We start from the raw sequence: 115,343 nt of genomic DNA, 5'->3' as shown, positions 1-115,343 counted from the left end.
CTTGGCAAGATTTACAAAATAAAAAAGCCCCCATAAATATGGAGGCTCGAGAATTCGGTAACTAAACCGAACGCACAGTATAATTTTAAACCGTTTCTTCTGAAACAAACTTTGCAGATGCAAAATCACGATTCATTAAAGCGATATTTTCTAAAGAGATTCCTTTAGGGCATTCTGCTTCACATGCACCTGTATTGGTACAATTACCGAAACCTTCAGCATCCATTTGCGCTACCATGCTTTGCACACGACGATAACGTTCTGGCTGGCCTTGTGGCAATAACGCCAGCTGAGAAATTTTCGCAGAAACGAACAACATTGCCGAAGCATTTTTACATGTAGCCACACAAGCGCCGCAACCTATACAAGCTGCCGCTTCGAAAGCAGCATCTGCTTTCATTTTAGGAATTGGCAGGTTATTAGCATCTTGTGCGTTTCCTGTGTTTACAGAAATAAAACCACCAGCCGCAATCACTCTATCAAATGCAGAGCGATCTACAGTCAAATCTTTTACCACTGGAAAAGCTGCTGCTCTCCAAGGCTCCACAACTATAGTATCACCATCTTTGAATGAACGCATGTGCAATTGACAGGTGGTAACCAAGTCTTTCGGACCATGCGGACGACCGTTGATGAACATCGAACACATTCCGCAGATACCCTCACGGCAATCATGGTCGAATACCACCGGCTCTTCACCTTTAGTAATCAGATCTTCGTTTAACACATCGAACATCTCCAAGAAAGACATATCCGGAGAAATACCAGACAATTTATAATCTACCAAAGCACCTTTGGTTTTGTTATTTTTCTGACGCCAAACTTTTAGCGTTAAGTTCATATTTCCTGTACTCATGATATTGAGATTTTGGACATTAGATTTGAGATGTGAGACTTGAGATGTGAGACCTGAGCATCGGCAACTACCGTATCTCATATCTCCTATCTAGTTTCTCATATCTACCCTCTCACATCTATTTATAACTTCTTTGTGCTACTTTAATATTTTCAAACTTCAATTCTTCTTTATGAAGTTCAAAGTTTACACCTTCTTTAAATTCCCAGGCTGCCACGTAAGCAAAGTTTTCATCGTCACGTAAAGCCTCGCCTTCTTCTGTTTGATACTCTTCACGGAAGTGACCACCACAACTTTCGTTACGGTTTAAAGCATCAATACACATTAGTTCGCCCAATTCGATGAAATCAGCAACACGGCCGGCTTTCTCTAACTCCGGATTTAATTCTTCTACTACACCAGGTACACGAACATTACTCCAGAATTCAGCACGTAAAGCTCTGATTTCCTCAATAGCTTCTTTCAGGCCTTTTTCATTACGAGCCATACCACATTTTTCCCACATGATGTGGCCCAAACGTTTGTGGAAATGATCTACAGATTTGGTGCCTTTAATGTTGATTAGCTTGTTGAGAATTCCTTTCGCTCGCTCTTCTGCTTCTACGAATGCAGGGTGATCTGTAGGGATAGCTTTTACAGAAATCTCCTTAGATAAGTAAGCACCAATAGTGTAAGGAAGCACGAAATATCCATCAGCCAAACCTTGCATTAAAGCAGAAGCACCTAAACGGTTCGCACCATGATCGGAGAAATTAGCCTCACCAGTACAATATAAACCAGGTACAGAAGTCATTAAGTTATAATCAACCCAAAGGCCGCCCATTGTGTAGTGAACTGCTGGATAGATACGCATTGGCGTTTCGTAAGGATTCTCACCGGTAATCTGAGCATACATATCAAATAAATTTCCGTATTTCTCTTTGATTACCGCGGTTCCCAAACGCATACAGGTTTCTTTATCAGGATTATGAATACCTGATTTAGAAGCCTCGATTCTACCGTAGCGTTCAGTATTTGCTTTAAAATCTAAATAAACCGCCAATTTTGAAGCACCTACACCGTAACCAGCATCACAACGCTCTTTTGCTGCCCTAGAGGCCACATCACGAGGCACAAGGTTACCAAAAGCTGGGTAACGACGCTCTAAATAATAATCTCTTTCATCTTCAGGAATTTCTGAAGCTTTACGGTTATCATCTTTCTTTTTAGGAACCCAGATACGTCCATCATTACGTAATGATTCAGACATCAGGGTTAATTTCGATTGGTGATCACCAGAAACCGGAATACAGGTTGGGTGAATTTGGGTATAACACGGATTGGCGAAGTAAGCACCTTGTTTATGTGCTTTCCATGCTGCCGTAACGTTACTGCCCATTGCGTTTGTAGAAAGGTAAAATACGTTACCGTAACCACCAGTTCCTAAAACAACCGCATGACCAAAGTGACGCTCAATTTCTCCAGTGATTAGGTTACGGGCAATAATACCACGAGCCTTGCCATCAATTTTAACAACCTCAAGCATTTCATGGCGGGTGTACATTTCTACTTTACCCATACCAATCTGGCGTTCTAAAGCAGAATAAGCACCTAATAACAATTGCTGACCAGTTTGACCAGCTGCATAAAATGTACGTTGAACTTGCGTACCACCGAATGAACGGTTATCTAACAAACCACCGTATTCGCGAGCTAAGGGAACACCCTGAGCCACACATTGATCTATAATGTTAGCACTTACCTCAGCCAAGCGATGCACATTCGCTTCGCGGGCTCTGTAATCGCCACCTTTAATTGTATCATAAAATAAACGATAAGTACTATCGCCATCATTCTGGTAATTTTTTGCTGCATTAATACCACCCTGAGCCGCAATCGAGTGCGCTCTACGTGGTGAATCCTGAAAGCAAAAACACTTTACCTTGTAACCCATTTCAGCTAAAGTTGCAGCTGCAGAAGCACCTGCTAAACCAGAACCTACAATAATTACTTCAATAGTTCTTTTGTTCGATGGGTTAACCAAAGGCACAGAAGACTTATACTTGGTCCATTTGGAGGTTAATTCGCCTTCTGGAATATTTGAATTAATATCTGACATATCTCTTTTGTGCTAAAAACTTAATCAATTAAATGAGTATATACGGCAATCGGCATCAAAGCGAAAACAAGCGATATAATAATCGAATACCAAACACTTGTGCTTTTAATAATGCCATTGTATTTTGAATGATTCCATCCCATAGTTTGAAATGCCGAAGCAAAACCATGAAGCAAGTGATAGCACAACGAAATCATTAACAAAACATAGGCAACTACACGTACAGGATCCTGGAATTTCTCTCTCATTACCGCATAAAGATCTTCGTGACCGTTAGCATCTACCGTTGGAATACCGGTAAAGCGAGAAACCACCCAGAAATCTTTAAGGTGAATTACAAGGAAAATCAATAACAAAGTACCTAGCAAGCCCATAGAGCGGCTATACCACTTACTGTTGGCGCTTCCATTATAAACAGCATAGTTTTCTGGTCTTGCTTTTCTGTTTTGAATAGTCAAGTTTACCGCCTGGTAAATGTGAACCAGTAAACCTATAAACAATATGTACTCCCCAGCTCTGATAATCCAGTTTGTCGCCATAAAATGGGCTCCAATATTGAAAGTCAAACCATTATCGTCAAGAAATATCAACGAATTAATACCAGCATGTACAATTAAAAAGAGTATCAGGAATATTCCTGTAACACCCATAACGTATTTTCTTCCTATTGATGAAGAAAGCGCATTTCCGAAACCACTCATTTGATTAGGATTTATATCTAAATTTCTTGCAAAAGTATCTAATTATGAGTTTAATTTATAAACGATTATGACAAAACGCCGATAAAACATTTATTTAGAAACATTCTAAAAGCATTGTAGATTTTTCTTCGGAAATTCAATCACCACTATACTCACATCATTATTGGATAAGCAAAATTAATCCATCTTATAATTTCACAAAAGCTACAGCAAATAATCAAATCATCATTCTAAAGAAATGTTAATGATTTTCTATCGAGAATCATTTTTTACAGCTAGATTCTTATATTCATTCATAAAATGTTTTTTTTTATGAAACGTAACGCCATCTTGTTAGCTCCAATTTCTTTGATTTTATTTTCATGCGGAAGCATGAGGAAGCAAACGACGAATCCTCAGGCATTTAAATACAATTATTGTACTCCTACGCGTCCATACATTAATTCCACTGGATTTTTCGAGGAAAAAACGGCAACTGATCTATCTGCCATAGATGCACTTTCTAAACACGATCAATTGCTGTGTCATTTGCTTGGCTTAAGTAATGAGATCAATGCGCTTTCACGCCTGAAAAAAGAAGGGACAAATAATGCCGATTATTTGAAGTTAAAACAAAAAATAAATAGCCGTATTGGTTTAGCGCAAGCACAACTAACTGCGGTTGCCGCAGAACTTGATTGTGAAGGCGAACGATCTGATATGGCTGCAGACTATCTGGATGGACTAAACAGCAAACGAAATCGGCAGCTCACAGTCGGTTCGGTGGTTATAGGCGCCCTAACTACGGTTGTAAGTGCAGTAGCAAAGAATAATACGCAAACTATCGTGGGCATAAGTGGTGGCTTGGTTAGCGCTGGTCTTGGCGCAATGACTATTAATCCCAAGGGGAAAAAGGTGGAGTTTTACCATGAACATAACCTTTTAAGAACGATTTGGCGGGATGGAGAAAAAAATACCGATTACCCGGAATTTGTATGGAAGATGCTCAATGAAAAGCAATTCAGCTCAAGCGGTAACGTGACTTTGATTAATAGTATTAAAAACCGCTGGCTAAAGTTCGAGTTTAACGGGGGCGTAGATATCGATGAAGAAAAATTGCTGTTTGGGGATGGTGGGCTCTACGGAGCTGATGACTTACATACCCGTTCTGCAATGATTAACCAATTGCAATCTACCATAAGATCAATTCATCAGGATTTTATCAGCCTAATGAGTTTGGTCGATTCGATATAAAAACAATAAGAAAACAATTAATCCTCAAAGATCAACCCACCTTACTTCAAATTATTTTGCACAAAAAAAGTCCTGATTTTCATCAGGACTTTTTACGATTTATGTGTTCGAGTTTTCTTAAGCTACTTTTACATTTACCGCGTTTAGGCCTTTTCTACCTTCTTCTACATCGTAGTTTACGGTATCATTCTCACGAATGTTGTCAATTAAGCCTGAAGCATGAACAAAAATTTCGGCATCGCCATTAGATGGAGTGATAAATCCGAAACCTTTAGTTTCATTAAAAAATTTTACTGTTCCTTGTTGCATTATATTGTATTTTAATTTGTTTCAAAGATAATGTTAATTACCTATAAATCAATTTTTTATTTTTATTTATTCGAATTAAGCTAATTATATTGATTTATTGCTATTTAAACCACTATTTGGATGCGTTAGCCTATTCAATCACTTGCCATATTTTCCATTTTAAACATCTATATCAACTAAAATAGCCCTTCAGATAGTTGAATAATTTGTTTTAACTGCAAACCAGTTCATGCTTTTCGCAATAATCGATCCTTAATTCTTCAGTCATTTTAATCTTTAATATAGAATTGGATTTGCCTGCCGTTTCCTCACTCAAAACCAATAGTTCCTTATCAATCTCATGCAACAACATTTTTGGACTAGTATAAGTTAATGAAACCACGTGACCGGCCTTGTTTAACAAATCTGAATCTATTATTTCAAGTTCAGCCCATTCAAATCTGATGGAATTTCCATTTTCATCCCTTAAAATCGGAATTTGATGTTCTAACTTTTCGATAACATCCATTACCGAATAATGGAGCTTCTGATGCAAATCTTTGGCTTTTTTATTAGCCAACATCATTTGAGAAAACGTATTTAAGCGCTCGCCAGAAGTATATGGTTTAGATTTTTCCTGAAATTCCTTGTAGGTATCGTGAAAAATTCTTCGTTCGAAATCCGATCGGCACATAAAATTAAAATACTGTTTAGCAATAATGTTGATATAAGCCAAAGCCATAATTATTCGGTTTTAATTCTGGTCAAATATGAAATCATAAAAATCTGTTTGCTATAAAGACTCCTTATTAATCGGTACATGCGAAACTAAATAGCAAAAATGAATTTAAAATGAACTGTCATTAGCTAAAACGAGTAATCATTACTATTCGCTTCAATCATAAAAATAAAAATTCGAAAAGCAGGTTTCTATCCGTTTCAGTAAGGATAGTCCTGCCATCCACTTTACTCACCCGAAAAAACGGGTTCGTGTTCGCTATTTTTAGGTTGAGAAAACATAAAACAATGCAATAAACAAAATGTAAGTTGCAGATCGGAACTTTCACCACTACAGGGGTGAATAAAGATTCGGTTCTGCTAATCCCATTTTTATTAAAACTCTTTATATCCTTAGGCGTTAATTACATACAATAGTAGCTAACCAAAAAAATATGGAAACGAGAAACAACCACGCATTAATTCAGGCTTTATTAGATTGCGCTATGGCATGCGAACATTGCGGTTCTTCAAGCCTGAAGGAAGAGCAAGATATTGCAATGATGGTAGATTGCATTAAATTGAATAGAGATTGTGCAGACATTTGTACTCAGGCAGCACGATTGCTTCAACGCGATTCGGTAATTGGAAGGCAATACCTTTTGTTATGTGAAGAAATTTGTCGTTTATGCGCAGAAGAATGCAGCAATCACGACCATGAACATTGCAGACAATGTGCAGTTGCCTGCGAAGAATGCGCCGATGCCTGTCATGCTAACCACCAACCTATTGAGCAAGATTAATTGCATAAAAAATGTCCCGATTATTAAATCGGGACATTTTTTATGTATCGCTCTGCCTGAATTATTGAGCTGGGAAACTAAAATTATAAGTTCCCTGTTCGCCCACACCAGAAATACTAATCATATTATTTCTACCCTGAGGTAGCGCCTTTTGAACATCGGCAACAGAATTTACAGGCTGACCATTCACTTTCGTAATGATTAAACCTTTTTCTACTCCGATATTATCAAATGCTTTACCAGTAACTACTGATGTTACCACCACCCCGCTATTAATTCCAAACTTGGTTTTTTGAGCCTGGGTTGCCGGAGCAAATGTTGCACCTAACTTAGAAACCTCTACATTTTTAGTAGCTGCATTATTGGCTGTTAAACCGATGCTAGATTCACCTTTTAAAGTAACGGTTATATCTTTCAAAGAACCATCTCTTAAAACACTTAGCTTCACTTTGTCGCCAGGATTCATACGGCCAATTCTTTCCTGCAAATCAGGAGAATCATTAATAACAACACCATCTACTTTTTTAATGATGTCGCCTTTTTTAATTCCCGCAGCAGCACCACCGCCACCAGCTACCACATCACTTACATATAATCCGCTTACTTCTGATGTTGTAATTCCTTCTGGTTTTTCATCGCCACTTAAAGGGTAAAAATTAACACCAATGTATCCACGTTTTACCATTCCATATTTCATAAAATCATCAACGATTTTACGGGCTAAATTTACAGGAATCGCAAAGCCATAACCTTGATTGTATCCACTTTGTGAAGCAATTGCAGAGTTAATACCTACTAATTCTCCAGTTGCATTTACTAACGCTCCTCCACTGTTACCAGGATTAATGGCCGCATCTGTTTGAATAAAGGATTCGATACTGGTGTTTGCAGGTGCCTGTGGCCTTTTACCCGTACGCTGATATTCGCGGTATTCTTCTTCGGTAATCTCGTTACCTTGTTGCTCACGACCGATAATGCCAATACTTCTATTTTTTGCGCTCACGATACCAGCCGTAACTGTTGTCTGTAAATCGAGAGGGAACCCTACTGCCAATACCCATTCTCCTACCTGAACATTATCAGAATTACCCATTTTTACAACAGGTAAACCAGTAGCATTAACTTTAATTAAAGCTAAATCAGTGTTAGGATCGCGACCAATCACTTTGGCTTCTACTTTACGTCGGTCAGTTAATACTACCTCAACCTTTGATGCATTTTCTACCACGTGATTATTGGTGACAATATAACCATCCTGACTAATAATTACACCAGAACCTGATGCCGCTCGTGGTTGGCGTTGCATCTGGCGACCGCCGCCTCCAAAGAAATCATCGAACATATCAAATGGCGATGAGTTTCTTGATCCACCACCACTTTTGGCTTCATAAGTTGTTTTAATATGTACCACTCCTGGTGCAACCGCGGCCGCAGCCTGGGTAAAATCAGCTGTACCAGCCGATGATACTTTAAGTGGGTTATTGGCGAAATATAAATTCTGCTTTTCAGAAATCGTACTGCCAGTTTGATTGCGTTCAAATAGTTTGTAACCTCCAATTGCTGCTGCCCCACCTATAAAAGCAGCCAACACCGTAATACCTAATATTTTTTTCATGTGTTTGTATATTGTTTTTTAATGGTAATGAAGCGATCAAAAGCAATTGACTATTCTTTTTATTCGTTTAGCTTTTGACGGTTTCATGTGTTTTTATATTGTTTTTTAAATCCCATGATTATTACAAGCATTAATGCTAGCTAATTGTTTGCTTATAACATTCGTTGTTATTTGTAATGGTTGCAAGAGCAATATTCACTTTGTTTTAAGCAGATTGCCCCAGCAGTTTTTATCTGCTCAAATTTTCTTTAACAGTTTTATTCAAATTTAATACCATATAAACGATATTTGTATCAGTTAAGCACCACAAGCCATGTTAAAAAATGTTAAAACCTTTAACCCAGGCTTTGCGGTTGCTAATTGCATCTCAAATATTGCATAAAAAAATGAAGGTTTCATGAAAATTAATTTCTTTAAATACCAAGGAGCAGGTAATGATTTCATTCTGATAGATCACACCATGAAACAATTGGAAGATATTGATAATGAGTTGATTGAACAACTTTGCAATAGAAGATTCGGCATTGGCGCAGATGGCTTAATGTTTTTAACCAAACATGATGACTACGATTTTGAAATGCATTATTTCAATGCGGATGGTAAGTTAGGCAGCATGTGCGGTAATGGTGGCAGGTGCATTGTGGCATTTGCCAAACAACTCGGTATTATTGAAAATGAAACGAACTTTTTGGCAGTAGACGGACCGCATTATGCCAGAATTTCAGAATCAGGAGATTGGGTGGAGCTACAAATGATTGATGTTGACAGCATTACCAGTGATGGTGAAGCATTTGTTTTAAATACCGGCTCACCACATTACGTTGCTTTACAAAGTGATTTAAAAAATTTCGATGTTTTTACACAGGGAAAAAACATTAGATACAATGAAGTTTACAGCGAAAAAGGCATTAATGTAAATTTCGTTGAAGATAAAGGCGATCATTTATTTGTGCGAACTTACGAACGTGGCGTAGAAGATGAAACCTATGCCTGCGGTACCGGCGTAACTGCTGTTGCAATGGCTATGGCGAAATACAAAAATCAAAGCGGCCATATCAAAACTGATATAAAAGCTTTGGGTGGAGATATCAAAATCGAATTTAATTATGATGGAAATGAATTTACAAACGTATTTTTATGCGGGCCGGCAAAATTGGTTTTTGAAGGAGAGGTTGGATAACGCCGATCGATTGATACTAACCTTTTGAACACTAATCTACGCCCACTATAACAACAGGATTTTATAAAGTGTATATTTCACACTAAGGAAATAAAATAATGACTGTTTTTCTAAACAAAATCTTTAACAATTCGGCAAATAGAAGAGGCTTATTTAATAGCAATTAACATCTGTCTCAAGATATTTACACAAAAATTTCGGAAACAAATCAACGATATCATACTCGAAAACAGGCATTTAACACTCAAAATAGCTACTTGGAGATAAAAAATAAATCAATCGATTGATTAAATGACAGAAATTGGACAGACTTAATTTCTTTTAGGCTTTATTTTTGGGCAGAAATCGGCAAGTTGAAAACCATCATTCACTGCGCTTTCAAATCCGGAAATTAAAATTTAAATACACACACAAATAGTCCATGAGAAAAGTAACAACTCTCGTTTTTGGCATGAGCATCGCTATTGTTTTAGCATCATGCGGAAATAATGATGAACAGAAGAAAGCCGCAGCAGCAGCCGCGGCTGGTCCCCAAGCCTACCCTGTTTTTACGGTTAACGCACAAACCACAGAGCTAAATTCAGATTATCCAGCAACCATCGAAGGGATTCAAAATATCGATATCCGCCCTAAAGTTGATGGTTTCATTCAAAAAATATTGGTAGATGAAGGTGCAGTTGTTAAAAAAGGGCAATTACTTTTCACGATAATGGCACCACAATATGAGCAAGAGGTTAGAACTGCGAGAGCTGCGATTAGCAGTGCAGAGGCTGATGTAAATGCAGCCCAACTTCAGGTAAATAAAACTCGCCCTCTAGTGGAGAAAGACATCATCAGCAAATACGATTTGGATGCAGCGCAGCTAACCTTGCAAAGTAGAAAAGCAGCATTAGCGCAAGCGAGAGCTGCGTTAGCAAATGCTCAGGTAAATTTGGGTTATACCTCTATCACAAGCCCAGTTGATGGCGTGGTTGGTAGCCTTCCCTTCAGAACCGGAAGTTTAGTGAGCAGCTCAAGTACTGAACCTCTTACCACGGTTTCAAATACATCTAAAGTGTATGCTTACTTCTCACTTAATGAGAAACAATTATTAGATTTTTCTAAAACATATAAAGGGAGCACATTGGCACAGCAGATGAAAAACATTCCGGCAGTTAGTTTGGTATTAGCTGATGGAACTGTTTATGCTCAAAATGGTAAGATTGAATCCATCAATGGCCAAATTAATACCGCTACCGGTTCTGCTAGTTTAAGAGCTACATTCCCCAATCCAGTTTCCTTATTAAAGAATGGTGCAAGTGCTTCAGTTCGTGTACCGCAGAAAGTTGAAAATGCAATTCTTGTCCCTCAAAAATCAACAATCGATTTACAGGGAAAGAAATTCGTTTACGTTTTAGGCGATTCCTCAAAAATTATCAGTACAGAAATTCAGATTATGGATTTAGCTAAAGATAAATTTTATGTGGTAACCAAAGGCTTAAAAGCTGGCGATAAAATCGTTCTTGAAGGGTTTCAATCTTTAAAAGATGGAGCTAAAATTAAACCAGAAGAACAAAGTGCCGATTCAGTTTATGCTGATATAAAAAAATAAAGATATCATCACTGCAGTCATAATATCAGTGTAATCAATATTAAATATGTTTAAGAAATTTATAGAAAGACCAGTACTATCTACGGTTATATCCATTATCATCGTTATTCTCGGTGTTTTAGGTTTAGCTACTTTACCGGTTTCGCAATATCCAGAAATAGCACCACCTACAGTACAGGTTTCCACTTCGTACCAAGGTGCCAATGCAGATGTGGTAATGAATAGCGTTGTTGTTCCGCTTGAAGAGCAAATTAATGGTGTGGAAGACATGACGTACATGACTTCTAGCGCCAGTAACGACGGTACTGCAACCATCACGGTTAACTTTAAATTGGGTACAAACCCCGATTTGGCAGCAGTAAACGTTCAAAACAGGGTGGCAAGGGCAACCAGTTTATTACCTGCAGAGGTAACAAAGTCAGGTGTAATTACAGCAAAAAGGCAAGCGAGTAACGTTTTGATTTTTGGTTTGTATAGTGATGATCCCTCTTATGATCAAAAGTTTCTACAGAATTACGCCAATATCAACATCATTCCGCAGATTAAGCGTATTAACGGTGTTGGTGATGCCAGTGCTTTCGGAACGTTGGATTATACCATGCGTATCTGGTTGAAACCAGATATTATGGCCACTTACGGTTTAGTTCCAAGTGATGTAAATACGGCTTTAGCCGATCAAAACGTGGAGGCTGCTCCAGGGCAATTTGGTGAACAAGGCGATCAGGCATTTCAATACACACTAAAATATACAGGCCGGTTAAAAGATGAAGCACAATTTGGCAACATCATTATTAAATCTACAGCTAGCGGACAAATTCTTCGCTTAAAAGATATTGCAAGAATTGAATTAGGTGCTCAAAGTTATGCCAGTTCTGTAAAATTTAATGGCAAGCAAGCTTTAGGTATTGCAATTAACCAAACAGCGGGATCGAATGCGAAAGAAGTAATTGAGAATTCCATTAAAACCTTAGATGAAGCTCAAAAATCCTTTCCAAAAGGTGTTCATTACTCCACCTTGGTTAACGTAAATGATTTCCTGGATGCCTCAATTGAAAAAGTAATCCACACTTTAATTGAAGCTTTTATCTTGGTATTCTTAGTGGTATTTATCTTCTTGCAAGATTTGCGTTCTACTTTAATTCCAGCGATAAGTGTTCCGGTAGCTATTATTGGTACCTTCTTCTTTTTAAGTTTGTTCGGTTTTACCATTAACTTACTAACCCTATTTGCACTTGTACTTGCCATCGGTATTGTAGTGGATGATGCGATTGTGGTGGTGGAGGCGGTCCACGCCAAACTTGATGAAGGTTATACTGATGCAAAAAAAGCAACAGTTGATGCCATGGATGATATTAGTGGCGCCATCATTTCCATCACATTGGTAATGGCTGCAGTATTTATCCCAGTAAGTTTTATCCAAGGCTCATCAGGAGTATTTTACAAACAGTTTGGTTTAACACTGGCCATTTCAATTATTTTATCAGCTGTAAATGCGTTAACACTGAGTCCGGCATTGTGTGCTTTGTTTTTAAAGCCACACAAAGACGATCATGGAAAAAAGAAAAACTTTTTAGAGCGTTTTTATGCTGCATTTAATACTTCTTTTGATGCCGTTACAGGAAAATATAAAAAATCGGTTAGCTTTCTATCTAGAACAAAATGGCTCGTTGGCGTAGGGATTTTATTTTTCACGGGTCTTTTAATATGGACAATGAATACTACCCCTAAAGGTTTTGTACCAAATGAGGATTTGGGAACGATTATGTCTGATATTTCATTACCTGCGGGAACTTCTCAAGAGGAAACCAATATTGTGATTGCAAAAATCGATAGCATCGCTCATAAGATTCCTGAAATCAAAAATACTTTGAGAGTAGTTGGCCGAAGCATGATCAGTGGTTCTGGAAGTTCATACGGGATGGTAATTTCACGATTAACCCCTTGGGATGAACGTAAAGGGCGTGATGTTAAAACCATCATTGGCGAATTATTTGCTAAAACGGCTACGATTAAAGGTGCTAAAATTATTTTCTTCGCACCGCCCACTATTCAGGGTTTTGGTACCAGTGGAGGTTTTGAGTTCCAATTGCAAGATAAAACTGGTGGCGATATTAAAAAATTTAATGAAGTTGGTAACGGATTTTTAGCGGCTTTAAGTCAGCGTCCGGAAATTCAATATGCTTCCACCTCTTTTAACCCGAACTTCCCACAATATCAAATTGATGTTAACGTGGCAAAAGTAAAACAAGCAGGCCTAAACGTGAGTGATGTGTTGGGCGTAATGCAAGGCTACTATGGTGGGGTTTATGCATCAAACTTTAATAAATTTGGTAAACAATTTAGGGTAATGTATCAGGCAGAAGCGGCGTATCGTTCAAATGAACAAACGTTAACGCGTATTTTCGTTCGAAATCCTTCTGGCCAAATGGCACCAATTTCGGAGTTTATTACCCTTACGAAAGTTTACGGTCCGCAAGCCATATCCCGTTTCAATTTATTTACATCAATTGCTGTTACAGGGAATCCAAATGCAGGTTATAGTTCCGGAGATGCATTAGCGGCCGTTCAGGAAGAAGCTGCGAAACATTTACCTGCAGGATACGGATATGAGTTTTCGGGATTATCTCGTGAAGAGATGAGCAGCGGTAGCCAGACCATCTTCATTTTCTTACTGTGCGTAATCTTCGTTTATTTCTTGTTGGCAGCCCAATATGAAAGTTATATTTTACCGTTGGCAGTATTAATATCACTCCCAATCGGTTTGGCGGGAACCTTTATTTTCGATAAAATTTTCGGTATCGATAATAACATTTATACCCAAATTACGCTCATTATGCTCGTTGGTTTGTTAGCGAAGAATGCCATTTTGATTGTAGAATATGCGGTGGATAGACGACGCAAAGGCATGAGTATCGTGAATGCGGCTATTGATGGCGCAACCGCTCGTTTACGTCCAATTTTGATGACTTCATTTGCCTTTATCCTTGGATTACTCCCGCTGATGCTTTCATCAGGTGTTGGTGCGTCAGGAAATAAATCAATTGGAACAGGTGCCGTTGGGGGAATGTTAATCGGTACCATTTTCGGTATTTTCGTAATTCCGGCTTTGTTCATTGTATTCCAGTCGTTGCAAGAAAGAGTAAGCAATAAATCTCCTTTTGATGAAGGAATTGAAAAAGAGCAAACTCCTGAAGAATACGAATTAGCAACCGCTAACAGTAAACATTAATTTAATCCGAACATGAAATTCACACATAAGTATTCCTTTTTAATTGGTATTTCCATCCTTACCCTAAGCGCCTGCGTAACACAAAAATACGAACGCCCGCAGGTTAAGAATGAAGGTTTATACCGGGATAATAATACAACAGATACAACAACCATGGCAGATTTGCCATGGAAGAGCCTATTTTCTGATACGACTTTACAGTCGCTGATTCAACAGGGAATTAATCAAAATCTGGATCTTAAACAAGCCATTGAACGGATCAAAATTTCTGAAGCTACCTTACGTCAAAGTCGTGCAGCCTTTTTACCGAGCTTACAAGCTGATGTTTCCGTTACCGATGCAAAACAGTCTCAAGCGGCGCTGAACTTTCCAGCTGGCATTAACATTAACTTAGAAACTCAAACATACAGAGCTGCTTTAAGCACAGCTTGGGAAGCTGATATTTGGGGCAAATTAAGTAGCGCAAAACGGGCCGCATTTGCAACCTTACTACAAAGCGATGCGGCAAAACGTGCCGTTCAAACGCAATTAATAGCCACTATCGCGAATAATTATTATACTTTATTAGCTTTAGATAAACAATTGGCGATTACAGAGCAAACGATTAAAATCAGAGCGCAGGATGTAGAAACCATGAAAGCGCTAAAAGAAGGCGCTGTTGTAAATGGTGCGGCTGTAGTTCAAAGTGAGGCCAATCTTTATGCCGCTCAGGTAACACTCCCTGATTTAAAAAGAAGCATTAAAGAGGCTGAAAACGCTTTGAGCATTATTTTAGCACAAGCACCTGGAACGATTAATCGCACCAATTTAGATCAGCAAATTCCTTATGCCAATTTGCAAACTGGTGTTTCTGCGCAACTATTGCAAAATCGTCCGGATGTTATTGCCGCCGAATTCGGTTTTAGATCTGCATTTGAAAATACCAACGTAGCTAAAACTTATTTCTATCCGGCTTTAACTTTGACGGCTACAGGTGGCTTAACGAGTTTACAGCTGAGCAATTTTTTCGATAATTCCATATTCTATAATTTAGTTGGAGGTTTAACCCAACCCATTTTTGCTAAAGGTGCCAATAAAGCCCGCTTAACAACTGCACAGGCAAATCAACAAATAGCATTTTATGCTTTTCAACAAGCACTTTTAACTGGTGGACAAGAGGTTTCAAACGCTTTGTACGCTTACCAAACTGCTGCTGAAAAAGAGGAAACGAGAGCAAAACAAATTGCTTCGTTAACAAAAGCAGTTGATTTTACTAAAGAGTTATTGCGTTACAGTTCAGCAACAAATTATACCGACGTTTTGACCTCCGAACAGAGTTTGTTAACTGCTCAATTGAGTGGAATAAACGATAGATTACAAAAACTTCAATCTGTAGTTAACTTATACAGAGCATTAGGTGGCGGTTGGAAATAGCCGATTGATTCTGGGTTTAAGAATTACGATTTAGATTTTAGAAGTCTGCAATAATGTTATTCTTAAACCCAAAATCTTAAATCAAAGGTTCTGAAAGCTAAAAGGTTAATCAATTGCCTATCAATCGTAATTCGTAAATCTAAAATCGTAAATCAACGATACATGCCTTTGCCATCAATAAAATCAATCACCTTATCTGGCAAAAAAAACTGAACATTCTTTCCTTCTTTAATTGCTTTTCTGATAAATGTTGAAGAGATCTCCATTAAAGGTGTATCTGTGAACGTGATTGATGGATGATTAATCCACTCGGTAACGTCGGCCCCGGGACGTGGGTAAACGTAAATCTGGTAGTTATCCAACAGCACTTCGTAATTCTTCCATTTCTTAAAAGAAACCAGATTATCAGCTCCAATAATCAACACAAATTCTTTTGTTGGATAACGTTCACGCAAATAGGTTAACGTATCTATAGTGTATGATGGTTGCGGTAAGGAAAACTCAATATCGCTAACGCGGATGTGATCTGTATTTTCAGTAGCTAATTGTGCCATTTCCAAACGATCATACATGTTGGTTAAGCCTTTTTTATCTTTTAAGGGATTATGTGGTGAAACCACTAGCCATACCTCATCAAGACCTGAATGATTAGCCATATAATTGGCAATGATCAGATGCCCAGTATGAATGGGATTAAAAGAACCGAAAAATAGACCAGTTTTCAATTTTTAGTTTTCAGTTAAAAGGTTTATCAAATCGTCATTGCGAGGCACGAAGCAATCTTACCCGAGGATTTAAATTTAGGCTACCAAATGAGATTACTTCGCTCCTCGCAATGACGACCGCTAATGAAAAATTGTTAACTCCTTATAAAATCGCCCACCAATTTCTCAGCCTCGGCACATGCTGTAGCTAAATCGTAATTTTTAAGTATCACATCGAACTTATCAGCGTAGGTTAGTTCCTTTTCTGCTTTAATAAAACGCTCCTGCAGCTTTTCATGGCTATCCGTTCCTCTTCCGCTTAAACGTTCTTTAAGTACTTCTAATGATGGTGGTTGAACAAAAATAGCCAATGCATCTTCCTCATATTTACGCTTTAAACGAATGCCGCCTTCTACATCAATATCAAAGATAACGTGTTTACCATCGTTCCAGATACGCTCAATTTCTGAGCGTAAAGTACCATAGAAAGTGCCATTATAAACTTCCTCAAACTCCACAAATTCTTGGCGTGCCACTTTATGCAAAAACTCTTCTTTCGAGATGAAGTAGTAGTCGTTTTCATGGGTTTCAGCACCCCTCAATTCGCGTGTTGTTGCAGAAATTGAAAAGCTTAACTCTGGAAACTTGCTTAATAAATGGTGTACGATAGTGGTTTTGCCGGCTCCAGATGGCGCTGAAAATATGATTAATTTGCCTTGTTTCATGTTGTAAGCTGAAAGCAAAAAGCTGAAATACCAAAGCTGCTTTACGCTTTAGTATTTAGTCTTTCTCCTTATAATACGTTTAATAACTGTTCTTTAATTTTCTCTAGCTCTTCCTTCATACCCACAACATATTGCTGCATTTGAGCATCGTTTGCTTTCGCACCCATTGTGTTTATTTCTCTTCCAATCTCTTGTGAAATGAAACCCATTTTTTTCCCATTTGCTTCTTTACTTGCTAAAGTTTGCAAGAAATAATCGCAATGACTTTTTAAACGCGTTTTCTCTTCGGTGATATCAATTTTATCAATATAATAGATCAATTCTTGTTCAAAACGATTTTGATCGATGTTTACCTTTCCAACTGCATCGTCTAAAAACTGTGAGAATTTATCACGGATAGCTGCAATTCTCTTTGGTTCCAGTTCTTCAACAAATTTGAAATAAGAAAGAATATTTTTTATCCTAAGCTCCAAATCAGCTTTTAAAACTGCTCCTTCATCTTCTCTAAACTTGTTGAAGTTAGCTAATGCTTGATTAAAAATTTGATATAAATGGTTCCATTCATCCTCACTCACACTCTCTTCTTTATATGAAATTACATCAGGAAAGGTTAAAGCAGTTTGAAGTAAATTGGTACTGTTGGCGCCTAATTCGGTATTAACGGAAGTGAGTTGATTATAGTAATGCGCAAGTAATGCAGTATTAATAGTGGCACCAGTCACTTCACCGTTGGCACGTTCTACATTAATACTCAAACTCACTTTGCCACGTTCAATATCTTTACTACAAACATTTCGTAGTATTAATTCTTTATCAGAAAAAGCTTTAGGATATTTTAAGTTAAGCTCAAGAAATTTACTGTTGAGCGATTTGATTTCGACACTGTATTTTGCATTTGCATAATCGGCTGTTGCTAAGCCGTATCCTGTCATGGATTTTATCATGCGCAAAGATAGAAAAATTAGTTTAGAGTTCGCAGTGGACCTTTTATGCCAGCACCATATTCTTCAAGCATTTTGTAAATTGCATTGAAGGTATGTTGTTTCAAAAATTCTAAATCTTCAGATTTTTAGCCAGCTGTTTCAATTACATTCCCAAATTCCATTTTAATTATTCCTGGATAAAGCAGCAAAGAATCGGTCCGTGGAAGATGTTCCTTGCTGTTGAATATAGCAAAAGGCATAATTGGAGTTTGTGTTTCTATGGCCAAACGAAAAGCACCATCGTAGAAAGGATTAAGTAAGCTTTTCGTTTTATTCATGGTTCCCTCGGAGAAGATTAAAATCGACTGCCCTCCATTCAAATTTCTGCGAAGTTCTGCTACCGATTGATCGCGACTTTCACGACTGCAGCGGTCAATCATCACAACCAAACGCTTATAAATCCATCCAAATACTGGGACTTTAAGCCTTTCTATTTTGCCAAGCGGACTAAAAGTTTGAGGAATACAAAGCACGAGTGCTACTGCATCAAGAAATGAACCATGGTTGCCTACATAAATATAAGTTCTTGAGGTATCGATTCCAGATTTGCTATTGCTGCTAAACCATAGAAAGGTTAGCGCACTGAATCCAAATGCCCAAAACTTTAAGAACCAAAAAGAGATTCTGCTTCCATCTTTTTCATTGGAAACTCCCATGCTGAGGATAATAAACGGACATACCACAATCATCAACAAAAAGAAATTTGTTGATATATAGAGAAAGTAAAGCAGTCCAAAAACCTTACGCACTTGCATTAACGTTTATTTAACAAATAAAAGGTTAACAAATGTTAATTTTACAAAAAATATCTTAAGTAGGAAATCTGTTTGTAAACAAATAATAGAACATTAGTGATATCATCCTTGTTTATAAAAAACCGCAAAATAAGCGCACCTTCAAATCTTCTCTACAGATATTTGATAAATTAATTGCTGATGAAATTTTTAAAAACCGCGATCATTCCATTTTTTTTATTACTTATCAGCTTTAATCTTAAAGCACAAGACTTTATTGTTAAGGGTGTTGTTTTTGAAAAAGGAGCGAATATCCGGGTTGCCCTCGCAGAGATTACCAATCTACGAACCAATTTGGGTGTAGGAAGTAATGATTTGGGGTTTTTCCAGCTAAAAGCTAAAGTTGGCGACACTTTACTCATCACCAAAAGAAATTTAACAGACCAGAGAATCATTATAAAAGGCACTCAAGATATTTTGATTTATTTAGTGAGAGAAAGTACCATGCTGAACGAAGTGACCATTGTAGGCAACACCAAAAAGCAAGATTTAGCAGAAATTAAGAGAGAATTTCAGAACAAGGGCGTTTATAAAGGAGGCAAGACACCTTTATTATCTGTGTTATCAAATCCTTTAAATGCGCTTTATAATTTATTCGGCAAGGACCCCAAAAATGCCCGAAGATTTGGACGCTATGCGGATAATGAAATTAAACAATCGCAAATAGATGTTTATTTTAACCAATCTATCATCAAGAATAATACAGAACTAAGAGGTGATACGCTGGAACGTTATATGCTGGATTGCAGACCCGCTTTTGATAAAGCTCAATATTGGAACAGCTACGACTATATCAAGTACATTAAAGAATCATCAAAGAAGTTTACCGATACGTTGGGGAAAGGGAAGTAGTGATCAGTTGCCAATTTGCAGTTCGTAGTTGGCGATTACAAAATTAATAACCAATCATTTAACCTTAAATAGATAATGCTTCGCAGGCTTTTTCTGCAGCAAGTTTTTCTGCATTTTTCTTATTGTAATCTCTACCGGTACCGTGCTTTTCACCATCTACAATGGCACTAATAGTAAATAGTTTTGCGCTTTCGCCTTCACCATTCTGAGCAAGCTCAAAAGTAACATCCTTACCGTGGCGTTGACACCACTCGATGAGTTTACTTTTGAAATTGGTTTCCGTAAGTTCTAATGTATGAATATCGATATGAGGCTTAACTATCCTTCTAAGCAAAAACTCCTTAGTAAAATTGTAACCCTTATCCATATAAATGGCACCTACAATGGCTTCGAAAGCATCTCCCAACATAGAATTGTGTTTGGTTTGGATACTAACTGAACGTTGATCGAATTGGATTAACTTATCAAAACCTATCTTTTTTGCCAATTGGTTCAAGTTTGCTCGATTGACAATTTTAGAACGCATTTCAGTTAAAAAACCTTCTTCCTTATAAGGATAATGCTTAAAAAGAAGTTCGGCGATCACCGAACCTAAAACTGCATCGCCAAGAAATTCTAATCGTTCATTGCTGCTCCTGCTACCATTTTTTAAAACTTTAGCTACAGAACGATGCCTGAACGCCATTTTATAAAGCGTAACATTGCCAGGAACAAAGCCTAAAATATTTTTCAGCTTTTTAACAAACTCCTTTTCAGGAGAGAGATAAAGTTTATATAATTTTAATATCGGCATTAAATAAATAACACAATTAGCGGCTAATAAGCATATTTAACTAAGTTATCTATTTTTAATTAGCATACAAAATTATATAGCAAAGCTGAATAAATTAATCTTCGTATTTCTTGAAAATTACTGAAGCATTATGACCACCGAAACCAAAAGTATTACTTAAAGCAGCTCTAACTTCACGTTTTTGAGCTTTGTTGAAAGTAAAATTCAATTTAGGATCAAATGCAGGATCATCTGTAAAGTGATTAATTGTAGGAGGTACAATATCATTTTGAACAGAAAGAATTGCGGCGATCGCTTCAATAGCTCCAGCGGCGCCTAATAAGTGGCCCGTCATTGATTTTGTTGAACTGATGTTTAAGCGGTAGGCATCCTCTCCGAAAAGATCAGCAATGGCCTTAGTTTCACTAATATCGCCAAGTGGCGTAGAAGTTCCATGAACATTGATGTAATCGATATCGGCGGTGGTTAATCCTGCATCTCTCAAAGCGTTAGTCATTACCATTCTGGCACCTAAACCTTCAGGGTGTGGAGCAGTGATGTGATTTGCATCAGCACTCATCCCTCCACCCACAAGTTCTGCATAAATTTTTGCACCCCTTGCTTTGGCATGTTCAAGTTCTTCTAAAATAATAGTTCCTGCGCCTTCACCAGCCACAAAGCCATCACGGTCTTTATCAAAAGGACGTGAAGCGGTTCGAGGATCATCGTTGCGTGTAGATAATGCATGCATGGCGTTAAAACCACCCATTCCTGCTTCATTAATAATGGCTTCTGAACCCCCGCTGATGATCACATCTGCCATACCCAAACGGATATAGTTAAAAGCATCAATCATCGCATTGGTTGAGGAAGCACATGCCGAAACAGTTGCAAAATTTGGCCCACGTAAGCCATATTTGATAGAGATATGCCCTGGAGCAATATCAATAATCATCTTAGGAATAAAAAATGGATTGTATCTTGGCGTACCATCTCCCTTGGCGAAATTCGAAATTTCATCAAGAAAGGTTTTCAATCCACCTATGCCAGCGCCCCAAATAACACCGATTCTGTTGGTATCCAATTTCTCAAAATCAAAACCACCATCTTTTACAGCCTCATCTGTTGCTACTAAAGCATATTGTACAAACGGATCTAGCTTGCGGGCTTCCTTTTTCTCCAGAAAATCTTCCGGATTAAAGTTTTTTACCTCACATGCGAATTTGGTTTTAAACTTTTCAGTATTAAAACCCACAATAGGAGCAGCGCCACTCACCCCGTTAGTCAATCCTTCCCAAAAATCAGGAACATTATTGCCTATAGGAGTGAGCGCACCCAACCCTGTTACTACTACTCTTTTTAATTCCATTTATACTGAAAAAGCGTAATTCTATTTAACGTTTTTTTCCAAATAAGCAATCGCTTGACCAACTGTACCGATGGTTTCAGCCTGATCGTCAGGGATAGCTACATTAAATTCTTTTTCAAATTCCATAATCAATTCTACGGTATCTAAAGAATCTGCACCCAAATCGTTGGTGAATGAAGCCTCTGGCGTAACTTCGCTTTCGTCAACACCTAGTTTTTCTACGATAATAGCCTTAACTCTTGAAGCAATATCAGACATAATTTTATAATTTAATGGTTAAATAATTCTGTGCAAAGAAAAATAAATTCTTACAATTTTCAAATGTTTTTATTTCGACACCTAAATTTGGCTCTCAAATAACAAGCGAATATAGAATTAGTTTTTTAATTTCGTTCTGTAAATAATTTATTTCGACTTGAATAGAACTTACCTGAAATTAACGTTAGACCTTGATTTTATACTAATTGCGATCACAGCACCCCTAAAAGACTATGTGCTATGCCACAAAATTAATACGAGGTTGAACACCGAATTTGAGAAAATCGAAGACCATGAAATATTTTTTAACATTGATGAACCGGCGTGGTCTTTCTCTAAATATTATTTTTTTGTAGAGCAAGGCGAGATTGAATATTACCTTATTAGTAACAGAAGTAGCGATGGTTTGCTGGTTCCGGAAATGGGAAATGTAGATTTTTTTATAATAATTAAGGAATTTATCGACAAGGAAGATCTTAATTATTTAATTAACGGATTAAACAAACTGCCTGATATTCAAGTTGCTGCAAAAATAGATCCAACCAAATTAAAGAGTAAAGAGAATTTGGTAATATAAAAATTATATACTTGGTGTATTAAATACACTATATTTGACGGTTATAAACAACGAACAAAAAACAAAATATATAAAATTTAATGCAGTTTAATTATTTTAGATAATTAATTAGCGTTTTCTGAAACTGCATTGCTAAAATCAAATAATTAAATGAAACCTTTTCATTCAAGAACTAAAATTGTTGCTACGCTTGGGCCAGCATCAGCAAAACCAGAAGTATTATATAGTATGTTTAACGCAGGTTTGGATGTTTGTCGTCTAAATTTCTCGCATGGTTCTCAAGCAGATCATCAGGCCGTTTTAGATACCATCCGCGATTTAAATAAGAAATACGATTATAATGTAGGTATCCTTGCAGATTTACAAGGCCCAAAAATTCGTATCGGTTTAGTAAAAGAAGGCGGGATTAACTTAATTAATGGTAAAACCACCGTTATTACTACACAAGAATGCATTGGTAACGAAGAACGTATTTATATAACATATCAGAACTTCCCTCAAGATGTTCAGGCAGGTGAAATCATCCTTTTGGATGATGGAAAACTGCAAATGAAAGTGATTTCTACGAATCTTAAAGATGAGGTGGTTTGTGAGATTGTTCACGGCGGAATATTAACTTCAAGAAAAGGAGTAAATCTTCCAAACACAAAGGTTTCTATCCCATCTTTAACTCCAGAAGATAGAGAAAACCTAGAATTCGTTTTAGAAAATGATGTAGAATGGATTGGTTTATCTTTCGTTCGTAAAGCTGAAGATATTATTGAACTGAAAAAGATTATTGCAGAACGTGGTAAAACTGCCCGTGTAATTGCAAAAATTGAAAAACCAGAAGCTATTGCCAATATCGATGAGATTATAGCGGTTACAGATGGTATTATGGTTGCCCGGGGCGATTTGGGTGTTGAATGCCCAATGGAAGAAGTTCCTTTATTACAAAAAATGATTGTTGCTAAATGTAGAGCAGCCTCAAAACCTGTAATCGTAGCCACTCAAATGCTAGAAAGCATGATCACTACGCCTCGCCCAACTCGTGCAGAGGTGAATGACGTAGCCAATTCAGTATTGGATGGTGCAGATGCGGTAATGTTAAGTGGTGAAACTTCAGTTGGAGAATTTCCTTTGATCGTTATTGAAACGATGCAGAAAATTATTCAAAACATTGAGCAAAACAATTATCCATTTAATCCTGATAAGTTTTTAAAACCAAAATCTGCCTCTTTCTTGAGCGATGCGATTTGCGATTCTGCTTGTTTCTTAGCTAAGCAAACCAATGCTGTTGGTATTGTATCAATGACTTTAAGTGGCTATACTGCTTTTGAAATCTCAAGCCACAGACCGGAAGCTTTAACTTTCATCTTCACGAGCAACAGAGCACTTTTAAATGCAGTTAGCTTATTATGGGGCGTTAGAGGTTTTTACTATGATAAATGGGAAAGTACAGACAATACCATTATTGAGGTGAACGAATTCTTAAAAAGCAAAAAATTGGTTAAGCAAGGCGATATTTTAATTAATACTGCGGCAATTCCAATAGAAGCGAAAGGAAAAACTAATATGCTAAAAATTACAGTTGTTGATTAATTTAACAACTCATCAAATAAAAATGCTTCCTTTGAAAATTGGAAGCATTTTTTTTGAATAAAAAAATTACTTTTGCAAACCATTCCGGAGAGGTGTCAGTCCAAAGGACCCCTACGGGGAGTGGTCGATCAAGCACGCTTGGAAAGCGTGTGATAGTATTTAAAAAGTTTGGATACATATTTTAAATATAGTATGTTTTATAGTTACATTCTAAAAAGCTTAAAAGATGGAAGATATTATTATGGCAGTACCGAGAATTTGGAAGCAAGACTGATTAAACATAATAAAGGAGATGTGAAATCTACAAAAGGCAGACGACCTCTTATTATTCATTTTTATGAAATGTTTAGTACAAGGGGTGAAGCTTTTAGAAGAGAACAATATTATAAATCGGTAAATGGTTACATTTATTTGAAACAAGAAAAAATTATATAATCCGGAGAGGTGTCAGAGTGGTCGATCGAGCACGCTTGGAAAGCGTGTGTACTTAACGGTACCGCGGGTTCGAATCCCGCTCTCTCCGCAAAATGCTATCTTTTTTAAGATGGCATTTTTTATTTAAGCTGTTAGCGTAACCTAACTTAAGCATATTTTAGAAACGTTAATTTGTATTATTCTTGCTAATTTAATCTGATCTCACGAAACACTCTTAATTTTATCCCAAAGATTAACCAACTGACTATTATGAATAAATATTGGCTAACCGCAATTGCCCTGTCCATAATGACTTCGGCAAATGCGCAACACAAAGTTTTAACCGAAAAAGATTATGAACATGCGGAAAGCTTTATGGCTTACAACACTTCTAAATACATTGATAATGTAGGTGTTACACCCAATTGGCTTGAAGGTGATAACTTTTGGTTTACTATTAAAAATGCCAATGGTACGCAAACCTTTTTGGTAAATCCTGAAAAGAAAACGAAAACCTTAACTACAGAATATGGAAAAGGTTTAGCTTCACCACCTCCTACTGCAAGAAGAAGGGGCGGCGGCGACGAAGTACTTTCTCCTGATGGGAAAAAATCCATTCTAATTAAAGATTATAATTTATATTTGAAAGATGTGGCATCAGACAAACTCACTCAGTTAACTACTGATGGCGTGAAGGACTATGGTTACGCAACTGACAATGCTGGGTGGAAACATAGCGATGCGCCCATCCTACGCTGGTCGCCAGATTCGAAGAAAATTATGACTTTCCAGCAAGACCAAAGAAATTCGAAAGAGATGTATTTGGTAACCACCAATGTTGGTGCTCCAAAACTGGAAGCCTGGAAATATCCATTACCGGGAGATAAAGAAATCCCTACCATCAGACGTGTAGTTATCGATATTGAAAACCAAAAGGTAATTTCTTTAAACATTCCTCCTGATCCGCACCGTGGTACTTTGAGTGATGACATTTCGAGCAGTGGAACTTTTGATGATATTGATTGGAAAGCTGATGGATCGGAAGTTGCTTTTGTATCTACCTCGAGAGATCACAAAAATGAGAAATTTCGCATTGCAAATGCAAGCACAGGTGCTGTTCGGGAAGTATTTGAAGAAACCGTAAAGACGCAATTCGAATCTGGCCAAGGCACCATTAATTGGAGATATTTACCAGCAACCAAAGAAATTATCTGGTATTCTGAACGAGATAATTGGGGCCATTTGTACCTATATGACTCCACTACCGGCAAAGTAAAAAATCAAATAACAAAAGGAAATTGGGTAGTTACAAGGCTGCTTAAAGTTGATGAAAAAACACGTACGCTTTTTTTCATCGCCAATGGTCAAGATAAATTGAATCCTTATTTTGGTCACTTTTTTACAATTGGTTTCGACGGTAAAAATTTAAAAGATTTAACACCAGAACCAGGTAATCACATGGTTACTTTCTCTCCTTCCGGAAAATTTTTCATCGATAATTATTCTCAGCCTAATGTTCCAGCGAATGTTGTTTTAAAGGATATAAATGGCAAGGTAGTTAGCGAACTGGCTAAAACGGACGTTTCTAGATTAACTGCAACAGGCTGGAAAGCGCCTACACCAGTTACTGTAAAAGCTAATGATGGCAAGACTGACATTTACGGTTTGGTATTTACGCCATCAAAAATGGATGCCACTAAAAAATATCCGGTAATCGATTACATTTATCCCGGGCCACAAGGTGGAAGTGTGGGCAGCTGGTTCTTTTCAGCATCGCGTGGCGATAACCAAGCTTTAGCAGAATTAGGTTTTATTGTTGTGGTACTTGAAGGAACAAGTAACCCAGGCCGATCTAAAAGCTACCACGATATGAATTATGGCAATATGGCCGAAAACACATTGCCAGATCAAATCACCGCGATCAAACAACTGGCTACCAAATACCCAATCGATACTGCCAAAGTTGGTATCTGGGGCCATTCTGGCGGCGGGTTTGCAACAGCTGCAGCGATGTTCCGCTACCCAGATTTCTTTAAGGTTGGAATATCAGAATCAGGAAACCACGACAATAGAAATTATGAGGATGACTGGGGCGAACGCTACAATGGATTGGCAGAAAACGTAGATTATGCAGCGCAAGCCAATCAAACTTATGCCAAAAATTTAAAAGGAAAGCTCATGTTGGTTCATGGGATGATGGATGATAACGTACCACCTTACAATACTTTATTAGTTGTTGAAGCTTTACAAAAGGCTAATAAAAGTTTTGATTTAGTAATTTTTCCGAATAGTGCACATGGTTATGGCCCGTATTCTGCTTACATGATGAGAAGAAGATGGGATTATTTTGTACAGCATTTATTAGGAGCTGAGCCGCCTAGAGACTATAAAATGGTTGGCACAGTGATTAAGTAACACATACAAAAGGGTTTTGATAGTATCGAAACCCTTTTGTATTTCCAAACAAGGTTAATCTATGTTAAAATTTTAATAGACAGTTAATTATCCTTTAGATTCGCTAACAATGAAATATTTCTTCTTCTTTGTGCTAATCATTATCTCCAACCGCTTATTTTCCCAACAAATTAGCGGACAAGTGTTGGATGATATTTCCAGAATTCCGATCGAAAATGCGGTAGTCAAATACGGAAACGAAGTAAGCATAACCTCGAGTACCGGAAAATTTTCATTTCTGAAAAATCCTTCTATTCGAATTTTAAAAATTAATAAGTTAGGCTATGAAGAAAAGGAATTAAGCCTAATTAATAACTTTAAAGATGTGATCGTCCTTTTGCGTTCGGTTGCTATCAATTTAAATGATGTTACCATTTATTCTAAAAGAGATTACCTTAAAGACTCGTTGCAGATACGGGAAGATTTCGCAAAGGTTTTCGCTTATAAAAACCCATCCATTAAAGATGTACTGGTTAAAAAAGGTTTGCGCTATAAAACGCCAGGATCAAACCTGGTTTCCAACTCCACTTCCTCTATATTAAGTCTGGATGTTTTAAGAACAATTGGTTTACTCACCAAGAATAAAAATTCACTTTCAAAATTAAAGAAAGTGCAGTTAAAAGATGAGGAAACAAATTATATCAATAATCGTTTCTCACCAGAAAAAATAAGCGCTATCACTAAACTGGAAGATGATTCATTAAATAATTTTATTGAAATATATCGTCCTTCTGCTGCCGAAATTAGAAAAATGAATGACTATGAAATACTGATGTATGTGAAGCGTAGCTACGTAGATTTTATTAACCCAAACAAAGATTAACTTTAAAAGTTAATTATTAAACATCAATTTAAATGGGAAAAACGAGATCACTTAACAATGTTATTATTACCGGAAGCACAGGTATGGTTGGCGAAGGTGTATTAATTCAGTGCCTAAATAACCTCGAAATAGACTCAATTTTGGTAATTAACCGGAAACCATGCGGTTATGTTCATGCTAAACTTAAGGAAATTATTCATCAGGATTTTTTTAATTTCAAAGCTATCGAAGATGAACTGAAAGGCTACAACGCTTGCTTCTTCTGTCTTGGTATTTCATCAGTTGGGGTTGATAACGATACTTATTATCGCATGACTTATACACTTACGATGCATGTTGCAGATACTTTGGTTAAGTTAAATGATAATATGACTTTTTGTTATGTTTCTGGCAGTGGAACAAATATAAATGGAAAACTAAACTGGCAGAAGGTAAAAGGCAAAACAGAAAACGAATTAATCAACTTACCGTTTAAGCAGGTTTATCACTTCCGTCCGGGTTTTATCAAACCACTTCAAGAGCAAAAATTTGCCCACAATTTTTATAAGTATATCAACTGGATGTTTCCTATTGGAAGAAAATTTTTCCCTAATGGTTTTTGTACGATGACCGAACTCGGAGATGCGATGATTAATACATTATATCATCAAAGCGAAAGAAGAATTTTGGAAGGAAAAGATATTATTAAACTAGCTAAAGAATTTTCTTAAAATCGAAAATTAATGAGGTAAAATGGAAGATAGTTTTGGGTCATAACCTTCACGATCTTCCGTTTTAAGTTTACACTATTTCTTATTATCAACTTTACGTTGATTATCTTTATTCGATGTTTGATCGGAACGCTGACCTCCACCATTCGTTATTCCCTGCATTTTCTTGTCAACTTTTACATCGTGATTTGCTCTGTCGGCAATTGAACTTCCTTGGGTTGTTGGATTGTTCTTGGGTGTATTTACATTTTTCATGGCAATAAATTTTAAGTTAAACATTTATTCCGAGCGCCATTATATTAACCGACCATCACCGATTATGTTTTAATTTTTTTAAGGATGGAGTCGGCAATCCAACTTCCGATAAGTGTACTATTATATTTTAATGTTAAAAAAATTGATCAATAATGGATTTAACTTTTGCTTCCCGTTGCTGATAATTTCCACTAATTAGATTATAATTTATCCCTCGGCATTCTAATTCAGCCTTAAATAAATCGAACATTTCTTGCCTTCTATCGCCGAAGTCCCTTAAATCATCGGCTACCCATTCCACATCAATATCCAACAAAAAATATAAATCGTAAACAATTTCATTTTCAAGCATCGTTAAAACCTCTGGCACAACACCTAAATAATGCTGCGAATAAATTTTGGTAGTAACTAAATCTGTATCGCAAAAAAGTAATTTGTTAGCAATTTTTGTTTTTTCATTTACTCTTTCCGTTTGTGCAAAGCCAATCTTAATTATATCATCAACAGAAATATCGTTCGATGATATCAGTTCTCTTGCCACTTCAGGAACAAATTCTGTTTGATAATGTAGTGCCATTTTTTCTGCCAATGTTGATTTTCCGGTACTTTCAGGTCCATAGAAGCAAACTCGCTTTACAAAATGCGGCTTAACTACATCAGGAATGAATTTCCAATATTTAAAAGGATTGGTTCGAATCATCGTTGCCGAAACTGGAATTTCCATTCGTTTAAAATCGCATAAAACATGCACAGCTTCCAGATTAAAGGCAAAGGGTTCTCCGTATTCTTCTGAACTAATAAGCACATCAATTTTCGGATAAACCTCCCTCATCCGATTTGCCCAAATTTTAGTTCGAGGCATAAGTGCTAATGCTTCATCATCAAAATCATCAGCAATTATGCAAGGCTTGATTTTAGGTTCTGATTTAAAAATTTCCTTGATCCAACTAAATCTTTTTTCAGCATCAATGGGATCTTGTTGAGTAAAGCTCATGGAAACAATAAGTTCATCGCAATGCAATGCGGCAAATTGTATTAACCGAATATGTCCATTGTGAATAGGCATAAATTTTCCAATTACCAAACCTCTTATCATTCGGTTTTACTGTAGCTTTTATATTCTTTAATCCAATTCCATAAGGCAAAGGCTGCAATGATGGTGAAAAGAATGTACTCGACACCAAAAAACATTGCGCCTTTCAAAAAGTATAAATAGGTCGCTACCACATCAATCATTAGCCAGATAATCCAACATTCTATTCGCTTTTGAATCATTAAAAATGTAGTAATTACACTCATCACTAGAATAAATGAATCGACGAAGGGATAGGCGCTTGGCAGGTTAAAAACCAACGGAAACCAGTGATGTAACTGTCTGGCCAATGCACCAATTATTACCGTTCCAACTATACCAACAGCCAAAAAGATCAGAAACTGCTTTCTGGGCATAAAGCTTATCTTCAACTGTTTCTTTTTGTCTTCTTCTTCCGGCTTCGGATTTGCCCATCGCCACCAGCCAAGAATGTTGGTAACGAAAAAGAAACCCATTAAAAACATATCAGGATAAAGCTGTATCTGGTAATAAAAAAAAGCAGATAAAAACACATTGACAATACCGGCCGGCCAACTCCAGATGTTTGCCCTTGCAGATAAAATAACCGAAATAACCCCTGTAACTACTGCAAAAAATTCGAGATAGCTCATTGGGTAATCAAGAATAGTAAAAAAGATGCTTTTGGTACTAAAAAAATTCATCCTCTAGTTAGATAAGTTTCAATCTAAATTAGAACATAATATTGTAGTTAGATACTGAAGGTTAAACAAAAATTAAAAACCAAATGTTGTTCAAACTAATTAACCAATAGTTCTAACCGAATCCTTAATCAATTTCGAGATTATAATTCAGATTAAATGCAAACGGGCTTAAGCTATTGCTTTTTACCAGACTTATTGTTTGAATGTAAGTTGTTGCTAGCTGTGTAGGCCTAGCCAATTTTCAATTTGCAAAATTTGTATCTTTGTACATATTACATGGGAAAACAAAAATTTTATGATACTGCGATTAAGCAGGAACGAGCCGTTTTGGTTGGCGTTGTTACTCCGGGAGAAAAGGAAGAGCAAACAAAAGAATATTTAGATGAATTGGCTTTTCTTGTTGATACAGCAGGAGGACAAGTAGAGAAAGTATTTACTCAGAAAATGCTTAAGCCAGAACGGGCAACATTTGTGGGTACAGGAAAGCTAGAGGAGATTAAAGCTTATGTAAAATCGGAAGAGATTGACACCGTTGTTTTTGATGATGAACTTTCACCGTCGCAGTTGCGGAACATTGATCGTGAGCTGGGTGTAAAAGTTTTAGATCGAAGCAATCTGATTCTCGATATTTTTGCCAGCAGAGCCCAAACTGCACAAGCAAAAACACAGGTAGAATTAGCACAACTGCAATATGTATTGCCACGATTAACGGGTATGTGGACTCACTTAGAGCGCCAAAAGGGTGGTATTGGTATGCGTGGACCTGGAGAAACGCAGATTGAGAGTGATAGACGTATTATTTTAAATAAGATTTCGCTACTTAAGGAGCGGTTAAGAAATATAGATAGACAAAACGAAACTCAGCGCAAAAATCGTGGCCAGCTGATTCGTGTAGCTTTGGTTGGATATACCAATGTGGGCAAATCTACCATTATGAACATGCTTTCCAAATCGGAAGTGTTTGCCGAAAATAAGCTTTTTGCTACGCTGGATACTACAGTTAGAAAAGTGGTAATTGAAAACTTACCATTCTTACTTTCTGATACCGTTGGGTTTATCAGAAAACTGCCCCATCATTTGGTAGAGTGCTTTAAGTCGACCCTGGATGAAGTTCGCGAAGCTGATTTATTGATTCATGTTGTAGACGTGTCACATCCAAATTTCGAAGATCAGATTAATACTGTTAACGAAACACTAAAAGATATCGGCGCCATTGATAAGGATATGATTTTGGTGTTTAATAAAATTGATGCCTACGTTTCACCAGAAGTGGAAGATGAAGACGATGATGGTAAATTAAGCATTGATGAATTTAAGAAAAGCTGGATGAGCCATGGAAAAGTGCCCGTGTTATTTATATCGGCTACAGAAAAAGAAAACATTGAAGAGTTTAAAACATTGTTATATGATAAGGTAAAAGCGGCGCATGTAGCCAGATATCCTTATGATAGCAATCTGTTATATTAATTAAATAATCCGTCGTTGCGAGGCATGAAGCAATTTAATTTGCGAGTGAGATTGCTTCGTACTTCGCAATGATGAAAAATAAAACTTATGGAAAGTAAACGTCAGCAGAAATTTGCAGGAGTACTACAAGAAGAGTTAGCACAGGTTTTTCAGCGTGAGGGTGGAGCATTTTTGCCGAATACGCTGGTAACGATTACACGTGTTCGGGTATCGCCAGATTTGGCTGTAGCAAAGGTATATTTGAGTTTTTTTAATACTACCAATACTACTTTATCCATTAATACGGTAAATGCTCATGCTGGTGAAATTAGATACAAACTGGGCGCCAGAATCCGCCATCAGGTTAGGGTGGTGCCAGAGCTTACTTTTTTTGTAGATGATACAAATGAGTATGTAGAGCGCATGGATCATCTTTTTGATAAAATTGCTAAAGAACCGAGACAAAAAGAAGAAGGCGAAGAATAGTTATCGTGAGAAAATTAAGAGAACCGGTAAACTTCTTTACACATTTTCTACCCGCATTGGTAGCCATACCAGCGGGTTATTTTTTGCTCCAAAAATGCGAAACACCAATTCAATTCACCGCAGCCTGGATTTACAGCATTGCTACGTTTATTTTGTTTGGCGTAAGTGCCACTTATCATGGTTTTCCTGCTAGTGATTATGGCATTCGCTTTTGGCAAAAATTTGATCACTGCTGCATTTATTTGATGATTGCAGGATCATATACTCCCACTGCCCTTCTGGTTTTTGATGGATGGTTACGCTGGAGTTTATTTGCTATTGTATGGTTAATTGCAATAATTGGTTGCCTTTTAAAAATTTTTAACAAACTTAAGAGCACTGCTATATCCCTCTCCATTTATATTTTAATGGGCTGTTTAATTGTTCCACTACTACAAAAAATGCTCAGCACATTGCCCATTGGTGCCATTTTTTGGTTATTATTCGGCGGTATTTTCTACATCGGTGGCACGTATTATTACGCCAAGGATAAACAAATGTTTCGCTGGATGCATAGTCACGAGCTGTGGCACCTCTTTGTTATTGGCGGTGCATTGTCACATTACATTTATAATCACGTTTATATTTTTGATCAGCTTTAATGAAAACCTTTGAACAAATTATTAACGAAAATTCGTCTGCCATTCAAAAAATTGTCGATTTTGATCTTAAACAAGATCAACTTTTACCCTTCGATTTTACTGTCTCGAATTTAGAATTAACTGATGCGATTTTAAACGATACAGATTCTTTTTCTGAATGGATAAACCAAAAACTCATCGCCGCTAAGGCTCGCTATGGTATTGGCGGTTATAATGAGCATCGTACGATTTATTCGCGAAGTGCTCATTTTAGTAGTGTAGAAGAACCCCGGCGGTTACATTTGGGGGTAGATATTTGGGGCGAAGCTGGAACTTCAATTTATAATTTTTACGATGCCGAGGTTCATAGTTTTGCCAACAACAATGCTTTCGGCGATTATGGTGCCACAATTATCTTAGTTTATAATATCGAAGGTTTCAAATTCCACGCACTTTATGGCCACCTAAATTTAGCATCAATTAACCATTTGAAAGTAGGTAAAATGATTTCAGCCGGAGAAAAAATTGCTGAACTCGGCACCAAAGAAGAAAATGGTAACTGGCCATCTCACCTTCATTTTCAACTGGTAAAAAATATTGAAAACTACGAAGGCGATTATCCTGGCGTTTGTAAGTTTAGCGAAAGAAACCAATACCTGGCAAATTGTCCAGATCCAAACATTATCTTAAATTTTACGTTTAATGGGCAACAATAAAATTATCGAAATAATCTGGCATCGCTGATTTAAACATTGTTAACCTTACCGTTGTTATCTTTTTACAATTGTGAGGTTTATATTCCACGAAAGCATATCTGTAGTGCGACTAAAACCGTAAATTAGTAATTATGAAAAGGCTAGTCACCATCTTCTTAATATTTTGCTGTTTGGCTGCGACGGCACAGTTGCAATTTAAATCGGGCAAAGATGGTTTTACAAGTTTCTTAAGAGAAAAAACCATTTACCCCTCATTTTCAAAAAATAACTGTATCCAAGGTACCGTAAACATCAGTTTTAAACTAGATGAAAAAGGAAATGTTTATTCCTCAAGAGTAACCAAAAGCATTTTAAGCGAATTGGACGAAGAAGCGTTGAGGCTTGTGAGATTAAGCAGTGGTAAATGGAAAGTTCCTGTCGGTTATGATACCACAACAGCAGTGATAGTACCGGTTAATTTTAAGCTTTCTGGTTTTAATTGCGAAGGTAAATCGAGTAGAGATATGCAAGATGCCATTCGCAGTTACCAGGCGGAAGAAGGTTTGACAAATTCTGTAATTAATTTTTACAAAAACATTAATCAGGCAAAACCGGGACAAGAAGCACAGATTATCGTTATTAAGAATCAGTTGGGTATTGATGACGATTATTTAAATGAGCGAATTGACAACGGCTTAAAAAAAATTAAACAAGGTGATAAACAAGGCGCTTGCGAAGATTTTTTGTTTGTTAAAAATATGGGTAGTAGTTTAGCAGATCAGTATCTTTCCAAATACTGTAAGTAAATGAGAACTGCCACTAAGTTTTTTGCCCTGCTAGATATCATTAGCATTTTACTCCTTACTAAACAATTTTGGGCAATTATTACCCATATAAATGAAATTCCGGATCAACTGTTATCTCAGATAAGGGTTGTTTTAACACTGCCTATGTTTTTGTCGTTATTTCTATCTGCAGTTGGCTTATTCCTTTTCAAAAAATTTGGTTTTATTACCTACTTTATCCAATTCCCATTCAGGTTAATCGTTTGGATATTTTCCATTGGCTTTATAACCTTTTTGCCAGAAATTTTAAATTTAGGCGAACGCTGGTTCGATATACTATTTAAAATATGTTTTATTGCTGAGTTTTTCAGACTCTATTTTACCATTCAAATCTATCGTAGGGAACTGAATTAAACGATAACAGTTATCGCCGCGGGTAAAATATGGGCTTCAACCGTATTTATTTTCCCCATATATTCACCATCAACCTGAAAATGGGCCTTATGTTTAGACGAAATTTTAATTGCCGATGTTTGAAAAATTTCTACTTTTTTAGGGTTAAATGGAAGCCGTGTGATCCAAACTTTTAATATTTCGAGGTATGAATAATCTTTAACCAAAACGATTTCAAAAAGTTCATCGTCCAACTTTCCATCAGGATTAATTTTTAAACCCGAGCCATACATCGTCGCATTTGCGATGGCTACCATAGCTGCTTTCGATTTAATGGTTTCGCCCTTAATATTCAATTCTACATCCATGCGTTTATGATTCCACAAGGCATGCCATGTCGCTTTAGCATATCCCCACATCCCACGCTCGGGCAAAGTATCAAACTTCTTTACCAGGTAAGCATTAAATCCCAAATCAGATAGATGAATGCATATTTCATCATTTATTTTAACCACGTGAATCTTTTGGGTTTTTCCATTTTTCAGTAGATCAAGTGCTTCAGTAATTTCCTGAGGTATTCCCAGCTCCTTGGCCATCCCGTTTGCAGATCCTGCGGGGATAATCCCAATTGGAATTTCTTTATTTAACAAACACTCGGCCACCAGTTTCAGCGTTCCGTCTCCGCCAACGGCAACCACACGGTCGGGTTGCGACTGTTCGATTTTAGCTTTTATTTTATCTAACGAACAATCATCTGGCAATTCAAAGAGTTCAATGTTCACATCTCCTCCTTTGAAGTGAGTAGAAATTACTTCTTTTAAATTAATATCGTGACTTCCAGAACCTGGATTAATGATAAATAGCAATTTCATGTTTTAGCCTTAAATGCGTTACTTCACAAACAACTTTTAATTCACTCTGTTTTAACTTCGATGAATAAATCTGTAAGCGTAAAAATTTACCATGGCTATGGCCACAAACATAACCTCGTAGTTTATGGCCATGTTTTTAAACGAAGGGCTAAAACATCTCAAATTTACAGCAACAATATTTTCGTAAATATTATTCATCTACTTAAACTTTTCATCTTAAAACCCTATCCTTTAGTTAACATCCGATTGCAATTTTTCGATCAAACCATTTACAATAAAACCGAAAAAGATGGTTTTTTTAAATTTGAATGGGAAGCACTACACGAGGTAGAAGCAGGCTGGCATTTTGTAAAAGTTGAAGCTTTAGATGAAAATAACCAGGTTTTAGCCGCTAACGAGGGCAAAGTTTATGTACCGCACATTACACAATATGCTTTCATTTCTGATATTGATGATACGGTAATGATTTCACATTCGGCTACTATCGGAAGAAGGTTGAGAGAACTTTTTATCAAAAATCCACACACCAGAAAAACATTTCCAGATGCCTCCAGTCATTACCAGCAGCTAGCGCTATCCCATACCGAAAAGAACCAGCCTAATCCTTTTTTTTATGTAAGCAGCAGCGAATGGAACCTTTACGATTATTTGGTGGAAACATTTAAGTTTAACAAATTGCCAGATGGTGCTTTTTTGCTGAACACTTTAAAACGCTGGAGCGATTTAATTAAAACCGGTAAAACTGGTCATGAAGGTAAATTGCTCCGGGTAATGCGAATTTTGGATGCCTTTCCGAACCAAAAATTTATTTTTTTTGGCGATAATTCACAGCAGGATCCATTCATATATGCCTCCATTGTAGAAAAATATCCAAAAAATATCGAAGCGGTTTACATCCGAAATATTCGTCCTGAAAAGGAAAATGAAACCCGTGAACTACTTCAGAAGATAGAAGCAAAAAATGTATGTGCCTGCTTATTTAAAAATAGTAATGAAGCCATCGAGCACTCTAAAAAAATTGGCTTAATACAATAGTTTTTGGAGCGCAATTTTTCGTTTTCATCGGGTAATTTGTTCCCGCTTTTCATTCCATGCCTCGCTACGCTTCGGGCATTCCATTACAATCGGGGCTAGTGAACAAAATATGCTGCCTTTTACGAAATTGACTTTCCAAAAGGCGTGAAAGCCAGATTCATCAATTTGAAATGCTGCCTGCCAAAAGGTATCCCGATAATGGTAATGCATAATAAAATGCCAAACAATAAATGCGTTAGCGCAATCCAAAAACCGCCACAAACCAGCCAAAGAATATTCATTATGGTAGATAGACAACCTGTGTTAGATGAAGTATCGGTGATTTTAACGCCAAACGGAGCTAACCCAACAATGGCAAACTTAAAACACTGGATGCCGAAAGGAATACCTACAATGGTTAAGCATAGGATTAAACCACCAATAATATATTCGAAAAATATAAAAATTCCGCCAAAAATAATCCAGATGATATTGCCTAAGAAGTTCATTCAATTTTTTAAGTTAAGATATATATTGGCCTAAAATGTTACACTGCGAAAATTGATTTCTGTTTTTTCATTGATTGATTCTTATTAATTTACACTCACACACAAAAGAAACAAATCATGAAAAAATTATTAATTGCGTCGGCACTTGTCGCCTGCTTCGCAACAAGTATTGCAAAAGCCCAAACTGTAAGTGGACTCAGGCTGAGCGAATTAAAAACAGATTACATTCAGTTTAAACCTATTTCCCGAACCTTCTCCGAGAAAGTATTTATCGCTGTAGATTATGGCCAAAATGTACAATATGTAGAAGACAGTTTTATTAAGGATGATGATGGAAAAAGGATGGAATTTAAATCTGCGATGGATTTTTTGAATAAAGTTAAATCTTATGGATACGAGCTTTTTCAAGTCTTTTCCGAACAAACCGGAGCAGACAGTAGCAAGCCAGTATATGTACTTAAAAGAAAATAAAATACCAAAAATCTGGGGCTTCTGGTCATTTAAAGTCTCCATAATTTAAGCAAAAAGAGCCAATCCAAATTTGATTAGCTCTTTTTGTTAACGTGACCAAAATTTTTGCTGTACTTGCGAATTGGGTCTAAAAAATTCTGCTGAACTTTTTTAAATTTTAAATAAAATCTAGGGTATTAAACTTCTTATTTAAGATATCGCCATTATTTACATCCAGCCATTTATCTAAAATGGTGCCGTAAACCTGTCTAAAATCCAGTTGATATTTGAGATCACCAGTATCTAAATCGCTTAAATTTGGAGCGCTGTTAAATATCCCCTGTTTTTTTAATTTTCCGCCAAAGACGAACATATTATTTGCTGTGCCGTGATCGGTGCCGTTACTTGCATTTTGCTCTACGCGACGGCCAAATTCCGAAAAAGTAACCACTAAAGTATCTTCCAGCTTATTATTTGATTTTAAGTCTTTTAAAAACGCAGCCATGCCTTCGCTGTATTGTTTCAGCAAATTCCCCTGTTGGTTTATTTGGTTAACGTGTGTATCGAAACCGCTCAGGGAAACGTAATATACCCTGGTTTTCAATCCAGATGAGATAAATTTAGATACCGTTTTCAATTGGTTTGCAAAACCACTTTGAGGATAGGTGGATTTCGATTGGTAAATTTTAGACGTATTTTGAATGTAACTTGCCGATGATTGCGTCTCAATCATTGTCTTGTACAAATAACCTAAATTATCTTCATCAAGATGCTCCTTATCGCTCTTCAGCATGGCCTTAAAAAAAGGATCGTTAGTATTGCGATATAAAGCCGCTGGATCTTTGAGCGCTATTCCTTTCTTGGTTTGTCCTTTCATAGCCAAGGAAAGTGAGTCATCAACCTCTATGGCAGTGTAAGGAAATTTACAGGTTTGGCAATTGCTATCGAGGTATCTTCCTATCCAACCGGTAGATAAAAACTGGTTGCTATCGCTTCCTGTTTGCCAAATATCCATCGAACGGAAATGTGAACGATCTGGGTTTGGATACCCAACATCGTTGATAATCGTCATCCAGCCTTGATCGTAAATTTCCTGCAGTGCCTGCATATTCGGATTCAAACCTTGCATATCATTCAGCTTAATAACTTCTTCTGGCTTAATAGCAATGCCCTTACGTTTCTGATAGTAAATATCATTCCCAAATGGAACAACGGTGTTTAAGCCATCATTCCCACCAGAAAGCTGCACCACTACCAAATTTTTATATAAACTTAGCTCATCAAGCGCCATCGCCTCAAGTGGTTTCATAAATGCAGGTACAAACAACGAACCTGCTGCTACAAAACCTGTATTTCTTAAAAAGTTTCTTCTGTTCATCTTCTTATTTTTTTGATTGATGATTTAGCAAAGTTGATATTCGGGCATGCTTGTAATTTCTACAGCTGTGCTTCGTAAACCCTTATTATCGGCCACCATTCTGGTTATTTTATCGTTCAATTTAGGTTGCAACAAGAATTCCGTAAGCTCTACAGGAGTTAATCCTTTGGGTAAAGTATCTAAAAATTTTGGCCAATCGGCCTGAGCATTTACGTACGATTTTGGCTTCTTGGTATTGTTAGCCATGGTTGTAGCAGTTCTGCTCAACGCAATTACAGCTTCATCTTCCGGATCGGCTTTACCGCTAAAATCGATTTCGCCATCATTTAAAACTAACGAGGGGATCCGCATTCTGAGCATCAGCGATGAGCTATCAATCCAATTTTGCCCACCTGGCCAACCTGCCACATTTGGTGGATTGAATAGGTATTGCCCCAAACTACTTTGAAGTTGAATGAGTACTTGCGGCTTATTATAGGTAACGAAAAATTCGCGACTTAAACCAATCAAAAATTCGGATGGTGATTTAATTTTAGTACCTACATTTTCCGGGCTGTAAAACCAATCAGCGGTAAACAATTTCCGCATCATTTCGGATATATCGTATTTAGCGTTATAAAAATGGTTTGCCAATTCTTTAACGTGTTCTTCATTAGGAGTATCATTTACAAAAAACTTATAAATTTTTCTGCTGATGAAAGTTGCCGTTTCAGGTTTATCCAAAATAATATCGATGATATTTTCGCCTTCAAAATTTCCAATTTTACCGAAGAAGGTTTTAGTGCCATCATCATGCTGGTTCTTTCTAAAGAAGAAAGTTCCATCTTTATCGTAGGTCCAACCGGTAAAGGCTCTAGCTGACTCTTTAATATCATTTTCCGTGTAATTACCTCTGCCCAAAGTAAATAACTCCATCAGCTCTCGAGCGAAGTTTTCATTGGGTTTACCTTTTTTATTCTGCTGGTTATTGAGATACTGCAACATCGCAGGTGATTTTGAAACTTCAATTAAAAGTGTTCTAAAGCTCCCTAAACCATGTTGACGCTGTATGTTGTTGAGTTGTTGTGCATACATCGGGTTATTGCTCCGGCAGGCAAAATGTCCATGCCAAAACAGCGTCATCTTCTCTCGCAATGGACTATCGGTATTGATCATCTTACTCACCCAGGCAATATTCAAATCACGGCTCACCTCGTTCTGCATCTGAACAATCTCCCTACGCATTTTCTTTTCATCATCAGTTAAATCTTTTTTCGCGTACAAGCCAGCTTGGACCAGCATTTGCCTTCTCGATTCGCCATCGTTTACCAAAGTGATGGCATCGTCTTTTTTAGGTTCTTGGAGTAACCCATCAACTACTTTGTTAATGTTCCTTTTGCTTAGCTTGTTTAAATCAGGATAAGAAATACCGAAGCCTGCACGGTTGTAAAGGTGCTTTACTTTGATGAAATTATCTTTTGCGCTCATAATGGACAATTTAATAGTATGACATAAAATAAACGTAAGGGTTTAATGTTTGTTTTCTTTCTTATTTTCGCAGATGTTTTTTCAACTCCTTGAAGATGACTATGGTTTCCCTGATTCTAAGTTCGCTGAACCCGATGGTCTACTGGCAATTGGTGGTGATTTAAGTATAGATCGATTACTCAATGCCTATTCAAATGGAATATTTCCATGGTTTAGCGAAGGCGATCCTATTTTATGGTATGCCCCGCACGAGCGATGTGTAATTTATCCCGATAAAATAAAGATTAGTAAAAGTATGAGAAAAGTTTTAGCTGCTGAAACTTTTGCAATTACTGTTGACAAAGCATTTACTGATGTAATTTTAAATTGCGCCAACACACCACGTAAAGGCCAGGATGGCACATGGATTACCGATGAAATGCAAAAAGCTTACATCAATTTACATGAACAAGGTTTTGCCCACAGTATTGAAGTTTGGTTAAACGAAACTTTGGTTGGGGGATTATACGGCTTAAAAATTAATCGTGTTTTTTGTGGCGAAAGTATGTTTAGCCATATCAGTAACGCATCAAAAGTTGCCTTAATTCATTTAAGCAAATTGAATGTTGAATTAATTGACTGTCAAATTCCGAACGATCATCTTTTGAGCTTAGGTGCAGAAATGATCGATATGAAAGATTACCTCGACATATTGCAGGAAAGAAACCGTCCATAGATATAGCAATTTTCGGCCTGCTGAACAAATCATCTTCAAAACAAAGGCAATAAAAAAACCTGCAAGTTCACATTTGCAGGTTTCAATTTTTGGTTTTATAATTCTCTAACCCAAATATTCCTAAAGCTAATCGGCGGACTAGGATCGCCATGATCTTGCAACTTTATTGATGCTGGACCATGCTTTTTATATTCTGGCGCACCAATGTACCTGGTTTCTCCTTTAAGTACAAAGTTGTTTTGCAAGAGTACACCATTTAGTAAAACAGTTACACTTGCAGGTTTTTTAACCGAACCATCTTCATTAAAACGTGGTGCATTCCAGATGATATCGTAGTACTGCCATTCTCCTGGTTTTTTGTTTGCATTGGCTAAAGGAGTACCTTGTTTATAAACACTTCCGGTTTGGCCATTTACATAGGTTTTGTTGTTATAAGCATCCATAATCTGAATTTCATAACCGTCATCACCACCTCCAGTCGACGCTAAAAACACCCCGCTATTGCCTCTCGCTTGTCCTTCACCTGTAATATTTGCAGGAATTTTCCATTCCATGTGCAATTGATAATCGGTAAACTTTTTATTCGTTTCGATATTTCCTGTACCTTTTTTAACGGTAAAAAAACCGTCGTCTATTGTCCAGGCGGCGGGTTTTGTAGGGTCTTTTACCGAATGCCATGCATCCAAGTTTCTACCATCAAATAAGATGATGGCATCCGAAGGTGCATTTTGAGGAAGTTGACCTGGTGAAACAACTTTCGGAACGGGTTCCCAAACCTCGGTCGTTTTAGGATCTTTGGCTGGATCAATCTTCTTTTCCTGTGCAATTGCTGACATGCCTAGTAAAGTTGGGATAATAAATAATGCGTACTTGCTCATAGTTATTGATTAACATTTAAAGTTAACCAGTTTATTAAGAAATGAAAGTTTCGTATTGAATTTATTACTACAACTCAGTAGAAATGATGGTTTCTTTAATCACGATATCATCCGAGTCTAAATCTAAATCTTGCTGCTGTTCTGCTAAATCTCGGGCAGGGCAATAACCTGTAATGCCGCGGTATAATAATCCGGCACCAACTGCTGCGCCTGTAGCCCCAATTACCGGATGAGAAAAAATGCTGGTTAAACCTTTAAACAAAAGGTAGGAACCTACCACTCCAGATAATATGCGCTCAGAACGTGAGGTGTTTTGAAATAATTCAGGATACTTCCAAGCCTCTTTAACATTATTCAAGGCTGTATTTAAATTTTCATTTGTCATGATCGTAGATTTTAAATTCTAGGATATAACAAATTGATTTTGATAGAGTTTTAGGATTACCTTAATAAATCTTTAATATCATCTTTACTAAGCGATTTAAAGAAGCTTTCTTCGGTGGTAATTAATGAACTGGCCAAAGACTTTTTGCGATTTTGTAGCGCAAGAATTTTTTCCTCAACAGTATCTTTCGCAATAAATTTGTAGATAAAAACCTTTTTATCTTGACCAATCCGGTGTGTTCTATCAATGGCCTGCTGTTCTACCGCAGGGTTCCACCATGGATCCAGGATGAAAACATAATCTGCCTGAGTAAGATTTAAACCTACACCACCAGCTTTGATAGAAATCAAAAACACTTTTAAATTTTCATTTTGTTGAAATTCCGAAACAATCTCACCACGATTTCGGGTTGCTCCGTCTAAATACGCAAAAGGAATGTGTTCTGCTTCGAAGTATTTTTTAAAGATATCCAGATGTTTTACAAACTGAGAAAACACCAACACTTTATGTCCGCCCTTTAACACATTATCAAGTGTATGAATTACATTCTCAAATTTACCTGAATCAGAATTGTAGGTTCCATCGATCATTACGGGATGGTTAGCTAATTGGCGCAGTGCGGTTAGGCCTTGCAAAAGCTGAACTTGCTTTTGGGCAAAGGTGCCATTATCCATACTTTCCAATAAATCATTGCGATAAGCCGATTTGGTTTTTTCGTAATACGCAGCCTGATCTTCACTCATATCGCAATAAATTACCTGCTCGGTTTTTGGAGGTAATTCTGCAGCCACTTGTTCCTTGGTTCTGCGAAGTACAAAAGGTTTTATTAAAGACTGGAGTTTTCGTGCTTTTTCTTCATCCTTCTTTTTTTCGATTGCCTGTACATATTCATCATAAAAAAAAGCTTGCGTACCCAGTAAACCGGGGTTTAAAAAGGTAAGCTGCGACCATAAATCGCCTACTGAATTTTCGACTGGCGTACCACTTAAAATCAACCGATGTTTAGATTTCAAGCTCCGAACGGATTTGAATGATTTAGAAGCCGGATTTTTGATATTCTGGCTTTCATCCAGAATAACATAATTGAAGTAAAAGTTTTTTAACTCCTCGATGTCTACCCTGGTCACACCGTAAGTGGTAATAATAATATCGTAGCTGGCAAACTTGGCTACATCTTTATTTCGATTACTACCCGTATGAGCATAAATTTTTAGCTTTGGGGTAAATTTCTTTGCTTCGGTAAGCCAGTTATAAATTAACGAAGTAGGCATAATAATCAAGGAAGTAGATTGTAATCCGGCAGCTTGATCATCTTCTTTTACTTTTTGCAACATGGCCAGCGTTTGAATGGTTTTACCCAAACCCATATCATCAGCCAAACAACCGCCAAAGTTATATTCCCTTAAAAAGCTAAACCAATTGTAGCCAGCTTTTTGGTAGTCGCGTAAACTTCCCTTAAAATTAACTGGCATTTGTGTATCGGCGATATCTTCAAAATCTACCAATCGTTGTAGTTTGCGTTCTAAAGTTACATTCGCCAAACTGTCTTCAGCCAAATCATTTATTAAACCGATATGATGCTTCTTTAACTTTATCCCACCTGTAGTTTCCGCAAGGCTAAACAAACTTCCATATTGGGTAAACCATTTTTCTGGGATGATAGCTACTTCTCCATCGGGAAGCAAAAACTCTCTACGTTTGTGTAGAATATGTTGTTTTAATGAAAGGAAAGGAATCTGGTATTTACCAAACCAAACTACGGCGTTGATATCGAACCAATCGTTACCTTCCTTTACCTCTAAATCAATTTTATTAGCTCCGAAAACAAAACGCTTTTGCCCTGTGGCTTGTTCGATTTCGAAACCTGCGGCAAGCAAAATTTCAATATGCTCGTTTACCCAATTTATGGCTGCATAACTCGGGTTCTCTTCTTCTATAGCGACCTCTAAATTACTAAAAAGCGAACTTGTTTTTTTTAGCCCTAGTGATAAGAGTAAGTTATATTGTTTTTTCTCCCAATCTGCTGAACGTTTTATACGATGGAAAATATAGTTGTCATCAGTTTTCTCTAAACGAACGGTCACTTTGTGTGCGTTTTCGACAGGGAAAGTATATTCACCATACTTAAAATATAACTGAATTTGCGATAAGCCACCATCAACATATAAAACCTTTATAATTGGAATTGCCTCAAACTGCTCTGTTCTGATCTCAAAACCCTCAGCGTAAACATGGTGCTTTTCAATAAGTGGAGCAACAAATTTTTCAAAATAAGTTGCCTCGGTAGCTTTCGGAATAGCAATGTATCGTTTTGCCAGAAATGGCTGCAGTTTTTTTCCTTCTATATCCTGATCAAAAAAGTAAAGTACATCATTTAATAATAACCAGGCAGGTTTGTTACTTATAATCTGCGCCTCCTTAAACATGAATTCGATGCGGAGGTTTTGATATTTTATGGTAGGGAAATACCTTGTTTCGGTTTCATTTCTACGAAAGTGGAAAAGGATTGAAGCAGGTTCGGCAGCCAATTCGATTTTACGCTCAACCGGCCACCCGTCTTTATCCATTACGTAAAGTTCATTTTTAACCTTTAATATCTCGAGTGCTTCGGCAAGTTTCTTTTCTATTTTAGGGCGAACACTATCATAGAATTTAACATCGAAGATTTTGGTAAAAAACTCGGTAGGTCTGATTAATTTTTTATAGTATTTTTTGATTACAGAATCTTGCTCTATATCATCCAAAATCTTGATTAGCTTATAATCGATTTCAGTTAAGCAAGCTGCAAATTCTTCTGCGGTATGGGTAAAAATTCGTTGATAGGTAAATGAGAAATCACCTTGTGGGTTCAATTGAACAATATGAGGCTCAATTAAATAGCCTAAATACTCATGTTTGCACAAAGAGTACACCACTTTACAAGGTTTAGAACTATCGACGCGTAACATTGATGGGGGGTAAAATTTTTCTAAGCTACCTCGCTTAAAAAACTTTAAACTTACAATATTTTCAGGTTACATCAAAAGAAGTGTAACATTTTAGCGAAGAATTATTTCTTAATTTTTCGAAGCTTTTATTTTTGTCTACTGGCTGATTAAAATATCATATTTAGTAAGAAGGCCCGCTAAGCCGGATTGAGAAAATTTAGCTTTTTTTATCCGATTATTATCCGGATCTATCGAATAGTTATACGCCGTTTTAAAATCGGCTTTTTCTAGAATCGTTTTATCAAAAGTTGCGCTCAATAAATCGCAATTATCGAAAATGGAATTAGACAAATCGCATTCAGAAAAATCAACTTCGTGGAGTTGTGAATTTCTAAAATTGGTCTTTTTTATTTTGAGTTTATAAAAGGAAGAATGATTGATTTTGCAATTGTCAAAATGGAAAGCTAAACCAAAATCATTGCAACTTTCGAAGCGCAAACCGAGCATTTTACAATCGTTAAAGCTTACTTCATTAAATGTTGTTTTGGTTAAATCAGCTAAGCTTAGGTTACAAGAAATAAATTCGCAATCGAGGAATTTTACACCACTTAAATCGGAGCTGGAGAAATTACAACCAATGAATTTACAGTTTTCGTATTCTGCTTTTGATAATGAACGTAAAGTAAAATCTTCTTTATTAAATCTTTGTTCGGCAATGTAATTTTCTGGCATTTGATTGCAAATTTTCTCAAAACAAAGATAAAAATTATACTTGCTGACAGGAAAATCAATGAAAGAAAATGCTGAATAAATTAAGCAGAAATTAGTTAACAGATGAATATCGGCGTGATGCTGGTAATCATCTGATCACTAATTCTATTTACAATACTTAAGTTCAATTAAGAAATAGCAATTTTTTCAATCCCCGTTTATCTCAAGCTACAATCCATCACCAAACTTATAATTAGGCAAAATGCTTACTGGCAACTTCCCTTTTGGCACCAAACGGTTATTAATTACCGCAGCTGCAGAAACTTGCATATAGTCTTCTTTTTGGTAAGCAACTATTAAACCTTTGCTGTTTTCCAGGCCTGGCAAAGCAGATAAATTATATGGATTTGCAAAAAGAGAAAATACTGTATTCTTTGTCGAAAGTTCCTTAATGAAATTTTTTACGCCTGCGTTTAATGGAATATTATTTCCTGGTCTGGCTCTACTGTCGTGAATCCCTACAATTACTTGATCAAAAGCGCCAATTTCTCTAGCTACGTTAGATATTTGAGTTGACGTTGCATCCTTATCCAAAACGTAATAAACAGAATTGTAAAATCCTTTTGAGATCTCTTTTTGGAATCTGGTAACCGATGGAACACCAATACTGATAATAGCTGTCCTTCTAATTGGTACCATATTTTTAATGTAGTCTTTTCCTTTAAGTAAAGTAACCGAGGCATTGGCCAATTCCTGTACCAAGGCAGTACTTGTACCTCTATTTACACCAGCAATAACCCCTTGGGTAACTACCGTATCTCTGCTGCCCAAACCTGCCCAATATTTTGCAGTTAGTATTTTCCTAACACTTTCATCAATAGCTTTCATGTCGATTCTACCTTGCCTTACCGCTTTACGCACTAAGGTTATGGCTCTATCGCTATTTTCAGAAAGCTCTAAAATGTCATTTCCTGCAATAATGCCCAACAAATCAGCCTCACCATTTTTGAAATATTTCACCACGCCTTTCATATCCATGGCATCAGAAATAATTAAGCCTTTAAATCCTAAACGTTGCTTCAAAATCCCCGTAACGATTGGCTTTGACAGCGTTGATGGTAGATTTGGGGTGTTATCTAAAGACGGAATATTCATGTGAGCAATCATCACACCTGAAGCACCTTGCTTAATTAGTTCTCTGAAAGGATACATCTCCAAACTATCCAAGCGGGCCGCTGTAAAGGTGAGTTGAGGAAGATCGTAATGCGAATCTACATCCGTATCGCCATGGCCAGGGAAATGTTTCAAGGTAGTTAGTAAACCGCCATCTTGCATCCCTTTCATGTAAGCGCCGGTTTTGGTTGCTACATTGTATTTATTCTCACCGAACGAGCGGTAATTGATTACTGGATTTTTTGGATTATTATTGATATCAGCATCAGGAGCTAAGTTCATTTGCATGCCCATTCGCTTAAAATCTTTGGCCACTTCCTGGCCCATTCTATAAATCAAATCTTTGTTCTGGATAGCTCCAAGCGTCATTTGGTATGGAAACGAAATGGTACTATCCAAACGCATACCCAAACCCCACTCGCCATCATTTGCCACGATTAAAGGAACACGACTTACTTTTTGGTAGGCATTTGTAGCACGGGCTTGCCTTACTGGTCCGCCCTGGAAAAATATTACTCCTCCCAATTGCTCTTTTTTAATTACCAAACCTACTGAATCGGTATATTTCTGACCTAGATTGGTATGCGCCCGAACAAAAAACATTTGGGCAATTTTTTCTCTACGATTAAGCTTCTTGAAAACAGAATCAACCCATTTGGGCTGATTGGCTAACATTTCAAGATAGGTAGGCTTTTGCGCATGAGCTGAATATGCAGCCATGCATAATATTACAATTAGGAATATATTCTTTTTCACGTTGTTTTGTTGTGACGGCTAAATTAATAAGTAATAAGCGAATAAAACAAAAACCAAACCAAGTAATTAATTTAATACAATAGGTTGTAGCAAGCTATACAGGTAGTTAATGGTTTTGAATGAAAAATCTTGAAGTGAGCATCATGTAACTCTTCTCTAAATCAGCGAGCCGCTAACGGATATTTACAAAAAAAGAGGAAGGATTTTCGAAACCTCAAAAATAAGTCATGCTTAAATTCCTACAATGTCTTTTTTCTTTTTCTGCTTCATTGTTTTGGGAATGATGGACAAAATCTCTTCTTTCAAGGCATTCAACATTCTCATTTTAATGAAGTTTTTGTGTGTAACCAAACTAATTTCCCTTACAGGTTCTGGAGATTTAAAATGACGGATTTTATTGGTTTGTTTGGTATTTAATTCTGCAATGGCCAATTCGGGCAGTAATGTTGCACCGCCGTTTAAATCTACCATCCGCACCAATGTTTCTACACTCCCGGTATTATATTCCAAACCCTGTAATCTATTGTTTTTTGTTGATCTGCAAATGTTCAGCACCTGGTTTCTCATACAATGCCCTTCATTTAATAACCATATGTTTTCATCATTAAGGTCTTCCGCATCTACAGCTTTCTTTTTGTAAAGCTTACTGTTCTTGCTAATGTAACTTACAAAGTTTTCGTAATACAATGGTGATTCGATAATATTGGCATCTGTTAAAGGCGTGGCCAAAATACCACAATCCAGTACACCGGTTTTTAAATGATGAATAATATCTTCGGTGGTATATTCCCAAATGAGGAGTTTTAGTTCAGGGTATTTTTCCAGCATTGCTGAAATTACCTGAGGCAGTAAGTATGGGGCTACGGTAGGAATAACTCCAATACGCAATTCGCCAAGTACATCTTGTTGTTGACTATTGATGAGCTCTTTTACCTTTCCACTTTCCTGTAAAATGACCCTGGCCTGTGCAATTATTTGCGCACCAATTTCAGTTGGAAATACTGGCTGTTTACTTCTATCGAAGATTTTAACGCTTAGCAATTCTTCCAACTTTTGCACTTGCATGCTTAATGTTGGTTGCGTTACAAAACATTTCTCAGCAGCAATAACAAAACTCCTGTAAGTATCTACCGCAACAATGTATTCAAGCTGAACTAAAGTCATTATAGTTAAAATTGATTAATTTCCTCAAATATATCAATTTTAACTATCAAAAGATATAGCTTGATTTAATACCTGCTTTGAAAATCTTGGTAGGCCAATTCAATCCCCTTTCTTAATTCTATTTTATGCTTCCAGCCTAAATTATGCAGTTTAGTTACATCCATTAATTTACGCGGCGTACCGTCAGGTTTTGAGGAGTCAAACACAAGCTCACCTTCAAACTGTAACACCTCTTTTATCAGCAATGCTAAGTCTTTTATGGTAATATCATGGCCTGTGCCAATGTTGATCAGGTTGGGCTCACTATAATTTTGCATCAGATAGAAACAGGCGTCAGCTAAATCATCAGCAAATAAAAACTCTCTCATCGGGGTACCCGAACCCCAAACCGTAACGCTTTGATGGTCATTAATTTTTGCCTCATGGATTTTCCTGATTAGCGCAGGCAAAACATGTGAATTTTCAGGGTGATAGTTATCGTTATAACCATAAAGATTCGTTGGCATTACCGAGATGAAATTACATCCATATTGATCACGATACGCATCGCACATTTTAATCCCTGCAATTTTAGCAATGGCATATGGTTCATTGGTGTGCTCCAATGTGCCGGTTAAAAGGTAATCTTCCTTTAACGGCTGTGGCGCCAATTTCGGATAAATACAGCTTGAGCCTAGAAACATCAACTTCTTAACACCACTTAAATAAGCACTATGAATCACATTATTTTGGATGGCTAGGTTTTCATACAAAAAGTCTGCTCGGTAAGTATTGTTGGCTACAATACCACCAACTTTGGCCGCAGCAAGAAATACATAATCTGGTTTTTCCGCATCAAAAAACTCGGTTACGCCATGTTGATTTCTTAAATCTAATTCAGCAGAACTTCTGGTGATTAAATTATTGAAACCTTCTGCTTCCAGCTTACGGAGAATTGCCGAACCAACCATACCGCGGTGGCCAGCAATGTATATTTTAGCGCTCTTTTCCAATGTGTTGCTTTTAAATAATCTGCAAAAATACAATTGATAAACTGAAAAGGAATCATTATGGCAGGAAAAACAACTCTGGATAATGTTTTAATTGTAAATTTGCCGAAAAAAAACTTTTGGGTAAAGATAAACTTAGACGTTTTGCTGAGATAGAAACTTTTGCAAACGTATATCAATTAGAGGAAGGGAAAGCGCTTAAAGGCCAATGGGCTGCTGAACATTTCAAAAATGAAAATCCTGTTGTACTGGAGCTGGCTTGTGGCAAAGGCGAATACACGGTAAATTTGGCAACATTATTTCCTGAAAAAAATTTTATCGGTGTAGATTATAAAGGCAACCGCATTTGGCGTGGGGCTAAAACCGCCATTGAAGAAGGAATTGACAATGTTGCGTTTTTAAGAATTCAAATCGAGAACTTGCTGGATTATTTTGCTGAGGGAGAAATCGACGAAATTTGGATTACTTTTCCCGACCCTCAACCACAAGACAGCAGAGAGAAAAAACGCTTAACTTACCCTGTGTTTCTAAATCGCTACAAAACAGTTTTAAAACCAGGCGGCAAGGTAAATCTAAAAACGGATAACGACCAGCTTTATGCCTACACTTGTGAAAAAGTGGAGGAACTAAACCTGGTTGTACATAAAAATACTGATCATTTGTACACATCTGGTTTAGTAGATAACGTATTATCGATTAAAACTTATTACGAAAAAAAGTATTTGCTTCACGATAAAAATATCAATTACATTCAGTTTGCATTCGAATAATGGATACTAACTTTTACGAAATGGTGTATGAGGTTGCCCGCTTAATTCCGAAAGGGAGAGTGACTTCTTATGGCGCTATCTCGAAAAGTTTAGGTGCAGCAAAATCATCTCGAATGGTTGGGCATGCCATGAGTTATGCCGGTACGGCACATCCGAAAGTACCCGCACACCGGGTGGTAAACAGCAGTGGTTTGCTTACGGGGAAATTTCATTTCGATCCGCCAGAACTGATGGAGGAATTGCTGTTGAAAGAAGGTGTGGAAGTAAAAAATGATAAGGTAGTGAACTTTAAAAAGGTATTTTGGAATCCGATGGACCTAGAGGAATAGCTGGTTTTAGCTCTCAATTTCCAATTTGGAATTTCCAATTATCAAAATTTAATCTTTCAAAAATTCAATCATTCAAAAATTATTATGGGAAAGTTAGTAGAAGAATTTAACGGCTATCGTGAAAAAATGAACGATAGAATAATGGAAACTGCCAATACAAACATCAAACGTTTCTTCGCTTTGGATACCACTTCTTATGCCGAAGGCGCCCTGGACGTCAAAACCAAAGAAATGTTAGGTCTGGTGGCTTCAATGGTTCTGCGCTGCGATGATTGCATAAAATATCACTTAGGAAAATGTTATGATGCAGGCGTAAACAGCGATGAAATGAACGAAATCTTCATGATCGCTAATTTGGTAGGTGGCAGTATCGTTATTCCACATTATAGAAGAGCGGTAGAATATTGGGATGAACTTTCGATTAGTCCGAAGTCTTAAGTCTATAGTCCTTAGTCTCTTTTCGAAATGCTATATTAGATAAAAAGATAGCATGGGAAAATTTAGAGAACTAATCGTTTACAAGAAAGGATTTTCATTGTTAATGGAAATCTACTTGTTAACAAATGACTTTCCAAAAACTGAACAATATAGTTTAGTTGATCAAATCAGAAGATCATCAAGGATCTGTTTGTAGTAGTGTTGGAGAAGCATATAAAAAGAGAAGATATCCCAATCATTTCATTAGCAAATTAACAGATGCTGACATGGAGAATGGTGAAACACAAGTTTGGCTTGATGTTGCACTGGCCTGCAGATATATAACTATTGAAACATTTACTGCTTTAGATTCGCAATGCGAAGAAATTAGTAAATTGTTGAACTTCATGATTAACAATCCCGCTAAATTCGCGTAATATGACTCACGACTCTAGACTGAAGACTAAGGACTTGCAAACACGCTGTTCCTGGGCAACTTCCGACCCACTTTACATAAAATACCATGATGAAGAATGGGGAAAGCCTGTTTATGATGATAAAATATTATTCGAGTTTTTACTGTTGGAGGGAGCACAGGCCGGCTTAAGCTGGATTACAATTCTAAAAAGAAGAGAAAATTACAGGAAGGCGTTCGTGAACTTTGAAGTAGGCAAAGTAGCAGCTTTTGATAATCAAGATGTAGAACGGCTATTGAACGATCCGGGAATCATCAGGAACAAGTTAAAGGTAAACGGTGCGATTACGAATGCCAGATTATTTATCGAAATTCAAAAAGAATTTGGGAGCTTCTCAAGCTATATCTGGGGTTTTATTTCTGCTGGAAAACCAATCGAAAATAATATAGAAACGATGAGTGACGTTCCTGCCAGAACAGAATTATCTGATGCCATTAGCAAAGACATGAAAAAGCGTGGCTTTAAATTTTTTGGAACCACCATATGTTATGCTTTTATGCAAGCCACTGGAATGGTCAATGATCATTTATTAAACTGTTGCGCCAGATAAGAGCAGCTACTTTTTTATGGAGTTATATTCCTTAATCAACTCAATTACTTCGCGACTATCAAACGATACACTATTCTCCACTTTAGCTTTCATACTCTCATTATCTCCGATTTTTTGAAGCAAAATTGTTTTAACGCTTGCTTTTTTATCTTCATCGGTAATGGCTTTCATGGGTACTTCCTGTAGCGGACCGGCACCTGGCTTTTCAATAAAATAACGCACAGCAGGTGCTCCGGCTAGTCGCTCTGGCGCTGCACTTCTTCCTCCACCAATACTGATTCCTCCACCCATTCCCATGCCTCCAAAGCCTCCTGTTCCAGTTCCAATACCCACTGAAGGCCTAAACCTTACTTTTTTATCTTTTGTCGGTGGCATCAAAGTTCCTCCTCCAAAAGCATAAAGGTTAACGGTTCCCAATTCAATCACTTTCACAAAACGATATTCAAAATTACGGCCATTGGCAAAGCCCTTACTTAGGTAGCTATCGCCATTCCAGAAAAAATTCTTTACATCCTTCGCTGGAAGGATAACGTCAGCTTCGTCATTTGCGCTGATCAATACAGAGAAATAATCGGTGCCTTTTATAGTACCACGGATCACATCATCATCATTTTTAAGAATGAAATCCTGAGCAAAGGAACCTGTACCAACAGAGAGAAATAAAAGAATGCTTAATAAAATTTTCATCGTGACTATGCTTCTCACAAATAACGCTACAAATTATTGAAATGTATTAATTCAAGTTAATTTTAATGTTACCAGCATTTATATCACTGTGTTTTTGCTGGAAGTTTAAAAACGCATCTTTCATTTTTCCATAAGCATAACCCTTAGCATTCGAGAAATTTTTACCCAGGGCATAAAATTTATTAAGCACGTAAGTATTAAAAAGAAAATTTTTCAAATCATTATCTGCCTGCGTATCCGAAAATACTTTAATTAAATTCTCTCGGTCGACAAAAGAAGCAATTCCTACCTTCATATTGAGGTACTGCATTTCTTCATTTATTAACTGCTTCGCATCTACAAAGACATCAGCTGTTTTAGTTATTGTTTCAATTTTAAGTAAATGTGGTGCAATTTCCCGTGCTAACATCTCTTTCGTTACTAACACCAATCCTTCAGGGATGTAATAAAGGGAATCACTATGGTAGGGATCAACATACAGCACCAACTGCTCTTTGGTAGAAGGATTAGTTAAGGTATAACGGTCTACAATTCCAGACTTACCAGCGGTGCTCGATCTACTTGTAAAATCAATTGCAGTACCGTTTGGCCACCTAAACGAACTTTCCAATTTGGCCATGCGCAATTTCAATAAAGATCTATCTGCAAGATTAGTAAAAGCACCAGTGGCGATTGGCCTTTCTACCGACGTTCCATAGCCTTTGCTATAGCCTCTCAAATTTTCAAAAGTGATGTAAGTAATTAGCGAATCGGAAGGGAGCTGAGCCTTTGCAAAGCCTATAATCAGACAAAAAATTAGCGTAGGGAATGTTTTCATAAAGCGTTTTTTTATTGATGATGTTGAAAATACATTAATTCAATAAAAGAATTTGTTTTTTGTTGAAAAACCTGTTTACGGTTATGGGGAACTTTGGTTACTTTTATCATATGAATAAAAAACTCTTTCTTTTAGATGGGATGGCGCTGATGTACCGGGCACATTTTGCGTTGAGTAAAAATCCCCGTTTTACCTCCACAGGAATAAATACATCGGCCGTTATGGGCTTTACCAATACTTTGCTTGATGTATTAAAGAAAGAAAAACCAACACATATTGCCGTGGTTTTCGACACCGAAGCGCCTACAGAAAGACACACCTCTTTCGAAGCTTATAAGGCTCATCGGCAGGCTATGCCTGAAGATTTAGCAGCCGCTATGCCTTTTGTAATCAAACTAATTACCGGCTTTAATATCCCGGTAATTACTTCCGATGGTTATGAGGCCGATGATATTATCGGAACATTGGCCAAAAAAGCAGAACAAAAAGGTTATCAGGTTTTTTGTATGACACCCGATAAGGACTTTGCACAACTGGTATCAGAAAATATTTTCATTTACAAACCAGCTCGTATGGGAAATGGAATGGAAATTTTGGGCGTGAAAGAGATTTTAGCCAAATGGGAAATAGAAAATGTGCTGCAGGTTATCGATATTTTAGGTTTATGGGGAGATGCCGTTGATAACATTCCAGGAATCCCTGGTATTGGTGAAAAAACTGCGAAAGCACTCATCAAGCAGTATGGCTCGATGGAAAATATTATTGCGCATTCGCATGAACTCAAAGGTAAGCAGCGAGAAAATGTGGAGAATTTTGCAGAGCAAGGATTAATTTCAAAAAAATTAGCCACAATTCAGCTTGATGTACCCGTTGAGTTAGATGAAGCAAGCTTAGAACTTTGCGACCCTAGTCGCGATTTATTGGAACCATTATTTACCGAACTAGAGTTTAGAACACTTGGCCGACGGGTTTTTGGAGATGAATTTTCGGTAACTACAGCGAGGTTTCAGGAAGGAACACAAACTGATCTTTTCGGAAATCAATCTGGCGAAGCGATTCAATATACCGATACAATTGAAGAAGAACCGGCGGAGAAACTACCGGCCAAAACGATTGAAAATACCGAACATGATTATGTTTTAGTGGAAACGGCAGCGCAAAGAGCAGATTTAATTAAGCTTTTGCTAGCTGAAAAAAGGATTTCTTTTGATACGGAAACCACTGGCACTGATGCAAATATGGCTGAGCTGGTTGGATTATCGTTCTCCATAAAACCAGGCTCTGGCTATTATATTCCCGTTTCGGCAGTAAGAGAAGAAGCGCAGGCTGTAGTTGATGAGTTTAGGGTGGTGCTTGAAAATGAGCAGATAGAAAAAATTGGGCAAAATACTAAATATGATATCCTGGTATTGAAATGGTATGGTGTAGAAGTGAAAGGAAAATTGTTTGATACCATGCTTGCTCACTACCTCATCGATCCGGACACGCGACATGGGATGGATGTACTTTCTGAGAACTATCTAGGTTATTCGCCAATTTCTATTACCAAACTAATCGGTGCAAAAGGTAAAAATCAATTAACCATGCGTGATGTTCCAGTGATTGATGTGGTAGATTATGCCGCCGAAGACGCCGATGTAACGCTGCAGCTGGCCCATATTTTTGAACCGAAATTGAAAGAACTAAATGCGGCCAAATTAGCAGAGGAAATTGAAAATCCATTGGTTTATGTGCTTGCTGATATTGAAAAAGAAGGTGTAAGGATTGATATTGACACCCTTATTGCCTACTCAAAAGAGCTGGAAACCGATATCATTAAATTTGAACAAAATGTTTATGATAAAGCAGGGATAAAATTCAATTTAGCCTCTCCGAAACAATTGGGAGAAGTTTTATTCGATAAACTTCAATTAGACCCAAAAGCGAAAAAAACTAAAACAGGTCAGTACCAAACCGGCGAAGATGTACTTACCGCCTTAGCAAGCAAAAGCGACATCGTAAAAGATATTCTGGATTTCCGCCAGTTGCAAAAATTGAAATCGACTTATGTCGACGCCTTGCCTTTAATGGTAAATCCAAAGACCGGAAGGGTACATACCTCATACAACCAGGCTGTTGCCGCCACTGGAAGGTTGAGTTCTAACAATCCGAATTTACAAAACATCCCTATTCGTACAGAACGTGGTCGCGAAGTAAGGAAGGCTTTTATTGCCCGTGATGAAAACCACATTCTGCTTTCTGCGGATTATTCGCAAATTGAGTTAAGGATTATTGCTGAAATTAGCAAAGAGGAGAACATGCTCGATGCATTCAGCAAAAATATCGATATCCATACCGCTACCGCCGCGAAAGTATATGGCATTGGCATTGAAGAAGTCGACAGTACGCAACGTAGAAACGCAAAGGCCGTAAACTTTGGAATAATCTATGGCCAATCTGCATTCGGACTTTCGCAGAACTTAGGTATTCCGCGGAAAGAGGCTGCTGACATTATCGAACAATATTTTACTCAATATCCTGGCATCAAGCGTTACATGAGCGATACGATGAACTTCGCCCGTGAAAATGGTTTTGTAGAAACCATAATGGGCAGACGGCGCTATCTACGAGACATTAATTCTGCAAATCAAACCGTACGTGGTTTTGCAGAACGAAATGCCATTAACGCACCAATTCAAGGTTCTGCCGCCGATATGATTAAGATTGCAATGATCAATATTCACAAAGAAATGAAAGTGCAAAACCTACAATCAACGATGACCATGCAAGTACATGATGAGTTGGTGTTTGATGTATTGAAATCTGAAAAAGAGGTGATGAAAGCAATCATCCAAGATAAAATGGCAAACGCGATTAAATTGACGGTTCCAATCGTTGTTGAAATTGGTGAAGGAGATAATTGGCTTGCTGCACATTAAGAAATTTTATTCCTATCTTCATTAAAACTTCATCCCGATTAATCAATTTTATATCAACAAATAAACGAGTAAAACAAAAAATTAAAGACATGAAAAAATTATTGAATTTAATCGCAATCGCAGCATTTGGTTTAACTACAGCATTTGCACAAACACCAGCAGCAACGCCAGCTAAGGCTAAAACAGTTGTTAAAAAAGAAGTAAAAACCACTGTTGCACCTGTAAAAGCAGGTGTAAAATCGGAAGCTAAAAAGGTAGAAACTAAAACGACTACCACCGCTGCAAAAGTTAAAGCTGATGGAACACCAGATATGCGCTTTAAAGAAAATAAAACAAAGGCTGTAACGAAAGTTGTTGGTCCAACAAAAAAAGATGGAACAGCTGACATGCGTTACAAAGCAAACAAAGCTGCCGCTAAAAAGAATTAGGTTTAGTTTTATAATTTGAAAGGGTTCCTGATGTAAAATCGGAACCCTTTTTTATTTTATCAAAATTTAAATAAGCCACAAATTTCCATTTAATAAAAGATCTGCAAATCTGAGCCTTGCTACTTTTACAACGCTATTGTCTCTCCAACTTTAGGCAAAAATAAGGTTTTGCTTTCTCTCTTGAATTTCGATACAGCCTCGCCCTCATCAATGCTGATTGGGGGAAAAGTATTGTAATGAACGCCTATGATTTGATCGCAGTTAATGTACTTTGCTGCAATGATCGCATCATCAACATCCATGGTATAATGACCACCAATAGGCAAAATGGCATAATCCAACTTGTACAAGTCAGCCAAGAGTTTCATTTCAATAGTTAGTGCTGTATCGCCGGCGAAATAGATTTGTTTTCCGCCTAACTCCAACACGAAGCCGGCAGGGTTGCCACCGTAACTACCATCGGGATTTGAACTGCTATGCACCGCCCAAACTGTACGCAGTTTACCAAAAGAAAGCTTCTGAACACCAAAATTAATATCAGTTACCTTTTCGATTCCTTGCTCTTTAATCCATTTGGCAACTTCAACCATTGCAATCACCTCTGCACCGGTTTGGTTGGCAAGCTCAACTAAATCTGCAACGTGATCGCCGTGGCCATGACTAACTAAAATATAGTCAGCCTCGATTTTAGAGGTATCAATATCTTTCGCTAAAGGGTTTGATTTTATAAAAGGATCAAAAAGAAATTTTTTGCCATCTGCCTCTAAAAGAAAACAAGATTGGCCGTAATAAGTATATGTCATAACGAGTTTATCGAAGGTGAATATAAATTTAGAAGTAGTAAAAAGTAGAGTAAAAGTTTAATCTATTGACCAAACATTCCGCCCAAACCACCTAACATATCTGCGGCTGAGGCTTGCATTTCTGTAGCACTAACCTCTTCGGCATTGGCCAGAGCTTTGTTAATTGCCGTTAATAACAATTCTTCTAACTCTTCTTTATCTGCATTTTCCAAAAATGTTTCATTAATTGAAACGCCTGTTATTGCTTTGTTTGCGGTTGCTGTAATCTTTATGGCGCCATTCTCCACCTCTCCAAAAACAGAGATAGTATCTAAACGCTTTTTAATTTCTTCCGCTTTTTGTTGCGCTGCTAATAATTTATCGAACATAATTTGTTGTTTTTATTAATAAGTTAAATTTACCTAAAATTGTTTTCGAACGCTATTATAAAAAAACCTCGCAGGTTTTTGAAACCTGCGAGGTTTAGATTATTTAATCTTCATCGCTTCCTGGCAAGCTGCCGTTGCCGTGGTAGGCACCTTTTCTGATTATCGGCATGCCTAAATGTTTGTATAAATCGTCAAGATGCATTAAACTTCCGTTGGTCAAATTCCCCAGAAAAATTACAATAATATTTTTGTCAAGATCGCGAACGTAGATATGTCTGAAACCGTGCCACCAGCCTGTATGATAAACTACTTTGTCCATCTTTTCCCCATCGAACATCCGCCATCCATAACCATAATTAAAGTGCCCGTTAACTGGCTTGTTGCGACCAACATATGATGAGTCAGTACTTTTTTTGCTAAGTAACCTTCCATTTTTTAGGTACTTATCATAAAGCACCAGATCATGAACAGTGCTGTAAATTCCCTTGTCGCCAACTGGTCCGTCTAAAAAGTTTTGGGCAACAGAGTATCTAAAGCTATTGCGATCATGCCCGACTACATCAACAGGAATTTTTTCATATTCAGTAGTACTGTAAACGTGAGTATTCTTCATTCCTGCAGGTTTGAAAATATGCTCCATCATGTATTGAGAGAAACGTTGACCCGTAACTTTTTCAATAATTGCCCCCAATACCATAAAATTGGAGTTGTTATAGTGAAAGCGATCATCAGGTTTCACGTAACGATTTGGCTTGCGTTCTGCAATCACATCCATTACTTCCTGGTTACTCACCCCTTTCTTCATGTTGCGTTTTTCCTTACGCCAGATGTCATCAATGAAATAAACATAATTCATCATTCCACTTCTATGTGTAAGCAATAGCTTTACTGTAATTCCATCATAAGGAAAATTTGGGAAGAATTTTTTGACGTTATCATTTAAAGAAAGTTTTCCGGCCTCAACCAGTTGCATAATAGCGGTTCCGGTGAAGGTTTTGGTGATGGAGGCAAGCTCGAATTCAGAAGATATTTTTAAACTATCACGATGCAGATAATCGGCCCAACCTATTGCTTTTTCGTATAGAATTTTGCCATCTTTCGCCACGAGCATATTTCCATTGAAGCCATACTTTTTATGTAGGTTTTGTACAAAATCCGCGATCCACTTATCACCTTTGGCAGGGTCGTAGGCGATTAGAAGGCTATCTGCTTTATCATCTTCCTTTACACGGATTTTTGCATCGGCAGCTTTTTTTTCTTCCGATTTTTTGGTGTTGCAGGCAGTAAATAGGGTAACAGAGAGCGCTAAAGCTGAACAGAAATATCTAAAATTCATTAATATTAAGGATAGTGTATTTAAAACCCGAAAATTAAAGAATTTTAGACGGTTAAATAGAAAGAGTTTTAAACATTTGCGCAATTCTGGTTATACCAGCACTCAAATAAATGACCCTTGCTACCATAAACAGGATCGCTATCTGGATTTTTCACTTTTGCAATGTCTTCATCAGCCTCCGGTCGTTCTTCAGGCTTACCATATTTTATGTTATATTCAAGGCCATTTGGGTAGGCACCTACCACTGTAAAATCTTCACTTGAATTCAATTTCATGTGCGCAACTCCAGCCGGAATAACGACAACATCACCTTTATCCAGTTCGATGCAAACACCATGATCGCCTCCAAACTGAACCTCCGCTTTACCGCAAAAAACACCTATTACCTCGTGGGTATTGCTATGATAATGTTGATAATCGAAAATACCATCAACCCAGGCGTTGGTGTAGCCATTTTGCGCAAAAACTTTTTTAATTACTTCTTCAGTGTCATCTGGATGAATCAAAAATGCGCCCTTATATATCATTAGAGGTAATTTGGCATTGTTAGGAAAGTTTCCATTTTCTTCAATTGTATGTGATACGAGATAGGCCTCTTGTATTAATTTTTCTTTGTCCATGATTGTAGGGTTTCGTTAATTAACAAAATAAAGAAGAAAGGGTTTAGGATTTTGTTGGATGGCTATGTGGTTTAATTTTTGTGCTCATGAAATTTACGATTTTTCGAGGAAATCAGTGGGAAATTATAATCGTATTACTATTAACTTCTCCTGCAGATCAAAAAAAAATTCTCGTAGATTTTTTTTATACGCAACCAGAGTCAACATTTGATGCCTCTCAAATCTTTTTAATCAGATCAAAAAGATTCTCGCAGATTTTTTTGATAAGCAACCAGAGTTAACATTTGATGCGCTACAAATCGTTTTGGTCCGCGAAATCAGCGTTAATCAGTGGGAAATTATTAGCCTATTAATTATTGTCGAAGTAAAATCAGTAGAAAATTTAGCTCCAGTTCACCATAAACAAGTGTTAATTTATTTAAAACTTGCGGGTTTAAAATTGGGATTCTTGTTAGCTTTAATTCGGTCTACACCAAAAATTCCATTTTCCGCAAGGTTAATGAACTATAAATACTGATGTACTTTCAAACAAAAATCTGCGTAAATCACCTTAATCTGCGGGAGAATTTATGGCGAAATGCTTTCAAATCAAAAAGCCACTCCCGTAAAGGAATGGCTTTAATATATTGCTCAGTTCGAAAACTGAAAATGATAAACTGTAAACTAATTATGCTAACAATCTAATCGGCTCTTCTAATAAACCTTTTAGCGTTTGTAAGAATTGTGCCCCAGTTGCACCATCAACTACACGGTGATCGCAACCTAAAGTCAACTTCATTACGTTACCAGGAACAACAGCACCGTTTTTAACAACAGGAACTTGTTGAATAGCACCAACAGATAAAATTGCACCATCAGGAGAGTTGATGATTGATGTAAACTCATCAATACCAAACATACCTAAGTTAGAAACTGTGAAAGTTGATCCTTCCCAATCTGCAGGTTGCAATTTCTTAGCTTTTGCTTTACCACCAAAATCTTTTACTTCAGCAGAAATGTGCGATAAAGATTTACCATCAGCAAAACGAACTACGGGCACTAATAAACCATCTTCAACAGCCATAGCAACACCAATGTTAGTATGTTCGTTGAAACGGATTTTATCGCCACCCCATGATGAATTAACTGCTGGATGTTTTTTCAAGGCAACAGCAACTGCTTTAATTACGATATCGTTAAAGGAAACTTTAACAGGAGCAACAGCATTGATTGCCGTACGGGCAGCCATTGCGTTATCCATATCAATACTTATGGTTAAGTAAAAATGTGGCGCTGTAAACAAACTTTCTGCTAAACGTTTTGCAATTACTTTACGCATTTGCGAAACAGGTTGTTCTGTATATTTCACCTCGCCAACAAAAGTTGGAATCACTGGCGCAGCAGCAGCAGTAACTTTTTCAGCAGCAGCCGGAGCTGATTCTGATTTCGCCGGTGCAGCAGCAGGTTGTTTATAGTTTTCGATATCTTTTTTAATGATACGGCCACCTTCTGCACTACCAGCAACTTGTGATAAATCGATTCCTTTATCTTTAGCAATTTTCTTAGCCAAAGGCGATGCTTTTACGCGACTATCAGAAGAACTTTCTGCCACCGGAGCAGATGAACTTGCTTCAGCTGTTGTTGCTTGTTTTTCTTCTTTCGGAGCTTCTTCTTTGCTTTCAGCTTTTGCAGCCGGAGCAGAACCGCCCGCTAAAATACCACTCACATCAGTTCCTTCCGGTCCAACAATGGCGATAATTCCATTCACTTTAGCCGCCTCACCTTTTTCTACACCAATGTGTAATAAAGTACCAGTTGCATAACCCATCACTTCCATAGTTGCCTTATCGGTTTCTACATCCGCTAAAACATCATCATCTTTAACCTGGTCGCCAACTTTTTTATGCCATTCAGCAATAACGCCTTCAGTCATGGTATCGCTTAGCAAAGGCATACGAATTACGGTAACGCCTTTTGCTGCTAATTCTTCCTCGCTTAAACCACCACCTTGAGCAGGGGCAGCTTCTTCTTTTTTCTCTTCAGCCTTTGGTGCTTCAGCGCTTTCAGTTTTCGGAGCTTCGCCACCTTTTTCAGCATCTAACGCTTCCTGAAAATCTTCACCTTCTTTACCAATAACGGCCATAACAGCATCAACAGGAACAGCTTCACCTTCTTTTACACCAACGTATAAAAGTGTACCATCCCAATAAGATTCCATGTCCATTGTTGCTTTGTCAGTTTCTACCTCTGCCAAAACATCGCCGCTTTTCACTTTATCGCCCACTTTTTTATGCCACTTCGCCAAAACCCCTTCGGTCATGGTGTCGCTCATTTTGGGCATTTTAATTACATCAGCCATTATATCTAATTAATTGAAATCTTTTTAAAATTAGTCCATTACGTAAGGGTAGTTCTCCGTCATATACACATCTTTGTATAATTCCGATGCTTCCGGCCAAGGAGATTCTTCAGCGAATTTAACTGCCTGATCTACCGTAGCTTTAACTTTAGCTTCTACCTCTTCAATCCAAGCTTGGTCAGCATACTTTTCTTTCAAAATAGTTTCTCTTGCCAATTCAACCGGATCTTTTGCTTTATAATCTTCTAATTCTTCTTTAGTACGGTATTTTGCCGGATCAGACATTGAGTGACCACGGTAACGGTAAGTTCTCATTTCTAAGAACGTAGGTCCTTCACCTTTACGGGCACGTTGAATTGCTTCATCCATTGCGTTGTGTACTGCAACTGGATCCATACCATCAACCGGAGCACATGGCATATCAAAACCTAAACCAATTTTATAAATATCAGTCATGTTGGTGGTACGTTGTACCGAAGTACCCATTGCGTAACCATTGTTTTCGCAAACAAAAATTACAGGCAATTTCCACAACATAGCCATGTTAAAAGTTTCGTTTAATGCACCCTGGCGCACCGCACCATCGCCCATATAACAAATATTAACGTTATCTGTTCCTTTATATTTTTCTGCAAAAGCAACACCAGCACCTAATGGAATCTGACCTCCAACAATGGCATGGCCACCATAAAAATTATGTTCTTTGCTAAACATGTGCATAGAACCACCTTTACCTTTTGAGCATCCGGTAGCTTTACCATACATTTCTGCCATAATGCTATCGGCACTAACACCTAAAGCCAAAGCATGAGCGTGATCACGGTAAGTAGTAATCATCGAATCGCCTTTTTGCATTGCAGATATTGCGCCTGCAACTACAGCCTCTTGTCCAATGTATAAATGACAAAAGCCACGAATTTTTTGTTGTCCGTATAATTGGCCTGTTTTTTCTTCGAATTTGCGCATAAGCAACATCGATTCGAACCATTTTAACCAAGTATCTTTATTTATTTCTACTGCACTCATTTTAGGATATTTGTTTTTTTGCGACAGCAAATCTAATTTTTTTATTGTAATTTTTGGCACTTTTAAGTGTAAAAACATCATACACTTTAATACAATCGTACATTTAACAGTTGTTTTCTCATCAAAAGTTTCTGATACCGCCTGTTTCACTCAAATCATCGATTTTACGGAATTTAAAATCACAGTTTATCAAGCTATCGCTTTCAAATAATGGTAAAATTTAATTCTGCGAAATCCTATTAAGTCCTAATTTATTAATTTTCATTTGAAAGGCAAATACAGATGCTTTTAAGTAAAAGTAGCCCCGCCATTCGCATTATCTTTTTTGTCATTTTTTATGATCAAAGGAAAGAATCTACAACAAAAAAGGATAATCGCTACTTTCGGGCTTAAGTTGGCCTGGCTTTGTACATTTTATTAAAGGTTTTAAACTACCCATAAATTAATTTGCCGCAACCTTCTCTCCAACTTTGAAGACAAAGTGGAGTTATTTTGAGCTTTGTATTTTACCAAAAAAACCAAATTGGTTCAAACATTTTGAAACGGAAATATTTTTATTGATTTTTAAAGCTAATACGGCTACTATTTTACTGGTATTAGACTTAATAACTTTGAGATAAAAGCTTGTATAAGTGGTGCGACTACAGCAACCAGCAAAGAAAAAAAATGCTTTTCAAAACAATTTTAGGCGCCATATCTCCGTTTCCTAACAAGCCGTAAGCGTTGAAATGTTAATAACTTTCACTTTTTAACAAGTTACATTTGGATAACATTTGTATAATTAATACTTTTGGCAACCAACAATAAGCCCATGTGGTTTACGTTACTGTGTAAGTGAATACCCAAACATAACTGTATAACATGATTAAAAAATTTTTGTTTTCATCCCTAATCGCTATTTGCACGTTCTCAGCCGCATTTGCGCAAACAAAAACAAAAGAATCTGGTAAAGAATTAAACGACCCCGACAACTTAGCATCACAATATTTCTCGCAAGTAATGGGTGTTGCTGTAGATGCGACTTCAAACTTAAAATTATACAAGTTTGTTTACGAATGGATCGGAACGCCATATAGCTATGGTGGAAACACCAAAAGAGGCATCGATTGCTCGGCATTCACTAAAGCGATTTACGACAAAGTTTTCAACACTACCATCAGAAGAAATTCACGCGATATTTTTAGCATGGTAGATCCATTATCTAAAGATGATTTAAAAGAAGGCGATTTAGTTTTCTTTAAGATTAAAAGCAGAAGTATTTCGCACATCGGTATTTACTTAGGTGATAACAGGTTTGCACACGCATCAAGTTCTCGTGGTGTTGTAATCAGTAACTTAAACGAACCCTATTACAGCCGCTATTTTTACAAAGGCGGACGGATCTTGGAATCGTTTAAAAAGGAATTCACAGTAGAATAAAGCAAATTACAATCTTAAATTTATTTTTTTAGATTGAACACATACGATCCTCCTGAAGCAATTTTGGAGGATTTTTTTATACCTTATAAATTAATTAATGAAATTCTCGAGCAGCTTAATCTTATCGTTTCTTATCCTATTCATTGTTTTAAGTTGTACCAATAACAAAGCACAGGTGGTTGCAGCTGGTGTGAAACAAGATACCATCATCAGGAAATTAAAAGATACCATTTCAATTACTGCTGTTGGCGATATCATGCTAGGCTCGGCTTTTCCTTCAAAAATTAACCTACCACCAGATGATGCTGTTAACAGTTTTCAGGCCGTTGATAGTTTATTGAAAGGCGATATCGTTTTCGGAAATTTAGAAGGGTGTTTCTTAGATTCTGGTAATTCAAATAAGTGTAATGGAGTTAATCCCAATAGCTGTTATGCCTTTAGAATGCCAGAACGTTATGCCGGTATTTATAAAAAGGCTGGCTTTAATGTATTGAGTATTGCCAATAACCATGTTGGTGATTTTGATAGCAGAGGAAGAAAAAATACTGCAAAAGTTTTAGACTCTTTAAAAATCCACTATGCCGGACAGGTAAATAAACCTTTCGAAATTTTTGAAAAGGACAGCGTTAAATATGGCTTCTGTGCTTTTGCGCCTAATGAAAATACAGTTTCTATTAATAAAATCGATAGTGCTAAAGCATTAGTTGCCCGCTTGAAAAAGCAGGCAGATATTGTTATCGTGTCTTTTCACGGCGGTGGCGAAGGCGCCAGATTTGAGCACGTTCCACGAAAAAACGAAATATTTTATAGAGAAAACCGGGGTAATGTTTACAAGTTTGCGCATGCTGTAATTGATGCCGGTGCTGATGTAGTGCTTGGGCATGGACCGCATGTAACCCGGGCAGTAGAAGTTTATAAAAATAAATTTATTGCCTATAGCCTCGGAAATTTTTGCACTTATGGAATGTTTAGCCTAAAAGGTAATAATGGAATCGCACCCTTATTACAGCTCAAGATAAATAGTAAAGGTGATTTCCTTTATGCCGATGTAACCTCGATACAGCAGGATAAAGTTAACAGACTAACAATTGATAATAACCACAGGGCATTTAAGCGAATAAAGGAATTAACTGATATCGATTTTATCGGCCATCAATTAAAATTTGAGGACAATAAAATAGTAATGAAAGAAAACTTATCTGTTGGCACTCAGCCTCAACCTTAGTCTCAACCTCAGTTTCAATCTCAAATCATGAAAAAAGGATTACTTCTCCACTATATTATTGGTATAGCCGCAGCGATTTTAGTTTTAGCTGCAGCTTACTACATCAATCAAAATCCAAAAAATTTATTATCGGCAGGGATTATCATTTTAGCCGGATGCCTGGTTGCTTTTAGCCAGTATCAAATTATAAAACATAAAAAGAAGTTGTAGTTGTTTAACTAACGCTCATAAAAATATCTCTTTCCAATCATGGAGATTTTTCACTCTAATAACTGCGTAACGCTAATATTTAGAATTGCAGCTATTTGGTAAATTCTATTTAACGGCAAATTTCCAATATTTCTTTCATTGTGCGAATATACATTTTGCGATATCCCCAATTCTTGGGCCATATACTCCTGGCTGTAACCAAGAATAGCCCTCATTGTTCTAATTTTAATACTGATTTTTTGATACTTTTTATCATCCATGGCATTCTATTGTTAATTCGACTGTTAGGGGATGATTTATTTCGAATAAACAAGGTTAATAAAAAATATTTAATTAAAATCACATTTCACACCCAACGGCCTTTTGTAGGCATGAAATGCTAGAATGCTTACACAAATCCTTTAGACACGGTTGAAATGATCAACTACCTTCTAAAATTAAGGCATCAGTTAAACGCGTAGCCTATAATTTAAACATATAGCGTTTAGGAATATTTGTTTTGATGCAATATGTTTGGTTATTGCTTCGCGAGTAATAAGAAGAAACTATTATTTAACTTAAAAATTAAGCAAAATGAAAAAATTAGAAATTGAAAAGATGGAGATGCTAGTAGGCGGTTCACAGACTCAAGCCTGCATATCCGATGCTTACAACAATCATGGTTGGGCTTCAACGTGGCTTTATGTTCAATCAGCATTTATACCTCAAACTGTTGTAGCGATTGCAGGAGTTTGTGCAATAAACAATTTATAACATTTTATTTCAAGTTATATGAACTTATTTACCTACTATCTAAAAATAATTTTACCGCTTCCTATATTGTATTGGTGCGCAAATTATACTTCGCCATCTGTCTTTGTTATCGCACTTTTTATTTACGCATTGATATACAGACCATTTATTGATGGGCTTAGGTTAGTTGATTTAGGTGTGATGAGTAAAAAAGAAACCTGGAAAATGTTTTTTATTGCCCCTTATTATCAACTTAAATATTTCAAGGAACTCTATTTTTCATAGTAATTCAAAGAAATATTATAGGATAAAATATTTGCCTAAATGAGCTAAAAAATTTTACAATAATAATTAGCTCTTTTTTGTGTCTTTTGTGATAAATTTTTACCACAAAAGGCACAAAAATATGTAAGTGTATAATCTACATTACGAGTTAAGCTCTTCTTTTTCTAATATGAAAAATCGCCATCTTAATTCAATTCTATGTTTGACATTAATTATGCTGAATTTAGCTGTTGGATTTTTGACAAACAAGGCTTTAATTACCCAGGAGGCTTTTTATCACTCATTTAGTAATCAATTTGAGTATACCCAAATTGATGAATTTTATAGTTTTAGACAAAAAAGTGTTTGGATATTTTATATTTTATTACCATTTATTTTGGTATTTAAGATTTTTCTTGTTTCAATATGCCTACAAACTAGTTTAATTTTAAATGATTTTAAACTTAAATTTACTTCAACTTTTAAAATTGCCATAACAGCAGAATTTGTTTTTTTATTACCTCAATTAATAAAACTTGCTTGGTTTTTATTGGTAAAGACAGAATATACTTTAACTGATGTACAACATTTTTACCCACTCTCGGCTTTAAATCTTTTTAAAATAGAAAACCTTTCTGCGTTATTAATTTATCCATTTCAAACTTTTAATGTATTCGAAGTTCTGTATTGGATTATCCTAGCAGGAGGCATTAAACAAGCTTTAGATACCGATATCAATCATGGCATAAGAGTAGTGTTTTCAGGGTATATACCTGCTTTAGTATTGTGGGTAATTTGTGTCATGTTTATTACTGTTAGCTTAAGTCCTGCAACCTAATTTCTACTATAAATATAACTTCAGCCTTTATTCTAAAGCTGTTGAACAAACAAAAATGAAGAAGAAAATAATTATTATCCTAGGGCTCATCGCTTTGGGTTTAGGCGCTTTTTTGGCTTTTAAAATTGGCAAGAAATACAACCACAATAAAGAGATTGCGCTGCAAAAACAAAGCTTACCTAATTTTCAATTGTACAGCCAAGACTTAAAAATATTTGCTGCAAAAGATTTAGAAGAAAATAAAGCAGTATGCATTTTTTATTATAATGCCGAATGTGAACACTGTCAATATGAAGCTACCCAAATTAATAAAATTTTAACCGCTTTTAAAAATACTCAAGTGGTAATGGTTTCTACTAACACACCAAAAGAAACATCACTTTTTGCAAAAAATTATGGGTTAAGTAATGTTGGGTTTATCTGGCTGTATGATAAAGAATATGCCTTTTACAAATGGTTTGGTAAATCGGTAACACCATCTGTGTACATCTATAATGCAAACCATAAACTGTTAAAAGAATACACAGGGGAAGTAAAAATCGAAGCCGTGATAAAATACTTGAGCGATGGAAAAAAAAGCTAAAAAAACCCTGGTTCTGCAGCAAGATATCAGCGATTGTGGTGTAGCCTGTTTGCTATCTGCAATACGGTATTTTGATGGAAACAACAATCTCGAAAATTTAAGAAAGTTAAGCGGAACTGATGGAATGGGTACAAGCTTATTAGGGTTAATCCAAAGTTCGGAAAAAGTTGGTATAGATGCAGAAGGCTTTGAGGCAGAAATTGAACATTTGATCGATTTAAAATACCTATGTATTTTACATTTAACCCTTGAAAACGATCTTGAACATTTCGTTTTAAATTACGGTTATGATTTGGCAAATAAGAAATTTCTAATTGGTGACCCCGCTAAAGGAGTTGCCTTTTGGGATGAAACTGAATTGGTTAAACGCTGGAAAACAAAAGTATTGCTTACCCTTAAACCCAATGAAAACTTTATAGAAACCAAAACAGAAAATGTAGCCAAAAGAAAGTGGTTTATATCCTTATTAAAAGATGATTATAATATTCTCTTAATTGCATCCTTTCTCGGAATAGTAATTGCTGGTTTAGGTCTATCCACAGCGTTATTTACACAAAAACTAATAGATGAAATTATTCCAAAACAGCAAGTTAATCAAATGATTAGCGGCTTTGGAATACTCCTAGTATTATTATTGGCAAAAAGCGGAATTGGCTTTTTACGTCAATTGTTTTTACTTCAACAAACTAAAGATTTTAACGAAAGGATAAATAGAGGTTTTATTGAAAAACTTTTACGATTGCCAAAATTGTTTTTTGACAGCCGAAAAACAGGCGATCTGGTTTCACGATTAAATGATACTATGCGCATACAAAAAGTGTAGCATACTTAAGCGGAACATTTATTATAGATTTTTTAATTGTAATCATTTCATCTGCTTATCTTTTTAGTTTTCACTACAGCATCGCTTTAACAGCTCTGACAGCCATTCCGTTAATGGGATTTATCGCATGGAAATATAATGATCGGATTATAAACCAAAACACAGCAATAATGGCCGCCTATTCAGCCAATGAAAGTAATTATATCGACACTATTCAAGGTGTTGCAGTAATCAAATCGAGCAATAAGGAAAATATTTTCGGGTCAAAAATCGGTACGCTTTTTAATCAATTTCAGAGTAGCAGTATCCATTTAGGTAAAACTGGCAATCAGTTTAATTTGATTGTTGAGGTTCTGGCAACCCTAATTATTCTTACGATAATGGCTGAAACCGCTTACTTTACCTTAGAAAATATATTGAAAATTGGGGAAATGATGGCTATCTTATCAATAGGAATTGGAATCATTCCATCATGTACCAGATTAATGTTGACCAACTTACAAATTCAAGAAGCAAAGGTTGCTTACAACAGAATGTATGAATTTACCGCAATTGAGCCAGAAGACAATAATGTATTATTAGTTGAAGAAACGGAATGGGATCAGGGATTCAAAAAGCTGGAGATCAAAAATCTGACCTTTAGGTTTGCAGGCAGGCGGCAATTGTTAAAGGATATAAATTTAATAATCAACAGCGGTGAGATTACCGCATTAATTGGGGAAAGTGGATGTGGAAAAGTACCATTCTCCAGTTTCTTCAAAAGTTTTATTCACAGGAAAGTGGATACATTTTAATTAATGAGAAATTTAATTTAACTAACCTTTCCACTAAAAGCTGGAGAAATATTATTTCGATTGTACCTCAGGACGTTAAATTATTCAACTGTACCATACTAGAAAATATTTGCTTGAGCAACCTTGAAAAAGATTTAAAATTGGTTATTGCGCATTGTGAACAGCTTGACTTATTGAGTTATTTCAATCAATTTCCGCAGGGTTTACTAACCAGAGTTGGTGAGGATGGTTTGAACCTATCAGGGGGACAAAAGCAAATAGTTGCTTTATTGAGAGCATTATTTACAAAACCGCAACTTCTTTTGTTAGATGAAGCTACTGCAGCTTTAGATCCGAAAACTGAAAGTTTTATTTTGGATTTGCTTCTGAAGTTAAAAAAAGATATGGGCATTTTATTAGTAACTCATAAAGAAAGTACAGCAAAAATTGCTGATGAAATTTATGAGATTGAAAATGGAACATGCAAAATTTCCAACAAATTATTAATTACTCCATAAACCAATGAAACTTTATTCCAGTGACATATTTACATTGGTATGCATTGCTTTCTTTGCAGTTATTGGCCTTTTTATTAATCACTACGAATCGTTTAACTTGGGTAATCATTATAATTCTCCATGTTATTTTAGTGTAGTAATGCTACTGATCTGGATATTAAACAAATGTTTTCCAGCGCAAAAGAAAGTTTAACTAACTCTCATCCTTAGTATTCTTCACCAAGCCAATTCCCGATACGAAAAATATTAATCCAATTATACCATATACCATTAAACCCCTAGTGTCCTGACTATGGTTAACAAAGCCCCAACCTGCATAAATTAAACCGATAATTCCTAATATCGTTAATACTGTTCCAAAAGTGCGTTTTACATTCATAGTTTTAAAATTATCAGAGTAAATACAATATAAAGCGGTTTTTGTTTTATTCGTTACTTACGCCAAACGGATAAAAAAAATAAAGCCACAGATTTTCAGCGTTTAAAGCTAATAATCTGTGGCTTAAGATTAGTGATCTGGTTGAACAAACCCACACCTACCAAACGCCTAACCTATTTGCTGGCGCAACATACATTTTTGCAGTTGTAGGAATATTAAAGGCTTTATAAAAGGCTTCCATGTTATATACTGGTCCATTTACTCTAAACATTTCCGGACTGTGTGGGTCTGTTTTTAAGCGCACCTGCATGCTTTCATCGCGATTTTTCATTCTCCAAACCTGGGCAAAGCCTAAGAAGAAACGTTGATCGGGGGTAAAACCATCAATCTTATCTGTACTTTTCCCTTGTTTGGTTAATTTAAAAGCATCATAAGCAATATTTAAACCACCGATATCCGCAAGGTTCTCACCTAATGTAAGTGCACCGTTTACATGTTGGTTATCTAAAAGTGTAAACTTATCATAGAAAGTGGCAACCCTATCTGCTTTCGTTTTGAATTTGGCGGCATCCTCCTTTGTCCACCACTCTTTCAAGTTTCCGGCTGCATCATATTGTCTTCCCTGGTCGTCGAAACCATGAGTCATTTCATGCCCAATCACGGCGCCGATGGCTCCGTAATTAATTGCATCATCGGCATTAAAGGCAAAAAATGGAAACTGAAGAATACCCGCAGGGAAAACAATCTCATTAAAAGAAGGATTGTAATAAGCGTTGACTGTTGGAGGTGTCATTCCCCATTCTGTTTTATCTACCGGCTTACCAAGCTTATCCATCATCTCCTTGTAAGCGTGTTTTTTCGCTGATTGGAGATTTGCAAAAAAGGTAGTTTTAGAGATCTCTACGTCATCGTATTTCTTCCATTTATCGGTGTAACCGATTTTTTTTACGAAGGCATTTAATTTTTCCAATGCTTTCTTTTTGGTTTCGGCTGTCATCCAATCTACTTTTTTAATACGTTCTTCATACACCTTTTGAAGATTATCAACCAATTCTACCATTCTCTTTTTAGCTTCAGGTTTAAAATACTCTTCTGTGTATAATTGCCCTAAAAGGTCCCCTAGGTTAATATCGGTGTTATTAACCATTGATTTCCATCTTTCCGTAGGTAACTGACGGCCTTTAAGCGTTTTATCAAAAAACTCAAATCTGGCATCTCTAAATTTTTGTGTTAATGCATAGGCATTTTCATTTAGGGCATCGAACTTTAATTTCTCCTTCCAAATTTGGATTGGCTGTGTTTTAATTAAGTTTGATAATGTTTGATAATATTTTGGTTGTCGAACAATAATGGTGTCTACGTTAGCGCCTAATTTGGTTAAAACAGACTTGACATCGAGATTTGGAAGCTGTTTTTGAAAATCGGAAACAGCAAACTTGTTATAATTTTTTTGAGGATCGCGTTGCTCAACAGGTGTAAAATGACTTTGTGCTAAAGCCGTTTCGAGTTTAAGTATATCATTGGCATATTTCACGCCATTTAATGAATCACCAGAAAGGGCAAATATTTTAGAAATGTAAGCCAAATATCGTTCTCTTATTTTTTTAGCCTTTTCATCCTGATCAAGGTAATAACTTCGCTCTGGTAAATTGATGCCTGATTGATAGAAAATCAAAGCATTTTTTTGACTGCTTTTATCATCTGGTTCCACTCCGAAAGCCAATAAATCACCTTCTCCATTCCTAAACCCTTCTGCAATAAAATTGATTAATTCGTCTGCATTTTTTATATTATCAATTTTTGATAACAAGGGTTTTATTGGCGTCGTCCCCAATTTTTCAATGGTTAACGAATCCATTCCACTGGCATAGAAATCGCCTACCTTTTGTTCGTCAGTTCCTTTGGCTGCGTTGCTTTTAGCAGATTTTTCGAGTATATTCTTTAGGTTTTTTAAGTTATCGTTATATAAGGTATAGAAAGATCCCCAGCCGGTTTCCGTTTTAGGAATCTGGGCATTTTTCATCCATTTGCCATTGGCATATAGAAAAAAATTATCGCCAGGTTTTACGGTAGTGTCCATCCCCGCAGTGTCAAAAAATACAGTTCGTGTACCTGTGCTGCTGGTGGTTTGATGGCTTTTATCGTTTTGACATGCGGCGAGTAGTAACAGTGCCGCGGCTGGCAATAATAATTTCTTTTTCATGTATATATTAATTTAGTTGCATAAATATTAAAGCTACAAAACAACCATGTAGTTTCTATGAATTTTTATAACTTCATAAAAAAAACTTATTATGCAATACACGATCTACATTCTCGGTTTCATCGCCATTATTATCTTGTTAAGCTCCTTTGTTACCGTTAAACAAGGAACAATAGCTGTGGTAACGGTTTTCGGAAAATATCGCAGGCAGCTTCGCCCCGGTTTAAACTTCAAAATACCGTTAATTGAACAGATTTACTCTCGTATTTCTATTCAAAACCGTTCGGTAGAATTATCGTTCCAGGCAGTAACGCAAGATCAGGCTAATGTTTACTTCAAAGCGATGCTTCTATATTCTGTAGTTAATCAGGATGAGGAAACAATAAAAAACGTAGCTTTTAAATTTGTTGATGCAACGAATTTAATGCAGGCATTGATCAGAACTATTGAAGGGTCCATTCGTGCTTACGTAGCTACACAAAAACAAGCAAACGTGTTAGCCCAGCGTAATGAGATTGTACTGCATGTAAAAGAACAAATTGACCAGGTATTAGATGGATGGGGTTACCATTTACAAGATCTTCAATTAAATGATATCACTTTTGATGAAGAGATCATGCGTTCAATGAGTCGCGTGGTGGCATCAAATAACTTAAAGGCTGCTGCAGAAAACGAAGGTCAGGCTTTGCTAATTACCAAAACAAAGGGTGCAGAAGCCGATGGTAATGCCATTAAAATTGCCGCAACTGCAGAACGTGAAGCTGCTCAACTTCGTGGGCAAGGTATTGCTTTATTTAGAGAAGAGGTTGCAAAAGGGATGACGAATGCGGCGCATGAAATGCAGCAAGCGAACCTTGATACATCGGTAATTCTTTTCACCATGTGGACGGAAGCTATTAAACAATTTGCAGAGTACGGCGAAGGCAATATCATTTTCTTAGACGGTAGTACCGAGGGAATGAATAAAACAATGAAGGAAATGATGGCCATGCAACTGAGCCAAAACCCGGTTAAGCCTTCTTAAACATTTGATATTAACGAAAGAAGCCCGATTAGAAAATTCTAATCGGGCTTCTTTGTTTTGCTTTTATTTATAGTTTTGGTGCTGTTGCAATCCCCAAATTCATCACATAATTACCAGATTGCTGCATAAAGTCACCCATCACTTTTAAAGATTCATCTTCAATAAAATCAAAAGTATCTTGCTTCGTCACTTTTTCACCCTTTTTAACAGCTGGTAAGCCTCTCAACGCTCGTAATTCATTTTGTCGAGCTAAAGATTTTGCTTCCTGAGCATCACGCTCAGCTTTTAATTTATTTTCATTCAACGTTACCGATACTTCCGCATCACGTTTTTTCAGATCAGCGATATCTTGTTTAATAAATTTAAAATCTAACGAGTTTGCTATACGCTGTTCGCTGTTTTTTATTAAGCCGGCTTTAACTGCTGATAAATTAGCAACCGCCTTAAAATTCGAACTTGGAATTACATCCCAAGGTAATGCAGATGGCTCTGTATCTTCTCCGATTTTATCCATTGGATAAAGCGATGGAAAAACAACATCTGGTGTTACCCCCTTATGTTGTGTACTGCTACCTGCTACGCGGTAAAATTTCGCCATGGTTAAATTAATCTGACCTAGGTTTATATCAGCTGGATTTGCTCCAGTTGGAGAAGTACCAATAGTTTTATCTCTGGTAACCAAACCCGCAATTTTTTGCAGCATACCAGGATTTACCAATTTGTTTAAATCAATTGACGATTGAACGGTACCTTTTCCATAGCTCTGGCTACCCATAATGATTCCTCTGCCGTAATCCTGAATAGCTCCTGCAAAAATTTCTGATGCCGATGCACTTAAACGATCAATCACTACGCCGAAAGGGCCATCCCATGCTACGCCAGATGTTTCATCTTCGTCTACTTCAATTTTACCTCTTAAATCTTTAACCTGAACAACTGGGCCTTTATCTATAAATAAACCTGTTAATGAAATCGCTTCTACAAGAGAACCGCCGCCATTTCCACGTAAATCCATCACAATGGCATCCACTTTATCGATGTTTTTTAGGGAATCGACTAACTTTCTCACATCACGAGTGGTACTTTTATAGTTTTTATCGCCAGAGTTTGCGGCTTTAAAATCTGCGTAAAAGGCTGGTAAAGAGATAATACCAATTTTATAATTTTTGCCGTTTGAATTGATGGTTTTTACTTTCTTTTTAGCTGATTGATCTTCAAGGATAATTTTTTCTCTAACCAATTCTATAATTACAGGCTTAGAAGACATCTCTTTTCCTACAGGAATAACTTTTAACCGAACTTTTGTTCCCTTTGGACCCTTAATTTTAGTAACAGTAACGTCCAATCTCCAACCAACTACATCAACAAATTCTCCATCGCCTTGAGCAACTGCAATAATCCGATCTCCAGCGGTAAGTTGTTTTCCCTTAAACGCAGGTCCTCCCGGAATAATCTCCGAAATTTTAACAACTTCATTTTCGAGCTGTAATCTAGCGCCGATACCTTCGAAAGAACGAGACATTTCTTCGTTAAATTCAGTCGCTCTAGCGGGTACAAAATAGTTCGTGTGCGGATCAACTGACTCGGTAAATGCATCCATCAAAATTTGGAATACATCCTGATTATTAGTTTTCGAAGTTTGAGATTGAAGGTTTTGATAACGTTTCGTAAGTGTTTCTACGTTTTTCTCCTGTGCAGTACCAGCCAAGTTAAGATTGATTAACTCATATTTCACTCTTTTTTTCCAGGTTTCATTTAACGCAGTTGACGAAACTGCCCATGGAAGTTTTTCACGGTCATACACATAAGTATCGTTTTGATTAAAATCGTACTTGGTTTTTATTTGCGCTAAAGAGTATTTGAAATATTCGTTTAAACGTTTTGCATATACATTGTAAATGTAAAATGGACCGCTTAAATCACCATTCTTGAAATCGTCGTCTAAAGTAGTTCTGTATTTCTCGAATTCTTTGATATCAGAAGCAAGAAAATAATTTTTCCCTTGATCTAAGGCCTTTATATATCTATCTAAAATTAAGGATGAGATAGAATCGTTTATCTGAATTTTTTTATAATTATAACTCTCGATAAGATTTACAACTTCCTTGATTACGAGCTTCTGTTGCTCATCGGGCATTACATTGGAAACGCCTTCCACAATCGGCTGTGGCTTTGGGTCGGCATGGCAAGCCAGTACCGCCGCAGTAAAAATTACAAAAAATATTCTCTTCAACATCTCTTTAAACGATTTAAAATCCATTTCAATATTATATAGCCAATATGATACCATTTTAACGAAAAAACAAAAAAGAGACAGCATTATTACTGTCTCTTGTTAAAAGGCTATCAAATCTAGCTAAAAGCTTTTTATTTAACAATTATTAAATTTTAACGAAAAATGGAGGTAATTGTTTTGCAAGTAGGCCGCTAAGTAATTCTGGAATAGAAATTTACAATTGAACTACCTTGTAACCAAGTACGAGGCGAATGCTAACCAATTTTGAGGAAACTAGGATTTTTTCTGAGCCGTTTTACTTGCGATGGTTTCGCGGGCGTCACTAATTTGACCTTTATATTGATTGGTTTTGATTGAGCTAGCTAGCCATTCGGCTGTTTTCAGATCTCTTAAGGCGAGGGTAAAATCTTTTTTCTTTATTTTAACCTGTACAATTCCTAGAACCGATTCGATGTAAGAATTATTGCTTTTAAGTTGCTTGGCTAAAATACCTTGCTGGGTATAAAACCACATCGATTGTGTGTATTTACTGTTGGCAAGATAAACTTTCCCTAAAAGCTGATAGGTATTCATTAAACCGCTTCTGCTACCCATCTTAGAATAATTTTTGAGCGCAACATTTAAGAGAATCTGTTCAGCATCGCCGAAACGTCCCAATTGGTAGTGCATGTTGCTCATCTTGATGATGGCCTGACCATACTTGGTAAAGTTTTTAACGGCATTATATTCGAAAGCAGCTTTGCCAAATAGCGTTAATGCTTCATTAAAATCACCCTTTTTTTCTAAATCTTCAGCATCATCATAAAAAGAATTTCCATCTTCCAAATCGAACTTAGATACTGCAATAGTGATTGCACTTCCTCCGTTTGGCTCCTGCATATCAGCTTTATCTATATTTTGAGCTTGTAGTTGAAATGACGCGAACAGGCTAAATAAAGCGAATAAATATTTGGACATGCAACAAAAATAATACTTTATATTCAATATTAGCTAAATACCTGTAAATTAACGTCGAAAGATGCCCAAACCATATAGGGATGTGAATCGCAATGGTAGATTTCTCCAGAAGATGTGATACCGATTACCCCAGCGAACCCATCATATACTTTCAGTTCCAGGAAAGTTTTTTCACAGGCTTCTTTTAAGCTAAAGCCATCCGTTACCCGGGTAACAATTTTTGAAGCGGTTGCATTGCTTACAATATCCTCACCTACTCCAGTGCAAGAAATGCCCGCATATTGATTGGCGTAATTCCCTGCTACTGTAGCCGAATCGCTTACCCGGCAAGGAATTTCAAAGCCTTTGCCTCCAGTTGAAGTAGCGACAGCAAGATTGCCATCATCATCGAGCGCTACACAACCCACCGTGCCTAAATTATTTTGTTGATTTAGCTTCTCTTCGTATTCTGCTTGGCGTTGTTTCGTAATTGGACTGAAAAATTCATGACCTTTTTTTCGGGCAAAGTTTTGGGCACCACTTCCACTTAAAACACGGTCATCATAACTCAAGAGATCTTTAGCAATGTAAATAGGATTCTTTACATCTTCCACATTGATCACGCCACTAAACTTTTCAGTTTTGCCATCCATTAAAGATGCACTCAACCTAACCTTCCCATCACTTTGTATCTGCGAACCTATTCCAGCATTAAACAGTTCATTATCTTCCAATAATGCCACGGTATAAACTACAGTTTCTAAAGCGGTATGGGTTTTTAAATATTGATAACCAAGCGTAACGATTTCTGCTAAGGCATCTTGCTTTGCTCTCTTTGTTTCTTGATTGGTTGATGACTCACTAAAAAAGCCACCATGTATAATTAGTTTCATTTTATTAGTATCAAGATTTTTTTATTCAGCATCAAGACTGAAAACGCTCTACTGAAAACTTATTTAAGCTACCGGGATCACTTTTGGATGATGAATCACCAGACTATGGTCGGTTAAGTCGTAAACATCACCATCACACATTACATGTACAACCATATTTTTTATTGATACAGGTTGCCCCATCTCTACATCTGTTAAATTGGTATCGGCCATTTGGCGGCCATCTACCAAAATCACCATCCCAGATCCGATAGCTTCCATTACATGCCCATCTGAAATAAAAAGACCGGTATCTTCGCCTAAACCAATGCCTAAAATACCCGGATTACTGGCTGCAGCATATAATAAACGTCCAATCCTTCCGCGTTGAACAAAATGCGTATCCACAATTACATCATCAATAAAGCCTAGACCCCCAGTAATTTTAACTTCACCTTTTAATAGCGCATCCTTACTACTTCCCTGGTAAATCATGTTTTTTGAACTTGCTGCCGCTCCTGCAGATGTACCTGCAATTACAACTGCTTCGTTTTTATATTTCTCTAAGAGAATTTGATGAATTTTTGTTCCTCCGAATATTGATGAAAGTCTTAATTGATCGCCACCAGTAAAAATAATAACCTCAGCAGCAGCAATTCTTGCATAATTTTCATCGGAGTTTGCTTCCTCACGATTGGTAATATTTAATACACCAACATTATGCACATCTAATTGCGCATAAGCTTTGATATATTCTTCGCCAACTTTTTCAGGCATTAAAGAAGCAGTAGTAATAATTTCGAAGCGTGATTCAATATCTTTAACTGACTCGGTAGTGATTCTCTTTAAAATTCCACGCTCAAAAAAATTCATGTTTTCTGGCAAGCCGAATTGCGTTTCTGCAAAGCTGCCCGTGTTTATTGCTCCACCAATGATGATAAGTTTGCCTTTTGGAACCATTCTTTGTGTATTAGTAATGTATCAAAAAGCCCAAATATATCAGCTTAAGATAAAAAACACGACTTTTTTTGTCAATAATTACTCAATTGTTAACATTCGTTGAAATAAATTTTAATAAAATCGGCTATTCTTTTCATTGAAACAAAACAAATAGGGTTTTATTTTGATTTAGCTATTTGTGGTGTCAATTTCCAAAATAAATGTATAATTTACAATCATCAATTTTACTCCTTAAAATTGATTTAAAAAGGCCATCCCAACGCTTGGTTAACTAAAAAAACGACAAAATATTACATGAAGATATCGAACATACAAGTATTAAGAGGGCCAAATATCTGGTCTATCAGCAGGAAGAAACTTATCCAAATGCGACTGGATTTAGAGGAGCTGGAACAACGGCCAACTAATACAATTGAAGGTTTCAGCGAGCGTATTGAAAAACTATTGCCGAGTATGTTTACACACCGATGCTCTAAAGGTGTGGAAGGTGGCTTTTTCTCCAGAGTAAAAGAAGGTACTTGGATGGGCCATGTTATTGAACATATTGCTTTGGAAATTCAAACCATCGCAGGTATGGAAACAGGATTTGGCCGTACCCGTCAAACTAAAACTGAAGGAATTTATAATGTCGTATTCAGTTATCTGGAAGAGAAAGTTGGCGTTTATGCAGCAGAAGCGGCAGTTAGAATTGCTGAAGCGCTAATTAACAATGAAGAGTATGATCTGGAGCACGACATCAGAAGGATGAAAGAAATCCGTGAGCTTGAAGCTTTAGGGCCAAGTACTGGCTCAATTGTTCAGGAGGCGGTAAGCAGAAATATTCCATGGATCCGTTTAAATAAAAGCTCGCTGGTGCAATTGGGTTACGGTAAAAATCAAGTTCGTTTTAGAGCTACCATGACCGAAAAAACCAGCAGCATTGCCGTGGATATAGCCAGTAATAAAGAAGAAACTAAACGTTTATTAACAGAAGCAGCTATTCCGGTGGCATCAGGCGTTACAATCGCTAATCCTGATGAGCTGGAAGCTTCAGTAAATAAGGTTGGCTTTCCTTTGGTTTTTAAACCGCTCGATGGAAATCATGGGAAAGGCGCAACGATAAATGTAAAAACAATGGAGGCCGCTAAAGCAGCTTTCGAGTATGCCAAAACTTATTCTCGCCGTGTAATTATTGAGAAATTCATCACCGGCTATGATTTTCGTGTTTTGGTAATTGACCATAAAGTAGTTGCCGCAGCACAACGCGATCCTGCCCATGTAAAAGGCAACGGCATTCATACCATTCAAGAATTAATCGATAAGGAAAATGAAGATCCTCGTCGTGGGTATGGACATGAAAACGTATTGACAGAAATTTCTGTAGATCGTGACACACTTGATTTACTTGCTAAAAAAGAATATACATTAGAAACCATTCCAGAAAAAGGCGAGGTTGTCTACTTAAAATCGACTGCAAACTTAAGCACCGGAGGAACATCGATTGATGTAACCGATATTGTTCATCCTCAAAATATTTTCATTTGCGAAAGAATTTCGAGGGTGATTGGTTTAGATATTTGTGGAATTGATATCATGGCGCAAAACCTGACGCAGCCACTTACGGAAAACGGTGGGGTTGTATTGGAAGTAAACGCGGCACCGGGCTTCCGGATGCACCTCGCTCCAAGTGAAGGATTGCCGCGAAATGTAGCAGCTTCAGTGGTTGATATGCTTTATCCTCAGGGCAGATTATCACAAATTCCGATCATTGCTGTAACCGGCACGAATGGAAAAACAACCACCACTCGTTTAATCGCTCACATTATTAGAAGTAACGGTAAGCGAGTTGGTTTTACGACAAGCGACGGGGTTTACGTTCACAACACGATGTTGATGAAAGGTGACACAACCGGACCAGTGAGTGCAGAATTTATTTTAAAAGACCCGACGGTTGAATTTGCTGTTTTAGAAACTGCCCGTGGCGGTATCTTGAGAGCAGGATTAGGGTTTAATGCTTGCGATATTGGTGTTGTTACTAATATTCAGGAAGATCATTTGGGTATTTCCGATATTCATAACCTGGATGATTTAACCCGTGTAAAAGCAGTAGTCATCGGTGCAGTTCGCCGAAAAGGTTGGGCAGTTTTAAATGCTGATAATGGTTATTGTGTAAAAATTGCCAGAGATGCCCGGTGTAATGTGGCTTACTTTAGTATGGATGAGAACAATCCAGTTATCAAAGATCATTGCAAAAAAGGTGGAATTGCTGCTATTTACGAAAATGGATTCATCACCATTAAAACGGGTGATTGGAAACTAAGGGTTGATAAAGCCACGCATATTCCTTTAACATTTGGCGGATCGGTTAACTTTATGATCCAAAATGTTTTGGCAGCAACCCTTGCTGCTTACTTATGGGGCTACAAACCGGAAGATATTCGTTTATCGTTAGAAACTTTCATTCCATCGGCGGCACATACCCCTGGAAGAATGAATGTTTTCAGATTCAAAGACTTTAAAGTTTTGGTAGATTTCGCCCACAATCCCGATGGATTTAACGGTGTGAAGGCTTATTTACAAAGTGTAGAATCAACAGAACATGTAGGTATTATTTCTGGAACTGGCGACAGAAGAGATGAGGACATCATAGAAACTGCTCGTATCTCAGCGCAAATGTTTGATAAAATTTACATCTGTCAGGAGAAATATTTACGAGGAAGGCAACAGCAGGAATTGATTGATTTGTTAGTAAAAGGAATTCAAGAAGTTGATCCTAATAAAGAGATCATCATCAATAACAAGAGCACAGAGTGTTTACAAATAGCGATTGATAATGCAAAAAAAGGATCGTACTTAACCATTTTAAGTAACACGATCGATAATACCATTCAAAGGGTTACCGAACATTTAGATAGGGAATTGGAAGCGTAAACAGATATAGAAAATAAAACCACCTGATAAATTATCGGGTGGTTTTGCTCATTTGACTAAAGCTAACTTACGCTTGAGAATCGCGTAATCTTTTGATTTCATCATGTGAAACTCTTAAAGCCGCTTTCTGATCCGAAATCAATTCTCTGATATTTGCCGGAAGGTCTTCCTCTTCCAAGGCCATTTTATACGCATTTTGAGCTGCATCTTCTCCAAATTCACAATTGTTTAAAACCGTTTGGCGATCGTGACCTGTAAATAAGGCTTTAACATCCATCCACGCTCTATAAATTTTTCCAGAATTAGTTGTTCCTGTTTCAATGTCTTCACCAAATGCAGCTACTTCTGTTGCCAAAGCCATTTTATATTTCTGGCTTTCCTCAATCATACTTAAAAATAATGATTTTAAATCTGCATCGCTATCTTTCAGTTCCGTACGGGCTTTTTCATAGCCTTCAATACGGTCGTTATTAATTTCAATGAGGTCGTTCAATACCTCTGCGGTTGCTGTTGTAGTTTTCATGTTTTTATTGATTTGATGTTAATATTTCAACATGACTCAAAAGAAAAAAGTTTGTCATTTTTCAAAAAACAGTGTTAAAACTGTTCTGGGGTTCCAACGATTAAGGTTTAGTCTCATTTTTTTTACTGAAGCACTAATCACAAACATAGCAGTATTTGTTTTTATAACTGCAAATTGCATATCAAACTAAAAGACGATGATGGCTATTTTTCAAAATCCCCTTGATGGCGGCACCATCTATACGGAAACCAATTTGAACAACTTATTTCCCGAACCGCTTAATGCTATTACAAGCTGTTTCTTTTTATGCATCGCTATATTTTGGACTTTCAAAGTTTGGGGTAAATTCAAACAACATACTTTTCTTAGTCTTGCTTTAGTTTTGCTTTACATCGGAGGAATTGGAGGCACCACTTATCATTCTTTTAGGCGGTGGCCAATTTTTATCATGATGGATTGGATGCCGATAATGCTGCTCTGCCTTTCTGCTGGCGTATATTTTTTAGCCAAATTAACTAAATGGTATTTCGCTGTACTTATCATATTGCTATATGCTTTTTTCCAGTTTTATGTACGGAAATTATTTGCTGATGGTGATTTCCAGATTTTTATCAACATTAACTATGCTTTTATGGCTGCCTTAGTATTGTTTCCAGTTTTCGGCTATTTGTTAAAAACAGGTTGGAGAAACGGAAAATGGGTGGGTTTTGCTTTATTGGCATTTATTTTTGCACTTACATTTCGGATAGCCGATAAATGGGAAATATTGCAAATCGGCACTCATTTTCTATGGCATAGCTTTGGAGCAGTAGCCGCTTTTTGTATGCTCAAATACATCTACTTAGTTAACGTAAAAGATGACAGACCTAATAATAATACTCTTTGAAGGTGTAAAAAGTATATCTTCGCTTTACACTAAACATAATGTTATAAATCAAGAAATTAGTGATTTTGGCTACGCTGATGTTGAGCCTGAATATTGCATCGAATGCACAAAGTATATTGAGTAAAGTTTGGTTCGGCTGCCGCGGCATCTGGCTTAGATGTTAACAGTTTAACATCTGGAGTATTAGGAAAACTTACCCCAGCATTAAGCTTAACGCCTGCACAAAACCAACAGTTACCTCAATAGTTAAAGATTTTTTAGTACAAAAAGCAACAGCTTTAGCTACTCAAAAAACCAACCCTACTGCAGCGCAAACAAAAGTTGGCAAACCAGTTTCTGATCTAAAATCTAATTCAGGAACGATTTTGACGGTAGCACAGTTACCGAAGTTTACTACATTAAAACTTGCATCAGCAACAAATGTATTATCGCAGTTGTTTTATCAAGGTTTTACAATCTAAAAATATTCAAGCCGCAGATTCGTAAGATGAATTAAATCAATTGCGAATGTGCGGCTGTATTTACTAATCTATTAGTGTTTTCTACCCATGGCATATAAAATCCCACCGTATAGATGTTTTAAAAACATATCATCTGTCCAGGTTTCTTTGGTATGCCCCATCGAAGTATAAAAAGATTTACCCCCATCGTATTCATGGTACCAACTAAATGGATGAAACTTTCCGTTTTTACCTCCATTATATGAATTTTCATCAATGGTTAATAGCACCTTGATATCTGGGTTGATGTCTTTAAAGTTGTACAGTTCGTCCTTGTGCATCCAAACCGAATCCTGAAGAAAACGGGTTGCTGCATGCTTACGGTCTTTTACAATAAACCTAGCTTCCTGAACCGCCGGGTGACTAATAAAGTAAGCTCCAGCCAACTTGCCATACCAAGGCCAATCGTATTCTGTATCTGTTGCGGCATGGATTCCTACATAGCCGCCGCCGGCTTGAATATAATGCTCAAATGCAACTTGTTGCTGATCGTCCAAAATATCGCCGGTGGTATTTAAGAAAATTACGGCCGCGTATTTCTTAAGATTATTTTCAGTAAACTGTGCTGCATTTTCGGTGGTATCAACTAAAAAATGGTGCTGATTGCCAAGTTTTGCAATTGCAGTTTTCCCATCACTTATGGAGTTGTGCCTAAAGCCTTTTGTTTTTGAGAAAACTAAAACCCTTGTTGTCTTTCTATCGATGGCGAAACTTTGAGTAAGAAATACTAAGGCAACTAATACAAAAAAAGGAATAATTTTCTTCATAGCAATGGGTTTGGTTAGGTTCGTTTCAGTTGTAAAATTAAGAAAGTTGTTTGATAATTTCTTTACATCTTTCTTCAACTTGATTACAAACCGGGCCGAAAAGCTCATTATCCCAATACGGATCTGTTACCTCATCCTCTGCTAAGAAAAGTTTAATCTTTTGCCGCTCATCATCTGTCCTAGCTAAACGCTTTACATCTGCTAAATTATTGCGATCCATAACCAAGATCAAATCATATTGGCTAAACATATTGTGATTAAACTGTTGCGCCCTTTGTTGGCTAATATCATAACCCAAAACTTTAGCAGCAGCCACACTTCTTTTATCTGGTGCTTTTCCAATATGCCAATCGCCAGTTCCTGCCGATGCAATTTCCCAATTTAAATCTTGTTGCTTTGCAAGGTGTTTCATAATGCCCTCAGCCAAAGGAGATCGGCAAATATTCCCAAGGCATACCATTAAAATTTTTAAATTATTGGGCTTTGTAGACATATTCAAAAGTATAAATTGTGCCACCGGCTGATGTTGTAGATGTAGTTCGGGTTAATTTATTACCCTTTAATGTGAATGGCGATTGTGGTGAAGAGGAAATGGTGATTTGCTCGCCTTCCCTTGTCCACGTTACTGGGCTACTATTCGGATCGTAAAATAAATCGCATAACGCACCATTTGAACCTGATGTAAATATGCCTTTGTCAGAAAATGTTAATGTAGTGGTCGCAGCACAACTTTGAGGCCCCATAAGCTCTAAATAGTTTGTGCTGGTTTTATTTCCGGATGTCATTGCAGGGCTTACCGTAACCGATTCAACACGCCAACTTTTACTGGAAAGTTTTTTATCCAAATCCTTATTGCAAGAAAGTGTTAAGCAGATGGAGAGCAAGAATAGTAGTTTTTTCATACCTTTTGTTTCATTTGTAACGGTTGATAAAATCAGTGCGCTACACCTAAAAGTATAAATTTTTTAAAAAATAAAGCCCCATATTTGAAATATGAGGCTCAATATTAATAAGTTTCACTATCTGGCGGTATGCCATAATCTATGAATTTCTTTGATTTCTGTTCTTTCTTTTTTCCAAACCAACCTTTAACAGAGTTAAAGATTGCTGATAAGTGCTCAGCATCTAATGATTTTCCTACTTTTCCAGATACCAAACCTACAGCAGCTTTAGTTAAAAAGCCAGCACCTCGGAAAATGGTTTTGTTCATAAACATTGGCAGTAGGAGAGACATTGCTGTGCCACTGATGTTCAACTTTTCATCAGCCTTAAACAAATTGCTCGGTGTTGCAAACTTTTTAATGAGTGCACCGAATGTAAACTGTTTTAAAAAGATTTTACCATCGTTTTTGAGCATGTTTTGTTTAAGTGTATACTCCACTTTCAGCTCTAATTTCGCTGCTTGCAAATCTGCTAAAGTTCTGATGTTATACTTTCTCATCTTCTTCCTCCTTATCTGCAAGTTTGTCGAAATATTTTGTAATGGCTACGTTAATAATAGCTTTTTCAATGTATTTGTCTTTAGTTAAATAAACAATAACCGCCAACAAAAGGTATATCCCCGATACACAACCAAATCCTCGTGTATAGCTTCCCAAAACATCTGATAAGAAAAGAGCCAGAGTTACACTACCAAATAAAAATGCCAATATAAAACATACAATTACAGCAGTATTGGTAACTAAATCGGCGAATATTTTTGATACCTTTTCTACAAGGTAAAGTCTTGTATATTCAACCCTTGCTTCCAAAAAGCCTTTGGCGTCTTCAACAAGGTCTTCAATACTTTTTTCTTTATTTTCTTGCATAGTTTTAGATGGAATTTAAATGGGCGCCCGAAGCGCCCAATTAGTTATTATTTTTATGCGTGTTCAACATCGTCACTGTACTCGTCTTCAACGCTTCTTAATTTCGTTTTAATTGAACTAACAACTTTATCCTTTAAACTTGATAAGTTATTAATCTCATCCGCAGCCTTATCTTTAATAGAATCTCCAAGATCTTTTAACGATTGGCTTAATTTGTCACGGGTTTCGTCACCTTTATCTGGCGCAAATAAGATACCTAAAGCGGCACCAGCAGCTAATCCTGCTAAAAGAGCAACTACTACTTTTGAGTTATCATTCATAATTAATTATTTTAAGGGTTTAACATTCACAATATAAGAAATACTATATTACATTATTGTTAAGCTATAAATTATAACTCATTAAGCTCATTATTTGTTTTAATTCTTTCCAATCTTTCTGATGCGAGCGTACTGGTTTCGTAAATCTTAACAAGCAAAATAAAATAAGATAATAATAGCGGACCAAAAACGAGTCCTAAAATTCCAAATAATGGGATACCAATAATTACGCCAATTACTGTTATTATGGGGTGAATGTTGCCAACTTTTTTTGCAATGATGAATCGAAGTACATTATCGATGTTAATGACGACAACAAAGCCGAAAATTAGCATTGCCCACCCGGCAAAGTTATTTCCGTTCGCAATTTGCAGGATAGCCGCTGGCACAAAAACTACAGGCGGCCCCAGAATAGGAACGAAAGATATAAAAGTGGTAATTACCCCCCAGAATACCGGATCTTTGTAACCTAAAATGTAAAAAGATAAGCTCACCAATGAACCTTGTACCAGGCAAATTAAACCCTGCCCCAATACGTTTGCATAAGTTGTATTTCGCATTTCATCGCCAAAGCGCAGTGCATTTTGTTCTCTAAGAGGTGCGTATTTAATTAAAGAACGCTCAAAGGTTTTGCGCTCGATGAGCATGAAGTATAGTAAAAAGTACATCACCAAAAGGCTTAGTATAATATTTACAGCACTCGAAATTAAGGAAGGAAATAACTCTGTTGCCCAGTTACCCAGCCGATTTAATCCATCTTGAATCACATCTTGATTGATATTAAAGGGAACTAAATGCTGAAGTTTAACCAATATATTTTTGAAAAATATTTCGTTGTTTTTAAGCTCGGATATTTTACTGATTACCATGCTGCTTAATGCATAAAATGGTAGCACAATCAGCAAAATGCTGATCACGATTAGAAAAATAGCTACTAATCTTTTATTCCATCGTTTCACTTCAGCGAGGTGAATATAAGCTGGCCGCATGATGGTGTATAGCACCAAAGTACTGAGAATTGCACTAAAAATTGCTTGTAAAGAATACGCAATTAAAAGCCCGAGTGCTATAATAATAACGAGGTTGATGTTATTGCGTTGCTTAAATGAAAATACCGACATAAAGTGATGTTTGGTATTCTCTTAATAGCAAAAAGTTAGGTTTTGTTTTGGCCTATGAAAAGATTATTCCTGATCTTCAATCTTTATCGCCTTGATTTTATTGTATAGTGTTTTTCTATCGATGTTTAAGATTTGGGCTGCTTTTGTTTTATTGAAATTTGTTTCTTTTAAAACGCCAAGAATCGTATCATACTCTGCTTCTTGCGCAGCATTTTTCAAATCCTTAGGCTTATCGCTATGCTTTGATTTTATTTGTTTCAAAATCTGTTCGCGATCGAAATCCTTGGCATAGTTTGAAAGCTCCAAAGGCAATACATCAACCTGAATTTCACTTCCATCGGTTAACAACGAAACCCTGCGGATTACATTTTTCAGTTCCCTTACATTTCCTGGCCAGCTGTAATTTAGGAAACAATTTTTAACGCCTTCACTAAAACCCTTGATGTTTTTATTGAGCTCTTGATTTGCCACTGCTAAAAACTTATCGGCAAAGATTAAGATATCATTTCCTCGTTTTTTTAAGGAAGGGAGATGGATAGAAAATTCATTAAAGCGATGGAATAAATCCTCTCGAAATGTTCCCTTACCAATATTATCGACTAAATTTTCGTTGGTAGCTACAATAATACGGACATCTAAATCAATTTCTTTAGTACTGCCAATACGTTTAACTTTTCTTTCCTGCACCGTTCTGAGCAAGGTGGCTTGAATTTCGTAAGATAAGTTACCTATCTCATCTAAAAATAACGTACCTCCATTTGCCTGCTCAAAGTGGCCAATTTTAGTGTAGAGTGCACCGGTAAACGAGCCTTTCTCATGGCCAAAAAACTCACTTCCAGCAAGTTCTTTAGTTAACGAACCGCAATCCATCGCTACAAACGGCTTATCTCTTCTCAAACTATTTAAATGGATAGTTTTGGCTACACACTCTTTCCCTGTACCGCTTTTACCGGTTAAAATAATGCTATAAGAAGTTGGTGCTATTAACTGAATTTGTTTAAGCAAAGTGGCCGAAACCTCGCTTTGACCATCAATGTACTCGGTGTAATTTACATAATCAGACTCTGTTTCATGCTTCTTTCCAGGTCTGCCTTTGTTTTCGTTGAGGGCTCTTTGTGTCTCAAGAGCTTTATTAATGGTATTTAAAATCTCATCAGGATATAGCGGTTTTGTAATATAATCGTAGGCCCCTAATTTAATAAGCTCGACCGCTAATTTGATATCTGAGTATCCGGTAATGATAATCACGCCGGTTGTTGGGTAATTCTCCTTTATTTTAATTAAAATTTCTCTTCCATCTGTGTCGTCCAGGCGGTAATCGCATAACACCAAATCAAACGCTTCATTCGTCATTATATCTAACGCGGAAGCGCCGGTAATGGCGTTTGCTACCTCAAAACCATTCCTTGTAAGAAACTTCGATAATAATAAACCAATGTTTACTTCATCATCAACAATCAGAATCTTTTTTTTCATGAGCATCATCCGTTTTTACACTATCTAAAGCTCTATAATCGGGAGAAAGAATTTATTTAAGGAGCGTAGAATATTAGTACATAATTACTTAAAATAAATTGATTTGGGAAATATTTTCTACACTTATTTTAATTTTATGCCGAATTAATCATACAATCTTACTACTTTCCGAGGAAATTAGCTTTCCTCTTTTCTATAAAAGCTGATACGCCTTCTTTAAAATCAGAAGTTTCAAAACATTCTCCAAACTCTTCGATTTCAACATTGTAACCATTACTACCGGTAAGGGATGCATTCACTGATTTAATTGCCGCAGCAATGGCCAGAGGCGCACGTTGTTTTATCAGGTTCAAAATCTCAGCCGATTTGCTAATGAGATCAGACAAAGGCACAGCGTAATTAACAAGCCCAATTTTTTCCGCATCAACAGCGTTGATTAGGTTGGCCGAGGTAATTAATTCAATAGCTTTGCCTTTACCAACCAATTGCGTTAAACGCTGCGTGCCCCCGTAACCTGGAATCAGACCTAAAGTAACTTCTGGTAAGCCTAGTTTAGCTGTATCGGCTGCAACACGCATATGGCATGCCATTGCCAGTTCCAATCCGCCGCCTAAAGCAAAACCATTAATGGCAGCGATAAACGGTTTCGACGAATTTTCAATCGCATTAAAAACATTTTGCTGACCTTTTCGTGCTAACTCCTCACCTTGTTTACCGCTATAATCTGAAAATTCTTTAATATCGGCTCCAGCAACGAAAGCTTTTTCGCCAGAACCCGTTAATATTACCCCTCTTACCTCGTCAGTTTCTCCCGCAAATTTTATTACCTCAGCTAATTCATCCAAAGTAGCCTTATTCAATGCATTTAAAGCTTTTTCCCTGTTGATGGTAACGTATAAGATGTTTTCTTTTATTTCTGCTATTAAATTCTGATATGCCATAACTAAAAATTTCTATTTTCTATAACCCAATTTTTAATATACTCTACAATGCTTGCCATAGTTGTTCCAGGAGGAAATAATTCTCCAACACCCAACTCAGCAAGTTTTTTTCGGTCACCTTCCGGAATAATTCCTCCTCCAGTTAATAATACATCATCAAGTTGTTTTTTTTTCATAAAATGAATAATTTTTGGAAAAACCGTCATGTGGGCTCCAGATAGGATGGAAATTCCAATGGCATCAACATCTTCCTGCAAAGCCGTATTTACCACCATTTCTGGCGTCTGGCGCAGGCCGGTATAAATCACTTCCATACCTGCATCACGAAGTGAAGTAGCGATCACTTTAGCCCCTCTGTCATGACCATCAAGGCCTACTTTGGCAACCAGAACGCGTATAGGTCGGTTTAATACTTTGCTCATAATGAATATTAAGTTGAGGTAAATGTATTGAATTTTCTTTTACGGAAATAGGGTTTAGGGAAATGGGGAATGGGAAATGGGAAGTAGGTGAGAGGCATAAGGCCACCTATTTCCAATTTCAACCTCAATCAAATCAAATAAGAAATAGAAACAAGCGCCCTAACCTATTTCCCATTTCCTTTTCTCCTACTTTATTCCAATCAAATACGAAACAGAAACAAGCACCCAACATATTTCCAATTCCTAATACCTAACCTCAATCAAATCAAATAAGAAATAGAAACGAGTGCCCAACCTATTTTCAATTTCCTATTCTCTAAGCTACTGCTCAATACAATTCCCTATTCTCCAATTTCCCCTAATCTATTTTTTAATCATTACCTAATTCCGCTCAATCTTTTTACATTTGCATTCCTAATTTACAGGTTTTTATGAGTGAAGAGAAGTCATTGAACTTTATTGAAGAAATTGTTGAGAACGACTTGAATAGTGGCAAGTATAAAACATTGGTTACGCGTTTTCCGCCAGAACCGAATGGATACTTACACATTGGCCATGCCAAAGCGATATGCTTAAACTTCGGACTAACACAAAAATACGGCGGTTACACCAACCTTCGTTTTGATGATACCAATCCGGTTACGGAAAAAACGGAATACGTAAACAGCCAGCAAGAAGACATTAAATGGCTGGGTTTTAATTGGAAAAACGAATTATACGCTTCAGATTATTTTGATCAACTATACTCATTTGCAGTTAAGCTTATCGAAAAAGGTTTAGCTTATGTTGATGAAAGTACGGCAGATGAGATTGCCGCTTTAAAAGGCACACCTACAGAACCTGGCCAAGATAGCCCTTATCGCAACAGAAGCATAGCCGAAAACCTTGATATCTTCGGAAGAATGAAAAGCGGCGAATTTCCAGACGGTGCTTACACCCTGAGGGCGAAAATCGATATGGCTAGTCCGAATATGTTAATGCGTGACCCAATTGTTTACCGCATTAAACACGCGGAGCATCACCGCACGGGCAACAAATGGTGCATTTACCCTATGTATGATTTTGCGCATGGACAGAGCGACAGTATAGAAAACATTACCCATTCCATTTGTACCTTGGAGTATGTTTCGCACCGCGAATTATACGATTGGTTTATAGAACAGTTAGAAATATTTCCATCTAAGCAATATGAATTTGCCCGTTTAAACCTTACTTCCACAGTAATGAGTAAACGCAAGCTGCTGCAACTGGTTAATGAAAATTTGGTTAGTGGATGGGACGACCCCCGCATGCCTACTATTTCCGGTTTACGCAGAAGAGGTTTTACACCAAAAAGTGTGCGTGAATTTTGCGAACGTATTGGTATTGCGAAACGTGAGAATTTAATTGAGCTGAGCTTGTTAGAGTTTTGTATCCGTGAGGATTTAAATAAAACTGCTAATCGAGTGATGGCTGTTTTAGATCCTATTAAATTAATCATTACCAATTATGAAAAGGGTACTGAAGATTTAATCGGCGAGAACAATCCGGAAGCTGAAGATCACGGCGGTACACGTGTGATTCCGTTTAGTAATGAGCTTTGGATTGAGCGTGAAGATTTTATGGAAGTTCCGGCGAAGAAATGGTTCCGTTTGGCACCTGGAGCAATGGTTCGTTTAAAGTTCGCTTACATTGTGAAGTGCGAAGATTTTGTGAAAGATGAAAATGGAAATGTAACGGAAATCCATTGTACTTATATTCCTGAATCGAAAAGTGGAAATGATACCAGTGGAATTAACGTAAAAGGAACGATCCATTGGGTGAGTGCACAACATGCGAAAACTGCAGAGATTCGTTTGTACGACCGATTGTTCACCTCCGAAACCCCAGATGCAGAAGAAGGTGATTTTAAGGACTATTTAAACCCGGAAAGTTTAACGGTGTTACCGAATGCTTATATCGAGCCAGCTCTGGCTGATGCCGATTTAGATAGCCGTTATCAGTTTATTCGTAAAGGATATTTCTGCCTGGATAAAGATTCAACCGCTAATCAATTGGTTTTCAATAGAACGGTGACACTAAAGGATACTTTTAAGAAGCCCAATTAATCAACGCTTTTTTTAACCATACATAAACACGGATGAGCACAGATTCATCCGTGTTTTTTTATGCTTATTGCAATCGAGAATTTCAAAAGAAGCGCAGAAATAAAACGCTATTGAGTTCCTCTGTAAAGTTTAAATGAATAAAGCTGCTGATACCAGCAACTTATATTTTAGCTAACTATCTTAATACTTTGTATAAACATTGTACAGTACCAAAATATCTACTGGTGTTAAAGTTTTAGTGATATCAGTTTGTATGAAATGGATTTTAAAGGCTTCGATTGCAGCCGGTAAGTTTGCCGTATTGTAACCGATGTATTTTAGCGCTTTTTCGGTATCGAAATCGGCCGGTGGATTCTTCAGTACATCATCATACCAAAAGCCAAATCCTTTATCCGCTAGCTTTTTCCAGGGGAAATTTTTTGGATCATTTTTACGGCCAGGTGCAATATCGGCATGGCCGATGAAGTTCGCTGTTGGAATATTATAGGTTTTCTTCAAGGTTGCCAGCAATTTAAGCAAGCTGTTGATTTGTGCATCTTGCCAAACATCGCCAATACCGTTATTATCTAATTCAATACCGATGGATGAAGAATTCAAATCCGTATCCTTACCCCATTTGCTTACGCCCGCATGGTTTGCACGAAGATAATCATTAACCATATGTACAACTTTCCCGTCTCTACTGATTACATAGTGAGCGCTTGTTCCTGCCCTGGTAGAGTGGAAGGTTTTGATGGTTTGGTTTAAACTATCTTGAGCCGTGTGATGGATAACTACAAAATTAGGTTTGCGTATGCCAAAGTTTACAGAACCAACCCAGGTTTGATTTGCTGTACTTAAAGAATCGTAAAGTTGCCCTGCGGGTGGCGTGCTGCTGATAATTTTCGAGAAATCTTTGGCTTTCGTTTTATAAACTTTTTCGGTTGCTGCATATTTATTAGATCCACACGAATAAAGTAAAACTATAAGTGTCGTAACTAAAACTGGCGAATATTTAGGGAAATTAAATGATGACATGTTTTGATTTGTTGATTGTTGAAGTTACAAAGTTATGCGAAACTATCTCCAATGCATCAAACTTTATACAATGGTTTTAAATTTTACTAATTTAGCAACCATATCTATTAAATATGAACAAATTATACAAATCTACCATATACTTTTCGCTTGCAATTACTGGAACATTGTTTCTGTCGGGTTGCACTGGTGACACCAAAAGCAATACCGATAATGGTATCGTGGTAGAAAGAGATAGCTTAAATGAATATGTAGCGCAAAGACTTCCAATTTACGAACGCGTTAAGCTAACAAGTAACATTAATGATTTAAGCGTTAACGATCGAAAAATTTTGCCTTTGCTTATTCAGGCGGCAGAAATTATGGACGACTTGTACTGGAAGCAAGCCTATCCGCAACGCGACAGTTTGATGGCCACAATTAAGGACGAAAAAATCAGGGAATTTGTAAACATTAATTATGGCCCGTGGGATAGGTTGAACAATGAAAAACCTTTTGTTGCTGGTGTTGGTGCCAAGCCAGAAGGTGCTTCTTTTTATCCTTACGGAATCACTAAAGAAGAAATTGAGAAATCTGACTTGAAAGATAAATATGGTGCGTATTCGGTTATCCAAAAAGATACTGCAGGTAAACTGACCACTGTTCCTTATCATGTTTTATTTGCTGCCGAATTGCAGAAGGCAAGTTCGCTTTTAAAACAAGCTGCTTTAATTGCCGAAGATGCAGGGCTGAAAAAGTATTTGAACTTACGGGCTGATGCTTTAGTCACTGACAATTTCACCGCCAGCGATTATGCATGGTTAGATATGAAAACGAATGGCCTTGACATCATTATCGGCCCGATTGAAAATTATGAGGATAAACTTTTTAATGCCCGCACCAGCTACGAAGCTTATGTTTTAATTAAAGACAAAGAGTGGAGCAAGCGCTTAGCTAAGTATGTAAAAATGCTTCCTGAACTCCAAAAAAACCTACCGGTTGCAGCCAAATATAAAACGGAAACGCCAGGAACAGACTCAGAATTGAATGCATATGATGTGGTTTATTACGCAGGAGACTGTAATGCCGGTTCGAAAACCATTGCTGTAAATCTACCTAATGATGAAAAAATTCAGCAGGAAAAAGGCACACGCAGATCACAATTGAAAAATGCCATGCAAGCTAAATTCGATAAGATCCTTGTTCCTATCTCTAAAGAATTAATTGATGCTGACCAGCAAAAATATATCAAGTTTGATGCTTTTTTCGCCAACGTCATGTTTCACGAGGTAGCCCATGGTTTAGGTATTAAAAAAACGGTTACTGGAAAAGGATTTGTTCGTGAAGCGCTGAAAGAGCAATATAGCTGGCTTGAAGAAGGCAAAGCCGATGTTTTAGGTTTATACATGGTAACAGGTTTATTAAAGAAAGGTGAGTTATCTGGCGATATTAAAGATTACTACACCACCTTTATGGCTGGAATTTTAAGATCAGTAAGGTTTGGCGTATCCGAAGCACACGGAAAAGCCAATATGCAATGTTTCAATTACTTTAAGGAAAAGGGTGCTTTTGAGCGTACTGATAAAGGAACATATAAAGTTAACTACGAAAAATTTGCTACCGCTATGAATGAATTAAGTGCATTCATTGTTACTTTGCAGGGTAATGGAGATAAAGTTGCTGTTGAAAAAGCGCAAAAGGAAAAAGCTGTAATTTCCTCAGAATTGCAAAAAGATTTAGATCGCTTAACCAGAAAAAACATCCCTGTTGATGTTGTTTTTGAACAGGGCGTAGATGTGTTGGGTGTAAAATAAAAATTCATTTTTAAAGTCGGAGCCGCAGATTTGCAGATTTTTCTGTTCATCTGCGGTTTTTTTTATGCACGGCCCTTCGTTCATTAAGCCTGACAGAAACGAAAATCCTTTTAAATTAAATTCACTTTCGGTTCCAGTAAACAATCAATTTAAAAGATTGTAGTGGATGGCAGGGCTACAGATGCCACCTAATTCTGCCTTTGACTTTCTAAAATTAAATGGTCAACAGAAATACTTCATTCCCACTTTTTTTCTTCCTCCTGTAACCTTTCTTAAAAACCATCGTCTTACTGATAACTAAACAACGGAAACCGTTCGTTTCCCAAGCTAAACTTTAAATAATAAGGCAAAATAAAAGTGCGTCTAACCAGTCGCGTGGAATTTCATTGTCCTGATTTTTTAAAAACTAATACCATAAAAATGAAACTTTTTTACAAAATATCATTCCTCATTTTCGCTGCGTTTTCAGCGTTATCTGTTAATGCGCAAACCGATACGAAATTTAATATTACAGGAAAAATTGTAGATGAAACAAAAAAGCCCGCTGACTTCGTAACTGTTGTTCTTTACAAAGCAACTGATTCGAGCATTGTAAAAACTGCCTTGACAGATCAAAATGGCAGTTTCGGTTTCTCGGTTTCAACCAAGGGAAATTACTTTTACAAAGCCAGTAATATGGGTTACAAAGTTTATAAAAGTAAAGTAGAAACGCTGGGCGATGATCAACAAATTGATTTTGGCACCGTTCAACTGGCATCTACCACTCAAAATTTAAAAGAAGTAACCGTTGCAGCGAACGTTCCACTAGTAGAACGCAAAATGGATAGAACGGTAATGAATGTGGCCAGCAGTTCTATCGCGTCTGGTTCTACCGCACTCGAATTATTACAGAAAGCGCCTGGGGTAAATGTAGATCAGAACGACAACATTTCGATGCAAGGTAAACAAGGCGTACTGATTCAAATAGATGGGAAACAGACTTACATGAGTAGCGGCGATGTAGCTAATTTGTTGAGAGGAATGCAAAGTTCGGAAATAGAAACTATCGAATTAATTACGAATCCATCAGCGAAATATGATGCTGCCGGTAACTCCGGAATTATCAATATTAAAACCAAAAAAAATAAAGGGGGCGGAACAAACGGAAGTGTAACCGGGGCTTTGGGCAGGGGTAAAAAATTTAGATCTAGCGCAGGTGGCAGCTTAAATCATCGTACGAAATCATTAAATCTGTTTGGAAACTATAACTATAACCAGAGAGACCGAGAGACTTTTATGGAAATAGACAGGATTGCAAACGTTTCGCCCAGCAACCGTTACTTCTCTCAACGCAGTGATTTTAGCAAAAAAAATCATGGACAGAATTTTAAAGTTGGCGCAGATTATTTCATCAATAAAAATAATACGCTTGGTGTTTTGGTAACAGGTTACGAAGGAAGTAATATTGAAAACTCAGTTAATGCAACCCGAATTGGTGGTACATTTACTCAACAAGATTCTTCCGTTTTAGCCAATAATGTGATTAGAAATAAGTACAACAACCTATCCTACAATTTAAACTACAAATCTGTTCTTGATACCGCAGGGCAAGAAATTACGATTGATTTGGATTATGGAAGATATAAAGGAAATGATGATGCAGATTATGTAAGCGACTACTTTTTTAATAACGGTAGCCTGATCAGGCCAACGGTAGTTACCAGAAACATCACGCCATCGGTTATCAATATTAAGGCTTTCAAGGTTGACTACGCACTGCCTTTGAAAAAACAAATGAAGTTAGAAGCGGGTTTAAAAAGCAGTTGGGTAACTACTGATAACAATTTAATTGCTGAGCAATTTTTAAACAACAATTGGCAAAACAATGCTTTGCTTAGCAACCAATTTGTATACGATGAAAATGTGAATGCAGCTTACGTTAATTTTAATAAACAATTCAAAAAAACCAGTATTCAACTGGGGGTGAGGGCAGAACAAACCAGTTCGAAAGGAAATTCAATTACGACGAATAAGATTATAGAACGCGAATATCTTGATTTTTTTCCAAGTGTTTTTATTAACCAAACATTGAACAAGAACAATGATATCAGTCTTTCCTACAGTCGCAGAATCGACCGTCCAAGCTACGATGCTTTGAATCCTTTTGTTTACTTTTTAGATCAATACACCTATAGTCAGGGTAACCCATTTTTGAATCCACAGTACACCAATAATTTTGAATTCACGTATTTGCTAAAGAAAAAGTATTCGGCCACATTGAATTATAGTAAAACTACAGATGTGATTACAGAGGTAATTCTTCCTGACAATGAAAAGCAGGCGCTGTACCAAACCAACCAAAATATTGCCACTCAAAACGCATATTCATTGGTATTAAATGCTCCTGTAAATTTGACTAAATGGTGGAGTAGCAATAATAATTTAAACATGTTTCACATCAGGTTTAAAACGCCCGACATTGCTGGCCAATCGCTGGATAACAAGAGCACTTCTTTCCAGTTTAAATCGCAACACAGCTTTAAAATTCAGCCAGGTTTAGCAGCCGAACTTAATTTCAGCTATGATAGTCCGGTTACTTTTGGGGTGATGGAAATAAGAACACGTTACGGCTTTGATGCAGGGATAAGCAAAACATTTTTAGCGAAAAAAGCAAGTTTAAAACTAGCTGCTAACGATATCTTCAATACGCAGATTAATAATATCAGAAGTGCCTTTCCAGGACTTTATTACACTCTTTACGGACTGAACGATAGACAATCGGTAAGTTTAACGTTTACCTACCGATTTGGTAAAAATGAGATTAAACCTGCCCGTAACCGAAGCACAGGTTTGGAAGCCGAACAAGGCCGGATGAAAAATTAATTTGAGATGATTAGGCCACCAACATATTGGTGGCTTTTTTTGTGGAATGTCTTTTATGCTTTCATCTTATGTTTGAAAACAGAAAGCAAACCTTTAACTTCATGCCATGGAAACCGATTTAATTATTTCAGCGATTGATGCCTTACATAAACAAGCAGATCAGGCCATGCAGTTAAAAGATGGCGATACTTATTTCCAAGTATTTGATCCTTCTTTTCAATTTACCGGATCGGATAATAAAACTTTAAATCTTCGTGATTATAAGGCGGAGATCCAAGGTTTTTTTAGGCGAGCAAAAAGCATAGAAACGAGCCATTACCGCATTAAATCATCTATAGAAAATGAAATTTTTACGGAGAAAATTGCCCGGAAGTCCGTAATTGTTAAACCTAACTTATTGGTTTTTTCAAAAAAGCAAACCATACAAACGGAAGAAATTTACCAATGGAGAAATTTAGGCGGCGAATGGAAGGTAATGTCTATTGAAGTGGTTTTGGAAGAGAAATATTAAATTATGTCCTTTTCGCCCCCCCCAGTGAATAGCTGCAATGAGATTGCCACAACACGATGAAGAATCGTTTTTCGCAATGACGGAGTGTGTTATAAAAATGACTGGATTTAAAATGAATGCATTTGGGCAGGCATATAAGTTGGATTTGTTTTGTTGAGAATTTTTTGAACTAAATTGATTGCACTTGGCGTCATTGCGAAAATATTCTCCGATTTCTCATCGGTAATATTTGTGGCAATCTTCCTAGATGAGTTGCCTGCATAAAGGCCAATGTCAATTGCTTTCAACAGTATCGGTAATTTATGAATGATTTAACCAGTTCGAAAAATCAAGTACATCTTCTTTAAAAAACTTTAAAACAAATTTGGTATTTTTGCCGCTTAATTTAGATTACAATATATGTTAAGAACAGTAACTTGTGGTGCACTTACCCTCAATAACTTAGGAGAAAGTGTTACCCTGTGTGGTTGGGTACAAAAATCGAGAGATTTGGGCGGCATGACTTTTATTGATATCCGCGACCGTTATGGCATTACACAACTGGTTTTTAACATGGATGATAACCGTGAGCTCTGCGAAGCAGCACGTTCATTAGGTCGTGAGTTTGTAATTAAAACTACCGGAACCGTTGTAGAACGCAGCAACAAAAACCCAAAAATGTCAACCGGTGATGTAGAGATTAAAGTTTCTGCTTTAGAAATTTTAAACGCTGCAAAATTACCTCCATTCATGATTGATGATGAAACAGATGGTGGTGATGAGTTGCGCATGAAATACCGCTATTTGGATTTACGTCGTAACCCAGTGCGTAACAACTTGGTTTTACGTCATAAAATGGCACAATCTGTTCGCCGTTATTTAGATGGTTTAGATTTTATTGAGGTAGAAACACCTGTTTTAATTAAATCTACGCCAGAAGGAGCAAGAGATTTCGTAGTGCCAAGCCGCATGAACGAAGGTGAGTTTTATGCTTTGCCTCAATCGCCACAAACTTTTAAGCAATTGTTAATGGTTTCTGGTTTTGATAGGTATTTCCAGATTGTTAAATGTTTCAGAGATGAAGATTTAAGAGCCGATCGTCAGCCAGAGTTTACACAGATTGACTGCGAAATGTCGTTCATCGAACAGGAAGATATCTTGAACACTTTTGAAGGCTTAATTCGTACGCTATTTAAAGAAGTTCGCAATTATGATTTGCCTGAAGTTCCACGCATGCAATATGCAGATGCGATGCGTTTGTACGGTTCTGATAAACCAGACACACGTTTCGACATGCAGTTTGTAGAGCTGAACGATTTGGTAAAAGGTAAAGGTTTTCCGGTTTTTGATAACGCTGAATTGGTAGTAGGTATCAATGCTAAAGGTGCTGCAAGTTACACCCGTAAGCAGTTAGACGAGTTAACTGACTTTATCAAGCGCCCGCAAATTGGTGCTACAGGATTAATTTATGCCCGTCACAACGAAGATGGAACTATTAAATCTTCGGTTGATAAATTTTTCAACGAGGAAGATTTAAAACAATGGAGCAAAGCATTTGCTACTGAAAAAGGCGATTTGCTTTTAATCTTGGCAGGTTCTACAGATAAAGTGCGTAAGCAGTTAAACGAACTTCGTTTAGAGATGGGTAACCGTTTAGGCTTACGCGATAAAAATACATTCTCAGCACTTTGGGTATTGGATTTCCCTTTATTGGAGTGGGATGAAGAAACGGAACGTTACCATGCCATGCACCATCCTTTTACTTCGCCAAAGCCAGAAGATATTGCTTTGTTAGATACCGACCCGAAAAACGTTCGTGCGAACGCTTACGACATGGTGATTAACGGAACCGAAATTGGCGGTGGTTCAATTCGTATTCATGATAGAGCATTGCAGGCTTTAATGTTCAAACATTTAGGTTTTAGTGCTGAGGAAGCGCAGAAGCAGTTTGGTTTCTTGATGGATGCATTTGAATTTGGCGCACCTCCACACGGTGGTATCGCTTTTGGTTTCGATCGTTTGACTTCGATTTTTGCCGGTTTGGACTCAATTCGTGATGTAATTGCTTTCCCTAAAAATAATTCGGGAAGAGATGTGATGATCGATAGTCCGAGTACTATAGATGATAAACAATTAAAAGAATTGAAAATCAAAACTGATTTGTAGACGTAATCCTTTGTTCTAAAACACTATAAACAAAAAATGCGCTGATAACTTCAGCGCATTTTTTTGTTTATTGGAATTCTTATCCGTAAATATCATTCAGCATTTTTGCCAGGCGAACTCCACCTTTAAGCAGCTGCTGATTTAAGGTTTCCACCCAATCAAAATTGTAGCGGTAACTCAGTTTGGAATCTGGCTTAGTGGTTTCGTAAATTTTGTTACAAACCAGGTAAGATTCATAAACATTTTCTTTCAAACTGGTATTTTGCCAGTTGTACAATTGAACTGCAGAAGGATGGTTGATTGCTTTTGCATATTCGGTATAACTCAATTGTTGGTACTCGATCAACTGTTCATCCCAAACGCGGTGCAAGTTTGATTTTTCGTTAAACCACAAAACAGAAACGCGGTTTCCGCCTAAATCCTCTTTACGGGCAACATGCATGGGTTGACATAAATCCCCAGCCATGTGCACCAACATCCGTAATGCTAATTTTTTTTCATCAGCTGTGCTGCCAGGTTTTTTTAAAACTGCAGTTAATTCAATTATTTTGTTGTACAGGTTGGGAGATTTTTCCGTTTCCAAGAAATTGAAAATCCCTTCTTTGTTTTGTGCGCCTGGCAAGTTTACGAAATGCCAGTTGTATAGATAATTATAGGTAGAATCCGACTTAATAAAATCGCCCCAGTTTGCCGACATGGCCAAGGTTTCTGAACCTAAAATGGCTTGAATCGCTTTGCGGGTTTTAGCCTTTAAATAACTATCGGCAATTTCACCTACAACTCTATGCCCAATCATTCCCCATGCATTAACTTGCGTTGGTAAATAAGCCAACAATCCAATAGCTGCGGCAATAATTAACTTTCTTTTAATTGATTTGAATTTCATTTTATAATTCTTTTTGTACGCAGGTAACTTTTTCTTTTAGTGATAATAAGATTTCCCGCTGATCGCTCATACTTTCCAGAATCAAGCTATCGGGAGATTTTCTTTTAATCAGGAAGTTTCGTTCGTACCTGCCGATGCGATAACAACCCGAAATTTTTTGTTTGTAATTGGCGTGTGTGAAGGTTGCTCCAACAATCAGCGTATCGCCTTTAACAGCATAAATTCCCTTTGCGTATTCTTTCCAAATGCCATTATTATAGCAGGAATCTTCGTAAAAGTTAACTTTGCTATGGGTTTCAAAGTCGATGTAAACTGAATCGCAGCTAAACTTAAAATGATGCTTGGTGTAGTTGCTCAATTTATTGCTGTAGGCAACAGAATCCTGATTCCAAACACCCTGCATAAAATCTTCGCCTTTGCCCTGAATGTTTGGCAAACGAGAGCAGGAGCTTAAAATACTCAAAAGGTAGAAGGCGAAAGGTAAAAAATAAAGATGCTTCAACTGAATAGAACCTTTAATTTTTCCCAATGGATTAAACATAATATTAGTAAGCATACTATTTAAACTCATTCGGAGGGAATTGATTTGGAAAGCTTTTTTTCGCGTTAACTGTGTTGCTAATTAAGATAAACAAACCGACAGCAAAACAGATTCCGGAAAAAAAACTGATTACCCCAGCGATGGTATAGTAACTTGTAGTTTCCGTCATCGAAAGATTGCGTGATTGCATAAAATAAGGCATCAAAAGGCTGTAGAATCCAGTTAACACTAACGATAAGCCCGAACCGATAAGCAGTAATATAGAATCGGCCTTTACTTGTTTCGAAATATAATAACAACAAGCAATGAAGATTATTAATGGCGAGATAATGGAAACCAAGCTGAATAATGATGTCAAAACTGAATCACCCATGTTTTTATGTTCTGCATTTCAATTTGCACCATGCAAACTGAGTTTTTATTGCTGTATTTTATTAAATAAACCCGATTGAAACGGAAAGCTTTTGATTAAACCTATAAGGTCTTTAAGACCTTATAGGCTTGAAAAACTTGCAGCAAAAATCGGGGCTATCGAATCCGAAGAATGAATGACCCTGCTTTTCTAAAATGTCAAACCTCAAAGAAACTTTGCTTTTCTAATGCAGTGATATGAGCTATAGAAAAAAGTTCCTCACTCCTGGGGAGGCTAGGAGGGGCCTTTTTATTTCAAACTCCCAACCATATCTTCCGGACGAACCCACTCATCAAATTGTTCGTTGGTTAATAATCCCAATTCAACTGCTGCCGCTTTCAATGTTTTATTTTCTTTATGTGCTTTCTTTGCAATTTTAGCTGCGTTCTCATAGCCTACATGCGGGTTTAAAGCAGTAACCAACATCAATGAGTTTTGTAAATGTTTCTCAATTTCTGGTAAGTTCGCTGTAATTCCTTCCGCACATTTAACAGTAAACGAAACGCAAGCATCGCCAATTAAACGAGCAGATTGTAAAACGTTTGCAGCGATTAAAGGCTTGAAAACATTCAATTCAAAATGACCAGACATGCCACCAATTGAAACGGCCACGTCGTTACCAATCACCTGAGCGCAAACCATTGTCAACGCTTCTGGCTGGGTTGGGTTAACTTTACCTGGCATAATCGAAGAACCCGGCTCGTTATCAGGAATAACAATTTCACCGATGCCGCAACGAGGACCAGAACTTAGCATACGTACATCGTTAGCCACTTTCATTAAAGCAACAGCCGTACGTTTTAAAGCGCCAGAAAGTTCAACCATCGCATCATGCGCAGCCAAAGCTTCGAATTTATTTGGTGCCGTGACAAAAGGCAAACCGGTTAGTTCAGCTATTTTTTGAGCCACCAAAACATCGTAACCTTTTGGCGTATTCAATCCTGTACCTACGGCCGTTCCACCCAAAGCCAATTCAGCAACCATAACCAAAGCATTTTTAATGGCCCTGATGCTGTTATCGATTTGCTGAACATAACCCGAAAATTCTTGCCCTAAAGTTAAAGGTGTAGCATCCATAAAGTGCGTACGGCCAGTTTTAACGATGCCGCTAAACTCTTCCACTTTCGTAGCCAAAGCATTGCGCAATTTCTCTAAACCGGGAATGGTATTTTCTATCGTTAATTTATAGGCTGCAATATGCATTGCAGTTGGGTAAGTATCGTTAGATGATTGCGATTTGTTCACATCATCATTCGGGTGAAGCACTTTCTTATCATCGGCCAAGGCACCACCATTAATTACGTGAGCACGGTTTGCAATCACTTCGTTTCCGTTCATGTTACTCTGCGTACCAGAACCAGTTTGCCAAATTACCAATGGAAATTGATCGTCTAAATCACCGGCAATAATTTCATCACAAGCCTTTGCAATTAGTTCGGCTTTCTCGGCAGAAAGTACACCAAGCTCGGTATTTGCCAATGCCGCGGCTTTTTTCAAATAGCCAAAAGCATGAATAATTTCTTTAGGCATTGAACCTTCAGGTCCGATTTTAAAGTTATTGCGTGAGCGTTCGGTTTGTGCACCCCAGTATTTGTCGGCAGGCACTTGCACCTCGCCCATGGTATCGTGTTCTATTCTGAAACTCATTATATTTTGATTTTTGTTGTCGCAAATTTAAGTTTTTTGCCTATAAAGCAAGGTATTATCTTCGATATTTACTGAGGTATTTCCTTCGGGTTGATTACAGATGAGGAGATTTCACTAATTAGATTTTGGAAAGGTGCTGAAGTGGTTGTTGGGGTAAGTTCGGCCCCGCTGATTCGCTGCAATCTTTTTGTTAAACCTTATAGGTTTATTTTACATTGCGCTATTAAACCTATAAGGTTTGCAAAAGTATTTCCGCTGCCATCGGGTTTAGATAGCTTAGGAAACTACTGCAAATAAAAGGTGCAAAGTGCAGGTTTTGGCTAAAGCCCCAAATGTATATCTTGTATTCCATTGGTTGAAACCAACGGCAAGTAATGGAAGGCTGCACATATTTTCATTTATGTAAGACTAATCATTTGTTTTAAACACACTCGCTATTTATTGCCGTTCGGCTTTAGCCAACGGAATCTAAATTCTGCTCCAAACCATTCAAATACTAAGTTGCTAGTTTCATTTACTATTTTGGCATTTTGTAAGCCAAGTTTTAAGCAGAGGTTTATGAAAATATTTATTTTATGAAAAAGATAATTATATTTCTTACAGTTTACACTATGGCTATTTGTCAGGTGGTTGTTTCATGTGCCCAAAGCATAAGAAATGAAAAATATATTGGAGGAAATTGGATTGATTTTTCAGTTGATGCGCCGCCAACTGAAGTTTTTGATCATAATGTATTTCCTAATCAGCCTAATGTAATGTTTAATTATATTCCGACTTCTAAAAAGATAGCTTTTTCTACCTACTTTTTAAAAACAGATACTTTAAGCTTATATAGATACACCATAATTCTAGATCATGCACCAATCAAACTTAATCAAAGTTTTGAGGGGCTTAACGTTTATGAAGACAAATTTAATCCCCAGTTAAATAATGTTAATCTAGGAGCCTATAACATTGCCAATAAGATTCTCACTATTCTTCTCTATAAAACTAGCCAACCCGATAAGGTTTTCAAAAGTATTTACTTTGCTAAGAGTATCCAACCAGCTAAAATAAATTCCATAACAAAAGGGGTCGTCTTTGATGATGGAGGAATTGGAACAACCGCTGATCCAGATAATATAAAAGATATTCTGCTATCTAATGACACCAGAACTTTAAATATTGTTATAGACAAGTCAGATATTGATTTTTTGTATTGCGTAATGATTAAGGATCAAACTTCAGGTAAGATTATTTTTAGTTCCACCTCATGGAATTATGATAATAGCCATTATGATGATGTTTCGGATGACTATTTACCATACGTGTCCATAGATAAAGGTATTTTTAAAAAATCGGGAGATTATGAGGTTATTATAGAGCCCTTTATTCAGGGTGGTACTTCCAAAGCAGCAATAGAAAAATTTATAACTAAACATAAGATTTCTATAAACTTTGAAGAAGAGAAATTTTTCTCTACCAAACAACTCATTACTTCCGGTTTATTATTTGCATTAATAGCCGGTGCAATAACAGGCGGTTTAGCAGTTTACATAAAAAACCAACAAATCAAGAAAAAAGTGGCGGCAGAAGCCAAACAAAAAGAAATCGCCCAACTCCAGCTCAACTCTGTTCGCTCTCAACTTAATCCACATTTCTTATTCAATGCCTTGGCTGGCATTCAAAATCTGATGAACAAAAACGAGATTGATAACGCCAATCGGTATCTAAGCAAATTTGCCCGCCTTACCAGAAATGTTTTAGATAGCAAAGAACTCATCAGTTTAATTGAAGAAAAAACCTTATTAGATGATTACCTGCAAATGGAACAGTTGCGATTCGGGTTTCGGTATAAGATTAATGCTTCAGCAGATTTAGACACCGAGAATATCGAAATACCAGCAATGTTATTACAACCATTTGTAGAAAACGCAGTTAAACATGGTATTGCCGAGAAGGGAAAAGATGGTGAAATTGCCGTTAGCTTTGAAAAGCAAGTTTCGAATTTAGTCCTTAAAATAACAGACAACGGCAGCGGTTTTGATACCACGCAAACATACGATGGCCTGGGCTTGGCTTTAAGCAAAAATAGAATATCTTTACTAAACACAGTTTACAAAGACACGCCTTTCATTTTAAACATTCAATCTGATACAAACGGAACGATGATTACAATTACTTTATCACAATGGTTATAAAATGAGGGCGATTTTAGTAGATGATGAGCTGGCAAATTTAGAAAACCTACAGGTTTTGCTGAGTACGAATTGTCCTGATGTTAAGGTTGTGGCCACTGCTAATAATATCGATGATGCCTTTGAAAAAATCAATCTTCATCGTCCTGATTTGCTTTTTCTCGATATCCAGATGGGTAAAACCACCGGTTTTGATCTGTTGAACCAGCTTGGTGATAAAACCTTTGAAGTCATTTTTGTTACGGCTTATGATAATTATGGGATTCAGGCGGTAAAATTTGCCGCCCTGGATTACCTGCTCAAACCTGTCGACCCCGATGAATTGATGGTTGCTGTTTCAAAAGCGGAAAACCGAATTGCAAATAAAATGAGTGGAGAGCAACTCAATTTTTTGCTCAATCAAATTAAACGTAGCGAGCCTACTGTTCCTAAAATTGCCCTCCCGCAGCAGCACGAAATTCGTTATGTTTCTGTTGATGATATTGTACGTTGCGTTGCAGATAACACCTATACGTTTTTTCATTTATCAAGTAGTGAAAAAATTTTAATCTCAAAACCGCTAAAAGAATATTCTGATTTATTAAAACCACAAGGTTTTGTAAGGTCGCATCAAAGCCATTTGGTCAACCCTAAATTTGTAAAAAGCTGGCTGAAAGAAGATGGTGGAACTTTATTGATGAACAACGGCGATAAAATTCCGGTTTCGAAACCGAACAGAGAAATCGTAAAAGCTATTTTGGGCAAGTAGCCTAATTCGGCAGTAAAACAAACCTCGCAGGTTTTGAAGACCTGCGAGGTTTACATCTTACATTTTTGTACTTTTGCGGCTATGTCAGTTATTAAACCCTCATTAGCAAAAGGTACTCGCGATTTTACGCCTGTTGAAATGGTAAAACGCAACTTTATTTACGATACCATTAAATCGGTTTTCAGGAAATATGGTTACGCAGAAATTCAAACACCAAGTTTTGAAAACCTATCTACCTTAACCGGAAAATATGGCGATGAAGGTGACAAATTGATCTTTAAAATTCTGAATAGCGGAGAATATTTAAAAGATGCAAAGAAGAAATCATTCGACTTCGCTCAAGATGATAACAGTAATCAATTGATTCCACTAATTTCTGAAAAAGCGCTCCGCTACGATTTAACCGTTCCCTTCGCTCGTTATGTAGTGATGCACCAACACGAGCTTACGTTACCTTTCAAACGTTTCCAGGTGCAACCCGTATGGAGAGCTGACCGACCGCAAAAAGGAAGATACCGTGAATTTTATCAATGCGACGTAGACGTTGTAGGTTCAGAAAGCTTATTAAACGAAGCAGAATTCATCCTGATTTACAATGAAGCTTTGGCCAAATTAGGATTAAAAGATTTCACCATAAAAATTAATAATAGAAAAATTCTATGACTGTAGCCATCGATAAACTGGATAAAATTGGCTTAGATGGTGTAAGCAAAGAGTTGCTAGAACGTGGTTTTACAGAGGATGATTTGGAAAAGCTTCGTCCGGTTATTTTGTTAGAAGGCACAAACGAAGAAAAATTAAGAAGTTTAAAAGAAGTTTTAGCAACATCTGAAACCGGCTTGAAAGGCATTGCAGAAATCGAACAAGTTTTTGATTATGTAGAAAGCTTAATTTCTTATGCTTTACCCCTTACCGCGAAACTTGAGTTAGATATCACTTTGGCTCGTGGATTAAACTATTATACAGGCTGTATTTTTGAAGTTAAAACCAACGAAGTTGCCATGGGCAGCATCGGTGGTGGTGGCAGATACGATGATTTAACAGGTATGTTTGGGCTGAAAGATTTAACAGGAGTTGGCGTTTCTTTCGGTGCAGACAGAATTTACGATGTTTTGGAAGAACTGAATCTTTTCCCTGCATCAGCAGAAATTGGAACGAAGGTCTTAATCAGTAATTTCGATGCTGAAGCAGAAAAGTTTGCCTTACCTATTTTACAACAGTTCCGAAATGCAGGAATTGCAACCGAGCTTTATCCTACATCAGCGAAGCTGAAAAAGCAAATGGCCTACGCGGATGCCAAGAATATTCCCTTTGTAATTTTAATTGGCGGCGATGAAATTGCAAGCGGCGAGTTGACACTAAAGGACATGCAAAGCGGTGAGCAGAAAAAACTGACAGTACTGAGTATCTTAGATTTACTTAAATAAGTAATAATATTTTCGAAACTCAAAAAGTTAAAACAATTTTCTAGTCCAGATTATTATCTATTTATAAAACTCAAAAATTATGATAGACCCAGAAGACGAAGGTTATTCGAACGATCCGAACGATGCTTTACGCAGAGAGGACGATACAGAAAACATCAATGAATTAGATGGCGACGATTCCAATATAGAACACGACAAAGACCTATTGGAACAAGCAGATGAAGCCTCGAGATCATCATACGAATTAAACGTGGATGACTTGACGGATGAAGATGACTTAGATGACTAAATAAAAAGCCACAGATTTTCAGATTTAAATCTGCAAATCTGTGGCTTTTTATTTTAACGTGAGTTCTACTCCCCGGCTTATCTTCTACTTTACTTTGCTTTCGGCTTATAGGTTTCTGGATTAACCGCAGAAACTGTCCATCCCTTTAAAAAGGAGTTGATTTTCTTAACATCATGTCCTACTTTTTTCTTTCCATTAGCACCAATTTCATCGGTTTCAAGATAAGATGAGTTTTCGATATGAAGCACTTTTCCTTTGCCATCCAAAACCACAAAAACTGGATAACCGAAGCGATTAGGAAATCCCAAGTATTTCATTGCCTCATCGTTATGGTGATCTTTATCCCAGTTTACTAAAACATATTCATAATTGTCATTAATGGTTTGTTTTAAAACCGCAGTTGTATCAACCAGATTATGAAAAGCAATACACCAGCTGCACCAATTTCCGCCAACCTGTACTAAAACATGTTTATTTGCTTTTGCAGCCTTTTCAGTGGCAGCTTTTAGGTCGGCCAAAGCATTTGCCTCAGGATTGTAAATATGAACGCCTTCTTTTTTTGCCTGGCTAAATGCAGCACTCGAAATAAATACAGCAGTTAATATGATTAGTAATTTTTTCATGATGTCATTATAATAATGCAAAAATAATAAAGTCGATCAGATTAATAGATTACCAGCAGATTCTTTACAGAAGGAATACATTTTTCAATTGCATATCTTTGCTAAAATAATGGATTTTTTAGACTTACATACGCACAAAGCATCGCAGATTAAAGGCATAACCAGCATTCAAAGTCTTTCACTTACTAGCGATATTTTTCTGGCGATGCCTAAAACTAAGCCAATTTCTATTGGCTTGCATCCATGGTATGCAACGTTAGAAAAGCTCGAGATCCAAATGAAATATTTAAGTGTTTTGGCCAGGCAGAAAAACGTGAAATTGATCGGCGAGTGCGGTTTAGATAAACTGAAGGGTGAAACCCTGGCGAATCAAATTATTATTTTAGAAAGTCAGATAGCTCTTGCGGAAGCGCTAAATAAACCCCTTATTTTGCACTGCGTAAAAGCCTTTTCAGAATTGATCGAAATTAAAAGCCGCTTTAAAGTGGAAGTTCCAATGATTATTCATGGTTTTAACAAGAAGGCCGAAGTGGGGAAACAGCTAATCTCTAAAGGATTTCTCCTCTCTTTTGGCTCAGCGATTTTACAGGAAAATTCGGGTGCGCAAAAGCTGATCCAAGAAACGGATAGCTTTTTTTTGGAAACTGATGATGCAGAAACTCCAATTGAAATAATTTATGACGCAGTAGCAAATTTGAAAAAATGTTCTGTTGATGAGTTGAAAGCACGTATTTTTGCGGACTGGAAGAAATTGAAGTTGTTTTAATAAACCAAGGATGGACACAGATAAATACTGATTATAGTGTTCTTTTTGAAAGTGTTTAAAAATAATCAGCCACGGAAGCACAAACTCACAGAAAAAATTCCGTGTTAATCAGTGTTTCCGTGGCAATAAAAAAATAAATTAATTGCAGATTTGCAATACAGATTAAAAATTTAATATCTGTTCATCCTTTTTATCTATGGTAAAAAATTAAGCAAAATGTCTGATACAAGCTGGCTTTCTCGCTCCGCCCTTTTACTTGGCAATGATGGAATCGATAAATTACAATCGAAACACGTATTAGTGATCGGTTTGGGAGGCGTTGGTTCTTTTGCAGCAGAATTCATTTGCCGCTCTGGTATTGGCGAAATGACGATTGTCGACGGCGATGTGGTTGACCCTACCAATCGCAACCGGCAGTTGCCTGCTCTGGCTACCAACCATGGTGTAAGTAAGGCGGCAATTATGCAAGATCGTTTATTGGCAATCAATCCCGAATTGAAACTACATGTTGTAAATACCTTTCTCACCCCAGAAAAATGTCGTGAAATTTTAGAGTCGAAATTTGATTACATTATGGATTGCATTGATAGTGTGATGCCGAAAATCACCTTGCTTTCTACTGCGCTGGAAAAAAATATTCCTATTGTAAGTTCAATGGGTGCCGGCGGCAAAATGGATCCCACTAAATTGAGCATTACGATGCTTCCAGACACTTACCAATGTGTTTTTGCCAGCTATGTTCGTAAAAGATTGAACAAACTGGTTGGCGCAGATAAAATTAAGGCCGTTTTTTCTACTGAGGCAATGGATAAAAATTCAATGATTATGACCGATGGAAGTAATTTTAAGCGTTCTGCTTATGGCACCGTTTCCTATCTTCCTGCTGCATTTGGTGGTGCTTGTGCATCTGTAGTGATTAGAGATCTACTCGGGCTTTCAATAGAAATGGCGGAGCGGCCAGCAAGGATTAGCCGTAAAGTTCTGGCAAAAAAGAAAAAGAAAATTTCTTAGATCTGTTTTCTAATATAGAACAGTCAATAGGTTTTGATGTGATTGTTGATATTCTCATTTCTGGAAAATTTTAAATTGTTGTAAGTTTAAAATTCCGAAACAAGATCACTTCATGCCACAACCCGTAAAAATTCTTCAAGCTGCCGCAGGTTCAGGTAAAACGTTCAGTTTAACCGCACATTATCTTACTTTACTTTTTTCTGGCGACAATAAATACCGCGAAATTTTAGCTGTAACCTTCACCAACAAGGCTACTGAAGAAATGAAAACGCGTATTCTCGAGGTATTGCTGGGTTTTGCCAAAGGCGATGCATCAAGAAAGATCGAAGACTATCGTTTGCTAGTCCTGGCCTCTCATCCAGATTTGAACACAGAAAGCTTAAAGCTCAAAGCAGACGCCATCTATAGAAAAATCCTCCACGATTACAGTCGCTTTTCGGTAAGTACAATTGATGGTTTTGTACAAAAAGTAATTCGTGGTTTTGCTTTTGAATTAGGTTTGGAAAGTGGCTACAGTTTGGAAATGAATACCGAAAAGGTAAAAAAAGAACTAACTGCAAAACTGGAAAAATTGCTTGATGAGAAAGATAACTTATTGCATTGGGTAGTAGAATTGGCATTAGACAGGATAAGCAACAACAAATCATGGAATTATAATGCAGAGCTTTTGAATCTGGTAAGCGAAGTTTTTAAAGATAAGTTTTCATCTTTTGAAGTGGCGGTAAATAGTTTTGGCACTGAAAACACCGATATTGTTTTTAAAAAATACATCGATTTCTCTAAAAATCTGATTAAAAAATTTGAAACTGATTTAGTCGATCTGGCCGAAACAGCACTCGGAATTATTGAAGTAAGCGGTTTTTCTGCTGATGATTTTAAGGGCAAAAGTCGTTCACCGTTATTAAAGTTTCGAAGCATTATGACGGGCAACTTTGCTGATGTGGAGAAAGTGCTAAAGTTAACAGATGATGAAGAAAATTGGTTTCCGAAAGGAAAATCGAACGAACTTTACAGTGACATCAACCCGATTTTACATCAAATTGCAAAAATCTACGGTACAGGAATTGGCGACTATACTTTAGCTAAGGCGTTTATCAGAAACGGATATTTTTTACGCTTAATGCAAGAAATAGCGGTTCTACTTACTCAGTATCGCGAAGAAAATGAAACCCTTTTAATCAGTGATGCGCAAAAGTTGCTAAATGGAATAGCGCAGGATGCTGGCGAAAACCCATCCTTTATTTGGGAGAAAATGGGAAACCGGTACCGGAATTTTCTCTTCGACGAGTTTCAGGATACTTCCAGCAACCAATGGGACAGTTTTTTCCCGCTGGTTGATAATGCTGTTTCTACACACAACGGAAAACTCCATGACCATTTAATCGTGGGAGATGCCAAACAATCTATCTATCGCTGGCGAGATGGCGACTATAAATTGTTGCATCAAAAAGCCAAGTCAAATTTGCAAGACCATAACGTTTTCGAAGATAAACTTTTAGAAAATTACCGCAGTACCGAAGAAATTATCAACTTTAACAACCAGCTTTACCAAAAACTGGCGGTGCTCTTACAAGATAAAATCAATGGTGAAATTTCGCCTGAGGATGATTTGCTAAACGGTTTCTGGAACCACCCATCTAATCAATACAATCAAATCATCACTAATATTTATAAGGGCGTTGAGCAGAATACGCATCCTAAAACTACCAAAGGCGGCGTTATCAAAATCAAAAAAATTGAATTCGATAAACCAAAAGCCAACCCTGATGGAATTGTAGAAACCATTGTTACCGATGTGGAACCTGAAAACAAAAAGCAAGCGTCATTGACAGAAATGCTTAATGAAGTTAAAGTTTTATTGAACGAAAAAGGTTATCAGCAACGCGAAATAGGAATTTTGGTCCGTTCTAACGCAGAAGCAACAGAAGTGGTAAACGCACTGATGGAAGCTGGCCTGGACGTAATATCTGGCGAAGCCTTAAAAATTGCAAATAGTACCGCAATCAAACTCATCATTAACTTGCTGAAATTATTAGTTGTTAGTCCGGCAAATTCTGCTCTGTATAAAGCAAATTGTATTGCCTTATATGCCCAACTGCATGAAAAACCAATTAATGGTGATCATTATTTTGGATTGAAAGACACCTCGATGGAAAACCTGCAACATGTTTTGCCTGCAGATTTTTGTCTTAATTATAAAAGCTGGATGGCACTTCCCGTTTCGGAACTAATAGAGAAGATAATCGGGGCTTTCCAGTTAGACACCTATCAAAAAAACGGAATAAA

At 37.0% G+C, this 115,343-nt stretch carries 114 protein-coding genes, 1 tRNA gene and 1 pseudogene (1 of these 116 running past the window's edge); 56 read left to right on the top strand and 60 right to left on the bottom strand.

The features are described from left to right. Positions 1–85 precede the first annotated feature (85 nt). From ASE92_RS01320 to ASE92_RS01310, 3 genes are all read right to left on the bottom strand, one after another. The gene (locus ASE92_RS01320) at positions 86–856 is read right to left on the bottom strand and encodes a succinate dehydrogenase/fumarate reductase iron-sulfur subunit (protein ID WP_056848311.1); all 771 of its coding nucleotides are present in this window, start codon (positions 854–856) and stop codon (positions 86–88) included. Between the two features lie 118 nt (positions 857–974). Then, positions 975–2,954, bottom strand: coding sequence for a fumarate reductase/succinate dehydrogenase flavoprotein subunit (locus tag ASE92_RS01315; RefSeq protein WP_056848310.1), 1,980 nt, complete (start codon positions 2,952–2,954; stop codon positions 975–977). 20 nt (positions 2,955–2,974) lie between these two features. Further along, positions 2,975–3,655, bottom strand: coding sequence for a succinate dehydrogenase cytochrome b subunit (locus tag ASE92_RS01310; protein ID WP_056848309.1), 681 nt, complete (start codon positions 3,653–3,655; stop codon positions 2,975–2,977). Between the two features lie 312 nt (positions 3,656–3,967). On the opposite strand from ASE92_RS01310, the gene ASE92_RS01305 reads away from it, so the two are divergent. Beyond that, positions 3,968–4,888, top strand: coding sequence for a hypothetical protein (locus tag ASE92_RS01305; RefSeq protein WP_056849238.1), 921 nt, complete (start codon positions 3,968–3,970; stop codon positions 4,886–4,888). Between the two features lie 117 nt (positions 4,889–5,005). Here the strand turns inward: ASE92_RS01305 and ASE92_RS01300 are convergent, their stop codons facing one another. After that, positions 5,006–5,197 carry a cold-shock protein gene (locus tag ASE92_RS01300; RefSeq protein ID WP_010599638.1) on the bottom strand — a complete coding sequence of 64 codons (192 nt, stop codon included), beginning with the start codon at positions 5,195–5,197 and terminating at the stop codon, positions 5,006–5,008. Positions 5,198–5,408: 211 nt separating this feature from the next. Next, positions 5,409–5,918, bottom strand: a complete 510-nt coding sequence (locus tag ASE92_RS01295) for a hypothetical protein (protein WP_056848308.1) — start codon at positions 5,916–5,918, stop codon at positions 5,409–5,411. Positions 5,919–6,348: 430 nt separating this feature from the next. Between ASE92_RS01295 and ASE92_RS01290 the strand changes: the two genes are divergently transcribed. Continuing rightward, on the top strand, positions 6,349–6,696 hold the full coding sequence (locus tag ASE92_RS01290; RefSeq protein WP_056848307.1) for a four-helix bundle copper-binding protein: 348 nt from the start codon (positions 6,349–6,351) through the stop codon (positions 6,694–6,696). A 61-nt stretch (positions 6,697–6,757) separates the two neighbouring features. Here the strand turns inward: ASE92_RS01290 and ASE92_RS01285 are convergent, their stop codons facing one another. Further along, positions 6,758–8,311 (bottom strand): trypsin-like peptidase domain-containing protein, encoded by a 1,554-nt coding sequence (locus ASE92_RS01285; protein ID WP_056848306.1) that lies wholly within the window; start codon positions 8,309–8,311, stop codon positions 6,758–6,760. Between the two features lie 397 nt (positions 8,312–8,708). Between ASE92_RS01285 and dapF the strand changes: the two genes are divergently transcribed. The 4 genes from dapF to ASE92_RS01265 all read left to right on the top strand — a co-directional run bounded on the left by dapF (position 8,709) and on the right by ASE92_RS01265 (position 15,724). Next, positions 8,709–9,491, top strand: a complete 783-nt coding sequence (gene dapF, locus ASE92_RS01280; protein ID WP_056848305.1) for a diaminopimelate epimerase — start codon at positions 8,709–8,711, stop codon at positions 9,489–9,491. A 421-nt stretch (positions 9,492–9,912) separates the two neighbouring features. Then, positions 9,913–11,082, top strand: coding sequence for an efflux RND transporter periplasmic adaptor subunit (locus tag ASE92_RS01275; protein ID WP_056848304.1), 1,170 nt, complete (start codon positions 9,913–9,915; stop codon positions 11,080–11,082). 46 nt (positions 11,083–11,128) lie between these two features. Next, a complete protein-coding gene (locus ASE92_RS01270; RefSeq protein ID WP_056848303.1) occupies positions 11,129–14,311 on the top strand; it encodes an efflux RND transporter permease subunit in 3,183 nt (1,060 codons plus the stop codon). A gap of 12 nt (positions 14,312–14,323) precedes the next feature. Beyond that, positions 14,324–15,724: an efflux transporter outer membrane subunit gene (locus ASE92_RS01265; protein WP_056848302.1), complete on the top strand. Its 1,401-nt coding sequence runs from the start codon at positions 14,324–14,326 to the stop codon at positions 15,722–15,724. Between the two features lie 152 nt (positions 15,725–15,876). Here the strand turns inward: ASE92_RS01265 and nadD are convergent, their stop codons facing one another. The 4 genes from nadD to ASE92_RS01245 all read right to left on the bottom strand — a co-directional run bounded on the left by nadD (position 15,877) and on the right by ASE92_RS01245 (position 18,792). Beyond that, positions 15,877–16,449, bottom strand: a complete 573-nt coding sequence (nadD, locus tag ASE92_RS01260) for a nicotinate (nicotinamide) nucleotide adenylyltransferase (protein WP_056848301.1) — start codon at positions 16,447–16,449, stop codon at positions 15,877–15,879. A gap of 134 nt (positions 16,450–16,583) precedes the next feature. Beyond that, on the bottom strand, positions 16,584–17,153 hold the full coding sequence (gene gmk, locus ASE92_RS01255; RefSeq protein ID WP_056848300.1) for a guanylate kinase: 570 nt from the start codon (positions 17,151–17,153) through the stop codon (positions 16,584–16,586). 68 nt (positions 17,154–17,221) lie between these two features. Then, positions 17,222–18,085, bottom strand: a complete 864-nt coding sequence (locus ASE92_RS01250) for a YicC/YloC family endoribonuclease (RefSeq protein WP_056848299.1) — start codon at positions 18,083–18,085, stop codon at positions 17,222–17,224. 137 nt (positions 18,086–18,222) lie between these two features. Beyond that, on the bottom strand, positions 18,223–18,792 hold the full coding sequence (locus tag ASE92_RS01245; protein WP_056848298.1) for a 1-acyl-sn-glycerol-3-phosphate acyltransferase: 570 nt from the start codon (positions 18,790–18,792) through the stop codon (positions 18,223–18,225). 279 nt (positions 18,793–19,071) lie between these two features. Here ASE92_RS01245 and ASE92_RS01240 point away from each other — a divergent pair, with 279 nt between their 5' ends. Beyond that, entirely contained in the window at positions 19,072–19,782 is a 711-nt protein-coding gene (locus ASE92_RS01240; protein WP_157255602.1) for a hypothetical protein, read from the top strand. 64 nt (positions 19,783–19,846) lie between these two features. On the opposite strand, the gene rnc is transcribed toward ASE92_RS01240, so the two are convergent. The 3 genes from rnc to ASE92_RS01225 all read right to left on the bottom strand — a co-directional run bounded on the left by rnc (position 19,847) and on the right by ASE92_RS01225 (position 22,181). Continuing rightward, the gene (rnc, locus tag ASE92_RS01235; RefSeq protein ID WP_056848297.1) at positions 19,847–20,575 is read right to left on the bottom strand and encodes a ribonuclease III; all 729 of its coding nucleotides are present in this window, start codon (positions 20,573–20,575) and stop codon (positions 19,847–19,849) included. A 94-nt stretch (positions 20,576–20,669) separates the two neighbouring features. Beyond that, positions 20,670–21,923, bottom strand: a complete 1,254-nt coding sequence (gene fabF / locus ASE92_RS01230; protein WP_056848296.1) for a beta-ketoacyl-ACP synthase II — start codon at positions 21,921–21,923, stop codon at positions 20,670–20,672. A gap of 21 nt (positions 21,924–21,944) precedes the next feature. After that, a complete protein-coding gene (locus ASE92_RS01225; protein ID WP_008508386.1) occupies positions 21,945–22,181 on the bottom strand; it encodes an acyl carrier protein in 237 nt (78 codons plus the stop codon). A 157-nt stretch (positions 22,182–22,338) separates the two neighbouring features. On the opposite strand from ASE92_RS01225, the gene ASE92_RS01220 reads away from it, so the two are divergent. From ASE92_RS01220 to ASE92_RS01190, 7 genes are all read left to right on the top strand, one after another. Further along, positions 22,339–22,758, top strand: a complete 420-nt coding sequence (locus ASE92_RS01220) for an IPExxxVDY family protein (protein ID WP_056848295.1) — start codon at positions 22,339–22,341, stop codon at positions 22,756–22,758. 150 nt (positions 22,759–22,908) lie between these two features. Continuing rightward, positions 22,909–24,339: a pyruvate kinase gene (gene pyk, locus ASE92_RS01215; RefSeq protein ID WP_056848294.1), complete on the top strand. Its 1,431-nt coding sequence runs from the start codon at positions 22,909–22,911 to the stop codon at positions 24,337–24,339. 192 nt (positions 24,340–24,531) lie between these two features. Beyond that, positions 24,532–24,774: a GIY-YIG nuclease family protein gene (locus ASE92_RS01210; RefSeq protein ID WP_056848293.1), complete on the top strand. Its 243-nt coding sequence runs from the start codon at positions 24,532–24,534 to the stop codon at positions 24,772–24,774. Between the two features lie 3 nt (positions 24,775–24,777). Beyond that, positions 24,778–24,862, top strand: a tRNA-Ser gene (locus ASE92_RS01205). A 161-nt stretch (positions 24,863–25,023) separates the two neighbouring features. Then, on the top strand, positions 25,024–27,168 hold the full coding sequence (locus tag ASE92_RS01200; protein ID WP_056848292.1) for a S9 family peptidase: 2,145 nt from the start codon (positions 25,024–25,026) through the stop codon (positions 27,166–27,168). 109 nt (positions 27,169–27,277) lie between these two features. Further along, a complete protein-coding gene (locus ASE92_RS01195) occupies positions 27,278–28,030 on the top strand; it encodes a hypothetical protein (RefSeq protein WP_056848291.1) in 753 nt (250 codons plus the stop codon). Between the two features lie 32 nt (positions 28,031–28,062). Continuing rightward, positions 28,063–28,740, top strand: a complete 678-nt coding sequence (locus ASE92_RS01190; protein WP_056848290.1) for a hypothetical protein — start codon at positions 28,063–28,065, stop codon at positions 28,738–28,740. 75 nt (positions 28,741–28,815) lie between these two features. On the opposite strand, the gene ASE92_RS01185 is transcribed toward ASE92_RS01190, so the two are convergent. From ASE92_RS01185 to pnuC, 3 genes are all read right to left on the bottom strand, one after another. Continuing rightward, a complete protein-coding gene (locus ASE92_RS01185; protein ID WP_056849236.1) occupies positions 28,816–28,995 on the bottom strand; it encodes a hypothetical protein in 180 nt (59 codons plus the stop codon). Positions 28,996–29,128: 133 nt separating this feature from the next. After that, the gene (locus ASE92_RS01180) at positions 29,129–30,091 is read right to left on the bottom strand and encodes an AAA family ATPase (protein ID WP_056848289.1); all 963 of its coding nucleotides are present in this window, start codon (positions 30,089–30,091) and stop codon (positions 29,129–29,131) included. Further along, positions 30,088–30,750 carry a nicotinamide riboside transporter PnuC gene (pnuC, locus tag ASE92_RS01175; RefSeq protein WP_056848288.1) on the bottom strand — a complete coding sequence of 221 codons (663 nt, stop codon included), beginning with the start codon at positions 30,748–30,750 and terminating at the stop codon, positions 30,088–30,090. The genes ASE92_RS01180 and pnuC overlap by 4 nt, the downstream gene beginning before the upstream one ends. Before the next feature lie 276 nt (positions 30,751–31,026). On the opposite strand from pnuC, the gene hflX reads away from it, so the two are divergent. The 6 genes from hflX to ASE92_RS01145 all read left to right on the top strand — a co-directional run bounded on the left by hflX (position 31,027) and on the right by ASE92_RS01145 (position 35,196). Continuing rightward, on the top strand, positions 31,027–32,217 hold the full coding sequence (gene hflX / locus ASE92_RS01170; protein WP_056848287.1) for a GTPase HflX: 1,191 nt from the start codon (positions 31,027–31,029) through the stop codon (positions 32,215–32,217). Between the two features lie 87 nt (positions 32,218–32,304). Continuing rightward, the gene (gene rbfA / locus ASE92_RS01165; RefSeq protein ID WP_056848286.1) at positions 32,305–32,682 is read left to right on the top strand and encodes a 30S ribosome-binding factor RbfA; all 378 of its coding nucleotides are present in this window, start codon (positions 32,305–32,307) and stop codon (positions 32,680–32,682) included. A 5-nt stretch (positions 32,683–32,687) separates the two neighbouring features. Further along, the gene (locus ASE92_RS01160; RefSeq protein WP_162237735.1) at positions 32,688–33,323 is read left to right on the top strand and encodes a hemolysin III family protein; all 636 of its coding nucleotides are present in this window, start codon (positions 32,688–32,690) and stop codon (positions 33,321–33,323) included. Further along, a complete protein-coding gene (locus ASE92_RS01155; RefSeq protein WP_056848284.1) occupies positions 33,323–34,018 on the top strand; it encodes a peptidoglycan DD-metalloendopeptidase family protein in 696 nt (231 codons plus the stop codon). Before ASE92_RS01160 ends, ASE92_RS01155 begins: the two co-directional genes overlap by 1 nt. 131 nt (positions 34,019–34,149) lie before the next feature. Then, positions 34,150–34,803, top strand: a complete 654-nt coding sequence (locus tag ASE92_RS01150; RefSeq protein WP_056848283.1) for an energy transducer TonB — start codon at positions 34,150–34,152, stop codon at positions 34,801–34,803. Then, the gene (locus tag ASE92_RS01145) at positions 34,804–35,196 is read left to right on the top strand and encodes a hypothetical protein (RefSeq protein ID WP_056848282.1); all 393 of its coding nucleotides are present in this window, start codon (positions 34,804–34,806) and stop codon (positions 35,194–35,196) included. It abuts the gene before it with no gap. On the opposite strand, the gene ASE92_RS01140 is transcribed toward ASE92_RS01145, so the two are convergent. Next, complete coding sequence (locus tag ASE92_RS01140; RefSeq protein ID WP_056848281.1) at positions 35,193–36,047, bottom strand: diacylglycerol kinase family protein; 855 nt, start codon at positions 36,045–36,047, stop codon at positions 35,193–35,195. The genes ASE92_RS01145 and ASE92_RS01140 overlap by 4 nt on opposite strands. Positions 36,048–36,107: 60 nt before the next feature. On the opposite strand from ASE92_RS01140, the gene ASE92_RS01135 reads away from it, so the two are divergent. After that, positions 36,108–37,082, top strand: a complete 975-nt coding sequence (locus ASE92_RS01135; RefSeq protein ID WP_056848280.1) for an App1 family protein — start codon at positions 36,108–36,110, stop codon at positions 37,080–37,082. A 119-nt stretch (positions 37,083–37,201) separates the two neighbouring features. Here ASE92_RS01135 and ASE92_RS01130 read toward each other — a convergent pair whose 3' ends face one another. Then, positions 37,202–37,570, bottom strand: coding sequence for a YccF domain-containing protein (locus tag ASE92_RS01130; RefSeq protein ID WP_056848279.1), 369 nt, complete (start codon positions 37,568–37,570; stop codon positions 37,202–37,204). 117 nt (positions 37,571–37,687) lie between these two features. On the opposite strand from ASE92_RS01130, the gene ASE92_RS01125 reads away from it, so the two are divergent. Further along, complete coding sequence (locus tag ASE92_RS01125) at positions 37,688–38,041, top strand: hypothetical protein (protein WP_056848278.1); 354 nt, start codon at positions 37,688–37,690, stop codon at positions 38,039–38,041. A 157-nt stretch (positions 38,042–38,198) separates the two neighbouring features. On the opposite strand, the gene ASE92_RS01120 is transcribed toward ASE92_RS01125, so the two are convergent. Together ASE92_RS01120 and ASE92_RS01115 are read right to left on the bottom strand one after the other, a co-directional pair. Continuing rightward, complete coding sequence (locus tag ASE92_RS01120; RefSeq protein ID WP_056848277.1) at positions 38,199–39,398, bottom strand: DUF1501 domain-containing protein; 1,200 nt, start codon at positions 39,396–39,398, stop codon at positions 38,199–38,201. 24 nt (positions 39,399–39,422) lie between these two features. After that, the gene (locus ASE92_RS01115) at positions 39,423–40,865 is read right to left on the bottom strand and encodes a DUF1800 family protein (RefSeq protein ID WP_056848276.1); all 1,443 of its coding nucleotides are present in this window, start codon (positions 40,863–40,865) and stop codon (positions 39,423–39,425) included. A 73-nt stretch (positions 40,866–40,938) separates the two neighbouring features. On the opposite strand from ASE92_RS01115, the gene aat reads away from it, so the two are divergent. After that, positions 40,939–41,580 carry a leucyl/phenylalanyl-tRNA--protein transferase gene (gene aat / locus ASE92_RS01110; RefSeq protein ID WP_056848275.1) on the top strand — a complete coding sequence of 214 codons (642 nt, stop codon included), beginning with the start codon at positions 40,939–40,941 and terminating at the stop codon, positions 41,578–41,580. A 95-nt stretch (positions 41,581–41,675) separates the two neighbouring features. On the opposite strand, the gene ASE92_RS01105 is transcribed toward aat, so the two are convergent. The 7 genes from ASE92_RS01105 to ASE92_RS01075 form a co-directional block, all read right to left on the bottom strand. After that, complete coding sequence (locus tag ASE92_RS01105) at positions 41,676–42,458, bottom strand: DUF1080 domain-containing protein (RefSeq protein ID WP_056848274.1); 783 nt, start codon at positions 42,456–42,458, stop codon at positions 41,676–41,678. Between the two features lie 67 nt (positions 42,459–42,525). After that, on the bottom strand, positions 42,526–42,843 hold the full coding sequence (locus ASE92_RS01100) for a YgaP-like transmembrane domain (RefSeq protein ID WP_056848273.1): 318 nt from the start codon (positions 42,841–42,843) through the stop codon (positions 42,526–42,528). 56 nt (positions 42,844–42,899) lie between these two features. Beyond that, entirely contained in the window at positions 42,900–45,791 is a 2,892-nt protein-coding gene (locus ASE92_RS01095; protein ID WP_056848272.1) for a DEAD/DEAH box helicase, read from the bottom strand. A gap of 135 nt (positions 45,792–45,926) precedes the next feature. Beyond that, positions 45,927–46,502 carry a pentapeptide repeat-containing protein gene (locus ASE92_RS01090; protein WP_056848271.1) on the bottom strand — a complete coding sequence of 192 codons (576 nt, stop codon included), beginning with the start codon at positions 46,500–46,502 and terminating at the stop codon, positions 45,927–45,929. Positions 46,503–46,709: 207 nt separating this feature from the next. Further along, positions 46,710–48,374, bottom strand: a complete 1,665-nt coding sequence (locus ASE92_RS01085; protein WP_056848270.1) for a glycoside hydrolase family 3 protein — start codon at positions 48,372–48,374, stop codon at positions 46,710–46,712. A gap of 267 nt (positions 48,375–48,641) precedes the next feature. Beyond that, positions 48,642–49,574, bottom strand: a complete 933-nt coding sequence (locus tag ASE92_RS01080) for a hydrogen peroxide-inducible genes activator (RefSeq protein ID WP_056848269.1) — start codon at positions 49,572–49,574, stop codon at positions 48,642–48,644. Between the two features lie 65 nt (positions 49,575–49,639). Then, positions 49,640–50,566: a GDP-L-fucose synthase gene (locus ASE92_RS01075; RefSeq protein WP_056848268.1), complete on the bottom strand. Its 927-nt coding sequence runs from the start codon at positions 50,564–50,566 to the stop codon at positions 49,640–49,642. Positions 50,567–50,682: 116 nt separating this feature from the next. Here ASE92_RS01075 and trmB point away from each other — a divergent pair, with 116 nt between their 5' ends. From trmB to ASE92_RS01050, 6 genes are all read left to right on the top strand, one after another. Continuing rightward, positions 50,683–51,333, top strand: a complete 651-nt coding sequence (gene trmB, locus ASE92_RS01070; protein WP_056848267.1) for a tRNA (guanosine(46)-N7)-methyltransferase TrmB — start codon at positions 50,683–50,685, stop codon at positions 51,331–51,333. Further along, complete coding sequence (locus tag ASE92_RS01065) at positions 51,333–51,662, top strand: MGMT family protein (RefSeq protein ID WP_056848266.1); 330 nt, start codon at positions 51,333–51,335, stop codon at positions 51,660–51,662. Before trmB ends, ASE92_RS01065 begins: the two co-directional genes overlap by 1 nt. 84 nt (positions 51,663–51,746) lie before the next feature. Continuing rightward, the gene (locus ASE92_RS01060) at positions 51,747–52,100 is read left to right on the top strand and encodes a carboxymuconolactone decarboxylase family protein (protein WP_056848265.1); all 354 of its coding nucleotides are present in this window, start codon (positions 51,747–51,749) and stop codon (positions 52,098–52,100) included. 52 nt (positions 52,101–52,152) lie between these two features. Continuing rightward, positions 52,153–52,296, top strand: coding sequence for a four helix bundle protein (locus ASE92_RS21650; protein ID WP_369817370.1), 144 nt, complete (start codon positions 52,153–52,155; stop codon positions 52,294–52,296). Then, positions 52,259–52,516 (top strand): four helix bundle protein, encoded by a 258-nt coding sequence (locus ASE92_RS01055; RefSeq protein WP_255352324.1) that lies wholly within the window; start codon positions 52,259–52,261, stop codon positions 52,514–52,516. Before ASE92_RS21650 ends, ASE92_RS01055 begins: the two co-directional genes overlap by 38 nt. A gap of 1 nt (position 52,517) precedes the next feature. After that, positions 52,518–53,105 (top strand): DNA-3-methyladenine glycosylase I, encoded by a 588-nt coding sequence (locus ASE92_RS01050; RefSeq protein WP_056848264.1) that lies wholly within the window; start codon positions 52,518–52,520, stop codon positions 53,103–53,105. A gap of 6 nt (positions 53,106–53,111) precedes the next feature. Here ASE92_RS01050 and ASE92_RS01045 read toward each other — a convergent pair whose 3' ends face one another. Together ASE92_RS01045 and ASE92_RS01040 are read right to left on the bottom strand one after the other, a co-directional pair. Next, complete coding sequence (locus tag ASE92_RS01045; RefSeq protein WP_056848263.1) at positions 53,112–53,792, bottom strand: hypothetical protein; 681 nt, start codon at positions 53,790–53,792, stop codon at positions 53,112–53,114. A 46-nt stretch (positions 53,793–53,838) separates the two neighbouring features. Then, on the bottom strand, positions 53,839–54,609 hold the full coding sequence (locus ASE92_RS01040; protein ID WP_056848262.1) for a hypothetical protein: 771 nt from the start codon (positions 54,607–54,609) through the stop codon (positions 53,839–53,841). A gap of 110 nt (positions 54,610–54,719) precedes the next feature. Here ASE92_RS01040 and polA point away from each other — a divergent pair, with 110 nt between their 5' ends. Both polA and ASE92_RS01030 read left to right on the top strand, forming a co-directional pair. Then, a complete protein-coding gene (gene polA, locus ASE92_RS01035; RefSeq protein ID WP_056849235.1) occupies positions 54,720–57,527 on the top strand; it encodes a DNA polymerase I in 2,808 nt (935 codons plus the stop codon). Between the two features lie 89 nt (positions 57,528–57,616). Next, positions 57,617–57,955, top strand: a complete 339-nt coding sequence (locus ASE92_RS01030; protein ID WP_056848261.1) for a hypothetical protein — start codon at positions 57,617–57,619, stop codon at positions 57,953–57,955. A 125-nt stretch (positions 57,956–58,080) separates the two neighbouring features. Here ASE92_RS01030 and ASE92_RS01025 read toward each other — a convergent pair whose 3' ends face one another. The 4 genes from ASE92_RS01025 to ASE92_RS01010 form a co-directional block, all read right to left on the bottom strand. Further along, complete coding sequence (locus tag ASE92_RS01025) at positions 58,081–58,758, bottom strand: metal-dependent hydrolase (RefSeq protein WP_056848260.1); 678 nt, start codon at positions 58,756–58,758, stop codon at positions 58,081–58,083. 62 nt (positions 58,759–58,820) lie between these two features. Then, a complete protein-coding gene (locus tag ASE92_RS01020) occupies positions 58,821–59,126 on the bottom strand; it encodes a YbaB/EbfC family nucleoid-associated protein (protein ID WP_056848259.1) in 306 nt (101 codons plus the stop codon). Between the two features lie 103 nt (positions 59,127–59,229). Further along, positions 59,230–60,462, bottom strand: coding sequence for a serine hydrolase (locus ASE92_RS01015; RefSeq protein ID WP_056848258.1), 1,233 nt, complete (start codon positions 60,460–60,462; stop codon positions 59,230–59,232). 68 nt (positions 60,463–60,530) lie between these two features. After that, positions 60,531–61,082 (bottom strand): cupin domain-containing protein, encoded by a 552-nt coding sequence (locus tag ASE92_RS01010; RefSeq protein WP_056848257.1) that lies wholly within the window; start codon positions 61,080–61,082, stop codon positions 60,531–60,533. Between the two features lie 304 nt (positions 61,083–61,386). Between ASE92_RS01010 and ASE92_RS21645 the strand changes: the two genes are divergently transcribed. Then, positions 61,387–61,599 (top strand): GxxExxY protein, encoded by a 213-nt coding sequence (locus tag ASE92_RS21645; RefSeq protein WP_056848255.1) that lies wholly within the window; start codon positions 61,387–61,389, stop codon positions 61,597–61,599. 150 nt (positions 61,600–61,749) lie between these two features. Here ASE92_RS21645 and ASE92_RS00995 read toward each other — a convergent pair whose 3' ends face one another. Together ASE92_RS00995 and pdhA are read right to left on the bottom strand one after the other, a co-directional pair. Further along, a complete protein-coding gene (locus ASE92_RS00995; protein ID WP_056848254.1) occupies positions 61,750–63,420 on the bottom strand; it encodes a 2-oxo acid dehydrogenase subunit E2 in 1,671 nt (556 codons plus the stop codon). Between the two features lie 30 nt (positions 63,421–63,450). Beyond that, entirely contained in the window at positions 63,451–64,446 is a 996-nt protein-coding gene (gene pdhA, locus ASE92_RS00990; RefSeq protein WP_056849234.1) for a pyruvate dehydrogenase (acetyl-transferring) E1 component subunit alpha, read from the bottom strand. 861 nt (positions 64,447–65,307) lie between these two features. Between pdhA and ASE92_RS00985 the strand changes: the two genes are divergently transcribed. The 3 genes from ASE92_RS00985 to ASE92_RS00975 all read left to right on the top strand — a co-directional run bounded on the left by ASE92_RS00985 (position 65,308) and on the right by ASE92_RS00975 (position 67,300). Further along, a complete protein-coding gene (locus tag ASE92_RS00985; RefSeq protein ID WP_056848253.1) occupies positions 65,308–65,865 on the top strand; it encodes a C40 family peptidase in 558 nt (185 codons plus the stop codon). Between the two features lie 97 nt (positions 65,866–65,962). After that, on the top strand, positions 65,963–67,090 hold the full coding sequence (locus ASE92_RS00980) for a CapA family protein (RefSeq protein ID WP_082454869.1): 1,128 nt from the start codon (positions 65,963–65,965) through the stop codon (positions 67,088–67,090). Positions 67,091–67,117: 27 nt separating this feature from the next. Next, on the top strand, positions 67,118–67,300 hold the full coding sequence (locus ASE92_RS00975; RefSeq protein ID WP_056848252.1) for a hypothetical protein: 183 nt from the start codon (positions 67,118–67,120) through the stop codon (positions 67,298–67,300). A gap of 50 nt (positions 67,301–67,350) precedes the next feature. Here ASE92_RS00975 and ASE92_RS21640 read toward each other — a convergent pair whose 3' ends face one another. Beyond that, positions 67,351–67,515 carry a helix-turn-helix transcriptional regulator gene (locus ASE92_RS21640; protein ID WP_162237734.1) on the bottom strand — a complete coding sequence of 55 codons (165 nt, stop codon included), beginning with the start codon at positions 67,513–67,515 and terminating at the stop codon, positions 67,351–67,353. A 358-nt stretch (positions 67,516–67,873) separates the two neighbouring features. Here ASE92_RS21640 and ASE92_RS00965 point away from each other — a divergent pair, with 358 nt between their 5' ends. The 6 genes from ASE92_RS00965 to ASE92_RS00935 all read left to right on the top strand — a co-directional run bounded on the left by ASE92_RS00965 (position 67,874) and on the right by ASE92_RS00935 (position 71,831). Beyond that, positions 67,874–68,053 carry a hypothetical protein gene (locus ASE92_RS00965; protein ID WP_056848250.1) on the top strand — a complete coding sequence of 60 codons (180 nt, stop codon included), beginning with the start codon at positions 67,874–67,876 and terminating at the stop codon, positions 68,051–68,053. A 433-nt stretch (positions 68,054–68,486) separates the two neighbouring features. After that, positions 68,487–69,134: a hypothetical protein gene (locus ASE92_RS00955; protein WP_157255600.1), complete on the top strand. Its 648-nt coding sequence runs from the start codon at positions 68,487–68,489 to the stop codon at positions 69,132–69,134. 55 nt (positions 69,135–69,189) lie between these two features. Then, positions 69,190–69,717, top strand: a complete 528-nt coding sequence (locus ASE92_RS00950) for a peroxiredoxin (RefSeq protein ID WP_056848247.1) — start codon at positions 69,190–69,192, stop codon at positions 69,715–69,717. Continuing rightward, positions 69,701–70,540: a cysteine peptidase family C39 domain-containing protein gene (locus tag ASE92_RS21580; RefSeq protein WP_056848246.1), complete on the top strand. Its 840-nt coding sequence runs from the start codon at positions 69,701–69,703 to the stop codon at positions 70,538–70,540. The genes ASE92_RS00950 and ASE92_RS21580 overlap by 17 nt, the downstream gene beginning before the upstream one ends. Positions 70,541–70,560: 20 nt before the next feature. After that, positions 70,561–71,334: an ABC transporter transmembrane domain-containing protein gene (locus ASE92_RS21575; RefSeq protein WP_082454868.1), complete on the top strand. Its 774-nt coding sequence runs from the start codon at positions 70,561–70,563 to the stop codon at positions 71,332–71,334. Beyond that, positions 71,268–71,831, top strand: coding sequence for an ABC transporter ATP-binding protein (locus ASE92_RS00935; protein WP_056848244.1), 564 nt, complete (start codon positions 71,268–71,270; stop codon positions 71,829–71,831). Before ASE92_RS21575 ends, ASE92_RS00935 begins: the two co-directional genes overlap by 67 nt. A gap of 193 nt (positions 71,832–72,024) precedes the next feature. Here the strand turns inward: ASE92_RS00935 and ASE92_RS00930 are convergent, their stop codons facing one another. After that, positions 72,025–72,210: a hypothetical protein gene (locus ASE92_RS00930; RefSeq protein WP_056848243.1), complete on the bottom strand. Its 186-nt coding sequence runs from the start codon at positions 72,208–72,210 to the stop codon at positions 72,025–72,027. 157 nt (positions 72,211–72,367) lie between these two features. After that, the gene (locus ASE92_RS00925; RefSeq protein ID WP_056848242.1) at positions 72,368–74,413 is read right to left on the bottom strand and encodes a M13 family metallopeptidase; all 2,046 of its coding nucleotides are present in this window, start codon (positions 74,411–74,413) and stop codon (positions 72,368–72,370) included. 91 nt (positions 74,414–74,504) lie between these two features. Between ASE92_RS00925 and ASE92_RS00920 the strand changes: the two genes are divergently transcribed. Continuing rightward, positions 74,505–75,437: an SPFH domain-containing protein gene (locus ASE92_RS00920; protein ID WP_056848241.1), complete on the top strand. Its 933-nt coding sequence runs from the start codon at positions 74,505–74,507 to the stop codon at positions 75,435–75,437. A gap of 67 nt (positions 75,438–75,504) precedes the next feature. Here ASE92_RS00920 and ASE92_RS00915 read toward each other — a convergent pair whose 3' ends face one another. The 4 genes from ASE92_RS00915 to ASE92_RS00900 all read right to left on the bottom strand — a co-directional run bounded on the left by ASE92_RS00915 (position 75,505) and on the right by ASE92_RS00900 (position 80,441). Continuing rightward, positions 75,505–77,673 (bottom strand): carboxy terminal-processing peptidase, encoded by a 2,169-nt coding sequence (locus tag ASE92_RS00915; protein ID WP_235527251.1) that lies wholly within the window; start codon positions 77,671–77,673, stop codon positions 75,505–75,507. A gap of 273 nt (positions 77,674–77,946) precedes the next feature. Next, on the bottom strand, positions 77,947–78,630 hold the full coding sequence (locus ASE92_RS00910) for a hypothetical protein (RefSeq protein WP_056848240.1): 684 nt from the start codon (positions 78,628–78,630) through the stop codon (positions 77,947–77,949). A gap of 29 nt (positions 78,631–78,659) precedes the next feature. Further along, positions 78,660–79,502 carry an isoaspartyl peptidase/L-asparaginase gene (locus ASE92_RS00905; protein WP_056848239.1) on the bottom strand — a complete coding sequence of 281 codons (843 nt, stop codon included), beginning with the start codon at positions 79,500–79,502 and terminating at the stop codon, positions 78,660–78,662. 63 nt (positions 79,503–79,565) lie between these two features. Next, a complete protein-coding gene (locus tag ASE92_RS00900; protein WP_056848238.1) occupies positions 79,566–80,441 on the bottom strand; it encodes a cyanophycinase in 876 nt (291 codons plus the stop codon). 294 nt (positions 80,442–80,735) lie between these two features. On the opposite strand from ASE92_RS00900, the gene cphA reads away from it, so the two are divergent. After that, entirely contained in the window at positions 80,736–83,351 is a 2,616-nt protein-coding gene (gene cphA, locus ASE92_RS00895; protein WP_056848237.1) for a cyanophycin synthetase, read from the top strand. Between the two features lie 67 nt (positions 83,352–83,418). Here cphA and ASE92_RS00890 read toward each other — a convergent pair whose 3' ends face one another. Then, positions 83,419–83,874 carry a PA2169 family four-helix-bundle protein gene (locus ASE92_RS00890; protein ID WP_056848236.1) on the bottom strand — a complete coding sequence of 152 codons (456 nt, stop codon included), beginning with the start codon at positions 83,872–83,874 and terminating at the stop codon, positions 83,419–83,421. A 196-nt stretch (positions 83,875–84,070) separates the two neighbouring features. On the opposite strand from ASE92_RS00890, the gene ASE92_RS00885 reads away from it, so the two are divergent. Continuing rightward, entirely contained in the window at positions 84,071–84,760 is a 690-nt protein-coding gene (locus tag ASE92_RS00885) for a hypothetical protein (protein WP_082454867.1), read from the top strand. 532 nt (positions 84,761–85,292) lie between these two features. Here the strand turns inward: ASE92_RS00885 and ASE92_RS00880 are convergent. The 10 genes from ASE92_RS00880 to ASE92_RS00835 form a co-directional block, all read right to left on the bottom strand. Continuing rightward, positions 85,293–86,027 (bottom strand): ThuA domain-containing protein, encoded by a 735-nt coding sequence (locus tag ASE92_RS00880; RefSeq protein ID WP_056849230.1) that lies wholly within the window; start codon positions 86,025–86,027, stop codon positions 85,293–85,295. Positions 86,028–86,064: 37 nt separating this feature from the next. After that, positions 86,065–86,487 carry a low molecular weight protein-tyrosine-phosphatase gene (locus ASE92_RS00875; RefSeq protein ID WP_082454938.1) on the bottom strand — a complete coding sequence of 141 codons (423 nt, stop codon included), beginning with the start codon at positions 86,485–86,487 and terminating at the stop codon, positions 86,065–86,067. A 13-nt stretch (positions 86,488–86,500) separates the two neighbouring features. Then, positions 86,501–86,929, bottom strand: a complete 429-nt coding sequence (locus tag ASE92_RS00870; protein ID WP_056848234.1) for a hypothetical protein — start codon at positions 86,927–86,929, stop codon at positions 86,501–86,503. A gap of 104 nt (positions 86,930–87,033) precedes the next feature. Continuing rightward, on the bottom strand, positions 87,034–87,468 hold the full coding sequence (locus ASE92_RS00865; protein ID WP_056848233.1) for a hypothetical protein: 435 nt from the start codon (positions 87,466–87,468) through the stop codon (positions 87,034–87,036). Beyond that, positions 87,455–87,835, bottom strand: a complete 381-nt coding sequence (locus ASE92_RS00860) for a phage holin family protein (protein WP_056848232.1) — start codon at positions 87,833–87,835, stop codon at positions 87,455–87,457. Before ASE92_RS00860 ends, ASE92_RS00865 begins: the two co-directional genes overlap by 14 nt. Before the next feature lie 53 nt (positions 87,836–87,888). Beyond that, complete coding sequence (locus tag ASE92_RS00855; RefSeq protein ID WP_056848231.1) at positions 87,889–88,155, bottom strand: YtxH domain-containing protein; 267 nt, start codon at positions 88,153–88,155, stop codon at positions 87,889–87,891. Positions 88,156–88,226: 71 nt separating this feature from the next. Further along, positions 88,227–89,276: an AI-2E family transporter gene (locus ASE92_RS00850; RefSeq protein WP_056848230.1), complete on the bottom strand. Its 1,050-nt coding sequence runs from the start codon at positions 89,274–89,276 to the stop codon at positions 88,227–88,229. A gap of 63 nt (positions 89,277–89,339) precedes the next feature. Then, a complete protein-coding gene (locus ASE92_RS00845; RefSeq protein WP_056849229.1) occupies positions 89,340–90,752 on the bottom strand; it encodes a sigma-54 dependent transcriptional regulator in 1,413 nt (470 codons plus the stop codon). A gap of 161 nt (positions 90,753–90,913) precedes the next feature. Continuing rightward, on the bottom strand, positions 90,914–91,693 hold the full coding sequence (locus tag ASE92_RS00840) for an enoyl-CoA hydratase/isomerase family protein (protein ID WP_056848229.1): 780 nt from the start codon (positions 91,691–91,693) through the stop codon (positions 90,914–90,916). Positions 91,694–91,695: 2 nt separating this feature from the next. Further along, positions 91,696–92,115, bottom strand: a complete 420-nt coding sequence (locus tag ASE92_RS00835) for a cobalamin B12-binding domain-containing protein (protein WP_056848228.1) — start codon at positions 92,113–92,115, stop codon at positions 91,696–91,698. A gap of 431 nt (positions 92,116–92,546) precedes the next feature. Here ASE92_RS00835 and ASE92_RS00825 point away from each other — a divergent pair, with 431 nt between their 5' ends. Then, the gene (locus ASE92_RS00825; protein WP_056848226.1) at positions 92,547–94,202 is read left to right on the top strand and encodes a glutamine--tRNA ligase/YqeY domain fusion protein; all 1,656 of its coding nucleotides are present in this window, start codon (positions 92,547–92,549) and stop codon (positions 94,200–94,202) included. Positions 94,203–94,382: 180 nt separating this feature from the next. Here the strand turns inward: ASE92_RS00825 and ASE92_RS00820 are convergent, their stop codons facing one another. After that, the gene (locus ASE92_RS00820) at positions 94,383–95,219 is read right to left on the bottom strand and encodes an N-acetylmuramoyl-L-alanine amidase (protein WP_056848225.1); all 837 of its coding nucleotides are present in this window, start codon (positions 95,217–95,219) and stop codon (positions 94,383–94,385) included. 113 nt (positions 95,220–95,332) lie between these two features. Between ASE92_RS00820 and ASE92_RS00815 the strand changes: the two genes are divergently transcribed. The 3 genes from ASE92_RS00815 to ASE92_RS00805 all read left to right on the top strand — a co-directional run bounded on the left by ASE92_RS00815 (position 95,333) and on the right by ASE92_RS00805 (position 100,385). Next, the gene (locus ASE92_RS00815) at positions 95,333–97,012 is read left to right on the top strand and encodes a Zn-dependent hydrolase (protein WP_056848224.1); all 1,680 of its coding nucleotides are present in this window, start codon (positions 95,333–95,335) and stop codon (positions 97,010–97,012) included. 420 nt (positions 97,013–97,432) lie between these two features. After that, on the top strand, positions 97,433–99,874 hold the full coding sequence (locus tag ASE92_RS00810) for an outer membrane beta-barrel protein (protein WP_056848223.1): 2,442 nt from the start codon (positions 97,433–97,435) through the stop codon (positions 99,872–99,874). Between the two features lie 106 nt (positions 99,875–99,980). Further along, on the top strand, positions 99,981–100,385 hold the full coding sequence (locus ASE92_RS00805; protein WP_056848222.1) for a hypothetical protein: 405 nt from the start codon (positions 99,981–99,983) through the stop codon (positions 100,383–100,385). Between the two features lie 107 nt (positions 100,386–100,492). Here the strand turns inward: ASE92_RS00805 and ASE92_RS00800 are convergent, their stop codons facing one another. Next, positions 100,493–100,672, bottom strand: coding sequence for a hypothetical protein (locus ASE92_RS00800; RefSeq protein ID WP_056848221.1), 180 nt, complete (start codon positions 100,670–100,672; stop codon positions 100,493–100,495). A 112-nt stretch (positions 100,673–100,784) separates the two neighbouring features. Between ASE92_RS00800 and aspS the strand changes: the two genes are divergently transcribed. Continuing rightward, entirely contained in the window at positions 100,785–102,530 is a 1,746-nt protein-coding gene (aspS, locus tag ASE92_RS00795) for an aspartate--tRNA ligase (RefSeq protein ID WP_056848220.1), read from the top strand. 79 nt (positions 102,531–102,609) lie between these two features. Here aspS and ASE92_RS00790 read toward each other — a convergent pair whose 3' ends face one another. The 4 genes from ASE92_RS00790 to fumC form a co-directional block, all read right to left on the bottom strand. Then, complete coding sequence (locus tag ASE92_RS00790; RefSeq protein WP_056848219.1) at positions 102,610–103,416, bottom strand: S1/P1 nuclease; 807 nt, start codon at positions 103,414–103,416, stop codon at positions 102,610–102,612. 1 nt (position 103,417) lies between these two features. Further along, positions 103,418–103,987 carry a hypothetical protein gene (locus ASE92_RS00785; protein WP_056848218.1) on the bottom strand — a complete coding sequence of 190 codons (570 nt, stop codon included), beginning with the start codon at positions 103,985–103,987 and terminating at the stop codon, positions 103,418–103,420. Next, positions 103,974–104,330 carry a hypothetical protein gene (locus tag ASE92_RS00780; protein WP_056848217.1) on the bottom strand — a complete coding sequence of 119 codons (357 nt, stop codon included), beginning with the start codon at positions 104,328–104,330 and terminating at the stop codon, positions 103,974–103,976. The genes ASE92_RS00785 and ASE92_RS00780 overlap by 14 nt, the downstream gene beginning before the upstream one ends. 288 nt (positions 104,331–104,618) lie before the next feature. Then, positions 104,619–106,016, bottom strand: coding sequence for a class II fumarate hydratase (fumC, locus tag ASE92_RS00775; RefSeq protein ID WP_056848216.1), 1,398 nt, complete (start codon positions 106,014–106,016; stop codon positions 104,619–104,621). A gap of 575 nt (positions 106,017–106,591) precedes the next feature. On the opposite strand from fumC, the gene ASE92_RS00765 reads away from it, so the two are divergent. The 4 genes and pseudogenes from ASE92_RS00765 (at position 106,592) to ASE92_RS00750 (ending at position 110,657) form a co-directional block, all read left to right on the top strand. Next, a complete protein-coding gene (locus tag ASE92_RS00765; protein ID WP_082454866.1) occupies positions 106,592–108,196 on the top strand; it encodes a sensor histidine kinase in 1,605 nt (534 codons plus the stop codon). A gap of 1 nt (position 108,197) precedes the next feature. Continuing rightward, positions 108,198–108,941, top strand: coding sequence for a LytTR family DNA-binding domain-containing protein (locus tag ASE92_RS00760; protein WP_056848213.1), 744 nt, complete (start codon positions 108,198–108,200; stop codon positions 108,939–108,941). 81 nt (positions 108,942–109,022) lie between these two features. After that, a pseudogene (hisS, locus tag ASE92_RS00755) lies at positions 109,023–110,368 on the top strand (histidine--tRNA ligase). A gap of 79 nt (positions 110,369–110,447) precedes the next feature. Further along, on the top strand, positions 110,448–110,657 hold the full coding sequence (locus ASE92_RS00750) for a hypothetical protein (RefSeq protein WP_056848212.1): 210 nt from the start codon (positions 110,448–110,450) through the stop codon (positions 110,655–110,657). A gap of 89 nt (positions 110,658–110,746) precedes the next feature. Here ASE92_RS00750 and ASE92_RS00745 read toward each other — a convergent pair whose 3' ends face one another. Next, positions 110,747–111,280, bottom strand: a complete 534-nt coding sequence (locus tag ASE92_RS00745; RefSeq protein ID WP_056848211.1) for a thioredoxin family protein — start codon at positions 111,278–111,280, stop codon at positions 110,747–110,749. A 109-nt stretch (positions 111,281–111,389) separates the two neighbouring features. Between ASE92_RS00745 and ASE92_RS00740 the strand changes: the two genes are divergently transcribed. From ASE92_RS00740 to ASE92_RS00730, 3 genes are all read left to right on the top strand, one after another. After that, positions 111,390–112,046 (top strand): TatD family hydrolase, encoded by a 657-nt coding sequence (locus ASE92_RS00740; protein ID WP_056848210.1) that lies wholly within the window; start codon positions 111,390–111,392, stop codon positions 112,044–112,046. A 216-nt stretch (positions 112,047–112,262) separates the two neighbouring features. After that, positions 112,263–113,057, top strand: coding sequence for a ThiF family adenylyltransferase (locus ASE92_RS00735; protein WP_056848209.1), 795 nt, complete (start codon positions 112,263–112,265; stop codon positions 113,055–113,057). Between the two features lie 112 nt (positions 113,058–113,169). After that, on the top strand, positions 113,170–115,343 hold the 5' portion of the coding sequence (locus ASE92_RS00730) for an exodeoxyribonuclease V subunit beta (RefSeq protein ID WP_056848208.1). It continues 1,090 nt past the right edge of the window; only the first 2,174 of its 3,264 coding nucleotides appear in the window; it begins with the start codon at positions 113,170–113,172; the stop codon falls past the right edge of the window.

This window comes from Pedobacter sp. Leaf41 (assembly GCF_001422545.1).
Classification (GTDB): Bacteria; Bacteroidota; Bacteroidia; order Sphingobacteriales; family Sphingobacteriaceae; genus Pedobacter.
The sequence above is the reverse complement of the archived record's forward strand: the minus strand, read 5'-3'. Positions and strand labels throughout refer to the sequence as shown.

Excerpts from the sequence above, each read along its gene's own strand:
- ASE92_RS01250 (WP_056848299.1), bottom strand. The coding sequence starts at position 18,085 with ATGACAGGATACGGCTTAGCAACAGCCGATTATGCAAATGCAAAATAC.
- ASE92_RS00980 (WP_082454869.1), top strand. The coding sequence starts at position 65,963 with ATGAAATTCTCGAGCAGCTTAATCTTATCGTTTCTTATCCTATTCATT.
- ASE92_RS00890 (WP_056848236.1), bottom strand. The coding sequence starts at position 83,874 with ATGAAAACTACAACAGCAACCGCAGAGGTATTGAACGACCTCATTGAA.
- polA (WP_056849235.1), top strand. The coding sequence starts at position 54,720 with ATGAATAAAAAACTCTTTCTTTTAGATGGGATGGCGCTGATGTACCGG.
- ASE92_RS01120 (WP_056848277.1), bottom strand. The coding sequence starts at position 39,398 with ATGAACAGAAGAAACTTTTTAAGAAATACAGGTTTTGTAGCAGCAGGT.
- ASE92_RS01315 (WP_056848310.1), bottom strand. The coding sequence starts at position 2,954 with ATGTCAGATATTAATTCAAATATTCCAGAAGGCGAATTAACCTCCAAA.
- ASE92_RS01135 (WP_056848280.1), top strand. The coding sequence starts at position 36,108 with ATGAATAAATCTGTAAGCGTAAAAATTTACCATGGCTATGGCCACAAA.
- ASE92_RS00855 (WP_056848231.1), bottom strand. The coding sequence starts at position 88,155 with ATGAATGATAACTCAAAAGTAGTAGTTGCTCTTTTAGCAGGATTAGCT.
- ASE92_RS00820 (WP_056848225.1), bottom strand. The coding sequence starts at position 95,219 with ATGTCATCATTTAATTTCCCTAAATATTCGCCAGTTTTAGTTACGACA.
- ASE92_RS01275 (WP_056848304.1), top strand. The coding sequence starts at position 9,913 with ATGAGAAAAGTAACAACTCTCGTTTTTGGCATGAGCATCGCTATTGTT.
- ASE92_RS01245 (WP_056848298.1), bottom strand. The coding sequence starts at position 18,792 with ATGGGAGTTTCCAATGAAAAAGATGGAAGCAGAATCTCTTTTTGGTTC.
- fumC (WP_056848216.1), bottom strand. The coding sequence starts at position 106,016 with ATGAGTTTCAGAATAGAACACGATACCATGGGCGAGGTGCAAGTGCCT.
- ASE92_RS00900 (WP_056848238.1), bottom strand. The coding sequence starts at position 80,441 with ATGGTTCCAAAAGGCAAACTTATCATCATTGGTGGAGCAATAAACACG.
- ASE92_RS01195 (WP_056848291.1), top strand. The coding sequence starts at position 27,278 with ATGAAATATTTCTTCTTCTTTGTGCTAATCATTATCTCCAACCGCTTA.
- ASE92_RS01065 (WP_056848266.1), top strand. The coding sequence starts at position 51,333 with ATGGATACTAACTTTTACGAAATGGTGTATGAGGTTGCCCGCTTAATT.
- ASE92_RS01180 (WP_056848289.1), bottom strand. The coding sequence starts at position 30,091 with ATGATAAGAGGTTTGGTAATTGGAAAATTTATGCCTATTCACAATGGA.
- ASE92_RS00905 (WP_056848239.1), bottom strand. The coding sequence starts at position 79,502 with ATGAAACTAATTATACATGGTGGCTTTTTTAGTGAGTCATCAACCAAT.
- rnc (WP_056848297.1), bottom strand. The coding sequence starts at position 20,575 with ATGCCGATATTAAAATTATATAAACTTTATCTCTCTCCTGAAAAGGAG.
- ASE92_RS00955 (WP_157255600.1), top strand. The coding sequence starts at position 68,487 with ATGAAAAATCGCCATCTTAATTCAATTCTATGTTTGACATTAATTATG.
- pnuC (WP_056848288.1), bottom strand. The coding sequence starts at position 30,750 with ATGAATTTTTTTAGTACCAAAAGCATCTTTTTTACTATTCTTGATTAC.
- ASE92_RS01145 (WP_056848282.1), top strand. The coding sequence starts at position 34,804 with ATGAGAACTGCCACTAAGTTTTTTGCCCTGCTAGATATCATTAGCATT.
- aspS (WP_056848220.1), top strand. The coding sequence starts at position 100,785 with ATGTTAAGAACAGTAACTTGTGGTGCACTTACCCTCAATAACTTAGGA.
- ASE92_RS01030 (WP_056848261.1), top strand. The coding sequence starts at position 57,617 with ATGAAAAAATTATTGAATTTAATCGCAATCGCAGCATTTGGTTTAACT.
- ASE92_RS01105 (WP_056848274.1), bottom strand. The coding sequence starts at position 42,458 with ATGAGCAAGTACGCATTATTTATTATCCCAACTTTACTAGGCATGTCA.
- dapF (WP_056848305.1), top strand. The coding sequence starts at position 8,709 with ATGAAAATTAATTTCTTTAAATACCAAGGAGCAGGTAATGATTTCATT.
- ASE92_RS01085 (WP_056848270.1), bottom strand. The coding sequence starts at position 48,374 with ATGGCTGCATATTCAGCTCATGCGCAAAAGCCTACCTATCTTGAAATG.
- ASE92_RS00870 (WP_056848234.1), bottom strand. The coding sequence starts at position 86,929 with ATGAAAAAACTACTATTCTTGCTCTCCATCTGCTTAACACTTTCTTGC.
- ASE92_RS00925 (WP_056848242.1), bottom strand. The coding sequence starts at position 74,413 with ATGAAAAAGAAATTATTATTGCCAGCCGCGGCACTGTTACTACTCGCC.
- ASE92_RS01125 (WP_056848278.1), top strand. The coding sequence starts at position 37,688 with ATGAAAAAATTATTAATTGCGTCGGCACTTGTCGCCTGCTTCGCAACA.
- ASE92_RS01290 (WP_056848307.1), top strand. The coding sequence starts at position 6,349 with ATGGAAACGAGAAACAACCACGCATTAATTCAGGCTTTATTAGATTGC.
- ASE92_RS01040 (WP_056848262.1), bottom strand. The coding sequence starts at position 54,609 with ATGAAAACATTCCCTACGCTAATTTTTTGTCTGATTATAGGCTTTGCA.
- ASE92_RS01240 (WP_157255602.1), top strand. The coding sequence starts at position 19,072 with ATGAAATTTTTAAAAACCGCGATCATTCCATTTTTTTTATTACTTATC.
- ASE92_RS00865 (WP_056848233.1), bottom strand. The coding sequence starts at position 87,468 with ATGAGAAAGTATAACATCAGAACTTTAGCAGATTTGCAAGCAGCGAAA.
- ASE92_RS00805 (WP_056848222.1), top strand. The coding sequence starts at position 99,981 with ATGGAAACCGATTTAATTATTTCAGCGATTGATGCCTTACATAAACAA.
- ASE92_RS00825 (WP_056848226.1), top strand. The coding sequence starts at position 92,547 with ATGAGTGAAGAGAAGTCATTGAACTTTATTGAAGAAATTGTTGAGAAC.
- ASE92_RS00915 (WP_235527251.1), bottom strand. The coding sequence starts at position 77,673 with ATGTTGAAGAGAATATTTTTTGTAATTTTTACTGCGGCGGTACTGGCT.
- ASE92_RS01090 (WP_056848271.1), bottom strand. The coding sequence starts at position 46,502 with ATGCCAGAAAATTACATTGCCGAACAAAGATTTAATAAAGAAGATTTT.
- cphA (WP_056848237.1), top strand. The coding sequence starts at position 80,736 with ATGAAGATATCGAACATACAAGTATTAAGAGGGCCAAATATCTGGTCT.
- ASE92_RS01185 (WP_056849236.1), bottom strand. The coding sequence starts at position 28,995 with ATGAAAAATGTAAATACACCCAAGAACAATCCAACAACCCAAGGAAGT.
- ASE92_RS01060 (WP_056848265.1), top strand. The coding sequence starts at position 51,747 with ATGGGAAAGTTAGTAGAAGAATTTAACGGCTATCGTGAAAAAATGAAC.
- ASE92_RS00850 (WP_056848230.1), bottom strand. The coding sequence starts at position 89,276 with ATGTCGGTATTTTCATTTAAGCAACGCAATAACATCAACCTCGTTATT.
- ASE92_RS01270 (WP_056848303.1), top strand. The coding sequence starts at position 11,129 with ATGTTTAAGAAATTTATAGAAAGACCAGTACTATCTACGGTTATATCC.
- ASE92_RS00840 (WP_056848229.1), bottom strand. The coding sequence starts at position 91,693 with ATGGCATATCAGAATTTAATAGCAGAAATAAAAGAAAACATCTTATAC.
- ASE92_RS00760 (WP_056848213.1), top strand. The coding sequence starts at position 108,198 with ATGAGGGCGATTTTAGTAGATGATGAGCTGGCAAATTTAGAAAACCTA.
- ASE92_RS21580 (WP_056848246.1), top strand. The coding sequence starts at position 69,701 with ATGGAAAAAAAAGCTAAAAAAACCCTGGTTCTGCAGCAAGATATCAGC.
- ASE92_RS21650 (WP_369817370.1), top strand. The coding sequence starts at position 52,153 with ATGGGAAAATTTAGAGAACTAATCGTTTACAAGAAAGGATTTTCATTG.
- ASE92_RS01190 (WP_056848290.1), top strand. The coding sequence starts at position 28,063 with ATGGGAAAAACGAGATCACTTAACAATGTTATTATTACCGGAAGCACA.
- ASE92_RS00845 (WP_056849229.1), bottom strand. The coding sequence starts at position 90,752 with ATGAAAAAAAAGATTCTGATTGTTGATGATGAAGTAAACATTGGTTTA.
- ASE92_RS01300 (WP_010599638.1), bottom strand. The coding sequence starts at position 5,197 with ATGCAACAAGGAACAGTAAAATTTTTTAATGAAACTAAAGGTTTCGGA.
- fabF (WP_056848296.1), bottom strand. The coding sequence starts at position 21,923 with ATGGAATTAAAAAGAGTAGTAGTAACAGGGTTGGGTGCGCTCACTCCT.
- ASE92_RS00885 (WP_082454867.1), top strand. The coding sequence starts at position 84,071 with ATGATGGCTATTTTTCAAAATCCCCTTGATGGCGGCACCATCTATACG.
- ASE92_RS01320 (WP_056848311.1), bottom strand. The coding sequence starts at position 856 with ATGAGTACAGGAAATATGAACTTAACGCTAAAAGTTTGGCGTCAGAAA.
- ASE92_RS00815 (WP_056848224.1), top strand. The coding sequence starts at position 95,333 with ATGAACAAATTATACAAATCTACCATATACTTTTCGCTTGCAATTACT.
- ASE92_RS00735 (WP_056848209.1), top strand. The coding sequence starts at position 112,263 with ATGTCTGATACAAGCTGGCTTTCTCGCTCCGCCCTTTTACTTGGCAAT.
- ASE92_RS01050 (WP_056848264.1), top strand. The coding sequence starts at position 52,518 with ATGACTCACGACTCTAGACTGAAGACTAAGGACTTGCAAACACGCTGT.
- ASE92_RS01115 (WP_056848276.1), bottom strand. The coding sequence starts at position 40,865 with ATGAGCGCAAAAGATAATTTCATCAAAGTAAAGCACCTTTACAACCGT.
- ASE92_RS01310 (WP_056848309.1), bottom strand. The coding sequence starts at position 3,655 with ATGAGTGGTTTCGGAAATGCGCTTTCTTCATCAATAGGAAGAAAATAC.
- ASE92_RS00930 (WP_056848243.1), bottom strand. The coding sequence starts at position 72,210 with ATGAATGTAAAACGCACTTTTGGAACAGTATTAACGATATTAGGAATT.
- ASE92_RS00780 (WP_056848217.1), bottom strand. The coding sequence starts at position 104,330 with ATGGGTGATTCAGTTTTGACATCATTATTCAGCTTGGTTTCCATTATC.
- ASE92_RS00875 (WP_082454938.1), bottom strand. The coding sequence starts at position 86,487 with ATGGTATGCCTTGGGAATATTTGCCGATCTCCTTTGGCTGAGGGCATT.
- ASE92_RS01150 (WP_056848283.1), top strand. The coding sequence starts at position 34,150 with ATGAAAAGGCTAGTCACCATCTTCTTAATATTTTGCTGTTTGGCTGCG.
- ASE92_RS00910 (WP_056848240.1), bottom strand. The coding sequence starts at position 78,630 with ATGTCCAAATATTTATTCGCTTTATTTAGCCTGTTCGCGTCATTTCAA.
- ASE92_RS21640 (WP_162237734.1), bottom strand. The coding sequence starts at position 67,515 with ATGAGGGCTATTCTTGGTTACAGCCAGGAGTATATGGCCCAAGAATTG.
- ASE92_RS01020 (WP_056848259.1), bottom strand. The coding sequence starts at position 59,126 with ATGTTCGATAAATTATTAGCAGCGCAACAAAAAGCGGAAGAAATTAAA.
- ASE92_RS00985 (WP_056848253.1), top strand. The coding sequence starts at position 65,308 with ATGATTAAAAAATTTTTGTTTTCATCCCTAATCGCTATTTGCACGTTC.
- ASE92_RS01210 (WP_056848293.1), top strand. The coding sequence starts at position 24,532 with ATGTTTTATAGTTACATTCTAAAAAGCTTAAAAGATGGAAGATATTAT.
- ASE92_RS00745 (WP_056848211.1), bottom strand. The coding sequence starts at position 111,280 with ATGAAAAAATTACTAATCATATTAACTGCTGTATTTATTTCGAGTGCT.
- ASE92_RS00975 (WP_056848252.1), top strand. The coding sequence starts at position 67,118 with ATGAAAAAAGGATTACTTCTCCACTATATTATTGGTATAGCCGCAGCG.
- ASE92_RS00810 (WP_056848223.1), top strand. The coding sequence starts at position 97,433 with ATGAAACTTTTTTACAAAATATCATTCCTCATTTTCGCTGCGTTTTCA.
- ASE92_RS01285 (WP_056848306.1), bottom strand. The coding sequence starts at position 8,311 with ATGAAAAAAATATTAGGTATTACGGTGTTGGCTGCTTTTATAGGTGGG.
- ASE92_RS00835 (WP_056848228.1), bottom strand. The coding sequence starts at position 92,115 with ATGAGCAAAGTATTAAACCGACCTATACGCGTTCTGGTTGCCAAAGTA.
- ASE92_RS01045 (WP_056848263.1), bottom strand. The coding sequence starts at position 53,792 with ATGAAAATTTTATTAAGCATTCTTTTATTTCTCTCTGTTGGTACAGGT.
- pdhA (WP_056849234.1), bottom strand. The coding sequence starts at position 64,446 with ATGAGTGCAGTAGAAATAAATAAAGATACTTGGTTAAAATGGTTCGAA.
- ASE92_RS01015 (WP_056848258.1), bottom strand. The coding sequence starts at position 60,462 with ATGAATTTTAGATATTTCTGTTCAGCTTTAGCGCTCTCTGTTACCCTA.
- ASE92_RS00880 (WP_056849230.1), bottom strand. The coding sequence starts at position 86,027 with ATGAAGAAAATTATTCCTTTTTTTGTATTAGTTGCCTTAGTATTTCTT.
- ASE92_RS01295 (WP_056848308.1), bottom strand. The coding sequence starts at position 5,918 with ATGGCTTTGGCTTATATCAACATTATTGCTAAACAGTATTTTAATTTT.
- aat (WP_056848275.1), top strand. The coding sequence starts at position 40,939 with ATGTTTTTTCAACTCCTTGAAGATGACTATGGTTTCCCTGATTCTAAG.
- ASE92_RS01095 (WP_056848272.1), bottom strand. The coding sequence starts at position 45,791 with ATGTTACGCGTCGATAGTTCTAAACCTTGTAAAGTGGTGTACTCTTTG.
- ASE92_RS01100 (WP_056848273.1), bottom strand. The coding sequence starts at position 42,843 with ATGACAAATGAAAATTTAAATACAGCCTTGAATAATGTTAAAGAGGCT.
- pyk (WP_056848294.1), top strand. The coding sequence starts at position 22,909 with ATGAAACCTTTTCATTCAAGAACTAAAATTGTTGCTACGCTTGGGCCA.
- ASE92_RS00965 (WP_056848250.1), top strand. The coding sequence starts at position 67,874 with ATGAAAAAATTAGAAATTGAAAAGATGGAGATGCTAGTAGGCGGTTCA.
- ASE92_RS01225 (WP_008508386.1), bottom strand. The coding sequence starts at position 22,181 with ATGTCTGATATTGCTTCAAGAGTTAAGGCTATTATCGTAGAAAAACTA.
- ASE92_RS00750 (WP_056848212.1), top strand. The coding sequence starts at position 110,448 with ATGATAGACCCAGAAGACGAAGGTTATTCGAACGATCCGAACGATGCT.
- ASE92_RS00935 (WP_056848244.1), top strand. The coding sequence starts at position 71,268 with ATGTGGAAAAGTACCATTCTCCAGTTTCTTCAAAAGTTTTATTCACAG.
- ASE92_RS01010 (WP_056848257.1), bottom strand. The coding sequence starts at position 61,082 with ATGGACAAAGAAAAATTAATACAAGAGGCCTATCTCGTATCACATACA.
- ASE92_RS01140 (WP_056848281.1), bottom strand. The coding sequence starts at position 36,047 with ATGAAATTGCTATTTATCATTAATCCAGGTTCTGGAAGTCACGATATT.
- ASE92_RS01200 (WP_056848292.1), top strand. The coding sequence starts at position 25,024 with ATGAATAAATATTGGCTAACCGCAATTGCCCTGTCCATAATGACTTCG.
- ASE92_RS01155 (WP_056848284.1), top strand. The coding sequence starts at position 33,323 with ATGAAAACCTTTGAACAAATTATTAACGAAAATTCGTCTGCCATTCAA.
- ASE92_RS01265 (WP_056848302.1), top strand. The coding sequence starts at position 14,324 with ATGAAATTCACACATAAGTATTCCTTTTTAATTGGTATTTCCATCCTT.
- ASE92_RS00740 (WP_056848210.1), top strand. The coding sequence starts at position 111,390 with ATGGATTTTTTAGACTTACATACGCACAAAGCATCGCAGATTAAAGGC.
- ASE92_RS01025 (WP_056848260.1), bottom strand. The coding sequence starts at position 58,758 with ATGACATATACTTATTACGGCCAATCTTGTTTTCTTTTAGAGGCAGAT.
- ASE92_RS00785 (WP_056848218.1), bottom strand. The coding sequence starts at position 103,987 with ATGAGTTTAAATAGTATGCTTACTAATATTATGTTTAATCCATTGGGA.
- ASE92_RS00950 (WP_056848247.1), top strand. The coding sequence starts at position 69,190 with ATGAAGAAGAAAATAATTATTATCCTAGGGCTCATCGCTTTGGGTTTA.
- ASE92_RS00920 (WP_056848241.1), top strand. The coding sequence starts at position 74,505 with ATGCAATACACGATCTACATTCTCGGTTTCATCGCCATTATTATCTTG.
- ASE92_RS00995 (WP_056848254.1), bottom strand. The coding sequence starts at position 63,420 with ATGGCTGATGTAATTAAAATGCCCAAAATGAGCGACACCATGACCGAA.
- gmk (WP_056848300.1), bottom strand. The coding sequence starts at position 17,153 with ATGAAACAAGGCAAATTAATCATATTTTCAGCGCCATCTGGAGCCGGC.
- hflX (WP_056848287.1), top strand. The coding sequence starts at position 31,027 with ATGGGAAAACAAAAATTTTATGATACTGCGATTAAGCAGGAACGAGCC.
- ASE92_RS01130 (WP_056848279.1), bottom strand. The coding sequence starts at position 37,570 with ATGAACTTCTTAGGCAATATCATCTGGATTATTTTTGGCGGAATTTTT.
- ASE92_RS01080 (WP_056848269.1), bottom strand. The coding sequence starts at position 49,574 with ATGACTTTAGTTCAGCTTGAATACATTGTTGCGGTAGATACTTACAGG.
- ASE92_RS00860 (WP_056848232.1), bottom strand. The coding sequence starts at position 87,835 with ATGCAAGAAAATAAAGAAAAAAGTATTGAAGACCTTGTTGAAGACGCC.
- rbfA (WP_056848286.1), top strand. The coding sequence starts at position 32,305 with ATGGAAAGTAAACGTCAGCAGAAATTTGCAGGAGTACTACAAGAAGAG.
- ASE92_RS01305 (WP_056849238.1), top strand. The coding sequence starts at position 3,968 with ATGAAACGTAACGCCATCTTGTTAGCTCCAATTTCTTTGATTTTATTT.
- ASE92_RS00790 (WP_056848219.1), bottom strand. The coding sequence starts at position 103,416 with ATGAAATTCAAATCAATTAAAAGAAAGTTAATTATTGCCGCAGCTATT.
- ASE92_RS00765 (WP_082454866.1), top strand. The coding sequence starts at position 106,592 with ATGAAAAAGATAATTATATTTCTTACAGTTTACACTATGGCTATTTGT.